93 protein-coding genes and 1 pseudogene (2 of these 94 only partly in view) are annotated in these 115343 nt (G+C 62.3%); 31 read left to right on the top strand and 63 right to left on the bottom strand.

From position 1 onward, the window contains the following. On the top strand, window positions 1-275 hold the 3' end of the coding sequence (locus CXK91_RS01490; protein ID WP_103454641.1) for an SAM-dependent methyltransferase. Its footprint begins 1015 nt before the window's first position; 275 of the gene's 1290 nt are visible here — the last part of the coding sequence; its start codon lies off the left edge, out of view; the stop codon is at window positions 273-275. 31 nt (window positions 276-306) lie between these two features. Further along, window positions 307-1803: a methyl-accepting chemotaxis protein gene (locus CXK91_RS01485; RefSeq protein WP_103454640.1), complete on the top strand. Its 1497-nt coding sequence runs from the start codon at window positions 307-309 to the stop codon at window positions 1801-1803. Window positions 1804-1818: 15 nt separating this feature from the next. On the opposite strand, the gene CXK91_RS01480 is transcribed toward CXK91_RS01485, so the two are convergent. After that, window positions 1819-3156, bottom strand: coding sequence for a coproporphyrinogen III oxidase (locus tag CXK91_RS01480; protein WP_103454639.1), 1338 nt, complete (start codon window positions 3154-3156; stop codon window positions 1819-1821). Between the two features lie 254 nt (window positions 3157-3410). Here CXK91_RS01480 and CXK91_RS01475 point away from each other — a divergent pair, with 254 nt between their 5' ends. The 5 genes from CXK91_RS01475 to CXK91_RS01455 all read left to right on the top strand — a co-directional run bounded on the left by CXK91_RS01475 (window position 3411) and on the right by CXK91_RS01455 (window position 10314). Continuing rightward, on the top strand, window positions 3411-4169 hold the full coding sequence (locus CXK91_RS01475) for an SIR2 family NAD-dependent protein deacylase (protein WP_103454638.1): 759 nt from the start codon (window positions 3411-3413) through the stop codon (window positions 4167-4169). A 429-nt stretch (window positions 4170-4598) separates the two neighbouring features. After that, window positions 4599-7157 (top strand): nitrite reductase large subunit NirB, encoded by a 2559-nt coding sequence (gene nirB, locus CXK91_RS01470; RefSeq protein WP_103454637.1) that lies wholly within the window; start codon window positions 4599-4601, stop codon window positions 7155-7157. Next, window positions 7157-7540: a nitrite reductase small subunit NirD gene (gene nirD / locus CXK91_RS01465; RefSeq protein WP_103454636.1), complete on the top strand. Its 384-nt coding sequence runs from the start codon at window positions 7157-7159 to the stop codon at window positions 7538-7540. Before nirB ends, nirD begins: the two co-directional genes overlap by 1 nt. 180 nt (window positions 7541-7720) lie before the next feature. After that, window positions 7721-8533 carry a formate/nitrite transporter family protein gene (locus CXK91_RS01460; RefSeq protein ID WP_103454635.1) on the top strand — a complete coding sequence of 271 codons (813 nt, stop codon included), beginning with the start codon at window positions 7721-7723 and terminating at the stop codon, window positions 8531-8533. Between the two features lie 59 nt (window positions 8534-8592). Then, window positions 8593-10314 (top strand): bifunctional protein-serine/threonine kinase/phosphatase, encoded by a 1722-nt coding sequence (locus tag CXK91_RS01455; RefSeq protein ID WP_103454987.1) that lies wholly within the window; start codon window positions 8593-8595, stop codon window positions 10312-10314. Between the two features lie 3 nt (window positions 10315-10317). Here CXK91_RS01455 and CXK91_RS01450 read toward each other — a convergent pair whose 3' ends face one another. Then, the gene (locus CXK91_RS01450; RefSeq protein WP_103454634.1) at window positions 10318-12264 is read right to left on the bottom strand and encodes a DEAD/DEAH box helicase; all 1947 of its coding nucleotides are present in this window, start codon (window positions 12262-12264) and stop codon (window positions 10318-10320) included. 208 nt (window positions 12265-12472) lie between these two features. Between CXK91_RS01450 and CXK91_RS01445 the strand changes: the two genes are divergently transcribed. Together CXK91_RS01445 and CXK91_RS22540 are read left to right on the top strand one after the other, a co-directional pair. Then, window positions 12473-15460, top strand: a complete 2988-nt coding sequence (locus tag CXK91_RS01445; RefSeq protein WP_103454633.1) for a PAS domain-containing protein — start codon at window positions 12473-12475, stop codon at window positions 15458-15460. Window positions 15461-15672: 212 nt separating this feature from the next. Continuing rightward, window positions 15673-15861 (top strand): hypothetical protein, encoded by a 189-nt coding sequence (locus CXK91_RS22540; RefSeq protein ID WP_141566785.1) that lies wholly within the window; start codon window positions 15673-15675, stop codon window positions 15859-15861. Between the two features lie 52 nt (window positions 15862-15913). Here CXK91_RS22540 and CXK91_RS01440 read toward each other — a convergent pair whose 3' ends face one another. Then, a complete protein-coding gene (locus tag CXK91_RS01440) occupies window positions 15914-17638 on the bottom strand; it encodes a potassium/proton antiporter (protein ID WP_103454632.1) in 1725 nt (574 codons plus the stop codon). Between the two features lie 215 nt (window positions 17639-17853). On the opposite strand from CXK91_RS01440, the gene CXK91_RS01435 reads away from it, so the two are divergent. Beyond that, window positions 17854-18345, top strand: a complete 492-nt coding sequence (locus CXK91_RS01435) for a phosphatidylglycerophosphatase A family protein (RefSeq protein ID WP_103454631.1) — start codon at window positions 17854-17856, stop codon at window positions 18343-18345. Window positions 18346-18546: 201 nt separating this feature from the next. Here CXK91_RS01435 and CXK91_RS01430 read toward each other — a convergent pair whose 3' ends face one another. From CXK91_RS01430 to CXK91_RS01405, 6 genes are all read right to left on the bottom strand, one after another. Beyond that, complete coding sequence (locus CXK91_RS01430; RefSeq protein ID WP_103454630.1) at window positions 18547-20508, bottom strand: PhoX family protein; 1962 nt, start codon at window positions 20506-20508, stop codon at window positions 18547-18549. A 30-nt stretch (window positions 20509-20538) separates the two neighbouring features. After that, window positions 20539-21342, bottom strand: a complete 804-nt coding sequence (locus CXK91_RS01425; protein ID WP_103454629.1) for an energy transducer TonB — start codon at window positions 21340-21342, stop codon at window positions 20539-20541. After that, a complete protein-coding gene (tolR, locus tag CXK91_RS01420) occupies window positions 21342-21806 on the bottom strand; it encodes a protein TolR (RefSeq protein ID WP_102819736.1) in 465 nt (154 codons plus the stop codon). Before tolR ends, CXK91_RS01425 begins: the two co-directional genes overlap by 1 nt. Window positions 21807-21817: 11 nt before the next feature. Then, window positions 21818-22531 (bottom strand): protein TolQ, encoded by a 714-nt coding sequence (gene tolQ / locus CXK91_RS01415; protein ID WP_058064430.1) that lies wholly within the window; start codon window positions 22529-22531, stop codon window positions 21818-21820. Between the two features lie 69 nt (window positions 22532-22600). Beyond that, window positions 22601-24514, bottom strand: coding sequence for a phytase (locus CXK91_RS01410; RefSeq protein WP_103454628.1), 1914 nt, complete (start codon window positions 24512-24514; stop codon window positions 22601-22603). 74 nt (window positions 24515-24588) lie between these two features. Then, window positions 24589-27069 (bottom strand): TonB-dependent receptor, encoded by a 2481-nt coding sequence (locus CXK91_RS01405; RefSeq protein ID WP_103454627.1) that lies wholly within the window; start codon window positions 27067-27069, stop codon window positions 24589-24591. Window positions 27070-28056: 987 nt separating this feature from the next. Between CXK91_RS01405 and CXK91_RS01395 the strand changes: the two genes are divergently transcribed. The 5 genes from CXK91_RS01395 (at window position 28057) to CXK91_RS01375 (ending at window position 34214) form a co-directional block, all read left to right on the top strand. Continuing rightward, on the top strand, window positions 28057-28971 hold the full coding sequence (locus CXK91_RS01395; protein WP_103454626.1) for a GGDEF domain-containing protein: 915 nt from the start codon (window positions 28057-28059) through the stop codon (window positions 28969-28971). 7 nt (window positions 28972-28978) lie between these two features. Then, window positions 28979-30016: an AraC family transcriptional regulator gene (locus CXK91_RS01390; RefSeq protein WP_103454625.1), complete on the top strand. Its 1038-nt coding sequence runs from the start codon at window positions 28979-28981 to the stop codon at window positions 30014-30016. Window positions 30017-30061: 45 nt separating this feature from the next. Continuing rightward, the gene (locus CXK91_RS01385) at window positions 30062-30964 is read left to right on the top strand and encodes a LysR family transcriptional regulator (RefSeq protein ID WP_103454624.1); all 903 of its coding nucleotides are present in this window, start codon (window positions 30062-30064) and stop codon (window positions 30962-30964) included. 101 nt (window positions 30965-31065) lie between these two features. Then, window positions 31066-31869, top strand: coding sequence for a formate dehydrogenase accessory sulfurtransferase FdhD (fdhD, locus tag CXK91_RS01380; RefSeq protein ID WP_103454623.1), 804 nt, complete (start codon window positions 31066-31068; stop codon window positions 31867-31869). Continuing rightward, on the top strand, window positions 31866-34214 hold the full coding sequence (locus tag CXK91_RS01375; RefSeq protein ID WP_103454622.1) for an FdhF/YdeP family oxidoreductase: 2349 nt from the start codon (window positions 31866-31868) through the stop codon (window positions 34212-34214). Before fdhD ends, CXK91_RS01375 begins: the two co-directional genes overlap by 4 nt. A gap of 3 nt (window positions 34215-34217) precedes the next feature. Here CXK91_RS01375 and CXK91_RS01370 read toward each other — a convergent pair whose 3' ends face one another. The 4 genes from CXK91_RS01370 to CXK91_RS01355 form a co-directional block, all read right to left on the bottom strand. After that, on the bottom strand, window positions 34218-34607 hold the full coding sequence (locus tag CXK91_RS01370) for a GFA family protein (protein ID WP_044315323.1): 390 nt from the start codon (window positions 34605-34607) through the stop codon (window positions 34218-34220). Window positions 34608-34738: 131 nt separating this feature from the next. Next, entirely contained in the window at window positions 34739-35443 is a 705-nt protein-coding gene (locus CXK91_RS01365; protein ID WP_044315322.1) for a potassium channel family protein, read from the bottom strand. Beyond that, window positions 35433-36761 (bottom strand): TrkH family potassium uptake protein, encoded by a 1329-nt coding sequence (locus tag CXK91_RS01360; protein WP_103454621.1) that lies wholly within the window; start codon window positions 36759-36761, stop codon window positions 35433-35435. Before CXK91_RS01360 ends, CXK91_RS01365 begins: the two co-directional genes overlap by 11 nt. Window positions 36762-36891: 130 nt before the next feature. Further along, window positions 36892-39918: a PAS domain-containing hybrid sensor histidine kinase/response regulator gene (locus CXK91_RS01355; RefSeq protein WP_103454620.1), complete on the bottom strand. Its 3027-nt coding sequence runs from the start codon at window positions 39916-39918 to the stop codon at window positions 36892-36894. Window positions 39919-40247: 329 nt separating this feature from the next. Here CXK91_RS01355 and CXK91_RS01350 point away from each other — a divergent pair. Both CXK91_RS01350 and CXK91_RS01345 read left to right on the top strand, forming a co-directional pair. After that, window positions 40248-41010, top strand: a pseudogene (locus tag CXK91_RS01350) (TerC family protein). Between the two features lie 427 nt (window positions 41011-41437). Then, complete coding sequence (locus CXK91_RS01345) at window positions 41438-42112, top strand: TIGR04211 family SH3 domain-containing protein (protein WP_046619511.1); 675 nt, start codon at window positions 41438-41440, stop codon at window positions 42110-42112. Between the two features lie 5 nt (window positions 42113-42117). Here CXK91_RS01345 and CXK91_RS01340 read toward each other — a convergent pair whose 3' ends face one another. From CXK91_RS01340 to CXK91_RS01330, 3 genes are all read right to left on the bottom strand, one after another. Next, on the bottom strand, window positions 42118-42429 hold the full coding sequence (locus tag CXK91_RS01340) for a hypothetical protein (protein WP_014820419.1): 312 nt from the start codon (window positions 42427-42429) through the stop codon (window positions 42118-42120). Further along, window positions 42426-43148 carry an AzlC family ABC transporter permease gene (locus CXK91_RS01335; RefSeq protein ID WP_103454619.1) on the bottom strand — a complete coding sequence of 241 codons (723 nt, stop codon included), beginning with the start codon at window positions 43146-43148 and terminating at the stop codon, window positions 42426-42428. Before CXK91_RS01335 ends, CXK91_RS01340 begins: the two co-directional genes overlap by 4 nt. Before the next feature lie 96 nt (window positions 43149-43244). Beyond that, window positions 43245-44048: an AraC family transcriptional regulator gene (locus CXK91_RS01330; protein WP_014820421.1), complete on the bottom strand. Its 804-nt coding sequence runs from the start codon at window positions 44046-44048 to the stop codon at window positions 43245-43247. Window positions 44049-44241: 193 nt separating this feature from the next. On the opposite strand from CXK91_RS01330, the gene CXK91_RS01325 reads away from it, so the two are divergent. The 3 genes from CXK91_RS01325 to glgP all read left to right on the top strand — a co-directional run bounded on the left by CXK91_RS01325 (window position 44242) and on the right by glgP (window position 51227). Beyond that, a complete protein-coding gene (locus tag CXK91_RS01325) occupies window positions 44242-47361 on the top strand; it encodes a transglycosylase domain-containing protein (RefSeq protein WP_256055581.1) in 3120 nt (1039 codons plus the stop codon). 182 nt (window positions 47362-47543) lie between these two features. Continuing rightward, a complete protein-coding gene (locus CXK91_RS01320) occupies window positions 47544-48641 on the top strand; it encodes an endonuclease/exonuclease/phosphatase family protein (protein WP_103454617.1) in 1098 nt (365 codons plus the stop codon). Window positions 48642-48716: 75 nt separating this feature from the next. Then, window positions 48717-51227: an alpha-glucan family phosphorylase gene (glgP, locus tag CXK91_RS01315; protein ID WP_103454616.1), complete on the top strand. Its 2511-nt coding sequence runs from the start codon at window positions 48717-48719 to the stop codon at window positions 51225-51227. A 21-nt stretch (window positions 51228-51248) separates the two neighbouring features. Here glgP and CXK91_RS01310 read toward each other — a convergent pair whose 3' ends face one another. Genes CXK91_RS01310 through CXK91_RS01285 form a run of 6 tightly spaced genes read right to left on the bottom strand, consistent with a single transcriptional unit; the run spans window position 51249 to window position 59074 of the window. Beyond that, window positions 51249-51944 (bottom strand): response regulator, encoded by a 696-nt coding sequence (locus tag CXK91_RS01310; protein WP_103454615.1) that lies wholly within the window; start codon window positions 51942-51944, stop codon window positions 51249-51251. Next, a complete protein-coding gene (locus tag CXK91_RS01305) occupies window positions 51941-54598 on the bottom strand; it encodes a sensor histidine kinase (RefSeq protein WP_103454614.1) in 2658 nt (885 codons plus the stop codon). The genes CXK91_RS01310 and CXK91_RS01305 overlap by 4 nt, the downstream gene beginning before the upstream one ends. Before the next feature lie 5 nt (window positions 54599-54603). After that, window positions 54604-55170, bottom strand: a complete 567-nt coding sequence (gene kdpC, locus CXK91_RS01300) for a potassium-transporting ATPase subunit KdpC (RefSeq protein ID WP_103454613.1) — start codon at window positions 55168-55170, stop codon at window positions 54604-54606. Between the two features lie 42 nt (window positions 55171-55212). Next, on the bottom strand, window positions 55213-57264 hold the full coding sequence (kdpB, locus tag CXK91_RS01295; protein ID WP_103454612.1) for a potassium-transporting ATPase subunit KdpB: 2052 nt from the start codon (window positions 57262-57264) through the stop codon (window positions 55213-55215). An 11-nt stretch (window positions 57265-57275) separates the two neighbouring features. Beyond that, the gene (gene kdpA / locus CXK91_RS01290; protein ID WP_103454611.1) at window positions 57276-58976 is read right to left on the bottom strand and encodes a potassium-transporting ATPase subunit KdpA; all 1701 of its coding nucleotides are present in this window, start codon (window positions 58974-58976) and stop codon (window positions 57276-57278) included. A gap of 8 nt (window positions 58977-58984) precedes the next feature. Next, a complete protein-coding gene (locus CXK91_RS01285) occupies window positions 58985-59074 on the bottom strand; it encodes a potassium-transporting ATPase subunit F (RefSeq protein WP_036991253.1) in 90 nt (29 codons plus the stop codon). A gap of 217 nt (window positions 59075-59291) precedes the next feature. Between CXK91_RS01285 and CXK91_RS01280 the strand changes: the two genes are divergently transcribed. Further along, window positions 59292-59645 (top strand): YgaP family membrane protein, encoded by a 354-nt coding sequence (locus CXK91_RS01280; protein WP_103454610.1) that lies wholly within the window; start codon window positions 59292-59294, stop codon window positions 59643-59645. Window positions 59646-59768: 123 nt separating this feature from the next. Here CXK91_RS01280 and CXK91_RS01275 read toward each other — a convergent pair whose 3' ends face one another. Then, entirely contained in the window at window positions 59769-60659 is an 891-nt protein-coding gene (locus CXK91_RS01275; protein WP_103454609.1) for a LysR family transcriptional regulator, read from the bottom strand. A 156-nt stretch (window positions 60660-60815) separates the two neighbouring features. Between CXK91_RS01275 and CXK91_RS01270 the strand changes: the two genes are divergently transcribed. From CXK91_RS01270 to CXK91_RS01250, 5 genes are read left to right on the top strand one after another with little or no spacing between them, the layout of a single operon-like run. Then, window positions 60816-62327 (top strand): CoA-acylating methylmalonate-semialdehyde dehydrogenase, encoded by a 1512-nt coding sequence (locus tag CXK91_RS01270; RefSeq protein ID WP_103454608.1) that lies wholly within the window; start codon window positions 60816-60818, stop codon window positions 62325-62327. A gap of 48 nt (window positions 62328-62375) precedes the next feature. Continuing rightward, on the top strand, window positions 62376-63149 hold the full coding sequence (locus tag CXK91_RS01265; RefSeq protein ID WP_003281982.1) for an enoyl-CoA hydratase: 774 nt from the start codon (window positions 62376-62378) through the stop codon (window positions 63147-63149). A gap of 35 nt (window positions 63150-63184) precedes the next feature. Continuing rightward, a complete protein-coding gene (gene mmsB / locus CXK91_RS01260; protein WP_103454607.1) occupies window positions 63185-64075 on the top strand; it encodes a 3-hydroxyisobutyrate dehydrogenase in 891 nt (296 codons plus the stop codon). A gap of 3 nt (window positions 64076-64078) precedes the next feature. Next, window positions 64079-65173, top strand: coding sequence for an enoyl-CoA hydratase/isomerase family protein (locus CXK91_RS01255; protein ID WP_103454606.1), 1095 nt, complete (start codon window positions 64079-64081; stop codon window positions 65171-65173). 38 nt (window positions 65174-65211) lie between these two features. After that, on the top strand, window positions 65212-66363 hold the full coding sequence (locus tag CXK91_RS01250) for an acyl-CoA dehydrogenase family protein (protein WP_103454605.1): 1152 nt from the start codon (window positions 65212-65214) through the stop codon (window positions 66361-66363). Window positions 66364-67267: 904 nt separating this feature from the next. Here the strand turns inward: CXK91_RS01250 and CXK91_RS01245 are convergent. From CXK91_RS01245 to CXK91_RS01205, 9 genes are all read right to left on the bottom strand, one after another. Then, window positions 67268-67486 (bottom strand): hypothetical protein, encoded by a 219-nt coding sequence (locus tag CXK91_RS01245; protein WP_103454604.1) that lies wholly within the window; start codon window positions 67484-67486, stop codon window positions 67268-67270. 324 nt (window positions 67487-67810) lie between these two features. Continuing rightward, window positions 67811-68893, bottom strand: a complete 1083-nt coding sequence (locus tag CXK91_RS01240; protein ID WP_103454603.1) for a CaiB/BaiF CoA transferase family protein — start codon at window positions 68891-68893, stop codon at window positions 67811-67813. A gap of 73 nt (window positions 68894-68966) precedes the next feature. Further along, window positions 68967-70586, bottom strand: a complete 1620-nt coding sequence (locus CXK91_RS01235; RefSeq protein WP_103454602.1) for a long-chain fatty acid--CoA ligase — start codon at window positions 70584-70586, stop codon at window positions 68967-68969. Between the two features lie 136 nt (window positions 70587-70722). Then, entirely contained in the window at window positions 70723-71862 is a 1140-nt protein-coding gene (locus CXK91_RS01230) for an acyl-CoA dehydrogenase (RefSeq protein WP_103454601.1), read from the bottom strand. A 10-nt stretch (window positions 71863-71872) separates the two neighbouring features. Beyond that, the gene (locus tag CXK91_RS01225) at window positions 71873-73057 is read right to left on the bottom strand and encodes an acetyl-CoA C-acyltransferase (RefSeq protein WP_103454600.1); all 1185 of its coding nucleotides are present in this window, start codon (window positions 73055-73057) and stop codon (window positions 71873-71875) included. A gap of 11 nt (window positions 73058-73068) precedes the next feature. After that, a complete protein-coding gene (locus CXK91_RS01220; protein ID WP_103454599.1) occupies window positions 73069-73836 on the bottom strand; it encodes an SDR family NAD(P)-dependent oxidoreductase in 768 nt (255 codons plus the stop codon). A gap of 177 nt (window positions 73837-74013) precedes the next feature. Next, on the bottom strand, window positions 74014-75081 hold the full coding sequence (locus CXK91_RS01215; RefSeq protein WP_103454598.1) for an AraC family transcriptional regulator: 1068 nt from the start codon (window positions 75079-75081) through the stop codon (window positions 74014-74016). Between the two features lie 71 nt (window positions 75082-75152). Continuing rightward, the gene (locus tag CXK91_RS01210) at window positions 75153-75590 is read right to left on the bottom strand and encodes a YqaA family protein (protein WP_103454597.1); all 438 of its coding nucleotides are present in this window, start codon (window positions 75588-75590) and stop codon (window positions 75153-75155) included. 69 nt (window positions 75591-75659) lie between these two features. After that, window positions 75660-76115, bottom strand: coding sequence for a hypothetical protein (locus CXK91_RS01205; protein ID WP_103454596.1), 456 nt, complete (start codon window positions 76113-76115; stop codon window positions 75660-75662). A gap of 393 nt (window positions 76116-76508) precedes the next feature. On the opposite strand from CXK91_RS01205, the gene CXK91_RS01200 reads away from it, so the two are divergent. Next, window positions 76509-77057, top strand: a complete 549-nt coding sequence (locus tag CXK91_RS01200; protein ID WP_103454595.1) for a rhodanese-like domain-containing protein — start codon at window positions 76509-76511, stop codon at window positions 77055-77057. 87 nt (window positions 77058-77144) lie between these two features. Here CXK91_RS01200 and CXK91_RS01195 read toward each other — a convergent pair whose 3' ends face one another. The 7 genes from CXK91_RS01195 to selD form a co-directional block, all read right to left on the bottom strand. Then, a complete protein-coding gene (locus CXK91_RS01195; RefSeq protein WP_103454594.1) occupies window positions 77145-77942 on the bottom strand; it encodes an acyl-CoA thioesterase in 798 nt (265 codons plus the stop codon). A 121-nt stretch (window positions 77943-78063) separates the two neighbouring features. Next, window positions 78064-80064, bottom strand: coding sequence for a transglutaminase TgpA family protein (locus CXK91_RS01190; protein ID WP_103454593.1), 2001 nt, complete (start codon window positions 80062-80064; stop codon window positions 78064-78066). Further along, window positions 80061-81023, bottom strand: coding sequence for a DUF58 domain-containing protein (locus tag CXK91_RS01185; protein ID WP_103454592.1), 963 nt, complete (start codon window positions 81021-81023; stop codon window positions 80061-80063). Before CXK91_RS01185 ends, CXK91_RS01190 begins: the two co-directional genes overlap by 4 nt. Window positions 81024-81057: 34 nt before the next feature. Beyond that, a complete protein-coding gene (locus CXK91_RS01180) occupies window positions 81058-81975 on the bottom strand; it encodes an AAA family ATPase (protein ID WP_103454591.1) in 918 nt (305 codons plus the stop codon). Window positions 81976-82284: 309 nt separating this feature from the next. Continuing rightward, window positions 82285-82563, bottom strand: a complete 279-nt coding sequence (locus tag CXK91_RS01175) for a hypothetical protein (RefSeq protein WP_003285403.1) — start codon at window positions 82561-82563, stop codon at window positions 82285-82287. 29 nt (window positions 82564-82592) lie between these two features. Further along, entirely contained in the window at window positions 82593-83699 is a 1107-nt protein-coding gene (gene mnmH, locus CXK91_RS01170; RefSeq protein ID WP_103454590.1) for a tRNA 2-selenouridine(34) synthase MnmH, read from the bottom strand. Next, window positions 83699-84733: a selenide, water dikinase SelD gene (gene selD / locus CXK91_RS01165; RefSeq protein WP_103454589.1), complete on the bottom strand. Its 1035-nt coding sequence runs from the start codon at window positions 84731-84733 to the stop codon at window positions 83699-83701. Before selD ends, mnmH begins: the two co-directional genes overlap by 1 nt. A gap of 172 nt (window positions 84734-84905) precedes the next feature. Between selD and CXK91_RS01160 the strand changes: the two genes are divergently transcribed. Beyond that, window positions 84906-85895, top strand: a complete 990-nt coding sequence (locus tag CXK91_RS01160; protein WP_103454588.1) for a patatin-like phospholipase family protein — start codon at window positions 84906-84908, stop codon at window positions 85893-85895. A 9-nt stretch (window positions 85896-85904) separates the two neighbouring features. Here CXK91_RS01160 and CXK91_RS01155 read toward each other — a convergent pair whose 3' ends face one another. The 8 genes from CXK91_RS01155 to CXK91_RS01120 form a co-directional block, all read right to left on the bottom strand. Beyond that, on the bottom strand, window positions 85905-86990 hold the full coding sequence (locus CXK91_RS01155) for an AI-2E family transporter (protein WP_103454587.1): 1086 nt from the start codon (window positions 86988-86990) through the stop codon (window positions 85905-85907). A gap of 84 nt (window positions 86991-87074) precedes the next feature. Next, window positions 87075-87878 carry a DUF4892 domain-containing protein gene (locus tag CXK91_RS01150; protein ID WP_103454586.1) on the bottom strand — a complete coding sequence of 268 codons (804 nt, stop codon included), beginning with the start codon at window positions 87876-87878 and terminating at the stop codon, window positions 87075-87077. Between the two features lie 234 nt (window positions 87879-88112). Continuing rightward, window positions 88113-88970: an alpha/beta hydrolase gene (locus tag CXK91_RS01145; protein ID WP_103454585.1), complete on the bottom strand. Its 858-nt coding sequence runs from the start codon at window positions 88968-88970 to the stop codon at window positions 88113-88115. Continuing rightward, entirely contained in the window at window positions 88967-89779 is an 813-nt protein-coding gene (locus CXK91_RS01140) for an alpha/beta fold hydrolase (RefSeq protein ID WP_103454584.1), read from the bottom strand. Before CXK91_RS01140 ends, CXK91_RS01145 begins: the two co-directional genes overlap by 4 nt. Before the next feature lie 137 nt (window positions 89780-89916). Next, window positions 89917-90351: a hotdog fold thioesterase gene (locus CXK91_RS01135; RefSeq protein ID WP_103454583.1), complete on the bottom strand. Its 435-nt coding sequence runs from the start codon at window positions 90349-90351 to the stop codon at window positions 89917-89919. 77 nt (window positions 90352-90428) lie between these two features. Next, window positions 90429-90887 (bottom strand): phosphohistidine phosphatase SixA, encoded by a 459-nt coding sequence (gene sixA / locus CXK91_RS01130; protein ID WP_103454582.1) that lies wholly within the window; start codon window positions 90885-90887, stop codon window positions 90429-90431. Further along, window positions 90884-91249 (bottom strand): DUF4389 domain-containing protein, encoded by a 366-nt coding sequence (locus CXK91_RS01125; protein WP_103454581.1) that lies wholly within the window; start codon window positions 91247-91249, stop codon window positions 90884-90886. The genes sixA and CXK91_RS01125 overlap by 4 nt, the downstream gene beginning before the upstream one ends. A gap of 22 nt (window positions 91250-91271) precedes the next feature. Further along, a complete protein-coding gene (locus CXK91_RS01120; RefSeq protein WP_103454580.1) occupies window positions 91272-92294 on the bottom strand; it encodes an NAD(P)H-dependent glycerol-3-phosphate dehydrogenase in 1023 nt (340 codons plus the stop codon). 430 nt (window positions 92295-92724) lie between these two features. Here CXK91_RS01120 and fabA point away from each other — a divergent pair, with 430 nt between their 5' ends. After that, window positions 92725-93240 carry a 3-hydroxyacyl-[acyl-carrier-protein] dehydratase FabA gene (gene fabA, locus CXK91_RS01115; RefSeq protein WP_038660800.1) on the top strand — a complete coding sequence of 172 codons (516 nt, stop codon included), beginning with the start codon at window positions 92725-92727 and terminating at the stop codon, window positions 93238-93240. Between the two features lie 11 nt (window positions 93241-93251). Beyond that, window positions 93252-94469, top strand: coding sequence for a beta-ketoacyl-ACP synthase I (gene fabB, locus CXK91_RS01110; protein WP_103454579.1), 1218 nt, complete (start codon window positions 93252-93254; stop codon window positions 94467-94469). Window positions 94470-94534: 65 nt separating this feature from the next. On the opposite strand, the gene sstT is transcribed toward fabB, so the two are convergent. The 5 genes from sstT to CXK91_RS01085 all read right to left on the bottom strand — a co-directional run bounded on the left by sstT (window position 94535) and on the right by CXK91_RS01085 (window position 100928). Further along, entirely contained in the window at window positions 94535-95773 is a 1239-nt protein-coding gene (sstT, locus tag CXK91_RS01105) for a serine/threonine transporter SstT (protein WP_103454578.1), read from the bottom strand. Between the two features lie 186 nt (window positions 95774-95959). Beyond that, window positions 95960-97567, bottom strand: a complete 1608-nt coding sequence (locus CXK91_RS01100) for a methyl-accepting chemotaxis protein (RefSeq protein WP_103454986.1) — start codon at window positions 97565-97567, stop codon at window positions 95960-95962. A 138-nt stretch (window positions 97568-97705) separates the two neighbouring features. Beyond that, complete coding sequence (locus CXK91_RS01095; RefSeq protein WP_103454577.1) at window positions 97706-99331, bottom strand: methyl-accepting chemotaxis protein; 1626 nt, start codon at window positions 99329-99331, stop codon at window positions 97706-97708. Window positions 99332-99495: 164 nt separating this feature from the next. Beyond that, entirely contained in the window at window positions 99496-99969 is a 474-nt protein-coding gene (locus CXK91_RS01090) for a DUF3859 domain-containing protein (protein ID WP_103454576.1), read from the bottom strand. 65 nt (window positions 99970-100034) lie between these two features. After that, window positions 100035-100928, bottom strand: coding sequence for an amidohydrolase family protein (locus tag CXK91_RS01085; RefSeq protein ID WP_423833532.1), 894 nt, complete (start codon window positions 100926-100928; stop codon window positions 100035-100037). A 373-nt stretch (window positions 100929-101301) separates the two neighbouring features. Here CXK91_RS01085 and CXK91_RS01080 point away from each other — a divergent pair, with 373 nt between their 5' ends. Beyond that, the gene (locus CXK91_RS01080; RefSeq protein WP_103454574.1) at window positions 101302-101736 is read left to right on the top strand and encodes an OsmC family protein; all 435 of its coding nucleotides are present in this window, start codon (window positions 101302-101304) and stop codon (window positions 101734-101736) included. Between the two features lie 61 nt (window positions 101737-101797). Here the strand turns inward: CXK91_RS01080 and htpG are convergent, their stop codons facing one another. The 11 genes from htpG to CXK91_RS01025 form a co-directional block, all read right to left on the bottom strand. Continuing rightward, window positions 101798-103702 carry a molecular chaperone HtpG gene (htpG, locus tag CXK91_RS01075; RefSeq protein WP_103454573.1) on the bottom strand — a complete coding sequence of 635 codons (1905 nt, stop codon included), beginning with the start codon at window positions 103700-103702 and terminating at the stop codon, window positions 101798-101800. Between the two features lie 121 nt (window positions 103703-103823). After that, complete coding sequence (locus CXK91_RS01070; RefSeq protein WP_103454572.1) at window positions 103824-105068, bottom strand: MFS transporter; 1245 nt, start codon at window positions 105066-105068, stop codon at window positions 103824-103826. Between the two features lie 70 nt (window positions 105069-105138). Beyond that, the gene (locus tag CXK91_RS01065) at window positions 105139-105582 is read right to left on the bottom strand and encodes a PaaI family thioesterase (RefSeq protein WP_103454571.1); all 444 of its coding nucleotides are present in this window, start codon (window positions 105580-105582) and stop codon (window positions 105139-105141) included. Next, window positions 105579-106031: a PaaI family thioesterase gene (locus CXK91_RS01060; RefSeq protein ID WP_103454570.1), complete on the bottom strand. Its 453-nt coding sequence runs from the start codon at window positions 106029-106031 to the stop codon at window positions 105579-105581. Before CXK91_RS01060 ends, CXK91_RS01065 begins: the two co-directional genes overlap by 4 nt. A 59-nt stretch (window positions 106032-106090) precedes the next feature. Next, on the bottom strand, window positions 106091-106816 hold the full coding sequence (locus CXK91_RS01055; RefSeq protein ID WP_103454569.1) for a DUF599 domain-containing protein: 726 nt from the start codon (window positions 106814-106816) through the stop codon (window positions 106091-106093). Between the two features lie 118 nt (window positions 106817-106934). After that, window positions 106935-108254 (bottom strand): branched-chain amino acid transport system II carrier protein, encoded by a 1320-nt coding sequence (brnQ, locus tag CXK91_RS01050; RefSeq protein WP_103454568.1) that lies wholly within the window; start codon window positions 108252-108254, stop codon window positions 106935-106937. Window positions 108255-108741: 487 nt separating this feature from the next. Beyond that, window positions 108742-109626: a succinate--CoA ligase subunit alpha gene (gene sucD / locus CXK91_RS01045; RefSeq protein ID WP_103454567.1), complete on the bottom strand. Its 885-nt coding sequence runs from the start codon at window positions 109624-109626 to the stop codon at window positions 108742-108744. Beyond that, window positions 109626-110792 carry an ADP-forming succinate--CoA ligase subunit beta gene (gene sucC, locus CXK91_RS01040; protein ID WP_103454566.1) on the bottom strand — a complete coding sequence of 389 codons (1167 nt, stop codon included), beginning with the start codon at window positions 110790-110792 and terminating at the stop codon, window positions 109626-109628. Before sucC ends, sucD begins: the two co-directional genes overlap by 1 nt. A 192-nt stretch (window positions 110793-110984) precedes the next feature. After that, window positions 110985-112421 (bottom strand): dihydrolipoyl dehydrogenase, encoded by a 1437-nt coding sequence (gene lpdA, locus CXK91_RS01035; RefSeq protein ID WP_103454565.1) that lies wholly within the window; start codon window positions 112419-112421, stop codon window positions 110985-110987. A gap of 95 nt (window positions 112422-112516) precedes the next feature. Further along, on the bottom strand, window positions 112517-113758 hold the full coding sequence (odhB, locus tag CXK91_RS01030) for a 2-oxoglutarate dehydrogenase complex dihydrolipoyllysine-residue succinyltransferase (protein ID WP_103454564.1): 1242 nt from the start codon (window positions 113756-113758) through the stop codon (window positions 112517-112519). A gap of 71 nt (window positions 113759-113829) precedes the next feature. Next, window positions 113830-115343, bottom strand: partial view of a 2-oxoglutarate dehydrogenase E1 component gene (locus tag CXK91_RS01025; protein WP_103454563.1) — the 3' portion only. The gene runs 1318 nt beyond the window's last position; the window shows 1514 of its 2832 coding nt (coding positions 1319-2832); its start codon lies beyond the right edge, outside the window; its stop codon occupies window positions 113830-113832.

The raw sequence follows: 115343 nt of genomic DNA, 5'->3' as shown, positions 1-115343 counted from the left end.
ACACCGACATGAACCTGCTGCACATGGAGGACTTCGGCGAGCACTACGCGCGCACCCTGCGCCTGTGGCACGAAAACTTCCGCCTCGCCCGCGGCGAGCTGGAGCGCCACGGTTACGACGACTATTTCTATCGGCTCTGGGAGTTCTACCTGTGCTACTGCGAAGGCGGATTTCTCGAACGCGCCATCGGCACCGCACAGCTGCTGCTGGCCAAACCGGGCGCTCGTCGGAAACCGCTCTACGACGGGTCAAGTGGCTCGAGTGCAAGCCGCTAACAGCCTTGCGTAACTTCACCCGGAGCACCCCATGAACACCGAAAGCGTCACGCTGCAAGCGCATTACCTCAAGGCCGATCGCATCATGCTGGGTGTGATCTGGTTTCTGGTGATCTATTCCTTCGGAGTAGCGGCGTTTTATGACACCTGGGCACAGGCGTTGGTCATCGGCGGGCTGACTGGCGTTGCAGTAACGGCGCTTTACCTGCTTATCCCTGGCCAGCGCCTGCTGCGTTGCCTGATTGGCGCGGCGTTCATGGTGCTCTCCGCTCTGCATATCAACCAGGCCCACGGCATGCTGGAAATGCACTTCGGCATCTTCGCGCTGCTGGCATTTTTGGTTTATTACCGTGACTGGCTGCCCATCGTCGTCGCCGCGCTGACAATCGCCGTTCACCATCTGAGCTTCTTTGCACTGCAGCAGCAAGGCACTGGCGTGTTCCTGATGCCCGATGGCAACTGGGGCGAAGTATTCCTGCACGCGTTCTACGTGGTACTCGAAAGCGCGATCCTGATCTATCTGGCGATCCGTGCCGCCGCCGAAGCCCGTGAGGGCGAAGCGCTGCTCGGCGCTGCTGCCGCCATCACCGCACATCCCGACCGCATCGACCTGAGCTATCGCAGCAAGGCCACTGGCCCGGTCACCCAGCGTTTCAATCACCTGCTCGATCAACTGGGCGAGCTGGTCGGATCGGTGGTGCGCGACACCGCCGGCTTGGGCGGAACTGCCGCAAACCTGAGCGAAGCGACTCGCCAGCTGCGTGATGGTGCCAGCCGCCAGCTGGATGAAACGGCTTACATGGTCGAAGCCATGCAACAGATGACCGTGGCCATCAATGACGTTGCCGGCCACGCCGATCGCGCTGCTCAGGCAGCACAAGGCGCCAGCCAGAAGGCCGGACAGGGGCGTAATGCGGTCAGCGGTGTCCGCGGCGAAATCAGCTGCCTTGCCGAACATATCGAAGGCACCGACCGTGTGGTCCGGGATCTAGCGGCACAATCGGAACAGATCGACCGCGTGCTGGAGGTCATTCGCACCATCGCCGATCAGACCAACCTACTCGCACTCAACGCCGCCATCGAGGCAGCGCGGGCTGGCGAACAGGGCCGAGGTTTTGCCGTAGTTGCCGACGAAGTGCGCAATCTCGCGCAGAAAACCGCGGCTTCGACCACCGAGATCCAGGGCATCATCAGTCGTCTGCAGCAAGGCAGTCGCAAAGCGACCGAGGCGATGCAGAACAGCCGCGATAGCGTTGCCCGCTGTGTAAATAGCAGCCAGGACACCACTTCACTATTGGACGCCATCGCCAGCGAGATCGAGAGCATCAGCCAGATGAACGAGAAGATCGCCGCAGCGACCCACCAGCAGACGGCGGTTTCAGCCGATATGGGGCGTCATTTACAGAGTGTCCAACAAGTTGCCGAGCGTAACGCCGGTGACGCCAGCCAGCTGGACAGCGACGGCCGGCAGCTGCACGAGCTGGCCGGTCGCCTGGGCAATCTGAGCGGCCGTTTCACAGTGCGCTGAAGTCGTCGCTTAGGCTCAGCGAAGCCAGCCGTGGCCTACTGAATTGCCAGTCGCCATAGCACTGGGCCGGTTGAACGCCTCACACACCGCGGCAACCAGCAGCCGCGCTTGCGGAGGAATTGCCAACCCGTTTTCTCCCAGCACGATTACACCGTCGATGTGCAACTGCCTTAGCGTTGCCCAGTGCTGGGCGTAATGCTGCCGCACGTCCACACCGCTTTGCAGGCTGAGCGCATCGAAGTCCAGTTCGAAGGTGCAGAGCAAGCGCTCGATCAGCCTGCTATGCAGCGGGTCGACGTGGCTCGCGTGCAGGCCGCAGCTGCTGGGTAACTGGCCCTGATCGAGTGCCTGCTGATAGGTCTGGACGGTGCTGGCGTTCTGGCAGAACAATCCACCGATCCGGCTGATGGCGCCGACGCCCAACCCCAGATGATCGCAGTCACCATGCGGCGTGTAGCCGAGGACATCGTGATGCAGCGCGCCTATTTCCTGTGCCATGGCCAGGTCATCGTGCGGCAGGACGAACTTGCCTAATCCGATATAGCGATAGCCGGCCGCGTTCAGCTGCTCGACTCCATGCCGGTACATCGCCAGTGTGTCGGCAACCGAGGCCAGACCGAGCCGTGCACCACCTGGCGAGGCCCCTGATGTGACGTCGCGGTAGTCGAACATCGTGACCTGATCGGGCGCCAATTCGATGATCGAGGCAAGCTTGCGTGCAAAGCTCGCAGGCGTCTGCCATGACCTGCCATAGCCGAGATCAAGGTTTACCGAGCGGTAGTGCAATGCGTGCGCTGCCTCGATCACCGCACGGATGCGCGCCGAGCTGCGGAAATACTCCACCGTTGCGCCATCATCGGCTCGCAAATCCGGCACGGCGACGCTGAGCTGATTGAAGCCAAGCTCATGCAGGGCGCCAATCAGGGGCCAGTCGACGTGAGCGAGTTCTACCTCGGCAGTAAAACTGCCTGCGCAAGGATCGGCAAAACTGAACCGCGTCTTGAGCAGCGTTACCAACCTCCGCAGCGCCTCTATACCCAGAGTGCCGGCGCTCAGCCGCAGCTGCTCGACTTGCTGCATTGGCCCAACATGACAACCGAGCTGTTCGATCTCGCGTTCCAAGCGCAACTGATAGGCTGTTGCTTCGCCGGGCTTCAATTCCGCGCCGTCTGGCTGGTGGATCGCGATGGAAAGCGAGCGCCCCGCCCGGCGGCTTTCACGTAGCGCACGCAGCAAGTCCAGTGGTGCGATACGGTCGCTGAAATCAACCGCGGTCGGATAGCTGCAATGCAGTTGCCCGACTTGTCCGTAGCGTTGTACCAGGCTGTCGTCCCAGTCCACTGAGCCAAGCATAAGCGCCTCCCGGCATCGAATATCGCTTCTATTGCTGTACGGGGCATCATCCGCGAGCCACTGCCGATGACGTTGACGTCCGTCAAGTAGGTGACAGATGGCCAAGACGAGCGGCTAAACGGTCAGAACTTCGACGCTGAGAAAGACAGCCCTTCAAGAACACGTCCATCGAGCGCATTCGCTCAACAGACGCTTTGTAAAAGCTGGCAGCGCGATGGTATTGATAGCCAGCCATCCCTGATCCGGAGCCGCTCGTGATTCCTGCTTCCCTGATTTGCGCCCTGCGCGCGGCGCGCCACGTAGTCGTATTCACCGGCGCCGGCGTTTCCGCCGAAAGCGGCATTCCGACCTTCCGCGATGCGCTGACCGGTTTATGGGAGCGCTTCGATCCCAGCGAGCTGGCCACGCCCGAGGCCTTCCGCCGTGATCCGCCAATGGTATGGGGGTGGTACGAATGGCGGCGCATGCGCGTGCTGCAGTCCCAGCCGAACCCTGCTCACCTGGCCATCGCCGAACTGGCGCACCATGTACCGCAACTAACGCTGATCACGCAGAACGTCGATGACCTGCACGAACGTGCCGGTAGCCAGAACGTGATCCACCTGCATGGCAGCCTGCATCAGCCGCGCTGCTTCGCCTGCGCCCGTGAGCCAGCCGAGCCACTGCCAGATGCCGACGAGCCCGAAGGCGGTCGTCGCCTCGAGCCACCCCGTTGCAGCCACTGCGGCGGACGGCTGCGGCCCGGCGTCGTCTGGTTCGGCGAGAGTCTGCCCATCGCTGCACTCAATGCCGCGTTCCAGGCGGCTGGCGAATGCGACCTGTTGCTGTCGGTCGGCACCTCCGGCGTGGTGTACCCCGCTGCAGAGGTGCCGCATCGGGCGCGTGACGCCGGAGCCACCGTGGTGCATATCAATCCGCACGGCGAACCGACTGCAGACAACCGCGAACATCTGCTCGCCCTGCCCGCTGGCAAGGCACTACCCGAATTGCTCCGCGAGGCGTTTGGCGGCTGATAGTGCGCATTCCCTAGCCCGCCCCAATGCGGGGAGCGCCCTCGCTCCACCGCACCGTTCTGGTTCAACTCTGATTCGATCTGGCCTCACAACCGACGCTGACTCGGTCTGCGGCCTAACCCTCGATGCCCCGCAACACCGCGCCATCACGCGCCTGACTACCGGGAAAAACGCTCATCTGAACAAGCTGGCATACAACCTGCAGTCTTCCTCGCAACACCTGCCGCGTCGCGGCAGGTCGTCCCAAACGGTCAGCGGCGACCGTCAAGCCAACAGGCGCGGGACCGGGTGCAGCAGGCAACGAGGCCTGATCGACCACCCCACACACCACTAATTACCAGGCAAAGGCGCCTGGAGCTGATACCAGCTCCAGGCGCCTTTTTGCGTTTTGCCGGCCACGTGCCGCAGCAGCTCGACTGAGGAAAGGCCATGAGTTCTACCGTCACTCCGCTCACGCTCGAAAAACTGGTCATCGTCGGCAACGGCATGGTCGGTCACCACTGCATCGAACAGCTGATCGAGCGCGGTGCCCTCACGCGCTACGAGCTGCATGTGTTCGGCGAGGAGCGCCAGCGCGCCTACGACCGCGTGCACCTGTCCGAATACTTCGGCGGCCGCGATGCCGAGTCGCTGGCCATGTGCGATGCCGACTACTACAGCAGCCACGGCGTCTACACCCATCTGGGCGTACAGGTGCTGGGCATCGACCGCGAGCGCAAGGAAGTCGTTACCAGTGCCGGCCGCCAGCCCTACGACCAACTGATTCTTGCCACCGGCTCCTACCCCTTCGTGCCACCGATCACCGGTGCCGAAGGCAGCGCGCGGCTGGTCTACCGCACCCTCGACGACCTTGATGCGATTCGTGCGGCCGCCAGCGGCGCCACGCGCGGTGTGGTGGTTGGTGGCGGTCTGCTCGGCCTGGAAGCGGCCAACGCGCTGAAATCGCTCGGTCTGGAAGCCCATGTCGTCGAATTCGCCCCGCGCCTGATGCCAGTGCAGCTGGACGGCGAAGGCGGTGCGGCATTGAAGGCCCGCATCGAGTCGCTCGGCGTCGGCGTGCACCTGTCGCGCGCCACTCAGGAAATTGTCGCCGGCGAGGACTACGCCTGGCGGATGAACTTCACCGATGGCGAATTCCTCGAAACCGACCTGATTGTGTTTTCCGCCGGCATCCGCCCGCAGGACGCCCTCGGCCATGTCGCGGATCTGGAGATTGCTCCGCGCGGCGGCATCGTGATCGACAGCGAATGCCGCACCTCGGACCCGGCGATCTTCGCCATCGGCGAGTGCGCCAGCTGGAACGGCAGCGTGTTCGGCCTGGTTGCACCGGGCTACAGCATGGCGCGCAGTGTCGCCGCGCAGCTGGCCGAGGAACCGCACGAACTCTTCTACGGCGCCGACATGTCGACCAAGCTCAAGCTGCTTGGCGTGGATGTAGGATCCATCGGCGATGCCCATGGTGCCACGCCGGGCTCGCGCAGTTACCGCTTCATCGACGAGGCCACCGCCAGCTACCGCCGTTTGGTGGTATCCGCCGATGGCAAGACCGTGCTCGGCGCGGTACTGGTCGGCGACAACAGCTACTACGACACCCTGCTGCAGTATGCGCAGAACGGCATCAAGCTGCCGGCCGACCCGTCCGCGCTGATCCTGCCGCAGACCGAAGGCGCTCCGACCCTTGGCCCGGACGCCCTGCCGGCCAGCGCGACCATCTGTTCCTGTCACAACGTCAGCAAGGGCGCGGTGTGCTGCCAGGTCGATGCCGGCGTCACCGACCTCGGTGAGCTCAAGGCCGCGACCAAGGCGGCTACCGGCTGCGGCGGTTGCAACGCCCTGCTCAAGCTGGTGTTCGATTCCGAGCTGGCGGCGCGCGGCGTGGCGGTGGACAAGAGCCTCTGCGAGCACTTCGCCTACACCCGCCAGGAGCTCTACGGCATCGTCCGCGTCGAGGGCATCCAGAGCTTCGCCGAACTGCTGGCCAAGCACGGTCGCGGGCATGTCGGCTGCGACATCTGCAAGCCGACGGTGGGTTCAATCCTCGCCTCTTGCTGGAACCAGCCGATCACCGATCCGGCGCTGATTCCGCTGCAGGACACCAACGACACCTTCATGGCCAACATGCAGAAGAACGGCACCTACTCGGTGGTGCCGCGTATTCCCGGTGGCGAGATCACTCCCGAAGGGCTGATCGCCATCGGCCAGGTGGCGAAGAAATACGATCTTTACACCAAGATCACCGGCGGCCAGCGCATCGACCTGTTCGGCGCCCAGCTGCACGAGCTGCCGGACATCTGGGGCGAGCTGATCGCCGCCGGTTTCGAGACCGGTCACGCCTACGGCAAGAGCCTGCGTACGGTGAAATCCTGCGTCGGCAGCACCTGGTGCCGTTACGGCGTGCAGGACAGCGTCGGCATGGCACTGCGCCTGGAGGACCGCTACAAGGGCCTGCGTGCACCACACAAGATCAAGTTCGCCGTATCCGGTTGTACCCGCGAATGCGCCGAGGCGCAGAGCAAGGACATCGGCGTGATCGCCACCGACAAGGGCTGGAACCTCTATGTCTGCGGCAACGGCGGTATGCGCCCGCGGCATGCCGAGCTGTTCGCCACCGACCTCGACGACGAAGCGCTGATACGCACCATCGACCGCGTGCTGATGTTCTACGTACGCACCGCAGACAAGCTGCAGCGCACCTCGGTCTGGCGCGAGAGCCTGGAAGGCGGCCTGGACTACCTGAAGGCAGTCATCCTCGACGACAGCCTGGGTCTGGCCGCCGAGCTGGAAAGCCAGATGCAGCAGGTGGTCGATAGCTACCAGTGCGAATGGGCCAACGCCATCAGCGATCCGGAAAAGCTCAAGCGCTTCCGCACCTTCGTCAACGACGGGCGCGGCGACCCCGACATCCACTTCGTCAAGGAGCGCGGCCAGCGTCGGCCGGTGCGCGCCAGCGAACTTCACCTGATTCCCCTTACCCAGGAGGTGCTCTGATGAGCCAGTCCAACGTCGTTCGTCTCGACTCCCGTTCAACCGCACCAGCGGTCTGGCAGGTGCTGTGCAGCCGCGCCGATTTGGTCGCCAATTCCGGTGTGGTGGCCTGGCACGAAGGCGCCCAGGTGGCGCTGTTTCACCTGCCCGATAACGCCGAAGGCGAGCAGCTGTTCGCCATCGACAACCGCGACCCCAAGTCTGGCGCCAACGTGATCGGCCGCGGCATCGTCGGCAACCTCAAGGGTGAGCTTGTGATCGCTTCGCCGTTGTACAAGCAGCATTTCCGCCTGCAGGACGGCAGTTGCATGGAATACCCCGAACAAAGCCTGCGCGTCTGGCCGGTGCGCCTGGAGGGCGACGTGGTGCAAATCGCCGCCGGCTGATTGCCAACGTTTACTCGCGCGGCTCCCCGCTCCCAAACCGCACCGATCCATCGGAGCGGTCTTGACCGCGACCGAGCCTTCAGCAACGCCCAACGCTTCGCCCCGCAACCTGACAACGCCCAGCCAGCCCCGGTACGACCGCCGGGGCCGGCCTTCCATTGCCAATAAAGAGATTCCGCCATGTCCTACATAGTCCCTGCCGAGTTCGTCACCAAGATGGTGGACGCCGGCGAATCGAAGATCTTCATGTCCACCCGCGACACGCTGATCCGCGCCTTCATGGCTGGCGCCATCCTCTCCCTCGCCGCGGTGTTCGCCGTAGCCGTTACCGTGCAGACCGGCTCGCCGTTGGTTGGCGCGATGCTGTTCCCGGTGGGTTTCATCATGCTTTACCTGATGGGCTTCGACCTGCTCACCGGGGTATTCATGCTCACCCCGCTGGCCCTGCTCGACCGCCGTCCTGGCGTGACCGTGAATGGCATTCTGCGCAACTGGGGCTGGGTATTTCTCGGCAACTTCGCCGGCGCGCTGGTGGTCGCCTTCATGATGGCCTTCGTCTTTACCATGGGCTTTTCCACCGACCCGGGGCCAATCGGCGAGAAGATCTCGCACATCGGTGAGGACCGCACCCTGGGCTACGCCGAGTTCGGCGCGGCCGGTTGGGCGACCATCTTCCTGCGCGGCATGCTGTGCAACTGGATGGTGTCGATGGGCGTGGTCGGCGCGATGATCTCCACCTCGGTCAGCGGCAAGGTGATCGCCATGTGGATGCCGATCATGCTGTTCTTTTTCATGGGCTTCGAGCATTCGGTGGTGAACATGTTTCTGTTCCCCTCGGCGATGATCATGGGCGGCGACTTCTCGGTGATGGATTACATGGTCTGGAACGAAATCCCCACCGCACTGGGCAATCTGGTCGGCGGCCTGGCCTTCACCGGCCTCACGCTCTACACCACCCATGTGCGCACCGCACCCAAGCGCGCCGTCTACTGACCCTGGAGTGAACGAAGGCCCCGGTTCGCACGCGCGCCGGGGCTTTTGCGCAGATGAAGATGCCCAGCCAACTCGCCATTTCCCTCGGCCAGCACTCGGACCGCGGGCGCAAGCCGGCCAACCAGGACTTTCACGGCGCCTGCGTGCCCACTGACGCCCAGCTCGCCAGCAAGGGCATCGCCATTGCGCTGGCCGATGGCATAAGCAGCAGCGACGTCAGCCATGTCGCCAGCGAAACCGCGGTGGCGAGCTTTCTTTCCGACTACTTTTGCACCTCCGACGCCTGGTCGGTGAAGCAGTCGGCGCAGCGGGTGCTGGTGGCGATCAATTCCTGGCTGCATGCGCAGACCCGCCACAGCCCGCACCGCTATGACCGCGACCGCGGCTATGTCTGCACCTTCAGCGCGCTGGTGCTCAAGTCCGCCAGCGCGCACCTGTTCCACGTCGGCGATGCGCGCATCTATCGACTGCGCGACGGCGGCCTCGAACAACTGACCGAAGATCACCGCGTGCGCGTGTCGGCGGACACCAGCTACCTCGGCCGAGCGCTGGGCATCGACCGGCACCTGGAGATCGACTACCGCACTCTGCCGCTGGCGGCCGGCGATCTGTTCCTGCTCGCCACCGATGGCGTCTACGAGCACATCGGCGCACGGGAGGTGGCGCAGCTCGTTGCCGAGCATGGCGACGACCTCGACCTGGCGGCGCGACGGATCGTCGAGCTGGCATTGGCCAACGGCAGCGACGACAACCTCACCGCACAGCTGGTGCGCATCGACAGCCTGCCGGAGCAGGCTGTCGACGATGTGCAGCGGCAGCTCGGCGAACTGGCGCTGCCGCCACTGCTGGAGCCGCGCATGCAGTTCGACGGCTATCGCATCGTTCGCGAGCTGCATGTCAGCAGCCGCAGCCATGTGCATCTGGCCGTCGACGAAGCCAGCGGCGCCACCGTGGTACTGAAGACGCCGTCGATGGATCTGCGTGGCGACCCCGCCTATCTGGAGCGCTTCCTCCTGGAAGAGTGGATCGCCCGCCGCCTGGACAACCCCCATGTGGTCAAGGCCTGTCCGCCACCACGGCAGCGCCGCTACCTGTACACGGTCAGCGAATTCATCGATGGCCAGACGCTGGCGCAATGGATGCTGGACCACCCAGCGCCGGACCTGGAAACCGTGCGCGGCATCGTCGAGCAGATCGCTCGCGGCCTGCGTGCCTTCCACCGCCTGGAAATGCTGCACCAGGACCTGCGCCCGCAGAACCTGATGATCGACGCCACCGGCACGCTGAAGCTCATCGACTTCGGCTCGACCCGTGTCGCCGGGCTCGCCGAACGCAACGCGCCGGGCACGCAGGACAACCTGCTCGGCACCGCGGCCTATACCGCACCGGAGTATTTTCTCGGCGAAGCCGGCACGCCGCGCTCGGATCAATTCTCCCTTGCGGTGATCGCCTATCAGCTGCTCAGCGGTCGCTTGCCCTATGGCGCCGACGTCGCCAGGGCGCGCACCACTGCAGCGCAGAAACGCCTGTGCTATCAGCCGCTACGCCATGCGCAGCGCGATATTCCAGCGTGGATCGACGAAGTGCTGGGCAAGGCACTGCATCCCGATCCGGCGCGGCGCTATGCCGAGCTGTCGGAGTTCGTCTTCGAGCTGCGCCAGCCCAACCCGGCGTTTCTCAACCGGGCCCGCCCGCCGTTACTCGAGCGCAACCCGCTGCTGTTCTGGAAGGGCCTGTCGCTGCTGCTGGCCGGTACAGTAGTTGCGCTGCTGTTGCGTTGACGCCTAGCCACGCCGCGCCAGGCGCTCGGTGGCGCCCTGGGCCCTGCGCGTGTACCAGAACACCCGGCTGACGCCGCGGGTGATCGCCACATAGCCCAGGCGCAGGCTTTCATCGGCCATGGCCTGGTCATAGCTGTTGCGGAAGAAGCCCGAGTAGGTATACAGCGCGTTGCGCAACGGGTGCGGCTGAACCGGCGCGCAGTCGTCGACGATGATCGCCACTTCGGCCTGCAGCCCCTTGGCGCGGTGGATGGTGTAGGCCTTGACCGGCAGCTTGCGGTCCAGCTGCGCCTGAATGGTCCGCAGCGGCTCGTTACGCCGGCTGAGCAACAGCACCGCGGTGCGTTCGCGGCTTTGCCGTTCGGCCACATGGGCACATTGCGCAGTGATCGCCTCGATCAGGTTCGGCAGCCCCCTGTTCAGGTCGAAACCGGTGACCAGCTTTACCCCGTGGTCGCCCGGCAGCGTCGGCTTGCATGGCCGGCTGGTCTTGGCCTGCTTGAACTGCACGCCGGCCAGCACCGCCTCGCCATCGCGAATCACCGGCTCGATGGAGCGGTAGTTTGTTTCCAGCAGCAGCGTCTCGCTGCCCTTGGCGCCGCGCCGCGGAAAGTACTTGTCGAAGTCCATGAACAACTCCGGCGAACTGCCGCGCCAGCCGTAGATCGACTGCCAATCGTCACCGATGGCCATCAGGCTTGGGCTGCTCTTCTGTCGCGCCAGCTGGCGATGCAGCGCTTGCAGCCATTGGACGATCTGCGGGGAAATGTCCTGGAATTCGTCGATCAGCAGGTGCTCGAACGGCGCAAGGCTGGCCTGCGGCACATCCGTGCCCGAGACCAAACGCTCGGTGAGCTGTTGAAAGGCCTCGTTGAAGGTCATCAGCCCCTGCTCACCCAGCGCGGCCCTGAAGTAGCCATGGAAGCTCATCAGCGCTTCGACGAAATCTCGTTCGCGCGCCGCGCACTGCAGCCTGCCCGGCTGCAGCTGATCGATACGAATGCCGATGCTCTCGATAAAGCCTGCCTGGGCATAGAAGGCCTCGTACAGCGGCAGCGGCGTGAACTCGCCGGCCAGGGTGAAGGTATCGCCTGGCGCTTTCGGTGCGACGCGCCTGCCCTGCTCGGCTTCGGCCGGCGGCACGGGCAGATCGAGCAAGCGGTGCACTCGTTCGCGGAATGTCGCTTGTTCGGCGTAACACTGCTGATAGGCCTGTTTGAGCAGGCGAGTTTGCGCGGGACGCAGGCGCGCGGAGGCCAACGGGTTGTCCGGTTCGTCCGCCGCGGCGGCCTTGTCGTCCAGCTGCTCGAACCACACCGGCCGATTCAAGACCTCGCGCGCAAGCTGCGCCATGGCCGAATGGAAGGTGCGCACGCACTGGCGCGCCTGCTGCGCATCGAACGGTACCTGCCAGAAGCCGAGCACCCGCACCAACTGTTCGCGCAGCTGCGCGCAGGAGGCGTTGGTGAACGAGATAACGGTCAGGCGCCCGGGCTCGACGCCCATGTGACAGAGCATGAACACCACGCGTAGCAACAAGGTGGTGGATTTGCCGGAGCCGGCACCGGCGAAGATTCGCGTCACCGGGCTGCGGCTGAGGATCATCGCCCACTGCTCCTCCGACGGCGCGCTGATGATGCCGGCAGTCACCGCCTGCTCGACGCGGTCGCGCATCACCTGAGCCTGTGCATCCTCAACTTTCAGCTGCGCTGCCGCGTAGATGCCCTGATTGGCCGGCTTGCGCGGTTTCGCCGCAGCGCATTTCGTACTGGCGGACTTGTTTTTGCCCCTACCTTTGCCGTTACCTGCCTTAGGCGCTTTGCCTTGGGCGGTTCGCCAGCGGCGAAACAACAGCTCATCCTCGTCGCGCAGATGAGCCGAGGTGCGTGGAAAACAGCGCTGCAGCACCCGGGCAACGAGGGACCTGTAGCGCTTGACTGCAGAAAGCATCCGAAAACTCACTGTGGCTCTTACATATCGTTGATATGGTACGGGTTTTCCCCTGTATTCTCGCCGCCGCAGCGACCAACAACAGCAAATCGATGCCGGGCGTCGAAGCGGCAAGACTTCCAGAGCAAACGGCTGTCCGAGCTGAAACAGCCCTTGGTTCGGATTACCCCAACGTGTCACTTCATCCAACCCGTTACGGATCGCTTTGATGGAACCGGCAGCCACCCCCTCGCCTGACGACTCGAGCCACATCTTTCTCCCAGACGGTGGTGAGCTCAGCGCGCTGATTCGCCGCTTCGACTGGTCGCAAACTGCGCTAGGGCCCCTGGCTGGCTGGCCATCGAGCCTGAAAACCGTCACCGCCATGCTGCTCCTTTCGCCGACCCCTATCGTGCTGCTCTGGGGCGAGCGCGGCATCATGATCTACAACGACGCCTACTCCGTGTTTGCTGGTAGCCGGCACCCGCAACTGCTGGGCTCTGAGGTACGCGAGGGTTGGCCGGAGGTCGCCGACTTCAACGACAACGTGATGAAGGTCGGCCTGGCCGGCGGCACCCTGTCATACAAGGACCAGGAGCTGGTGCTGTACCGCAACGGCCGCCCTGAGCGCGCCTGGATGAATCTGGACTATTCACCGGTATTCGATGACCTGGCGCAGCCGGCCGGCGTGATTGCCCTCGTCGTGGAAACCACCGAACGGGTAATGGCCGAGCGTGAGCTGCAAGGCCAGCAGGCACGCCTGCAAGAGATGTTCGAGCAGGCGCCCGGGCTGATGGCGATGCTGCGCGGCCCGGAGCACATCTTCGAAATGGCCAATCCGGCCTATCTGCGGGTGGTTGGCGAGCGGGACGTGATCGGCAAGCCGGTGCGCGAAGCGCTGCCGGAAGTCGAGCGTCAGGGTTTCATCGACATTCTTGACCGGGTCTACCGCAGCGGCACCGCCTTCGTCGGCTCCAGCATCCGTATCGGCTTGCAACGCATCCAGGGTGAAGCGGAGGAAGAGCGCCTGCTGGATTTCGTCTTCCAGCCGGTGACCGACGCCGATGGCAATGTCAGTGGCATCTTCGTCGAGGGCTACGATGTCACCGAACGTGCCGAGGCCGAACAGGCACTGCGCGAAAATGAGCAGCGCCTGCGTTTCCTCGATGCGTTAGCCAAGGAAACCGCTCGTAGCGTTGATGCCGATGCCATCCTGACGATCACCACACGCATGCTCGGCGAGCACTTAGCTCTATCGAGCTGCGCCTACGCCGACATGGACCCCGACCAGAACGGCTTCACCATCCGCGGCGACTGGGCCGCTCCGGGCTGCGTCAGCATCGTCGGACGCTACCGGCTGGAGGCGTTCGGCACACTCGCGGCAACCAAGCTGCGCGGCGGCGAAGCCTTCGTCAGTGCCGATCATTGCGCACAACTGCCGCCGGCCGACGCCGCCACCTTCCAGCAACTCGACATTGCCGCAACCATCTGCATGCCGCTGGTCAAGGAAGGGCGACTGACCGCCCTGATGGCCATTCACGACCGCGAGCCACGCGTCTGGAGTAGCTGCGAGCTGGCCTTGCTCACCGAAGTCGCCGACCGCTCATGGGCCCATATCGAGCGCGTGCGCTCGGCTGCCGCGGTCAGGCAGCGCGAGCAATGCTTTCTGGAACAGCTCGAAGCCAAAGTGGCAGAGCGCACAGCGGCCCTGGCCCGCAGCGAGGCCAATATCCGTGCGGTGCTGGAAACCTCTCACCTGTACAAGGCGATGCTCGCACCGAATGGCTCAATCCTCTATGTGAACGCCACCGCGCTGTCGGGCATCGAGGCGCGCTTCCACCAGCTGGCCGGCATACCGTTCTGGGAATCGCCATGGTTCACTGCAACCCCAGGGATGCCGGAAACAATAAAAGCGATGACCCTGCGCGTTGCTGCCGGCGGTACCGAGCACGTGACCATGACCCTGAACATGCCGAGCGGCACGCGCACGTTCGACTTTTCCATGCGCCCGGTGCTGGGTGACGACGGCAGCGTCGTTGCACTGGTCCCAGAAGCACTGGACATCAGCGAGCGCGTCGCTGCCGAGCAGGCGTTGCAGCAGCTGCACAAGATGGAAGCGCTAGGCAATCTCACCGGTGGCATCGCCCACGACTTCAACAATCTGCTGATGGCGGTGCTCGGCAGCCTGGAATTGCTGCGCCGGCGCATGCCAGCCGACCCTGCACTGCTGCGCTTGGTGGACAACGCCCGGGCCGGTGCCGAACGCGGCGCCTCGCTCACAGCGCGCATGCTCTCGTTCGCGCGCAAGCAGGAACTGCACAAGACACCTATCGACCTTCACCAGTTGATCGAGGGCATGCGCGCACTGCTGCTTAGCTCACTCGGCCCGACCATCCAGCTGGACGTCAACCTGCCGCAACACCTGGCACGGGTGAAGACCGATCCGAATCAATTGGAAACCGCCCTGCTCAACCTCGCCGGCAACGCACGCGACGCCATGGCTGGCGAAGGCCGCATTCTGCTGCAGGCCGAGGAACTGACGCTGACCAGCGAACAGAACGGCCTGGCTACCGGACGTTATGTTCGCCTCCAGGTCAGCGACAGCGGCGCGGGCATGGACCAGACGACGCTAAAGCGCGCGGTCGAACCATTCTTCACCACCAAGGGTGTCGGCAAGGGCACCGGCCTCGGGCTGTCTATGGTGCACGGTCTGGCCGAGCAATCCGGCGGGCGCCTGGTACTGCACAGCAGCCCAGGTGCAGGCACCACCGCCGCGATCTGGTTACCCGCGCTGGACGACACCGACCAGCAAGTCACTGGTCGGGCTTTCGCAGATAGCCCACCTCGGCGCACCGCAAAACCGCTAACGGTGCTGGCCGTCGATGACGATGAACTGGTGCTGTTTGGCACCGCCGGCATGCTTGAAGCCGCAGGGCACCACGTCATCACCGCTCGCTCAGCCAGCGAAGCGCTGGATCTGCTGCGCGTTGCTCAGGTAGACATGCTCATCACCGACCACGCGATGCCGCTTATGAGCGGCGCGCAATTGGCAGCCGTGGCACGGCAAAGTCGGCCGCACCTGCCTATTCTGCTGGTGTCCGGCTATGCCGAGCTGCCAGCCGCTGTGCCTGCGCTGCCATTGCGACGGCTGGCCAAACCATTCAGCCAGGGCGAACTTTTCGACGCCATCGAGCAGCTGCGCGCCGGCGGCGCCTGAGCAAGCTCGCACAGCGGGCACCGTCGCTGTTGGAAGTGGCCCCACGGGGCCCCTATCCACCGTAACCATCCCCCGCAATCCGCGGCACCATTCAACATCAAGCCCATTGCAGGTGGGCACCTCGAGAGCCCATCTTGCAGCAGCGGGATTGAAAACAGGCGCGGCGCCCCAACCTACTCGCCGTCCCCAACTTTCTACCCTACGAGAACCACATGAATACTCCCATGATGATCCTTTGCGCCGTGCTCAGCATTGGCGTGGTTGGCGCGGGCGCCGTGCTGGACCTTCGCACGGCAGAGCGAGATCGTGCGGCCAGGACCACCGATTACAACAGCCCCAACACGCTCCTCACCATCAGGCATTCTCGTGTCGAGGCAAAGGAAGGCAAGCGCAAGGCGTAGGTCTTGCGGCAAACGAAACCCTTTCCTTCTCACCGATTCGATAGGTGCTGAGTTACCCGCCTGCGTCAGCCGAAGCCGCCTGAATGCCAACCGTGGTAATGCGCCCCTGCAATTGCTCGCGGACGATTAACAGAGCTGATCCGGCCATGAATTCAGCCCCTTGGCGAACACTGCCGCCGAGTGCCTGCTTGATCAACTGGTCCAGGGTCTGCCCCTTCTCTGCTGCCAAGTCGATGCCGTAGGAATTCCATACGTCTACGACCTTGGTGCTGCCCTTGAGCCGAAGCTCAAGGTTGGGCAGATCGGTTCTCGATGCTTCTACCGCCTGAGAGAAAACGCAGTCGACGAAAGGTTGATTGGTGGGTTTGAGGACGACAAACAGATGATCACCGGCTTCAAGCCGCGTCGACCCCCGGGGCGGGATGACGGCCGATCCTCGCGTAATCATCGCCACGACTACGCCTTCGGGCAGCGCCATCTGCGAGAGCAGTCGGCCGGAGGCTCTCGCATCGTTGCCAAGTTTGTATTCGACGATTTCCGCGTCGACATCGTGCAGAGATGAGATCTCAAGGGTCGCGGCGGGAGCCGCCGGCGGTTTCTCAGTCAGCCCGAGCTTGCGCGCCACGAGCGGGAGCGTTGAGCCCTGCACCGTTGCGGACAGCAAAACCACGAAGAAAACCACGTTGAAGATCAGTGGCGCATTTGGCAGTCCGAAAAGCAGAGGGAAGATTGCCAGGATGATTGGCACCGAACCGCGCAGACCCACCCAGGAAACGAGCGCCGTCTCCCTGAGGTTGAAACCAAACAGCGCAAGCAGCGGAGCAACCGCCAGGGGTCTGGCCAGCAACACCAGAACCAGCGCAATCACCAGCCCCTCGAACCAGACGTCGAGCAGCGAAACCGGATCGACGAGCAGACCTAGGACCACGAACATGGTGATCTGGCTCAGCCAGGCCAGGCCGTCCATGAACAGGAACGTGCTGCGTTGAAAAATGAATTTCTGGTTTCCGATCATCACGCCGGCGACGAAGATCGCCAGAAAGCCGCTGCCGCCCAGATTTGCGGATACCCCATAGGCGAGCAGTCCGCCGGCCGCGACGAGCACCGGATACAAGCCGGTCGCGACCAGCTTTATCCTGCTCAGTAGCCTGAGCACCGACCAGCCGACGCCAAGCCCGACCAGCGCACCTACCCCCATTTGCATCAGGAACAGTTGGAGCAGCCCCCAGCCAAGGGGCATGCCGTTGACCAGGACCTCTAATAGGCCCACCGTCAGGAAGATTGCCATGGGGTCGTTGGAAGCGCTTTCGATCTCCAAGACCGACTTGAGCCGCTGATTGACGTGAATTCCGGCATTGCGCAATAACGAAAACACTGCTGCAGCATCGGTCGATCCGATGATTGCCCCCAGCAACATGCCTTCAAGAACCGGGAGCTCAAGCATCCATGCCGCTGCCAACCCTGCGATGGCGGCCGTTGCAAGTACCCCGACGGTTGCTAGCAGCGAAGCTGGCTTCCAGACCTTCCGTATTGATGAGACGGGCGTTTGCAGGCCACCGTCGAAAAGAATAAGCGCCAATGCCAGGGTGCCGAGCGCATGAGCAGCGACCGCATTATCGAAAACGACCCCGCCAATGCCGTTCTCACCCGCAAGCATGCCGGTGATCAGAAACAACACCAGCACGGGGAGCCCGAGACGAGCTGACAACTTGCTGGATAGCACGCCGAAGAGAATCAGTACTGCGGCCAGCAGCAGTAGCTTGTCGATTGCAAACACCGTGGGTCCTTATTTAATCAATGCGCCGCCTTGATGTTTCGTGAGCCGGCGCAGCATCGTAGTAAGCGCAGCGAGCCACGCCGGCACCAACGTGCCTCGTGGCCGCATTTGCTAGCGGCAGGAGAAAGCGGCGTTCAATTTGTGCGATGTTCGATACCCAACGGTCGAATTGATTTCATGCCACACGTTGCGAGGCATTTTTTGAGCTACGCCAGATGGTCATCACAGAGGTTCGACAATTGATCACGGAGCATGTCGTTTTATTGATTGCCACCGGTTTCGGGTTGGGATCATCGCCCTGGATGCCCGGAACCTTGGGATCACTGCTGGGTATACCGTTAGTGTGGTGGCTTTGGGGCCAGCCTTTAGCAAGACAACTGCTGATCATCACCGCGCTGCTATTGGTCGGTGTTCCGCTGTGCCACTGGGCCTCGCACTGGCTTGGAGGCGGCGATGCTGCGCAGATCGTCGCCGATGAGTACCTCGCCTTTCCGCTCGTTTTCGTTGGCCTGGCAACGGCTCATCGGCGGTGGACGATAGGCGCTGGATTTCTACTTTACCGGCTCTTCGATATCACCAAGCCTCCGCCCATTGGATTCGTCGAAACCATTGGTGGCGGCCTGGGAATCGTATTGGATGACGTGCTCGCCGCGCTGTTAGCCTGGCTCGTCCTGCGCTGGACTCTAGCGCTACGGCAGCGAGCGTAGTTCCGGTCAATGTCCAGCTAACGGGCGCTGCCCTTGATTCACCATGCACCCGTGGGCTGGCATAGGCGCCCGTAACAGCGCAGGGTGCCAACCAGCGCAGCGAATCATGCTGCGCATGTGCAAGCTCCGCAGCAAGTCGTGCATGAGCTAGCCCAGGATGCAGAGGTCGCTTTGCCTCGGCCCAATTCGCTGACGCCACCGTCAGCTGCCGATCACCCCACCATCGTTCTTGGTGATCAGCATCGTGGATGAACGTGGGCGTGACTGGCCGTCGCTGGCCGGGAAGCTCAGCCCGGGGTGCTGCACGTTGATCCACATGGCGCGGTAATCCGGGCTCCAGGTGATGCCGGTAATCTCGCAACCTCGTGGTCCGACCAGAAAACGCCGCACCTCGCGCGTTTTCGGATCGGCACAGAGCAGCTGATTGGTGCCCATCGCCTGCATCGCCGGCTGATCATCGTCGAAGTCGGTTTCGATCCACAGCCGTCCATCACGGTCGAACGCCAGCCCATCCGGCGAGGAAAAGCGGTCGCCATCGATGGTGCCAATCAGATTGGCGGCAACCGCATTACCCTGGGCATCCCGTGCCCCGTGTTGCTCACCGGCAAGCAGAAAGACTTCCCACTGGAAGCGCGTTGCCGTCGGGTCACCGCCTTCTTCATTCCAGCGCAGAATCTGCCCGTGCAGGTTGTTCGGGCGCGGATTGGCCTTGTCCAGCGGCTGCTTGGCGCCGCGCCCGTCATTGTTGGTCAGCGTGACGTAGACCTCGCGGCTGTCAGGATGCACCGCCACCCACTCCGGCCGATCCATCGGCGTCGCGCCGGCGCGGTCGGCGGCGGCGCGGGCGTTGAGCAGCACCTCGGCCTGGCTGGGAAAGCCGTTCTCCGCGGTCAGGCCGTGCTCGCCGTGCACCAGCGCCAGCCACTCACCGCTGCCGTCGGCGTCGAACCGGGCGACGTACAGCGTGCCCTCATCCAGCAGGCGGCGGTTGGCGGCATCCGCACCGGCCACGAAGCGGCCGTTGGGGACGAACTTGTAGACGTACTCGCCCTTGGTATCGTCGCCTGAGTAGAACGCCATGCGCCCGTCCTCGCCCAGCGACAGCACCGAGCACTCGCGGCAATAACGGCCGAAGGCGGTGCGCTTGATCGGAGTGCTCTGCGGATCGAACGGATCGACCTCCACCACCCAGCCGAAACGGTGCGGCTCGTTGACGAAGCCGCCATGGGGCTGATCCGCCTGCGGCGTGGCATCGAAGCGCGGATCAACCGTGCCCCAGCCATAGAGCTTGCTCATGCCGCTGCCGGCGATACCGTAGCGGTTATGCGAGACGCGTGCGGCGAGGTCCTGGGGGTCGTGGTTGACGAAGTAGTTGTGCCAGTTCTCCTCGCAGACCAGATAGGTGCCCCAGGGCGTGAGCCCGCTGGAGCAGTTGTTCAGCGTGCCCAGCACCGTCATTCCTTCCGGGTCGTCCTTGGTTTTCATCGCTGCGTGGCCGGCCAGCGGCCCGGCAACCGCCATTGGTGTAAGGCCGGAGATGCGGCGGTTGTACGGCGAATCCATCACCCGCTGCCATTTACCCTGCGCATCCTTGCGCACTTCGATGACGCTCAGGCCATGGGCCGCCTGCTCCTTGCGCACCTGCTCCAGCGGGCGCCGGCCGTCGACCACGCTGATGCCCTCGGGATGCAGCGTCGGATTGACGTACTCGTGGTTGATGGCCAGCAGTCCGCGGCTGTCTGGCGCATCGGGAAAGGCAAAGAAATGCATGCCGTCATGGTTGTCACCGGCCTGCTTGAGTTGGGCCTGCCAGTCGTCACTGGCGTCCGGCTGCCACTGCGGCGCATCAGCCAACACCGGATCGCCCCAGGAAAAGAACACCCGGGCGCTATAGCCGGGCGCCACCTCGACACGGTCGAAATTTAGGTCGAGCTGGGCGGGAATACCTTCGAAGCCGAGCAGCGAATCTTGTCGGGCTGCGGCTCGTGCCCCTGCCATGCCTCCACCGAGAAAAGCGATGCCAGCCAGGCCGAGGCCGCCCTTTAGCAAGCCACGGCGGCGTTGATCGATAGTCTGCGCCAGCGATGCGTTGCCGCTCGGATTGACCGGCTGATCGTCATGAGCAGCAACGCTGGAGTGGAATTCAGTGAAACCCTGTTTCATCGAAAATGAATCCTTGGTCTGCAACTCGCATCATTCGATGCGGTAGTGAAAGGTGTTCCGTACATCCGGTACGGGCACGGCCCGAACATCGACGATGCGCGGCTGGTAACGGAAGCTCTCGGCAGCCGTAAGCGATGGACGAATGAACAGCGGGTGGCAGTCGCCGACCACCTTGGGCGAGCGCGCGCGACCCTGGGCATCCACCGTGTAGCTCACCGTGCACGAGCCCTGCAGGCCGGAGTCCAGCGCCCGTTGCGGGTATACCGGGGGCTTCTTGGCAATCGGCAGGTACTGACGACTAGCCGCTTCGGCCGCCGCAGCCTGACGCGCGCGTTCAGCAGCCTCGGCACGTTGCGTCGCTTGCACCTGGCGCCGGGCTTCTTCCACCCGTGCCTGCTCGGCCAGTCGCTCCTGCTCGCGGGCTTGCTCCTGGCGCTGCTCTTCACGACGCCGCTCGAGGCGTTCGCGCTGCAACTTTTGCTGTTCGGCCTCACGCTCCTGCTCGGCACGCTTGAACGCCAGTTCAGCCTGTTCCAGCCGCAACTGCTCAGCCGCGGTATCCTGCGGTTCGACTGGCGGCGGTTCCACCACCGGCTCGACAGGCGGTTCTGCCAGCGCCTCAGGCACTGCAGGCGGTGGCTGGCTGATCAGCTCGGTATGCATTACCTGCGTAGCGCGAGGCATCTCCAGCGCCGGTGTCCAGCCTGTGAGCAACAACGTGAACAACCCGGCGTGCAGCCCGACCGTCAGCAGCGCCGCCCCGGCTGACCCAACCCATTGCCGCTGATGATGAGGTTCGTAGCCCTGCGCTGCAGACGGGCTGAACGTGCTCATCATTGCCCCTGCCCCACATCGGCAGGCGCCTCGGTGATCAGCCCCAGGTTGAGCACGCCACCGCGCTGCAGTTCGGCGATGCCGGCAACCACGCGTCCGTAATCGGCTGCCTCATCAGCGCGGATGTAGACCTGGGTGTCCCCCCGCTCAGCGATGATTGCACCGACCTTGGCCTGTAGCTCTGCCAAGTCGACGGCAGTATCGGTCTGGTTCTCGACATCCAGCTCGCTACCCAGATTCCAATAGAAGCCACCGTCAGCCTTCACCGAAAGGGTGAGGATCTGCCGCTCGTTTTCAACCGGCAGCGCCTCGGCAGCCACCTTGGGCAGCTCGATCTTGACGCCCTGCACCAGCATCGGTGCGGTGACCATGAAGATCACCAGCAGCACCAGCATGACGTCGATATAGGGCACCACGTTCATTTCCGCTTTGGGCCCGTGTTTGTGCTGTGGCCTGACTAGCATGACAAACCTCCTCAGGCGGCTGCGGCAACGCTGGGCGAACCGGCGTGCAGCCGACGATGCAGTCGCGCCTGCAGCTCGTTACCGAAGGCGTAGTAACGTCCGGTCAGCGTCTGCCCGCGCGCGGCGAAGCGGTTGTAGGCCATCACCGCGGGAATCGCCGCGAACAGACCGATGGCCGTGGCGATCAGCGCTTCAGCGATACCTGGAGCAACCGTGGAAAGCGTCGCCTGCTGCACCTGCGACAGCCCGAGGAAGGAGTTCATGATCCCCCAAACGGTGCCGAACAGGCCGATGTAAGGGCTGACCGAGCCTACCGTAGCGAGAAACTGCAGGCCCTTCTCCAGACGCTCTTCCTGCTCGGCGATGGCCACGTACAGGCTGCGCTCGACACCTTGCGCCACCGCATCCGCCGCGATGCCTGGCTGGCGCTGCAACTGGGCGAATTCCGCATAGCCGGCAAGGAAAATGCGTTGCAACGCGGCCTCTTCCGGCAACGGTTTTTCCTGGCCTTCGCGGTAAAGCTGGGCAAGATCGCCACCCTGACGGAAGCGCTGCTGGAAACCACGCTGCAAGCGCTCGGCGCTGCGCAACGCAACACTGCGGCGAATGATCAGATACCAGCTGGACACCGAAGCCAGCACCAGAATGACCATCACCGCCTGAACCACCAGGCTGGCTTCACTGATCAGGCCCCAGACGGACATGTGCTCAAGAGTCGTTTGCATAAATCGTTTCCTCCTGCCCCGAGTGGGCAGCTGCTATTGGATGACAGGTCAGTTACAGGACGATGACATTCAGTCCAGGCCGAGCGCATCGGCGACCGCCGACCAGGGCAGGTACTTGTAGTTTTGCGCCCCCTCGGGCATGCGCTTGCGGCCGTCCTGCACCACCAGCATGCCGCGGCTCCAGATCCCGCCGAGGTTCGCTGAAGTGACTTCCAAACCGTCGGTCTCGGATGCACCGTCGATACCGCGCTCGGCATTCAGGCCGATGCGGAAAGCACCGCGTACGGCATAGGGCGCCTGGGCATCGAGCACCACATAGCTGTCGTTGCCCTGGCTGGAAATGACCAGGTAATCGCCGCTCGTGCCCTGGTAAAGGGCCAGGCCTTCGATGTCGTCATGCACCGGCCCGCCTACGCCGATCACTTTTTCCAACGCGGTCGGTGCCTCGGCTCGGGCGTCCAACACCCATACCGCGACATCCTCTTCGCCGACGAAGAGCCGCTCATTACGGTCGTCCGCGACACATCCTTCCGGCTGGGTCTCCACCTTGAAGCGCCGTACCAACTCGCCACGTGGCTGCCCGGTCGAACCGTCGAGGCGGTACTGCACGAAGGTGCCATCCTTGTCGTTGGCGATAGCATGGATGCCGCCCTGGCGATCCTTGAACATGCACAGGCCGTAGATATCGGTCAGCGGTGTGGCGATCTGGCCGATGTCGGCCAACATGCCGCTAACGCGATCAATGGCGAACAGATGCAGGCTGTTGCGATCCCGATTGCTCGCCACTGCCAGATCGACCTGTTTAGCGCCCAAGCGGAAATCACTGCGCACATCGACGTTGTTCAACCGACCGACCCGCAGGTCCTGAACCTCATGCCCATTCAGGTCGTACACCAGCAGACCGCCCTTTTTGTCGGTGCCAAGCACGCGGCTCTGTGCCGGATTGCGCGGGTGGACCCAGATGGCCGGATCATCCGCCGCATCGCCCAGGCTAGGCACGGCGTCGGTCTCGGCTGCTGCCGGCAAGCTGATGATCGGCGCAGTTTGCGCTAGCGCTTGCGGCTGCCAGGCCAGGCGAGCGCGATGCAGGCCGCGCTCGTCCGCCAACAATAGCTCGATGCCATTCTGAGAGCGGCGAGCGCTGATCTGCTCTGGCTCATCGAAATCCTCAAGAGCAACGACACCGTCGGCTTTCCAGCCGTCCTGGGTCTGGCGGTACAGGTGCAACGCCGGCGCTTCAGGGTCGAGTGCCAGCAGCCCGCCTGGCACCAACGCCATACCGGCCGCAGCTTCAGCCAGATGGCCAAAGGGCTGGCGCAGATCCACAGGCTCACGCTGCAACGGCGCCTCGGCATCAGCCGGATACCGCCACAAGCCGACGTTTTCCTCGTTGACGTAGAGCTGTGCCGTCGCGTCGTCGGTCTGGCAGAAAGCGCTTTCCGGCGGCAAGCTTAGACCGCGCACCCGGCGCGCCTCGCCAAGCAGGCGGCCTTGGCTAGCCACCAGCCATTGCTCGCCGACACCCTCCTCACCAACCAGGAAAACGAAATCGTTGCGGGCACTGTCGCGATACAGGCACAGCCCTTCGATGGCGAAGGCCGTACGCGGCAGATAGAGCGGCTGACTCCAGGCGCGCTTGGCATCCAGGCCGATCAACATCGCCTGCTGACGCTTGCGCTCGACGGTAGCCAGCAGCAGCCCTTGCTGGTCGGCGCGATGGTCGAGCCCTTCGAAGCGCCCGGCATATTCAGCAAGGGTGCGGCCGCTGGCGTCCACCAAGTGCAGCCCCTTGGCATCAAGCTGGATGCGCTCGGCGCTGGACCAGGGGGAGTTACTCATCAGTTGGGCGTACTCGAGGCCATCCTGCACGGGCTCGATAAAGCTCAACTGCACCGCGTTGAAGGGTTCGTCTTGCTTTACGGACTGGCAAGCCGCCAGGGCGATGCACAGGCCGAGCAGCGCGGTTTTGGATAATGCGTACATGGTGTTTCCATTCAGGCTGCCGCGTGCCGATGCCCGGCCGAAAGGGGGACGGCGGGCACCGGGGCGGCATAAGGTCAGAAGTGGGTCAGGGTCAGGCCGAGCTTGTAGGTCGGGCCGTATTCTTCGTACTGAGCGTTGAAGGCGTGGCGCCCGGTGTAGACGTAGTAGGACTCGTCCGTCAGGTTCAGCGCCTCGAAGGTCAGCTGCAGGCTCGGCGTGAGGAAGTAGCCGGCCTTGAAGTCGATGAACAGCTGGTCGTCGACGTACAGGTCGTGGGCCTTGTCGTCGATGCCGGCCACTTCGTACAGGTAATCGGACTTGTAGTTGGCAGCCAGGCGCACGTTGAGGCGATCGTTCTCCCAGCCGAGCATCAGGTTGGCGACCGTGTCGGAGTGATTCGGCAGGTCGATGCTGCGCTTCATGCCCTGCCCTTCGATGTCCGCATCGGACTGGCTGAAGGTGGCATTGGCGCCCAGCAATACACCGTTCCACGGTGCGGGCAGCCAGTCGAGCTTCTGCGAGTAGGCCAGCTCCAGGCCGTAGAGCTTGGCGCTGCTGCCATTCTGGAAGCTCAGGGCTTCATCGAACGCGCCCCACTCGCCGGTGCCGGCGAGGTCGGTGTTGTAGATGAAGTTGTCGATGTCCTTGTAGAACAGGTAGGCCGACACCACGCCGGCGCGCCCCATGTAATGCTCGATGCCCAGGTCGTAGTTCACCGACTCCAGCGGCTTGAGATCAGGGTTGCCAAACGAGGCATCGTCGCCGTCGATAACGAAGCCAGGCGCAAGCTGGCCAAAGGTCGGCCGGACTACGCTGTTGGTCCAGGCAGCACGAATCATGGTGTCGGGCGTCAGCTGATAACGTGCGTGCAGGCCTGGCAGCCAGTGGTGATAGCTGTTGCTACTGGAAATCGACTCGAACTGGTCATCGCGCATGCCGGTGCCTTTGGCACGAAAGCGGGTGCCTTCGTAGCGCAGGCCGGCAATGAAGCGCCAGCGGTCGATGTCCACGGTGTTCATCAGGTAGCCAGCGTTGATGTCCTCGTGCATGTCGAAGTCGTTGATGCGTGACTCCTCCTCGTCGTAGAACTGACTGGAATCCAGACCGGCGATGGCACCCTTGATAGCCGAAGCACTGATCCCCGGGCCAAAGCGGCCGAGGGCGTAATCGACCTTGCCACTCTGGAAATCAGCCAAGGTCAGGTCGTCGAAGTCGTCGTAAACCCAGACCTCGCTGTCGTTGTCCTTGTGGCGTCGGCTGACCTTGCCGCCGAACTTGGCTTGTGCGGCGTACCCCTGGATGTCGTATTCGCGCGCCAGATCCAGGCGGATATTCTTTTCGCGGTCGCGGGTGTCGCTCTTCTCCCACTCCACCTCGTCCAGTTCGAACGCGTTCGGATCGTAGAATGCCGAGCCCGCTGTCAGACGCGGCTTGCGGCTGCTGGAATAGCCGACGTCCGCAAAGTCTCCTTCGAATGTCGCACCAGCAATACCGCCTGGGTTGCGTTCGCGCGCCTGGCTGTAACCGGCCTGACCGCTGAGCGTCCACAAACCCATCATGCGTTCGCCGCCGAACACGTAGGACTGGATGGTCTGGGTGTCCTCGCGGGATTTCAGCTCGCGCCAGCCCTCGGCATCGCCGGTCTCGCCGGGAGCCTGGGGATCTGCAAACTCGACGCCCGCGGCATTCCGGGTTTCGGTGTCTTTGAAACGGCTATACAGCGTGCGCAGGTAGTAGCTGCTGACGTCATCCGGCTTGTAGTCGAAGTTCAAGCCAAAGCCGGTGCGTTCACGAGTGATTTCGTAATCACGCTGCTCGACTTCCTCCAACCGGGCCGCGTCCTCGAAATCCCACTTGCCGCCAGTTTCAACGTTCTCCGAACCGAAATCGCGCTCTTGCCAACTAACCGCCGCGGCAACGCCGAAGTTGTCGATGCCATCGCCCAGGCTGAAGCGATTGCTGATCGCACCAGAGAATTTCGGGCTGGTCTTGTCGACGTTATCGTCGTAACTGCCCTCGCCGCTGATGCTGTAGAACAGCCCATCGTGATCGAAGGCGGACAAGCTCTCCACTTCGATTGTGCCGCCGAGGGAGTTGGCATCCATGTCCGGAGTCAGCGTCTTGACCACCGACAGCGACTGCACCAGTTCCGAGGGCAGCACGTCCAGCGCTACCGCGCGACGACCGCTTTCCGGTGAGGGCACCAGGGTGCCGTTGATGGTGACGCTGTTCAGATCCGGCGCGATGCCGCGCACGCTTACGAAGCGCCCTTCACCCTGGTCGCGCTCGACGGACAGGCCAGGAATGCGCTGCAGGGCCTCGGCGGCGTTGTCGTCCGGCAGTTGGCCGATGCCATCGGCATGTACGACGCTCTTCACGCTGTCGGAACGGCGCTGGTCCTTCAGTGCTTTATCGATGCTGACGGCCTGGCCGACGACTTCGACGTGCTCGATGACAAGCGGCTCCTCGGCCCAGGCCGAACCGGCGCTGACGGCCAGAGCCAGCAGGCTGATGCGGAATCCTGCATGGCGGATGCCGCTGCGGTATGTGCTCATGAACAATCCCCCGAACGGTGTTTACCGGGTCCATCCCGGAACTGCAGCGGACGGTAGGTGGGGGATATGGCGGTTCTGTGACAGGAGGTTCGGGGAGGGCTTGGAACAGGGGGTTTTCGGGGATTTTGCGAGCGGGATTGAGCTGATATGACCTGTTTTTTGAGCGCGACCATAGCTTTGTGGTGCGGTGGATAAGCACCGCGCCAAGTCCGATTTTTCGTGTATCCGGTAGCTCTGTTTCGCCCTGCTGGGCGACCTACTTTTTCCAGTCGCGGAAAAAGTAGGCAAAAACGCTTGCCCCTGCATCCGGCCCTTCGCTTCGCTCCGGGTTCGTTCACTACGCCGCCGTTCCGAGGGTCGCCGTACAAGGGCCATCCATGGCCCTTTACGGCTCTCGCGGCATCCATGCCGCTCGCCCCTCTACGCGACGACTCCGTTCACCCTCCTGAAGGGGCGATTGGAGTCGCCTGATAGTTTTCAATCGATCAAAAACTACAAACCAAGCCTCTCAATCTGTCAGGCATCTCGGACTAACTCCCCCGTCAGGAGGCCGAACGTAGGCGTTGCGCAGGGGGACGCGAGGCAGGACGCCGAGCGAGGAGTGAAGGGACAGGGACGTCCCTTCGCGACGGCCCCCGGAGCAGCGCCGGAGGGAGGGGAGTTTTGCGAAGCAAAACCCGGATGTCGGGGTGGCCTTCTCTTTGGTTACTTTCTCTTGGCCAGGCAAGAGAAAGTGACTCGCCCAGCAGGGCGAAACCTAAATCGCCAGGCAACTCGGCAATCGGCATAGACTCGATGCAGCAAGCACCTCGTCCAGAACTGATCCGATCCATCAGGACAAACCACATTCCCGAGCCCCCCACCAAACTGTCCAATCAACCAAAAAAAACCTGAGCCAATTCAACCCCCACCCCATTCATCCAACCGTCACATCCATCTGTTTCCGTGCCCTCACGCACTGGCGCGATCCCTCGCCACGGAGACCCGATGAAATCCCTCCTCAAACTCCACACCCTCACCCTCCTCGGTCTCGCTCTGGCCGCCAACGTCGGCCTGCAGCTGCTCCTCGCCGTCGGCCAGCTCAAATCCTGGGGCGAGATCGACTGGATGGACGTGGTCGGCGAAGGCGGTTGCGCCGCCCTCGCCCTCGCCTGGCTGATCATGCTGCTGCACAGCCGCCCGGCCGGCCGGGTGACGCGGTTGCTGGCGCTGGGGCTGGCCTGTATCTGTTTTTCCTGGTGGATGGACCTGCTCGACGAATTCATCCAGATCCCCGCCACCATCGCCTGGGACAACTGGCTGGAAACCGCGCCCATGCCGGTCGGCCTGATCCTGCTGACCTTCGGCATCTACCACCTGAACCAGGAACAGCGCGCCATCAACGCGCAGATGCACAAGCGCGAACGGCTTTTCCGCGAGCATCGCCTGTTCGACAACCTGACCCCGCTCGGCACGGCCGAGTACCTGCGTCGGCAACTGGACTCGGCCCTGCGCCAGGCCGCCGACGAGCAAAGGCCGCTGTCGCTGCTGGCGGTGGACCTCGACGAGTTCAGCCGGGTCAACCAGCGCTACGGTCAGGAAGAAGGGGACCTCGTGTTGCAGGCCGTGGCGCAGTTGCTGGTGCTCAACCTGCGCCATCAGGACCTGCTCTGCCGCCTCGCCGGGGATCGCTTCGTCGTGCTGCTGCCCGATACCGCCGAGCAACAGGCGCGGCAGCTCGCCGAGGAGTTGCAGACCGCCGTCGCCAGCCTCGCGCACAAGACGCGCCAGCACGGCGAGCGCCTGCATCTGCGCGCCAGCACCGCGGTGGTGATGGCCTTCGACGACGATGCCGAGCAGTTGCTCAAACGCCTCAACCTCGGTTTGGCCAAGGCCAAGCAGTCCCTGCCACGCTGCGCCTGAGGCGACCATGGAAAGCCCGTTACGCTGGTACGAATGGGACACCCGCTTCATCGCCGCCCACCACCAGCCGGCGGTGTTGCTCGACCTGGCACTCTCGCGCGGTATCGACAGCCATGCGCTGCTGCGCGGCAGCGGGCTGTTCTACGAGGACGTCGCCAGCGGCCGCGCCCGCGTCAGCCCGGAGCAGCTGCTGACGCTCATCGGCAATACCGAGCGCTTGTTGGGTGCTGCGGACAGCAGCTTTCTGTTCGGCCAGCGCTTGCTGCCCGGGCACTACGGCGATGTCAGCCTTGCCTTGGCCAACGCCGGCAACCTCGAACAGGCGCTGGAGCGGCTTAGCCAGTTCCGCGCCCTGCTCTGCCCGCTGCTGGCGCCGAGGCTGCTGCTGGACGAGCAGCAGCTGCACATCTATTGGCTGGACAATGGCAGCGCCGGCCGCCACCAACGGTTTCTCATCGAGGCGCACCTGACCGCCATCGTCGCGCTGTGCAAGCGCGGCAGCGGCCTGCGCCTGCCGTGGCGTTTCCAGTTCGCCTACCCGCAACCGCGCCATGTCGAGCAGTACTGGGTGCACCTGGGTGACGCGCTGCAGTTCGACCGCCACCTGACCCTGCTCAGCCTGCCTCGCGAGTACCTGCATCAGCCCTGGCCCGATGCTTCGGCCACGGTAGGCCAGGTCGCGCAGCAGGCCAGCCAGCAGCAGATCGAGGCGCTGGAAGGCCCCTGTGCGTTTCTCGATGCGTTCTACCAATACCTGCATGACAACATCCGCGAGCCGCTGAACCTGGAGCGCGTCGCGCTGGCGTTCGCCATGAGCTCGGCGACGCTCAAGCGCAAGCTGGCCAAGCACGGCACGCATTTTCAGGAACAACTCGATCTGGTGCGCACGCACGTCGCGCTCTACCTCTATCAGGCCCGCGGCCTCGGCAATGAGGCCGTGGCGCGGCACCTCGGCTTCAACGACACCACCAACTTCCGCCGCGCCTTCAAGCGCTGGACCGGCGTGGTGCCCAGCGGGCTGCAGCCGCTGTTCGACGCCCCCTGACAGCATGCTAAGGTGCCACCCGCACTACCTTCGAGGCGAGCGGGCATGGATATCAAGCAGCTGAAGTTTCTCGTGGCGCTGGACGAAACGCGGCATTTCGGTCAGGCGGCGGCGCGCTGCCATATCACTCAGCCGACCCTCTCGATGCGCCTGCGCAGCCTCGAAGACGAACTCGGCCTGCAACTGGTAATCCGCAGCCAGCGCTTCGAGGGCTTCACCCCCGAGGGCGAGCGCATTCTGGCCTGGGCGCGTAGCCTGCTCGCGGCGCAGGACGGCCTGCTCGCCGAAGCCGCCTCCTGTCGCGGCCAGCTGGTAGGCACCTTACGCCTGGGCGTGGTGCCGCTGGCCGGGTTCGACCCGATGCAGTTGATACAGGCCTTCGGCGAGCGCCACCCAAATCTGCGTTTCGAGTTGTTCGCGTTAAGCAGCGAACAAATCCTCGAACGGCTCAATCGCAATCTGCTGGACCTGGGCCTGTCCTATCTGGAACGGCTGGACGATGCGCACTTCACCAGCCTGCCATTAGGCGAAACTCGAATGGGGCTGCTGCACGACGAACGCCATTTCAGCTTCGACAAAGGTGCGCTGAGCTGGGAGGCCCTCCTCGACCTGCCGCTTGGCCTTTTGACCGGGGGCATGCATTTTCGCCAGTCCATCGATCACGCGCTGCGTAGCCGTGGCCTTAGCCTGGCACCGCGGCTGCAGACCGATGCCGTGCACCATCTGCTACAGGCCGTAGGGGCCGGCCTGTGTTGCGCAATCATGCCGCTGGATAGCGGCCTCGAAGCACTGGACAGCCGGTTGACCCTAACGCCCATCGACAATGCCAGTACCCTCGCGCCGCTGGGGCTGATTCTGCGCCGCGGCTCACCTCGATCCGCGCTGGGCGAAGCCTGTTTCAACGAAGCGCGCGAGCTGTTGCAGCGGCAAAGGCCCGCCATCCCCTGACGGGCGATCGATACGCTCGATTGCTCTATCGAACATAGCGATTGGACGATCCTTCCCCGTGCTCCTAGGCTCCCTGCGTCGACCTGTCGCAGGCAACCGCCATGCAATACGCCACCCTCAACGCCCCAAGCGCCAATGCTCCGGATCTCGGCGCGGCGCCCTTGGCTGACGAATGTGCCTTGGCCATCAGCTACAACGGCCTCAATCAGGCCGTGATGATGGTGACACCGCTGGATCTGGAAGACTTCGTTATCGGCTTCAGCCTGAGCGCCGGCTTGATCGAGTGCATCGATGATCTACGCGACCTGCGTTTGCGGGGCGATGGCAGCGCGCAGCATGCCGAAGTGCAGGTGAGCCCGCGGGCGTTCTGGCACATCAAGCAGCAACGGCGGCAGTTGGCCGGCCACAGCGGTTGTGGCCTGTGCGGTGTGCAGGCGCTGGAGCAGGCATTGCCGCAGCTCGCACCACTTTCGCCAATCGATCTGCCGCCCGAAGGGCATTTCCACGATCTGCGCCAGCGCATCGCCAACGCCCAGCTGCTGGCCCGCGACAGCGGCGCACTGCACGCGGCGCTGTATGTCGACGGCAACGGAGAGATCGCCCTGTGCCGCGAGGACATCGGCCGGCACAACGCCCTGGACAAGCTGATCGGTGCGCTGACGCTGCAGCGCCGTACGCCAAGCGAAGGCTTCGTCGTGGTCACCAGCCGCTGCAGCCTGGAGCTGATCCACAAGGCCGTGCGCGCCAACATCGGCACGCTAGTCAGCCTATCGGCACCGACTCAACTCACCGTCGAATGGGCGCGCCGACACAACCTGAACCTCATTCACCTACCTCATCGCAGTGCGCCACGGGTCTATAGCCCGGCGCCAGCCCTGCCCGATCAGAACGGATACCACCCATGAGCCGCACGTCCCGCTTCCATCCCGCCACCCGTTTCCAGCCCTACGCCGGCCCGGCAGGCGGCTGGGGCGCGCTGCGCAGCGTGGCCAGCGCCTGGCTCGGCAGTGGCAACGCGCTGAAGAACATCCGCGCCATGCTGCGCACCAACCAGAACGGCGGCTTCGACTGCCCCGGCTGCGCCTGGGGTGATTCGCCGGAGGCCGGTGCGGTGAAGTTCTGCGAAAACGGCGCCAAGGCAGTGAACTGGGAAGCCACGCGCCGCCGCGTGGATGCCGCCTTCTTCGCCCGCCACAGCGTCAGCCAGTTACGCCAGCAGAGCGATTACTGGCTCGAATACCAAGGTCGCCTGAGTGAACCGGTCCGTTACGACGCCGCCAGCGACCGCTACCTGCCGATCAGCTGGGACGATGCCTTTGCGCTGATCGCCCATCACCTGAACGGCCTGGACAGCCCGCACCAGGCAGCCTTCTACACGTCCGGCCGGGCCAGCAACGAAGCGGCTTATCTCTACCAGCTGTTCGGTCGCAGCTTCGGCACCAACAATTTTCCCGACTGCTCGAACATGTGCCACGAGGCCAGCGGCGTCGCCCTGACCGAATCCATCGGCGTCGGCAAGGGCACGGTGACGCTGGAGGATTTCGATCACGCCGATGCGATCTTCGTCCTCGGGCAGAACCCCGGCACCAACCATCCGCGCATGCTCGAACCATTGCGGCAGGCTGTGGAGCGCGGCGCTCAGGTGGTCTGCTTCAATCCATTGCGCGAGCGCGGGCTGGAACGCTTCCAGCACCCGCAGAAGCCCATCGAGATGCTCGCCAACCAGGACGCGCCGACTCACAGCGCCTACTTGCGGCCCAATCTCGGTGGCGATCTGGCGGTGCTGCGCGGCATCGCCAAGTACCTGCTGCAATGGGAGCAGGAAGCCCAGGCCAGCGGCGCGCCGGCGGTGTTCGATCACGCGTTTCTGGCTGAGCACAGCCACGGGCTGGACGCCTATCTGGCCGAGGTCGAAGCCACGCCCTGGGCGCTGATCGAGCAGCAGTCGGGGCTCGATCGCGAAACCATTCGCCATGCCGCGGAGATCTACCGCAACGCCGAACGGGTCATCGTCTGCTGGGCGATGGGCATTACCCAGCACCGGCACTCGGTGGCGACCATCCAGGAAATCGCCAACCTACTGCTGTTGCGCGGCAACCTCGGCAAACCCGGCGCTGGCGCCTGCCCGGTGCGCGGCCACAGCAACGTGCAGGGCGACCGCACCATGGGCATCAATGAGCGGCCGCCGCTTGCGCTGCTCGATGCACTGCAGCGCCAGTTCGACCTGCCGATGCCGCGCCAGCCCGGATACAACACCGTGGAATGCATCCAGGCCATGCTCGCCGGGCAGGTCAAGGTGTTCATCGGTCTCGGCGGCAACTTCGCCCAGGCCACGCCGGACACCCCGCGCACCCAGCAGGCGCTGCGCAACTGCGAACTGACCGTACAGATCAGCACCAAGCTCAACCGCAGTCACCTGACCATGGGCCGCGACGCGCTGATCCTGCCGTGCCTCGGCCGCACCGACATCGACCGCCAGGCCTGCGGCCCGCAGGCGGTCACCGTAGAAGACTCGTTCAGCATGATCCACGCCTCCCGCGGCCAGCTCGAGCCCGCGTCCGCCGAGATGCGCTCGGAGCCGGCCATCGTCGCCGGCATCGCCGCCGCCACGCTGGGCAAGCGCCCGGTGGACTGGCTCTGGCTGGTGGAGGACTACGCCCGTATCCGCGAGCTGATTGCGGCGACCATTCCCGGTTTCACCGGCTTCGACCACCGCCTGCATCGCCCTGGCGGCTTCTACCTGGGCAATGCCGCTGCCCGGCGCGAATGGAACACCGCCAGCGGTCGCGCCGAGCTCAAGGCGCACCCGTTGCCGGCCGATCTGCTACCCGAGCAGGCCCGCCACGGCGGCGTGGAGGCCGACCTGATCCTGCAGACGTTGCGCTCCCACGATCAGTACAACACCACGCTCTATGGTCTGGATGATCGCTATCGTGGGGTAAAAGGCATGCGCGATGTGGTGTTCGTCAATCCCGCCGACATCCAGCGACTGGGCCTGGAAGCCGGCCAGCAGGTCGATCTGCTCTCGCTGTGGGACGACGGCATCGAACGCCGCGTGCGCGGTTTCACCCTGCTCGCCTACGACACCCCGCCCGGCCAGGCCGCCGCCTACTACCCGGAAACCAACCCGCTGGTGCCGCTGGAGAGCTTTGGCGAGCGCAGCCACACGCCGACTTCGAAATTCATCGCGATTCGCGTGCTGCCGAACACCCAGAAAACAGAGCAGCCGCTGATCGCCAGCGGCCAATGACGCTCATTCGAAGCGGCTGGAGTCGTCGCGATCGTGCTGGTAGCGCCGGTTGAGCGGAAACGGCGGCAGCCAGCCTTCGCGACGCACGGTCCAGCATTCGTAGGTCGGCGTCAGTTGGTCGGGTGCATCCAGGGCGCCGAGATGCACCTCGATTTCATCGGCGAGGCGGGAAAAAACAGACGAGCCACAGCACGGGCAGAAATGCCGTCCGGCATATTCGGCCGTCTCGCCCTCGACGGTTACCGCATCCTGGGGGAACACCGCAGCCGCATAGAACAGCGCGCCATGATGTTTGCGGCAGTCCAGGCAATGACAGATCCCGACGCGATAAGGCTGCCCCACCGTCATGATCCGCACGTTGCCGCACAGGCAGCCACCGGTTAATGAGTTCACGTTCGGCGTCCTCTAATTCAACGAAGGAAGCAGCGAGCCCAGGCTATCGATCACTGAATCGCAGGCTCGACCGCCCGAGAAGCGTAGTCGCCTCTCGGCTGCCGCACTAAAGGAGCGCGTAGCCCCAGGCCTCAGCTTCGCTTGCGCCCCTGGCCGGCGAAACGCTGGATGTCATGGGTCGGGCCCGAAACGATCAGCAGATCACCCGGCAGCACCTGGGTGCTGGGCGTCGCATGCTGAAAATCCTCATTGGCGCGCTTGAGGCCCACGACGGTCACGCCGAACTTCTCGCGCACCCCGGCGGCGGCGAGCGTCGCGTTATGAACGCGTTCCGGCGCATGGATCTTGGCGATGGCGAAACCGTCGTCGAACTCGATGAAATCCACCATCCGCCCGGAGATCAGATGGGCGACCCGCTCGCCCATGTCCGCCTCGGGATAGACCACATGGTGCGCGCCGATCCGCGTCGCGATCTGCCCGTGCTCGGCCGTCAGCGCCTTGACCCAGATGTCTTTGATGCCCAGCTCGGTCAGCGCCATGATGGTCATCAGGCTTGCCGCCATGTCGGAGCCGATGCCGACGATCGCGTGGGGAAAATCGGCGACGCCGAGCTGCCGCAGCGCCATGACATTGGTGGAATCGGCCTGCACCGCATGGGTCAGCAGGTCGGCCCAGGCATGCACGGGCTCCGCCGCCTGATCGATACCCATCACATCATGGCCCAGACGCGTCAATGAGCGCGCCACCGAACTGCCGAACCGCCCCAGCCCGATGACCACCACGCTGTCGCCTTTAGAGAACGAAAACTGCTCTGAAAACAACAATTTAGCCAACAATTGGGTGTTCCTCCGGATAGCGGTATGGCATGCGGTGCTCGCCCAGTGCGAGGGAAGCGGCCAGCGTGATGGTGCCGACCCGACCGACATACATCAGTAGGGTCAGCATGAGCTGACTGGTTTCCGGCAGGTCCGCGGTAATGCCGGTGGACAGGCCGACCGTGCCGAATGCCGAAATGACTTCGAAGATGACCTGATCGGTCGGGATATCGGTGTCGCGCAGGATGACCAGCGTACCCAGCACCACCAGCGCGCTGCCCAGCACGAGCACGGTAATGGCCTGGCGCTGCACGGAACTGCCGACCCGACGGCCGAACACCTCGACATCGGGCCGGCCGCGAATCTCGGCGATCACCATCAGCGCCAGGATGGCCACTGTTCCGACCTTGACCCCGCCCGCGGTACCGGCACTGCCACCGCCAATGAACATCAGAAAATAGTGCAGCGCCCAGCTCTCGTGGGTCAGCGCGCCGATGTCGATGGCATTGAAGCCGGCTGTACGCGCCGAGACGGAAACGAAGGCCGCCGAGAGCATCTTGTCCGCCCAGGCCATCGGGCCGAGCGTGCCCGGGTTGGACCACTCGAACAGCAACACGGCCAGGAAGCCGCCTGCCAGCAATACCCCAGTCCCGGACAGCGTCAGCTTGGTGTGCAGCGACCAATGCCGCGGATCGGTCCACTTGCTGCGCAGATCGTAGAGCACCGGAAAGCCTATCCCGCCGATCACGATGGCGCTCATCACCGGTGTCAGGATCAGCGCATCAGTGGCATAGCGGACCAGGCCGTCGCCGTGAATCGAGAACCCGGCGTTGTTGAACGCCGACACCGCGTGGAACAGCCCGCTCCAGGCTGCATCGCCCCAGGCGAGGTCGTATGTCAGGTGCAAGCGCAGGGTGAGCAGCAGCATCACCGCCAGCTCCATCACCAGCGTCACCACCAGAACGAGCTTCGCCACGCTGGTGATGTCACCCAGCCCCAGCACGTGGGATTCGGCCTGAGCGATCAGCTTGGTTCGCAAGTGAAACGAGCGGTTGACCAGCAACCCGAGCAGGGTTGCCAGGGTCATCATGCCGAAGCCACCGAGCTGGAACAGCAGCATGATCACCACCTGGCCGAAAGTGGACCAATAGGTGCCGGTGTCGACTACCACTAGCCCGGTGACGCTGACCGCTGACACGGCGGTAAAGAAGGCAGTGATCCACGGCGCCGACTCACCCTGGGCTTGGGCAGCGGGCAATGACAGCAACGCTGTACCGCAGAGAATGGCGAAGAGAAAAACGAGCGAGACAACCCTGCCTGGGTGCAGCAGTGATTTCATTCGACCCACACTGACGGATCCGAAGAGTGAGAACCGCCGGAATCGGCGGCCCTGAAAGCAGAGCGAGAGGCTAGGCGCATTGCTTCGATTCTTCAACTGGACGGCCGAAATAGAACGCTCGAAGCCTGACCTAGCCTTTCATCATCTCGAGCACCCGGGCAGCGAGGACATCTATCGCGAAAGGCTTGGTCAGCACCTGCATGCCAGCGCCGAGCGAGCTGTTGCCCAACGCGGCGCTCTCGGCATAACCAGTGATGAACAGCGTCTTCAGGCCGGGGCGCACCTGGCGACCGGCATCGGCCATCTGCCGGCCGTTCATCCCACCGGGCAAGCCGACATCGGTGATCAGCAGGTCGATGCTCACATCCGACTGCAGCAGCTTCAGCCCGGCCACGCTGTCCGACGCTTCGATCAGTGTGTAGCCGAGATCGCCCAGCACATCCATCAGCAGCAGGCGCACAGTCGGCTCGTCGTCGACGATCAGAATCGTGCCGCAGGCGCCCGCAAGCGCTGTCGCGGAGTTGCTTTGCGCCAAGGTGCCGGTCCCGGCATTGCCGTGGTAGCGCGGCAGGTAGATGCACATCGAGGTTCCGCGACCGACCTCGGAATCGATACGCACCTGCCCGCCGGACTGTTTGGCGAATCCGTAGATCATCGAAAGCCCCAGCCCGGTGCCTTCGCCAATCGGTTTGGTGGTGAAGAACGGGTCGAACGCTTTTGCAATCACGCTGGGCGTCATGCCGGCCCCTGTGTCGGTGACGGACAGCGACAGATACTCGCCGGCGGGCAGGTCATAGACCTGCGCCATCTCCGGGCCGAGCACGCGGTTGGCGGTCTCGATGGTGATCCGACCGCCGTCGGGCATCGCGTCGCGCGAGTTGATGCAGAGATTGAGAATCGCGTTCTCCAGCTGACTGGCATCGACCGACGCCGCCCAGAGGTCGGGCGCGCTGATGGTTTCGAGGAGGATGCTCGGCCCCACCGTGCGCTGGATCAGCTCGGTCATGCCCTCCATCAGCATGTTGACGTCAACCGGCCGCGGGTCGAGAGTCTGCCGGCGGGAAAAGGCGAGCAGCCGATGGGTCAGCGCCGCGGCACGCCTGGCGGCGCCCTGCGCAGCCGACATGTACTTGTCGATATCGTCCAGCCGCCCCTGGGAAATCCGCAGATTCATCAATTCCAGCGCGCCGCTGATACCGGCCAGCAGGTTGTTGAAGTCATGGGCAAGACCGCCAGTCAGCTGGCCGACCGCTTCCATTTTCTGCGACTGACGCAACTTCTCTTCGGCCTGGATCAGCTCTGCCGTCCGCTCGGCCACGCGCTGTTCCAGCGTGTCGTTGAGCGCGCGCAGCGCAGCGGTGGCGCGATCCCGCTCCGCTTCGATGGAGCGCCGGTCCTCGACGTCGATCAGTACGCCGGGGAAGCTCAGCGGCGTGCCGTCCTCGGCATGATCGACGCGCCCGTTTGCCTCGATCCAGTAGAAACGGCCATCGGCCCGTCGTACGCGGTACTGGTGCGCATAGGCGCCGCCACGGGCAATGACTTCTTCGATTGCAGCGATCAGCCCGTCCCTGTCCTCGGGGTGCACCGTTGCAATGATTTGCTCGAGGCTGAGCCCTTCGCGACCGAGAGCGAGGTCGAGGCCGAAGGCGTTCGCAAAGCCCTCATCCACGGTGAAGCGGTCGGTCGGCAGATGCCAGTTCCAGGTACCGATGATCGCGCCTGCCTCCAAGGCCAGCTGGACGCGCTGCACGTTCTCGCGGGCGAGGGCTTCGCTGATCCGAAGCCGCTCTTCGGCGTTTCTGCGCTCGGTGACGTCGTTGAATAGAATGGCGATTCGCCGCTCGGCGGGATCGCCGACGCGGACGGCGCGAACGTCGAACCAGCGTTCGAACGCCTCGGCATAGTTCTCGAAATTGGCAGGCTCACCGGTCTTGGCTACGTGGCCATAGGCTTCGAACCAGAACTGCTCCAGGTCCGGCGCGAACTCGGTGACCCATTTGCCGCGCAGGTCTACGCCGGCCTGGCGCTCGAACGCAGGATTGGCCTCGAGGAAGCAGTAATCCACGGGATTGTCGTCGGCATCGAACTTGACCTGAACGATGGCGAATGCCGCCTCGATGGTCTCCAGAATGGTGCTGAAGCGTTCCTCACTCTGGCGCAAGGCCGCCTCGGCGGCGCGCATGCGCGTCAGGTCGAGCATCGCGCCAATCATCCGCACGGCTTGGCCGTGAACGTCACGAATCACATGACCGCGGTCGAGGATATCCGCGTAGGACCCATCCAGACGGCGAAAGCGGTACTCGTCGGTCCAGGTCACCTCGCTGCCATTGATGACCGCATGGATAGACCGATGAATACGTGCACGGTCATCCGGATGGATATGCGCCAGCCACCAGTCACCAGAGCTGTCGACGTTTGCCAGCGGATGGCCGTACGCCTGCTCCAGCGCGTCATTCCACAACACGTGATTGCTGACCAGGTCCCAGTCCCAGACCGCATCGTTGGTCGCCTTCGCGGCCAGCCGATAACGCACCTGGGTATCTTCCATGGCGAGGCCCGCAAGGTGCTCGCTGGTGCGGTCACGCAGGATTTTCATGAAGCCGAGGTGTGCACCGTTTTCGTCATGGATCGGCGAGAGTTCGCCCGCTGCCCAGAACTGCTGACCGTCCTTGCGCAGGTGCCATCGCTCGTCCAGGGCGCGGCCCTCACGTAGCGCGCTCTGCATCTCTTCGCCGAGCCAGTCGCAGGCCCGATCGGCCGGCGTGAAGAACCGCTCGGCGCTTTGCCCGCGCATCTCCTCTGCGGTCCAGCCCATCACCTGCTCGGCGCCGGCATTCCAGTCGGTGATGATGCCTGCGGTGTCGGTCAGGATGATGGCGAAGTCGATCGCACTCTCGAATATCGCGCGCTGACGCGCCTCGCTGCCAGCCAGTGCCAGGAGGCTGGCATGCAACGTTTCAGGGATATCTTTCGAAACGCCCGACTGTACGGTTGTCGGGTGCTGACGATGCTGCTCGCGGGCGGGCTGGGTATCAAGGGGAACTTGGGACAAGGCTGGGTCTGGATCGATTCCAGCCAGGCCCAGAACCGCGCGCAAGCGCGCCACCTCAGCCACCAGCTCCTCTCGGGTCAGATTTTCCAGAGCTATTTCCACTATGCATCGTGATGAATGGGCGGGCGGTATTCCGCAGCGTGCTGCAGGTCATAAAAGCAGAAACCGCCGGGCTTTGCACCCGCAGGTGTCAAGTGGTGGCCAAAGAACAAACGGTCTGGCTTGCCTGATTCTGGCGCCCCAGGCGCATGGGATTTCGACGCATCCTGGCGCTATAGGGACGGTTACCGCACGCGAGGCAGCCGCCACTTGGCACTGAATCGATTTGATACAAAGCGGTCAAAAATGCGGGCTCTGTTACGGATTGCCTTCCAGCTATGCTCGCGCACCCGCCAGACGCGGGATCGTCATCACTCACGCTAGAGATCCATATGGAATCGCTTATCCAGCTCTTCTCCGAACCCACCACCTGGGTTGCCCTGGCAACCTTGATCGCCATGGAGGTGGTGCTCGGCATCGACAACCTGATCTTCATTTCGATTCTGACGAACAAGCTAGCGTGAGCGCGCGAGGCGCATCGGCATCAGCCTGGCGCTGGTCCTGAGACTGGGCCTGCTCGGCACGGTGGCCTGGATCGTTCAGCTCACCGAGCCGGTCATCGAACTGTTCGGCAATGCGTTTTCCTGGAAGGACATGATTCTGATCGGCGGCGGCCTGTTCCTGCTCTGGAAGGCCACCAAGGAGATTCACCACAGTGTCGACCCGACACCCGGCGGCGATATGTTCGAAGGCAAGCAGCTCGACAATGCCGTCACGATGGGCTTCAGCGCCGCGATTGCGCAGATATTGCTGCTCGACCTGGTGTTCTCGGTGGACAGCATCATCACTGCGGTGGGTATGACCGATCATGTCGCGATCATGGTCATTGCCGTGGTCGTCGCGGTATCCGTGATGCTCCTGGCGGCGAACCCGCTGGCCAAATTCATCAACGAGAACCCGACCGTCGTGATGCTCGCGCTCGGCTTCCTGCTGATGATCGGCATGACCCTCATCGCGGAAGGCTTCGGTGCCCACGTACCAAAGGGCTACGTGTATGCCGCCATGGCGTTCTCCGCCGGGGTCGAGATGCTGAACATGATGGCCCGGCGCGCACGGCAGAAGCAGCTCGGTCTCGCTCAAGAGCAATCGAAATAAACTGACGGTGGGCCTGCATCAGCGAAAAGGGGTCACGCTGGAGCAGGCCCACCGCACCGAAGCTCCCATAGCCATGCCGGCATAGAGGCCGGCTCGGTCTCGCACCGCCCCACCCCGCGGTTTTAGCCGCTTGCGGCTGGCATCGACTGCAGTTTCCCAGCTCGCCGCCCCTCATCGCCAGCATTGTCAGCCCGACAAAAACCGCCTGAACTTTCGCCGGGGAGGACGGTCAGTCAGCTGATGCACCCGCGGAGCATCTTCATTTTCGTGCCGTTTGCACGTCAGGCTCCGATCTGTGGCTGCCACCGCGTCCGGCCACTAAAAGCGGTGCTTTTCTCTGCGGCTGGCCCAGAGTCTCGCGTGCCAGATGCAGTCGACCTCACCACCCCACGCTTGGGTCCTATTCTTCCAATAACGCGAACTTTTCATGTCCATATCTCTTCATCTTTTTGCCTTGCTCTCCCGGTTCAGCTTTCCCCAGCCGCGCCAAGTCATCGGCGCCAGTCTATTGGGCGCCCTGCTTGTTGCCGGCCCCGTAAACGCCCAGGAATCCTCGGATAACACGCGCTGGGTCAGCGACAGTCTGAATACCTACGTACGCAGCGGCCCTACCGACGGCTATCGCATCGTCGGCACGCTGACCTCGGGGCAGAAGGTCGAGCTGATCAGCACTCAGGGCGATTACAGCCAGGTACGCTCGGAGTCCGGCAGCAACGTCTGGATACCCAGCAAGGAACTGCAGGACGTTCCCGGCCAGGCCGAGCGCCTGCCGCAGCTCGAACAGCAGGTCGCAGAACTGAGCGAGGAACTCAAGACCATCGACGAAAGCTGGCAGGTCCGCGTGCAGGGCATGCAGGAAACCCTGGACTCGCGCAAAGCCCTGATCGACGAACTCGACGCCCGCCGCATCGCCCTCGAGGCGGAGCTGACCGAAGCACAGTCCGAACTGCGTACGACCCAGGCGCGGCTCGGCGACGAGAACAAGCAGGTGCTCATGCAGTACATGGTCTATGGCGGCAGCATCGCCGGTGCTGGGCTGCTGGTGGGCCTGATCCTGCCAATGCTCACCCGCGGCCGTAAGCGTAACGATCGCTGGTTCTGACTCGATCAGCCGATGAGGGCTCCCGCTGTGTAGTAGAGCGCTGCACCGACCAGCATGCTGCCAACCAGACCGACTCGGCCGCTGATGGCGAGCAGAGCGACACCCAATAGTGACGTCGCAGCAGCAGCCGGTGCAGCGCTGATTTCGCTGTATGCGACGTAGACTGCGAGATTGATGAACACCGCGGTCGGCAGGATCTGCCCGACGATGCGTAGACCGCCCGCGCCGAGCGGCATGCTGACGAATACTGGCACGACTCTGACCAACAAGCTGGTGATCAGCAGCGCGGCGGTGGCAATCAGGACCGCCCCGTTCATGCTCTGACTCCGTTCAATAGCAAGGCTACGAGTAATACGCCGGGGATCCAGAAGTACACAGGACCAAGCGTCAGGATCAGTCCGAGGGAAGCTGCGGCACAAAGAAAGATCAAAGCTGCCCCGGCGACCTGATGGCGCCGAATGTGCGCTCGCCGTGCCTTCAGCTGCGACAAGGCGAGGTAAAACAACACAGCGCTCGCCGGAAATCCGAGGTTGAAATCGTTGCTGAGCCAATCTTCAGGCAGAACCCCACCGATCACAGCGCCAAAGGCTCCTGCCAGTACCCAGGTTAGAAATATCGCGCTGCGTATCTGCAGCATCCGGTCGATCGGCTCGTCGTCCCGTTCACAGGCATAGGCTTCGTCGCCTAGCATGTGCGCACTGCAGGCGCGCGCGAATGCAGATCGAGGCATCCGTCGTATAGTCGAGATCGCCATCGGCAGGTAACGACAATTGATCGATGCAGTTACAAGCAGCAGCGTAAAGAACCCCGTGCCACTTTCGGACAGCGGCAATGCTGCAAACTGCCCGCTGCCAGTGAAACCTAGCAAGCCGAGCAGCAAAACATCCAGTACCGACCAGCCGGACCGTGCGGCAAGCACGCCGAACAGCATGGCAACCGGCATGACCGACAATGCCGCCGGAAGGGCCTGTTTCAAAGCGCTGCCGGTTACGAGCGTGGGCGCCGCCGGGTCCGCGTTCTCTACTATTTCTAACAATTACACCACTCTCCGAGCTGCGCGATGACATGCGCAGCGAAGTGTGAGTAGTGCCGCCGAAGGATTCTTGTACGATCGTGCAACCGCGCGCTGACTTCAGCTCAGCCGCATCAGCCGTGCCCAGTGTGCAGGGGTAAGTCCATAGGCTTGTTTGAAGTGGCGACTCATGTGGCTCTGGTCGTTAAACCCCGAAACAAGTGCCGCGTCGGCCACTGATATCCCGTTCGAAAGCAACCGCCGAACATGATCTAGGCGACGTAACGTCAGGTAGCGGTATGGGCTGGTGCCATACAGGGCGCGAAAATCGCGCGACAGGTTCCAGCGATCCCGGCCGGAAACCCGCTCGAGTTCGTCAAGGCTGAGAGCTCCATCCAGATGATGGTGCATGTACTCCCGAGCCAGTTCGGCGGCGCGGAAGTCGGCTCGTCGTCGATTGACTCTTTTCCCGGCTACGACGGACATGACCTGGGCCAGATCAAACAGCGCATCCTGCTGCTCCAACTCTTCTATCGGGTTGTCCAGGCAAGACAGCAGCGCCCAGACGACACGCCGCAAGCGTGGATCACGGGATATCCCATCATTGATGAAAGGCAATGGCTGCCCACCGAGCGGCCCCTGCAGCATCGCAGGCTGGATATAGATTATCCGGTACCGAAAACCCGCCTCGCTCCCCGCCTCGCCGTCGTGCAACTCGTCGGGATACACCACGAAGGTATCTCCAGGGAGACTGTAGCGGGCGCTCTTGCGGTAGTTGAAACGGTGCACGCCGGCGAGCGTACAGCCGATCGCATAAGTGTCATGCCTGTGGGGAGCGTAACCGTAGCCACTGAAGTAGGCCTCAAGCCGCTCAAGGGGGCCGGGCTCGTCAGGGCGCCGTATCCAATCGTTATTGCCCTTCATTACTACTCCCAAGCCCCGAACGATGCACGTCTCACAGTAGCGGTCCACAGCTACGACGAGCAACTCACCAAGCGCCCCACCGCCTCCGCTTCAAGGCTCGTGCTTGAGCCGCTCCGTTCGTCAAACCGCCATCGCTTAAGCCGTGCGGGCGAACTATGCTTGCCGTAGAGCACTGCTAGGAAGCCAGGCATACATGGGCGCAGTATGGCGGTCCGACAAGACATCCCAGGATGGGCGTAGCAAGCGCGCCCCTTCCCCCAAATCATCCCGCACATCAGCTAAAGGCCGTCGCAAGACGGCACGCCGATTGGCGCTGCTCGTCGGCATTTCGCTGCTGGCAGGCGGTGGCTATCTCGGTTGGCAGGAGCTGGACAGCGCCCGGTGGCAATCGCATTGGTTAAGCCGCTATGCGGCCGATCTGGATTACGTGGTCAAACCCGGGCCGAGCCCACGCATTCAGTTCCCAGAAGACGGCCCGTTCGACCGCCGCCTGGGCTACGTCGATCTGCCGCGCTTCATTCAACAGCTGTCACAGCGCAACTTCAGGATCGAGGAGCAGGCACGCTTCTCGCGGGCACTGCTGGATTACACCCACCGCGGATTCTTTCCGCCCTACCCCGAGGACTCCCAGGCCGGGTTGACCATCAACGACTGCCGCGGCGTGCCGATCTACACCAACAGCTATCCACGCCAGTATTACGAGCGCTTCGAGGACATCCCACCGCTGGTGGTGATGAGCCTGTTGTTCATCGAGGACCGTGGCCTGCTGGACGCCAGCCGCCCCCACGCCAACCCGGCGGTGGACTGGCCGCGCTTCACCAAGGCGGCGATCAGCCAGCTGGAGAAGCGCCTCGGCCTCAGCGGCCAGGCCGCCGGCGGCAGCACCCTGGCCACCCAGGTCGAGAAGTATCGGCATTCACCCGAAGGCCGCACCGGCGATCCGCAGGAAAAGATCCGACAGATGATCTCCGCCAGCGTGCGTACCTATCGCGAGGGCCCGCAGACCCTGGCCACCCGTCAGCGCATCGTGCGCGACTACCTCAACAGCGTGCCGCTCTCGGCGGCGCCCGGGCACGGTGAGGTGCATGGCATCGCCGATGGCTTGCGGCTGTGGTTCGGCGCCGACTTCCGTGAAGTCAATCGCCTGCTCGATCCACATAGCGCCGACGAGGTCGATGCGCAGGCGCGCGGTCTGGCGCTGCGTCAGGTGCTGTCGCTGCTGATCGCACAGCGGCGTCCGTCGTACTACCTGGGTGCCGGTCGCGAGGAAATGGCAACGCTGACCGACAGTCACATCCGCCTGCTGGCCAACGGCGGCATCATCGATGCCGGCCTGCGCGACGCAGCGCTGGGCCAGCGCGTCCTCGGACAAAGCCCGAGTCGCGACTCGGCGATCCGGCAGGTGGAAGCCACCAAGGGCATCACCGTCGCGCGCATGCGTCTGGCCGGGCTGCTCGGCTTGCCGCTGTACGACCTGGATCGCCTGGACCTCACCGCCAGCACGCCGCTGCAGGGTGATCTGCAGGCACAGATCAGCGAGTACCTGGTGCGCCTGGCCGATCCCGCTTTCGCCGAATCGGTCGGGCTGTTTGGTGATCGCATGCTGTCCCCGGAGAAGACCGCCGCCGTGCGTTACAGCTTCACGCTGTTCGAGCGCGGCGAGGAAGGCTTCCAGGTGCGGGTGCAGACCGACAACACCAACCAGCCGTTCGACATCAACGAGGGCAGCAAGCTGGAGCTGGGTTCAACCGCCAAGCTGCGCGTACTGACCACCTATCTCGAGGTCATCGCCGAACTGCACCAACGCTACTCGGACCTCACCCCGAGCGAGCTACGCAAGATCAACGCCAAGGCCAATCTCAGCCGCTGGGCCATCGATTACCTGGCCACACACAGCGACCGCAGCCTGGAGCGCATGCTTGACGCGGCGCTGGAGCGACGCTACTCGGCCAGCCCCGCCGAACGCTTCTTCACCGGCGCCGGCATGCACCGCTTCGGCAACTTCCGCCGTGAAGACGACGGGCGCATTCCCACGGTGCGCGAATCACTGCGCGAGTCGATCAATCTGCCGTTCGTGCGGCTGATGCGTGATCTGGTGAGCTACAGCACCTACGAAACCATCAACAGCGCCGAGCTGCTGGGGGACGACAAGGACCCGCGCCGCCAGGAATACCTGACCCGCTTCGCCGATCGCGAGGGCTCGGTGTTCCTGCAACGTTTCTGGAAGAAGTACCGCAACAAGAGCGCCGAGCAGCGCATCGAGACCTTCCTGCAGGGCATGCGGCCGACACCCGTGCGCCTGGCGGCCGTGCATCGCTACCTGATGCCGGATGCCGAGCGGCCGGTATTCGACAGTTTTCTCAAGCAGCATCTGCCGGACTCCGATCTCAACGACAAGAAGCTGGATGCGCTCTACACCCGCTATGGCCCGGGCGCCTACAGCCTGCCCGATCAGGCCTACATCGCCCGCACGCACCCGCTGGACCTCTGGCTGCTGGGCTACCTGATCGCCCACCCGCAGGCGACGCTCTCCGAAGTGGTTGCCGACAGCCGCGCGCAGCGCCAGGAAGTCTACGGCTGGCTGTTCCGCAGCCGGCACAAGAGCGCGCGCGACAGCCGGATTCGCATCATGCTGGAGGTCGAGGCCTTCACCGACATTCATCGCCGCTGGCAGCGGCTGGGCTATCCGTTCGACAACCTGGTGCCGTCACTGGCGACCGCGCTGGGCAGCTCGGGTGATCGGCCGGCTGCGCTGGCCGATCTGATGGGCATCATCCTCAACGATGGTGTCCGCCTGCCCAGCGTGCGCATCGACAACCTGCACTTCGCCCAGGGCACGCCCTATGAAACCCGCATGGGCCTTGCCACCGGGACCGGCAAGCGGGTGATGCCGGTCGAAGTGGCCCGCGCGCTACAGGATGCACTGGCCAATGTCGTCGAAGGCGGTACTGCGCGGCGTTTGCAAGGCAGTTTCGTGCAGCAGGACGGCAGCGCTTTGCGAATGGGCGGCAAGACCGGCACCGGTGACAACCGCATCCAGAGCGTCGGTGCTGGCGGCCGGCTGATCAGCTCGCTGGCGCTGAACCGCACAGCCACCTTCGTCTTCTATCTCGGGCCCAACCACTTCGGCACACTGACGGCCTATGTGCCGGGACGCGCCGCCGACAGCTTCCGCTTCACCTCGGCGCTGCCGGTACAGACGCTCAAGGGCATGGCGCCTATCCTGCTGCCTTATCTGCAAGGCCAGAACACGCTCTGTCAGCCGGAGCACCTACCAGCACTGACCGGCGGCATGCTTTCGGTCGAAAACTGATCCCAGCGCCCGCACCGGTTGCCGCTCCGGCGCCGGTTTCGGCGCGTGCACCAACAAGGAATGGGCGCAAACCGAATTCGTTTGCGACGCTTCGCTTGATTGCCTGTCGAATACCTCGGTCCTGGAACCAATCTGGAATGCACGCCTGATTGCCGAACTGATCGGCCGCAACGGGAAACGTCATGATCGAAGGGATATTGCTGCTCACCACGGGACTCTTTGTGCTCGTCACACTCCTGCCGCTCTGGCGGCATCGCGCTTGGTGGGTGCGCGTATGGGAATTTCCTCGCCTGCAGCTCGGCGCGCTACTGGTCGCTCTGCTCGTTGCTCAGGGCCTGCTGCTCGACTACAGCCAACCCTGGCAATACCTGATCTCCGCCCTGGCCGGCGCGTGTCTGGTCTACCAGCTCGCGTGGGTCGTGCCCTACACACGTCCCTGGCGCAACGAGGTGCGCCGGGTGGAGGCAGATGCCACAGGGCCGCGCATCCGGGTGATGTCATCCAACGTGCTGGGGTCGAATCGGCAGTCCGACCGGCTGCTGGCGCTGGTCCGCGAGTATCGCCCCGACGTTCTGGTGACCCTCGAATCGGACCAGTGGTGGGAAGCGCAGCTCGAACAACTCGCCGAAGAGTATCCGCACAGCATCCGCTGCCCGCTGGATAACCTCTACGGCATGCATGTCTTTTCACGTCTGCCGCTGGAAGAGCCAGAGCTGTGCTTTCTGGTGGAGGACGACGTGCCCTCCATGCATGCTCGGGTGCGTGTGAGCGACGACCTCGCGGTGCGCATGCACTTCCTCCATCCGGCACCGCCCAGCCCGACCGAGAATGAAGAATCCACCGAGCGCGACGCGGAACTGCTGGTGGTCGCCAGAAGCATCCAGGACAACGATGACCCGATCATCGTCAGCGGCGACCTCAACGATGTCGCCTGGTCACCTACCACGCGTCTGTTCCGCAAGATCAGCGGCCTGCTCGATCCACGCGTTGGCCGCGGCATGTACAACACCTTCCATGCCCATCACTGGTTTCTGCGCTGGCCGCTGGATCACTTCTTCCACAGCTCGCATTTCCGTTTCATCCGTCTGCTGCGGCTTCCGGATATCGGCTCCGATCATTTCCCGGTGTTCATCGAGCTGCAGTACGACCCCAAGCACACTGAAGAGCAGCATGGCCTCGAAGCCGACCGCGACGACGAGCAGCTGGCCGAGGAAACCATCGACGAAGAGCCCGTCACCCCGGGCGATGTACCGCAACCGAAGGCCGACGCCCGACGCTGAGGCGCTTGCCATCAGCCGCGACGGTCGGCCTATGCTGGAAAGTACCGTGCGCCCAGTCCAGACGAGAGAGCCCGCATGACGCCCGTATCCGAACGCCCCGCGATTACCCCGGAAACCCTGCGCCAGCTTGCCTTCGACCAGTCCATCCGCTGGACCAGCCAGAACGATGACCTCTGGCAGCTGCTCGACAACGACCTGTGGCAGCTCACGCGCAATCCCAGCCTGGTACTCAGCACCGTGCCCGAGCAGAGGCTGGAAGCACTGTTGCAGCGCGCCGAATGCCATCGTCTGGTGGAAGGCATCGTTGAAGCCCAGCAGGCACGGCTGGAACGACCAACCTGGTTTGCCAGCCAGCACTACGGAGAGAAACTCGCGCACGTCGCCTACTTTTCGATGGAGTACATGCTCAGCGAGGCGCTGCCGATCTACTCTGGCGGGCTCGGCAATGTCGCCGGCGATCAGCTCAAGGCGGCCAACGATCTCGGCGTGCCGATAACCGCAGTAGGGATGCTCTGGCAGCACGGCTATTTTCGCCAGAGTATTGGTCCGGACTGCCACCAGCAGGCGCTGTACCCGGTCAACGACACACGGCAGATGCCCATTGAGCCGCTGCTCGACGCTGACGGTACAGCGCTAAGGTTCGCGATCCAACTCCCCGGCGTACAGATCTGGCTGCGCGGCTGGCAGGCCAGGGTCGGACGCCACCGTCTGCTGTTGCTGGACACCAACGACCCTGCCAACCCACCCATTGCGCGATTGATCACCAGCGAACTCTACGGCGGCGACAACGAGATGCGTCTGCGCCAGGAGCTGGTGCTGGGCATCGGCGGCTGGCGGCTGCTTGAAGCAGACGGTGTGCAGGCCGACGTACTTCATCTGAACGACGGCCACGCGGCATTCGCCGTACTCGAACGCGCCCGCAGCTACATGGCCAGGGAGCGCGTGTCGTTCGAAGTCGCCCTCCACGCAACGCGGGCCGGCAATCTGTTCACGACCCATACGCCTGTCGAAGCCGGTTTCGATCGTTTTCCGCCTGAGCTGCTGAGCAAGTACCTGGAACGCTATGCCGAGTACGAACTGGGCATCCCACTGCAGTCACTACTGGCCATGGGACGCAAGCATGTGCACGACCCACACGAGCCATTCAACATGGCCTACCTGGCAACGCGCGGGGCCGGCGCGGTCAATGCCGTCAGCCAGCTGCATGGCCGCACCAGTCGCTACATCTTCCGCGAGCTTTATCCGCGCTGGCCGCTCGAGTCGGTGCCGATCGGTCATGTCACCAATGGCATCCATCTGCCGACCTGGGTATCGCCGGACGCCGAAGCCCACTGGTATGAGCTGCATGGCGATGAGATTCCCTGGCGCGGCACCGACCAGGCCTCAGTGGACGATCTTCTGGCCCAGGTCGATGACCGCTGGCTGTGGCAGATCCGCCAGCATGCTCGTGGCGAACTGCTCAGCTTCGTACGCAGCCACCTGGCCCGCAGCCTCGCGGTGCACGGCGCCTCGCCTGCGGAGATCGAATTCGCCGGCTCGCGCCTGCATCCGCAACGGCTGACGCTGGGCTTTGCCCGGCGCTTCGCCGCCTACAAACGCCCCAACCTGCTGCTGCAGGACCCGGAACGGCTGGCGCGCCTCCTCACCCATCGCGATTACCCGGTGCAGCTGCTGGTTGCCGGCAAGGCGCACCCCGCCGATCGCGCAGGCCAGGCGCTGCTCAGCGAATGGCAGCGGTTCGCCGCGCGCCCCGATATTGCCGGCCACGTGGTTTTTCTCGAGGACTATGACATGCGTATCGCCCGGCACATGGTGCAGGGCGTGGATGTCTGGCTGAATACCCCACGCCGCCCGTGGGAAGCCAGTGGCACCAGCGGCATGAAGGTCCTGGCCAACGGTGGGCTGAATCTTTCGCAGCTCGACGGCTGGTGGGCCGAAGCCTATGCCGCCGACCTCGGCTGGGCCGTCGGCGACGGCTTGGAGCACGAACCCGAACACGATGCCGCGGACGCCGAACAGCTGTATCGGCTACTCGAAGAGCAAGTCGTGCCCTGCTTCTACCAGCGCGACCAGCAGGACATCCCCACCGCCTGGGTGAAACGCATGCGCCGCAGCATGAGTGCTCTGGTGGAGCGCTTTTCCGCCGACCGAACCGTGCGCGAATACACTGAGCGCTATTACCTGCCGCTGTCCAGCAGCTACCGGCAACGCTGCGCGGATGGTTCTGCGTTGGCCACCGAGATGTCGCGCCGAATCACCAGCCTGCGCAGCTACTGGCACGAACTGGCCTTCGAACAGCTTGAGTGGCGGAGCGAGCGTGACACTCATCATGTCGAGGCGCGCCTGCACCTGGGCCGAATCGAACCGGAGCAGATAGCCGTGCAGCTGTTCGCCGAATCGCAGGGAGCGGAGCCGGCCAGCGTCCACACGTTGCAACTCCAGCACCACGAAGGCTCATACGCCAGCTACCGGACTGAGCTGAGCACCCAGCGCCCTGAGGCCGACTACACGGCTCGGGTCGTACCCAGCCCCGCGCTGGGCCTGGCGGTGCCGCTGGAGCTGCCGCTCATTCTCTGGCAGCGATGAAGTGCTGCTCAGGTGCGCGCATCATGCGTCCGAGACCAAGCGATACCCGACTCCGGGCTCGGTCACGATAAAGCGCGGCGCAGCCGGATCGTCGCCAAGCTTGCGCCGCAGATGCCCGATGACGACACGTAGATAGTGACTGTCGCCTCCGTGGGACGGCCCCCAGATTTCTTTCAGCAAATGCTGTTGTGTCACCACCCGCCCAGCGTGACGGGCCAGCTCCGCTAGCACCGCATACTCCTTGCGGGTGAGGCTCACGGCCTGGTCGTCCAGACTGACCCGTCTGAACGCGAAGTCTATGCACAAGGCACCTGCAACCACCTGGGCGGTCGTGCTCGCAGAAACCGTGGATTGACGCAACAGCCCGCGCACCCGGGCGAGGAATTCCTGAATACCGAATGGCTTGGTGACGTAGTCATTCGCGCCAGCATCGAGCGCCCTGACCTTTTCCGCCTCACTGGAGCGTACCGACAGCACAATCACCGGCACCTGGCTCCAGCCGCGCAGCTCGCTCAACACGACCTGGCCGTCCATGTCAGGCAGGCCAAGGTCCAGCACAACCAGATCCGGCCGCTCGAGCGCCGCACGGGTCAGACCATCGCGGCCATCGACGCCCTCGACCACCCGATAGCCTTGCGAGACAAGGCTGATGCGAAGGAATTTCCGGATCTGCGGCTCATCGTCGATGATCAGAACACTTGCCGATTCGCCACTCACGAAAGACCGTCCTCCATTTCCGGCTGCGGCGATAGCGGCAGTTCCAGGATCACACTTGCGCCTCGGCCATTGAGCCCATCATCAACCAGTACGCGCCCGCCATGAGCGCCGATCATGCCCTGGCAGATGGCGAGCCCCAGCCCGGTGCCCGGACCGCCCCGGTCTCCCCGTGCAGCGGTGTAGAACATATCGAAGATTTTCTCTCGCTCCGCTTCGGGAATGCCCGGCCCCTCGTCCCTGACGATGAAACGCAACGCGTTGGGGGCCGCTGAAATTGCCACTTCCACGGACCCTCCCGGCGAGGAAAATCGCGCAGCATTTTCCAGCACGTTGACCAGCGCCTGTTCGATCAGCGCCGCGTGGACGTACAGCAGCGGCAGCCGGTCGGGAATCCGAAGCACGACCTGGAAACCAGCCAGGACTCGCTGCAGGCGTTGCAGGGCGCTGGCGACAATATCGGCCGGCGTCACCCAGTCGCGAATCAGCTTGAGACCGCCATGGCCCAGCCGCGTCATATCCAGCAGGTTCTGGATATAGCGATCCAGCCGCTCCGCTTCGTCCCGCGTGGTATCCAGAAGCTCCTGCCGGTCAGTCTCACTCATGCCCGCCCCCAGACTGGCCAGGCAGTCGATGGACCCGCGCATGGCGGTCAGCGGTGTGCGCAAATCGTGCGAAACGGAAGCCAGCAAGGCACTGCGCAGCTCTTCGTTCTGGCCATGCAGCCGGGCCGCCTCAAGTTCATTGGCAAGTGTTGCGCGCCCCAACGCTTGCGCCACGGGTTGGGCCAGAGCGGCAATGAGTCGACCCTTGGCCGGCGGTAGCTGTTTCCCAGGGGCCGGCCGAATACCAAGCACGCCCAGCGATTGCCCATCGCTGGAGAGTGGCAGCCACCACCACTGGCCGCCAGGCAAGGTATCAGTCCCCTGCCCCGCAGCTTGTCCATGTTTCCAGGACCACTCAGCCGCCGCCTGCTCCAAGTCACTCAAAACCGGCAAAACATCACCCTTGAACGACCACTCGGCCTTTTTCGTACGCGTCGCCACTACGGCTTCAACGTCCGAAAGCAACTGCAGTTGGTGAACCGCAACTGCGCAAACGGCCTGCATATCGGTGGCAGCACTTAGCCGCCCGGAGAGCTCGAGCAGCGCCGTAGTCTCCGCTTGCGCCTGCCGCAAAGCCTGCAACTGGTGACGCTGACGGCTGGCGAGATTTCCTGCCAGAACCGCCATCAGCAGGAAGAACAGCAACGTCAGCACATCTTCCTGCCGCGCCACGATAAAAGTGAAGGTCGGTGGTATGAACAGAAAGTTGTAAAAAAGAAACGACAGCCCGGCGCAGGCCAGCGACGGGCCCAGGCTACTACGCACCGCCACCATCAATACCGCTGTAAGAAACACCAGGGAGATGTTGGGCAGCGCAAGATAGCGCGACAGCACGAGTGCAGCGCCAGTCGCCACCAACGTGGCCAGTAAGGCCAGCAGGTAAGTGCGCCATTCGAACGGCCTCGTCGCCCGGCCCGAACTACGCGAGGGCGTGCGCTGCTGGTCGAAGATGCTGATTTCCAGCCCCTGACCTGCCGCGATGAGCTGTTCGGCGACTGAACGCATGAACAAGCGTTTCAGGCCCCGTCGTGCTCCGCTACGTCCGACCAGGACCAACGTAGCGCGGCGCTCGTACGCGTGGTCGATCAATGTGCGGGCTACTCGCTCTCCACGCAGCTCCACCACCTCGGCGCCTAATCTTTCAGCGAGCTGCTGGGCAGCCTGAAGATGGCCCAATGTGGCCTCGTTGCGATTCGCCCCGGTGTTCACATACACGACTGACCACGGCAGGTGCCTACGCTCCGCAACGCGTGCGGCGTGCCGTACCAGCCCTTCGGCAGCATCGTTACCGTGGATACCGACCAGCAGGCGACCACGAACGGCCGGTGCCGACTGACCTTGCAAGCGGTAACGCCGGTTCAGCTCGGCATCGACCCGAGCGGCGGCAGTCTGCATTGCCAGCTCACGCAAGGCCGTCAGGTTGGTCTGCGTAAAGAATGCGTCGATAGCCGCCCGGGCCTGTTCAGGAACATACACCTTGCCCTCGCGCAAGCGTTCCAGCAGCTCGCGCGGTGGCAGGTCGATCAGCAGGATGTCGTCGGCCTCCTGCAGTATCCAGTCCGGGACCGTTTCCCGGACCTGTATCCCTGTAATCGCACGGACTTGATCGTTCAGGCTTTCCAGATGCTGGACATTGACCGTGGTATAGACATCGATGCCTGCTTCGAGCAGTTCCAGCACGTCCTGCCAGCGCTTGCTGTGGCGGCTACCGGGCGCGTTGCTGTGCGCCAGTTCGTCCACCAGCACTACATTCGGCCGCACGGCCAGCAAGCCATCGAGATCCATTTCTGCCAAGGTGATGCCGCGATACTCGCTGCGGATCAGCGGCTGAGCGGGCAGGCCAATGAGCATCGCCTCGGTTTCGGCCCTGCCATGGGTCTCGACCACCCCCACCCGCAAGTCGCGCCCCAACTGTCGTTGGCGCTGTGCGGCCTGCAGCATCGCGTAGGTCTTGCCGACCCCGGGCGCGGCTCCGAGGAAAACCTTGAGACGCCCACGGCCTTCCCTCGGAACATCGTCGAGCAGCGCATCCGCGCGCAGGGCATCGCTCATTCACATCACTCGCTAGGGGCAGGCAGACGATTGTCGGCCAATGCGAGATTCAGAGCCAGCACGTTGACCACGGCGGGCCCCACCAGAGGGGTTTCCAGGTGTTCGTGCAACAAGCGGTCCAGACGCTCGGGCTGTATTCCCCGAGCGGCGGCGACCCGTGATACCTGGAAGCGAGCGGCAGCCAGCGTCAGGTGCGGGTCGAGCCCGCTGGCCGAAGTCGTCGCCAACTCCATAGGCACCGGCTCCGTCGGGCTGCCTCCCCATTCGATTACCCGCGCACGGACCTGGTCGGCCAGTTCCGGGTTGCTTGGTGCCAGGTTGCTGGCGCCGCTGGCCACCGTCTCGTAGTCCCCCGCCGAAGGGCGCGGATGGAACCACTGCGCGCCTTCGAAACGCTGGGCCAACAAGCTGCTACCACGCACCTGCCCGCTGGCATCACGAACCAGGCTGCCGTTGGCCTGTTCGGCAAAGGCCAGCTGCGCCACAGCCGTGACCAGCAGCGGATAAGCGCCCCCTGTGATCAGGGTCATCAGAACCAGCAGGACGAGCGCCGGACGAATTTGTTTGAGCATTTTTTCATCTCCAGAAGCCGCGCCAGTGAGGCGCGGCGGGATTCAGACCAGACCAGTCGCGGTCAGTAGCAGATCGATCAGCTTTATCCCAACGAACGGCGCCAGCAGCCCACCCAGTCCGTAGATCAGCAGGTTGCGCCGTAGCAGGCTGGCTGCGTCGGCCGCCTTGATGCGCACGCCACGCAGCGCCAGCGGGATCAGGACGACGATGATCAGCGCGTTGAATACGATCGCCGACAGGATCGCGCTTTCGGGACTGTGCAGCTGCATCAGGTTCAGTGCCGAGAGCTGCGGATAGATGCCGATGAATAGTGCAGGCAGGATGGCGAAGTACTTCGCCACGTCGTTGGCGATCGAAAAGGTCGTCAACGCGCCCCGTGTCACCAGCAGCTGCTTGCCCACCTGAACCACGTCGAGCAACTTGGTCGGATCGGAGTCCAGATCGACCAGATTCGCCGCCTCCCGCGCAGCCTGGGTGCCGTCGTTCATCGCCATGCCGACATCGGCCTGTGCCAGCGCTGGCGCATCGTTGGCGCCATCGCCGCACATGGCGACCATCTTGCCCTCGGCCTGCTCCTGGCGAATGCGCTGCAACTTCTTCTGCGGCGTCGCTTCGGCGATCAGGTCGTCGACCCCGGCCTCGGCTGCGATCGCGGCGGCAGTCAGTGGGTTGTCCCCGGTAACCATCACCGTACGTATGCCCAGCTGACGCAGCTCGGCGAAGCGCTCGCGTATGCCGGGTTTTACGACATCCTTTAGGTGGATGACGCCCAACAAACGGTCATCGGCGCATACCAGCAAAGGCGTGCCGCCACTCTGAGCGATCTTTTCCACCTCACGTGCCAGTACCGGCGGAACCTGCTCGCGCGTCATGCCGAGATGGTCAAGCACGGCGTCTACGGCTCCCTTGCGATAGCGGCGGCCCTGATGATCGGCACCGGATAAACGGGTTTCGGCGCTGAATGGAATATTGCTGACGTTCTGTGTGGACGGCTCCGCCATGGGCGACAGGGCACGCAGGTATTCCACGATGGATTTGCCTTCGGCCGTGTCGTCCGCCAGCGAAGAGAGCAATGCCGCATACGACAGCTCAGTGGTGGAAATGCCGGGGGCCTTCACCATCGCGCTGCAGCGCCGGTTGCCGAAGGTGATGGTGCCGGTCTTGTCCAATAGCAGCACCTGGACGTCGCCCGCCGCCTCCACTGCCCGGCCCGATTTGGCGATCACGTTGAGCCGCACCAGACGATCCATGCCGGCGATGCCGATCGCCGACAACAGCCCGCCGATCGTCGTCGGAATCAATGTCACCAGCAGCGCGACCAGAAAGACCAGTGGCAGATCGCCCCCGGCGAAGCGGGCGAATGGCTGCAGCGTGGCGACCACTACGAGAAAGATCAGCGTCAGCCCGATCAACAGGACGTCCAGCGCGACCTCGTTGGGCGTTTTCTGTCGCTTGGCCCCCTCAACCAGAGCGATCATTCGGTCCAGTGTGGATTCGCCCGGATCGCTGCTGATGCGCACCAAAAGCCAATCGGACACTACGCGGGTATTGCCCGTGACGGCCGAGCGATCCCCTCCCGACTCGCGGATCACCGGTGCAGACTCCCCGGTAATCGCCGCCTCGTTGACGGCCGCGATGCCTTCGATGACTTCCCCATCACCGGGAATCAGCTCGCCGACCTCGACCCTTACCACATCGCCGCGCCGCAGGCTGCTCGCCGCCACCTGACGGTAATTGCCATTGTCATCGCGCAGTCGCGCTTCGAGCCCCTGTACGCCTGCCTTGAGGCTATCCGCCCGTGCCTTGCCGCGCCCTTCGGCAAGCGCTTCGGCAAAGTTGGCGAAGAGCACGGTGAACCACAGCCATAGCGCTATCTGTATTGCCACCGGGCGACTGACCGCCGCGTCGGGCAAGAAACACAGCAATGTGGTCGCTACAGCGGCGAGCTCGACCACCAGCATCACCGGAGATCGGGCGAGCCGGCGTGGGTCGAGTTTGACCAGGGCCTGCAACAGCGCCGGCTTGCACAGCGCGGCAAAGGATGTAGCAGGTTGTTGCTCGGCACTTTCGAGTGCCGTTTGACGGACGTTCATCATGACGCTCCTCAGAAGCCTTGCAGCAGGACGAAGTGTTCGGCGAGCGGGCCGAGCGCGAGGGCCGGCAGGAATGTCAGCCCGCCGACCAGCAGAATCACCAGGGTCAACAGCGTCACGAACAGCGGTCCGTGGGTGGGGAAGCTGTTGGCATCGAGCGGTGCGCGGTTCTTAGCCGCCAGACTGCCGGCAATCGCCAGCACCGGCAGGATGAAGCCGAAGCGCCCCAGCAGCATGGCGAGTGCGATCATCAGGTTGTGATACGTCGTGCCGGCGCCAAAGCCGGCGAAGGCCGAGCCGTTATTGCCGGTACCCGAGGTGTAGGCGTACAGGATCTGGCTCAGCCCATGAGGGCCAGGATTGGTGATCGAGGCGGCGGGTCCCGGCAAGCTGACACCGATCGCAGCCAGCACCAGCACACCCACCGGCATCACCAGCAGAGAAGCCACCAGCAGGCGGACCTCGCGCGCTTCGAGCTTCTTGCCTAGGTACTCGGGTGTGCGTCCGATCATCAGTCCCGCCAGGAAAACCGTGACCAGCACGAACAGCAACATGCCGTACAAGCCTGCGCCAACACCGCCGAACACGATCTCGCCCAGCATCATGTTGAACATCGGCACCATGCCGCCAAGGGGGCTGAAGCTGTCATGCATGGCATTGACCGAGCCGTTCGAAGCCGCGCTGGTGACGGTCGCCCATAGCGCCGAGGCGGCAATGCCCAGACGGCTTTCCTTGCCTTCCAGCGGCCCCGTCTGTTCCACGGCAATACCAAAAAATGCAGGGTTGGGCTGATGCTCGGCAAGCAGGGTCGTGCCCAGCCCGAGTGAGAACAGCACCAGCATGCAGGCCAGAATCGCCCTGCTCTGCCGAAGGTCGCGAACGTAGTGGCCGAACATGAATACCAGTGCGGCCGGCAACAGCGGGATCGAAGCCACCTCGAGCAGGTTGCTCCAGGCTGTCGGGTTCTCGAACGGGTGGGCCGAATTGACGCCGAAGAAGCCACCGCCGTTAGTGCCTAGCTGTTTGATCGCGATCTGGCTGGCTGCCGGCCCCAGTGGAATGCTCTGCTCGCCGCCCTGCAGCGTCACCACCTGAACGTAGTCCGCCAGGCTTTGCGGCACGCCCTGCCACACCAGCAGCAGCGCTAGGATGAGGCTGAATGGCAGCAGTCCATACAGCACGGCGCGGGTCATATCGACCCAGAAATTGCCGACTGCACCCGCGTTGCGGCGCGACAGTGCGCGACAGAGCACCACCAGCACCGCCAGACCGACCGCCGGGCTGACGAAGTTCTGCACACCCAGACCCAGCATCTGGCTGAAGTAGCTGAGCTGCGCCTCACCGCTATAGGCCTGCCAGTTGGTGTTGGTGACGAAACTCACAGCAGTGTTCAGCGCCAGGTGCCATTCGAGCCCGGGAATGCGTTGCGGATTCAGCGGAAGCTGCCCTTGCAACATGAGCGTCGCAAACAACCCAAGGAGGCTGACCACAGTCAGGCCGAGCAAAGCCAGGCTGTAGCCCAACCAGTTTTGCTCGCTGTCCCGATCTACGCCTGCAGCTCGATAGCACAGCCGCTCGACCGGCTGAAATACAGGTGTCAGCCAGGTGCGTTCACCCTCCATTGCACGGTACAGATAGCGCCCGAGCCAGGGCGCTGGCGCCAGCACGAGGATAAAAAAAGCTGCGATTAGCCAGTAGTCATTGGCGTGCATGCGGCCCCCTAACTACGTTCGGCGCGCAGCAGCGCAGCCAGCAAATAGAAGAACAGGATGATGGCCAGGCCCAATGCGAGCCCGTCGAGGATGGTCATGGGTAATGCTCCGTAGGACGCGTCAATGCGTGAACGCAAAGTTTCGGAGCGGCGGCTGTAAAGTTTCGATTGCGCAAGCGGCCAGGCGGCGTAAAGAAAACGTATTTTTCGCCTCGGACCCCGCGGCGCTGCTGTGGGACCACATCGCGCTCTGGCCGGAACGCTGGCGGCCCGGCGCAGTCATCTATTAACCACTTGCCTTCAGAGGACGCTGCAGATGATCAAGCAATTATTCGACAAGAATGCCCCGCAGAATGTACACGGCTGGGAGCGCGCGGCCTCGCTGGCGGGCGGCTTGGTGCTGATGGGTAAAGGGCTGCGCCGCGGCGGGATTTTCGGACTGGCCGAGCTGGCGATGGGCGGCATGGCACTGGCGCGCGGAATCAGCGGCCGTTGCGAGGGCAAGCGGCTGTTGACCGAGATGGAAGCGAAGCCGGCACTGCCGAGCCAGCGCTACAGCCATATGCCGATGGATTCCGAAGTGCACAGTTCGGACTTCACCGATACCAGCGTACAGATGCCGGACTCCACCCCCATGGGGAACGAAAGCCGCACCACGCCGCGCGTCTGATCAACCGGGCGGAGCCTCGATGATGTGCCGCCTGCGCATAACTGCCATACACGGCTGAAGCGTAAAGCTCACGGCGCTCTATCGGCGCCGCCCTGGTTCTCTGGACAGCTCGGCCAGCGATAACTACTGGCCCAGCAGTCGGCCTTGGTTCTGCTGCGCCATTTCCTTCAGGTAATCCCAGGTCGTGCGCATGCGCGCCAGGTCCTTGAACTCGATCGGCATCAGCATCCAGAAGGTGCGGGTAAAGCTGACCTCCTCCGGCAGCAGCAGTCGCAGCCGTGGATCAGTGTCGGCGGAAAACGCCGGCAGGATCGCGATCCCCGCCCCCATCGCCACCGCTTCCTGCTGCGCCAGCAAGCTGGTGCTGCGCAGACCGATGGAGCGGGCGTCGGCGATGCCATCGAGAAACAGCAGCTCCTTGCTGAACAGCAGGTCATCCACGTAGCTGACGAAGCGGTGCTCTGCCAGATCCTCGCGGCTGCGGATCGGCGGGTGTTCGTCGAGATACGCCGGCGAGGCATACAGCCGCAGCACGTAGTCGGTGAGCCGGGTGATGATGAACGGCCCGCGCTCCGGGCGTTCGAGGGTGATGACGATGTCCGCCTCGTGACGCGACAGGCGCACCGCGCGCGGCAGCGCCAGCAGATCGATGTTCAGGTGCGGATAGCGCCGGCTGAGCCCGGTGAGCTGGCCGGCGAGCATCACCGTGCCATAACCCTCGGTGGCGCCGATGCGTACCTGCCCAGAAAGGCCATCACCCATGCTCGGCAACGAGTGCTCGATGGCCACGCTGGCGCTTTCCATCGCTTCCACTCGCGGCAGCAGGTTGCGCCCAGCTTCGGTGAGCTTGTAACCGCCCGGCTCACGCAGGAACAGCTGCAGGCCCATGCTTTTTTCCAGCGCCTGCAAACGACGCGACACGGTGGTGTGGTCCACGGCGAGCCGGCGCGCCGCGGTCGTTAGCCGCCCCGCTCGGGCGACCTCAAGGAAATAGCGCAGATTGTCCCAGTCCATGGTTGAAGCCTCCATTAGCCCCTGTGCATTTATGCAGAGCGACTCTGCAGTCGATCGCATTGTAATGTGGTTTTTTGCATTGCTACATTCGGTGCAACTGGTCGCAGCCGTCCGCGAGCCATAACAACAACAGTGCCTTCTCAGGCGGAGAGCCTTATGACAACGTCCAGCTCCATTCCTACCGTCAAATTGCTGATCGACGGTGAATTTATCGAATCGACCACCCAGGACTGGCGCGATGTCGTCAACCCGGCGACCCAGGAAGTCCTGGCGCGCGTGCCTTTTGCGACTGCCGAGGAAATCGACCGTGCCGTCGCCAGTGGCCAGCAAGCCTTCAAGACCTGGCGCAAGACACCGATCGGTGCGCGTGCGCGCATCTTCCTCAAGTACCAGCAGCTGATTCGTGAAAACATGAAGGAGCTGGCGGCGATCCTCACTGCCGAACAGGGCAAGACCCTGGCCGATGCCGAGGGCGACGTGTTCCGTGGCCTGGAAGTGGTCGAGCACGCCGCCGGTATCGGCAACCTGCAGCTCGGCGAGCTGGCGAACAACGTCGCCGCCGGCGTCGATACCTATACCCTGCTGCAGCCGCTGGGAGTCTGCGCCGGCATCACGCCGTTCAACTTCCCGGCCATGATCCCGCTGTGGATGTTCCCGATGGCCATCGCCACCGGTAACACTTTCGTCCTCAAGCCGTCCGAGCAGGACCCGATGGTCACCATGCGGCTGTGCGAACTGGCGCTGGAAGCGGGCGTGCCGCCGGGCGTGCTCAACGTGGTGCACGGCGGGCCGGACGTGGTGAATGCGATCTGCGACCACCCGGATATCAAGGCGGTGTCCTTCGTTGGCTCGACCAGGGTCGGCACCCATGTCTACAACCGCGCCAGCCAGGCCGGCAAGCGCGTGCAGTGCATGATGGGCGCGAAGAACCACGCCATCGTGCTGCCCGATGCGCACAAGGAACAGACCCTCAACAACCTCGCCGGTGCCGCCTTCGGTGCGGCCGGCCAGCGCTGCATGGCGCTGTCGGTGGTGGTGCTGGTGGGCGAGGCGCAGGCCTGGATTCCCGATCTGGTAGCCAAGGCGCAGACCCTCAAGGTCAACGCCGGTGTCGAGGCCGGCACCGATGTCGGCCCGCTGGTTTCCTGCGCGGCGCTGGATCGCGTCAGCGGGCTGATCGAACGCGGCGTACGCGAAGGCGCCAAGCTGGAGCTGGACGGCCGCAACCCGAGCGTCAGCGGCTACGAAAAGGGCAACTTCGTCGGCCCGACCATCTTCTCCGGTGTCACCCGCGAGATGAGCATCTACCAGGAAGAAATCTTCGGCCCAGTACTTTGCGTGATGGCGGCGGCGACCATGGACGAAGCCATCGAGCTGATCAACGCCAACCCGAATGGCAACGGCACGGCCATCTTCACCCGCTCCGGCGCGGCGGCGCGGCACTTCCAGGAAGAGATCGATGTGGGTCAGGTGGGCATCAACGTACCGATCCCGGTGCCGGTGCCGATGTTCTCCTTCACCGGCTCCCGCGCTTCCAAGCTCGGCGACCTCGGCCCCTACGGCAAGCAGGTGGTGCAGTTCTACACCCAGACCAAGACCATCACCGAGCGCTGGTTCGACGAGAACGAAGTGGGCGGCCCGGTCAACACCACCATCAATCTGAAGTGATACTTACCCACCGGGCCAGCGGACGCGCCGGCCCTCAAGGACGCTGAAATGACATTCGAAACCCTGCTCGTCGACATCCAGGAGCGCGTTGCTCTGATCACCCTCAACCGGCCGCAGGCGCTCAATGCGCTCAATGCGCAGCTGATCAGCGAACTGAACCAGGCCCTGGGCCAGCTGGAGGCCGATCCGCAGATCGGCTGCATCGTGCTCACCGGCTCGGCCAAGGCGTTCGCCGCTGGCGCCGACATCAAGGAAATGGCCGAGCTGTCCTACCCGCAGGTCTATCTCGATGACCTCTTTGCCGAAGCCGACCGCATTGCCACGCGCCGCAAGCCGCTGATTGCCGCCGTCGCCGGTTACGCCCTGGGTGGTGGCTGCGAGCTGGCATTGCTCTGCGACATGATCTTCGCCGCCGACAACGCGCGTTTTGGCCAGCCGGAAGTCAACCTCGGCGTGCTGCCGGGCATCGGCGGCACCCAGCGCCTGACCCGCGCAGTGGGCAAGGCCAAGGCGATGGACATGTGCCTGACCGGTCGCCAGATGGACGCCGCCGAAGCCGAGCGCGCCGGCCTCGTCGCCCGTGTGTTCCCGGCCGAAAGCCTGCTGGAGGAAACCCTCAAGGCCGCCCGGGTGATCGCCGAGAAATCCCTGCCGGCCACCATGATGATCAAGGAAAGCGTCAACCGCGCCTTCGAGACCACGCTGGCCGAAGGCATCCGCTTCGAGCGTCGTGTGTTCCACGCGGTGTTCGCCACCGCCGACCAGAAGGAAGGCATGGCGGCGTTCAGCGAGAAGCGCAAGCCTGAGTTCACCAATCGCTAAGCCGCATCTGGCCATAACAACAAGAGGAAACAGCCATGCATATCGGATTTATCGGCCTGGGCAACATGGGCGCGCCCATGGCTCACAACCTGCTCAAGGCAGGCCACCAGCTCAGCGTATTCGACCTCAATGCCGCGGCCGTCGAGAGCCTGGTTGGCGCCGGCGCGCTGCCGGTCGACTCCCCGACCGCCATCGCCCAGGGCAATGCCGAGCTGATCATCACAATGCTACCGGCCGCCGTCCATGTGAAGAGCGTGTACCTGGGCGAGAAGGGCCTGATCGCCAGCAGCCGCGAGGGTGTGATGCTGATCGACTGCTCCACCATCGACCCGCACAGCGCTCGCGAAGTGGCCAAGGCGGCGGCCGAGCATGGCAACCCAATGCTCGACGCACCGGTTTCCGGCGGCACCGGCGGTGCTGCAGCCGGCACCCTGACCTTCATGGTCGGTGGCAGCGATGCGGACTTCGATCGTGCACAACCGATTCTCGCGGTCATGGGCAAGAACATCGTGCACTGCGGTGCAGCCGGCAACGGCCAGGTGGCCAAGGTCGCCAACAACATGCTCTTGGGTATCTCCATGATCGGCGTCGCCGAGGCCATGGCATTGGGCGTCGCGCTGGGCATGGATGCCAAGACCCTGGCTGGCGTGATCAACACCTCCAGCGGTCGCTGCTGGAGCTCGGATACCTACAACCCCTTCCCCGGCGTGCTGGAGAATGTTCCGGCCGCCCGCGGCTACAGCGGCGGCTTCGGCAGCGATCTGATGCTCAAGGACCTGGGCCTGGCCACCGAGGCCGCCAAGCAGGTGCGCCAGCCGGTGATCCTCGGCGCCCTCGCCCAGCAGCTCTACCAGAGCTTCAGCGCCCAGGGCCATGGCGGCCTGGACTTCTCGGCGATCATCAATCAGTACCGCAAGGACACCTGAACCATGAGTGCAACCGAACGCCCCGTGCTGGCCGCCGTACGCAACCACGTCGGTCACCTCACACTCAATCGCCCGGCCGGGCTGAATGCCGTGACCCTGGAAATGGTCCGCCTGCTGCAACAGCAGCTCAGCGCCTGGGCGGCCGATCCGCAGATCCATGCGGTGGTGCTGCGCGCCAATGGCGAGAAGGCCTTCTGCGCTGGCGGTGACATCCGTTCGCTGTACGACAGCTTCCAGCGCGGCGACACCGAGCACGAAACCTTCTTCGAGGAGGAATACGCCCTCGACCAGTACATCCACGCCTACCCGAAGCCGCTGCTGGCGCTGATGGACGGCTTCGTCCTCGGCGGCGGCATGGGCCTGGTCCAGGGCGCCTCGCTGCGCGTGGTCACCGAGCGCGTGCGGATGGGCATGCCGGAAGTAGGCATCGGCTATTTCCCGGATGTGGGCGGCAGCTATTTCCTCTCGCGCCTGCCGGGTGAGCTTGGCACCTACATGGGCGTCACCGGCCTGCAGATCCGCGCAGCCGATGCGCTGCACGTCGGTCTGGCGGACTGGTGCGTCAGCCACGACCAGATCGCCGAGCTGGATCGTTGCCTCGACCACATGAGCTGGTCCGTTCATCCGCAGGAGGCGTTGCGCACCCTGGTGGCGATGCTGGGCAGCAACAAACTGCCGGGTTCCGAGCTGAAGGCGCTGCATCAGGCCATCGACGAGCATTTCGGCAAAAGCGACGTGGCGGCGATTCGCGCATCACTGGCCGCCGAAACGCGCCCGGAGTTCGCCGACTGGGCCGAGGAAACGCTCAAGGTGCTCGACAGCCGCTCGCCGCTGGCCATGTGCGTGACCCTGGAGATGCTGCGTCGCGGCCGCGAACTGCCGATCGCCGACTGCTTCGCCCTGGAGCTGCATCTGGACCGTCAATGGTTCGCCAAGGGCGACATCATGGAAGGCGTGCGTGCGCTGATCATCGACAAGGACAAATCACCGCGCTGGAATCCGCCGACGCTGGCAGAGGTCACGCCGGAGCGCGTCCAGGCGTTCTTCGACGGCTTCAAGGCCACCACCGGCAAGACACGCCGCAGCGCCACGGCCTGAACCTCTTTTGCAGCACAACAACAAGAAGAGACCGCGCAATGCATGACCTCGAACTCAGCGAAGACCAACGCATGATCCGCGACATGGCGCGCGACTTCGCCCGCCGCGAGATCACCCCCCATGCACAAGCCTGGGAAAAGGCCGGCTGGATCGACGACGTCCTGGTCGCCCAGATGGGCGAGCTTGGCCTGCTCGGCATGGTCGTCCCGGAAGAATGGGGCGGCAGCTACATCGACTACGTCGCCTACGCCCTGGCCGTGGAGGAGATCTCCGCAGGCGACGGCGCCACCGGCGCGCTGATGAGCATCCACAACTCGGTCGGTTGCGGCCCGGTGCTGAACTACGGCTCGCAGGCGCAGAAGGACGAATGGCTGGCCGAACTGGCCAGCGGTCGCGCCATCGGCTGCTTCGCCCTCACCGAACCGCAGGCGGGCTCCGAAGCGCACAACCTGCGCACCCGCGCCGAACTGGTGGACGGCCAGTGGGTGCTCAACGGCAGCAAGCAGTTCTGCAGCAATGCCAAGCGGGCGAAGTTGGCCATCGTCTTCGCGGTGACTGATCCGGATCTCGGCAAGAAGGGTCTTTCCGCGTTTCTGGTGCCTACCGATACCCCTGGTTTTGCGGTGGAACGCAGCGAACACAAGATGGGCATCCGCGCCTCGGACACCTGCGCGGTCTCGCTCAGCGACTGCCGCATCCCGGAGGCTAACCTGCTTGGCGAACGCGGCAAGGGCCTGGCGATTGCACTGTCGAATCTGGAAGGCGGGCGTATCGGCATCGGTGCGCAGGCGCTGGGTATTGCCCGTGCGGCCTTCGAAGCCGCCCTGCTCTACGCCCGCGAGCGTGTGCAGTTCGGCAAGCCGATTGCCGAGCACCAGAGCATCGCCAACATGCTCGCCGACATGCAGACCCAGCTGAACGCCGCGCGCCTGCTGATCCTGCATGCCGCAAGGCTGAAGAGCGCTGGCCTGCCCTGCCTGTCCGAAGCCTCCCAGGCCAAGCTGTTCGCCTCGGAGATGGCGGAGAAGGTCTGCTCGCAGGCCGTGCAGATTCACGGCGGCTACGGCTATCTAGAGGATTATCCGGTCGAGCGCTACTACCGCGACGCACGAATCACGCAGATCTACGAGGGCTCGAGCGAAATCCAGCGCCTGCTGATCGCGCGGGAGCTGGCGAACTACGCGCTTTAATAGGCACGCCGCGAGGCTGGGGGCGTGAAGGCTGCTGGGATCAGCTGCGCTTGGTCTTCACGACGCTTGTTGGTGGGCTGAAGCCCATCCTACGGTACATACACCAATGCAACGCCGGATTCCCACCTAAGCGCCTACTGACTTGTAGGGTGGGCTTCAGCCCACCAATCCCGCCTCCCGCCCCGCCGGTGATTCGCAACAGCCGTTAACTGCGACCAATAAAAAGGGGAGCCGTAAGGCTCCCCTTCAGGGTGTGTTGCTTCGTTCTTCTTCTGCTGACGAGCTTGTTGTTTTTGTTAGCGGCCCGGTCGGACCAACGTCCGCATAGCAGTCCCATAAGGGACATAAAGAACAAACGGATTTTTTTGGTCGCTGATGTTGCCACTGCCCCTGGGGGCTCAACCGGTTCTGGAGCTGCCTGAAGGCAGTTTTGTTGTTCTCGGTCCGGTCAACAGGAAACCTGTCGGGCAATTCCTCTCCAAAAGAATCAGTTTGCTACGCCTCCACATGCTTATTTTTATTGTGTCGGAGTCGCTACATATTGTTTTTGTTATGGGGTGTGTTTTCTTGTTCTTGTTATGCCATAAAGAAAGCATTCGTCGTGCCAACTTTTAAAATTCTTTGTTTATCAAGCGATTAGGATTTTCAGCCCTTGAAACCTCACAGGCTGGAGGTGGTATTCGTTACCGCCCACCTCAGCCGGTCGTTACGCAGCACTAAAGGAGTAACACCTTTGGGTAACCGTTGGCTGGTAAGGCTCTGCGGCAAGCGCGAGTTCTATAGCCTCTGTTGAGGACGATGCGCGGTAAACCCAATGCAGGACACCCCGGCAGTGAACACTGTCAGGGTGTCTATCGCTCGATGGGCATAAGAGGTTCTTCGGCTGGTTAGCGCCCGAGTGGTATCAGGCGTCTGCTGTCTGTACAGCAGTTTCCTTGCGTCTTGCTAGATAATCGCAGGCCATGATGGCGAGCAATGGAACGGCCCCAACACTCAGGGCTGAATGCCAGGATCCGACGAGGGCCACGAAAAGCATCCCCACGACAACGATCGCAGCGACGCAGTGGGCCAGGAACCGGCACATTTCAAGTGCAACTACTTGTTGTTCGGCATTAATGTTCATGACGTCTGACTCCCCGTTTTTGTTGTAATAAGCAGCCTCGCTTTCATATTAGCCAGCTGGCGCCAAGCCGCAACCTTAACCGACGTGCGGCACGTCTAGCCCGCGGATTACAGGCTATACACACTACTTTGGTCGATACCAGATGATTACTTTGGACGGTGTTGCGACATAAGCGTTATATATTGTGGAATCGATTTCCTGACTGTATGTCCAATAAAAAACGTGCTTTTTAGGTGGCGGCAAATGTACGGCTTCCAGCAAGCGCTGCGTAACCACCGGGTACGTTTAAACACCGCGTTGAGCCGTTTCACCGACTGCGGCAATTCAATCCCAGCCCTCATCCGGACTGCACCGTAATGTGCGCCTCGCCTTGCCTGGCGTACGCGAGAACCGCGGCGCCGGCGCCGCCTGCAACACGCCGTCCAGTTCCTGATAAACGCCACGCTGGCGCATATGTGGGTGCTGTGCCGCTCCGGCCAGCTCGAGCACCGGTGCGAAACACGCATCGCTGCCCTCCAACAAGGCGCACCACTCGGCTTGCGTACGGGTAATGAATAGCCGTTCCAGTAGCTTGGCCTGTTCCGGCCATTTGGACGGCTCGTCAAACCCTGCCCAGAGCGCTTCCGGCGCATCGATGCGCTCCAGCAGCTCTCGCCAGAACTGCAGCTCCAGAGGCCCGATTGCAATCTCGCGTCCATCCGCGCAGCGATAGCAACGGTAATTCGGCGCAGCGCCAGCCAGCGGATTGCGTTCGCGCCGCATGTTGATTCGCCCGCCTGGCAGCAGACCGGCAAAGAAGGTCATCAGCGAAGACACGCCATCGACGATCGCCGCATCGATCACCTGGCCCTGACCGGATCGCTCGCGCTCCCATAACGCAGCGAGAATGCCGACCGCGAGGTACAGCGAACCGCCACCGAAATCGCCGACCAGGTTCAACGGCGGTATCGCCGTCCCGCTCTCGCCGCGGATTGCCGCCAGCGCGCCGGTCAAGGCGATGTAGTTGATATCGTGCCCGGCGGCCCTGGCCAGCGGGCCGGTCTGGCCCCAACCGGTCATGCGACCGTAGATCAGTTTCGGATTGCACTGCAGCAGTTCGTCCGGCCCCAGCCCAAGCTTTTCCATAACGCCGGGGCGAAAGCCCTCAATCAGCACGTCGGCGGTCTGCGCCAGCTCAATGCAGCGCGCACGCCCGGCTTCGCTGCGAATATCGAGCGTCAGCGTCTTGCGCCCACGATCGACCACCGGGTTCGGCCAGCCGTTACCACCCTCGCGTTCGATACGCAGCACTTCGGCGCCCATGTCCGCCAGCAGCATTGCGCAGTGCGGGCCTGGCCCGATCCCCGCGAACTCCAGCACGCGCAGGCCTTTCAACGGGCCCTGTCTTACCTCGGTGCTCTCACTCATCATGCCTCTCCTGATTCGCACGCACGGGCACGCCCCGCGCCGATGGGCACGGGGCGTACTTTCCAGCAAACGGTTACTGATTCGCGGCGGTCAGCTGGTTCTCGACCAGATGGTTGCGATAGCGCTCGCGCAGCACCTTCTTGTCGATCTTGCCCGTAGCGGTCAGCGGCACCGCGTCGAAGATCACCGCATCCGGCATCCACCACTTGACGATGTTCGGCTCCAGATGGGCGAGAATCTTCTCCACGGTGACCTCGGCATCGGCGTGCGGCTCGATCACCAGTACCGGACGCTCCTCCCATTTGGGGTGGAACACGCCGACTACCGCCGCCACCTTCACACCGGGACAGGCCGCCGCGACGTTCTCGATATCGATGGAGCTGACCCATTCGCCGCCGGACTTGATCACGTCCTTGCTGCGGTCGGTGATACGCATGAAGCCGTCGGCATCCAGCGTGGCGATGTCACCGGTGTCGAACCAGCCATCCTCATCCAGTGCGCTCACTTCGCTGCGGTAGTAGCGCTCCACCGTCCAGGGACCGCGCACCTTGAGGCTGCCGGAACTGACGCCGTCGCATGGCAGCTCACTCCCGTCCTCGTCGACGATCTTCAGTTCGATGCCGAATTGCAGGCGCCCCTGGCGCGTCCAGATGGTGTCGTTGGTGGCCTGCTGGCCACGTTCGGCCAGTTTCGGCGTCGGCGTCGCCACCACGCCCAGGGGACTGGTTTCGGTCATGCCCCACAGCTGGCAAACCGCGACGCCGTATTTGGTCTGGAAGGTCTCGGCCATCGCCCGCGGCACGGCGGAACCGCCGATCACCAGCCGCGCCAGACTGCCGGAATCCTCACCGCTACGTTCCAGATGGGCGAGGTACATGGTCCAGATGGTCGGCACGCCGCCGGACAACGTCACGCCCTCGGTCTTGATCAGTTCCTGCAGGCTCGCGCCGTCCATCTTGTCGCATGGCAGCACGAACTTGCAGCCATTGATCGCCGCGGCGAACGGAATGCCCCAGGCGGTGCCGTGATAGAGCGACGAGCACGGCATGATGCAATCGAAGGCGGACAGGCCGAATGCGCCGGACAGCCCGGCGGCCATCGCATGCAGCACCACCGAGCGGTGGCTGTAGAGCACGCCTTTGGGGTCGCCGGTGGTGCCGGAGGTGTAACAGAGCACCGCGCCGGCGTTCTCGTCGAACTGCGGCCAGTCCAACGGCTGCTCAGCGGCGATCAGCTGTTCGTAACTCAGCACACCTTCAAGGCCGGAACTTGGCTGCGCGGCCAGTTCGATGAAATGGCGGATATTGCCCAGCCGCGGCCGCAGCCGCTCGACGCAGGCGGCAAAGCTGCTATCGAACAGCAGCACCTGGCTGCCGGCGTGGTTGATGGTGTAGACGATCTGTTCGTCCGACAGCCGCGGGTTGGCCGTGTGCAGCACGGCGCCGATGCCGGGCACGGCGAAGAACAGCTCGTAGTGACGATGTGTATTCCAGGCCAGCGACGACACGCAGTCGCCGGGGCCGATGCCGAGCTTGCCCAGCATGCTGGCGGCCTGTGCCGAGCGGGCGGCAAGACCGGCATAGTCATAACGCCAGAGGGGTTCGTCGACCAGCCGCGAGACGATTTCGCGGTCGCCATGAGCACGCGCGGCGTGGGTGACGATGCTGCTGATCAACAGCGGGGCGTTCTGCATCAATCCTGGTTGCATGTTTCCTACCTCTATCTTGTTTTTATTGTGCAAGTACCGGTCGAGGAAACAGCGTTCTACCGGCACCACTTGAAATCATGTATCGATGCGCCGCAGGGCACGCAGGCGCAGCTGGTTCAGGTCAGGCCGGCCCTCCGAGGTTGCGCGCGATGACCAGGCGCTGAATATCGCTGGTGCCTTCGTAGATCTGGCAGACCCGCACGTCGCGGTAGATACGCTCCACCGGGAAGTCGGACAGGTAGCCATAGCCGCCCAGGGTCTGTATCGCTGCCGAGCAGACCTTTTCCGCCATCTCCGAGGCGAACAGCTTGGCCATCGAGGCCTCCACCAATGCCGGCCGTCCGGCCTCGCGCAGCGCCGCAGCGTGATGGACCATCTGCCGTGCCACAGCGATCTGCGTAGCCATGTCAGCCAGACGGAAAGCCACGGCCTGATGCTCGATGATCGGCTTGCCGAAGGTTTCGCGGTCCCGGGCGTAATCACGCGCCGCCTCGAACGCCGCGCGCGCCATGCCCACCGCCTGGGCGGCGATGCCGATGCGTCCCCCTTCTAGGTTTGCCAGGGCAATGCGGTAGCCTTCGCCCTCCTCGCCCAGCCGGTTGGCGACCGGCACGCGCAGGTCCTCGAAGGCGATCTGACAGGTATCCGAGGCGTGCTGGCCGAGCTTGTCCTCGACCCGCACCACCTGATAGCCGGGGCTGTCGGTGGGCACGATAAAGGCACTGATGCCGCGCTTGCCGGCATCCGGGTCGGTCACCGCGAAGACGATTACGGTGCCGGCATGCTTGCCGGAGGTAATGAACTGCTTGGCGCCGTTGAGCACGTAATGATCGCCGTCACGCCGGGCTCGAGTACGCAGGCTGCTGGCGTCGGAGCCGGCCTGCGGTTCGGTCAGGGCAAAGGCGCCGATCTGCTCGCCGCGTGCCAGCGGGGCAAGGAAGTCGCGCTTCTGCTGATCGTTGCCGAAACGCAGGATCGGCACGCAGCCTACCGAGTTGTGCACGCTCATGATGGTTGAGCAGGCGCCGTCACCGGCGGCAATCTCTTCCAGTGCCATGGCATAGGCCAGGTACCCGGTGTCGCTGCCGCCCCACTGCTCCGGTACAAGCATGCCGAAGAAGCCGAGCGCGGCCATTTCGCCGATTGCCTCGGCGGGATAGCGATGCTCGCGGCTCCACTGTTCGGCGAACGGCTTCAGGCGTTCCTGAGCGAACTGGCGAGCCATCTCGGCGATCGCGTTTTGATCTTCATTGGGCAGCATGGATGCCTCCTCAGATCAGTTCGACGGCCATGGCGGTGGCTTCGCCGCCGCCGATGCAGATCGCCGCCACGCCACGGCGCAGGCCACGGGCACGGAGGGCCGAAAGCAGCGTCACCAGAATCCGCGCGCCGGAGGCACCGATCGGATGACCAAGCGCACAGGCGCCACCGTTGACGTTGACCTTGGCATGGTCCAGACCGAGCTCGCGGATGCTGGCCATGGCGACGACCGCGAAGGCTTCGTTGATCTCGAACAGATCCACGTCGTCAATCGACCAGCCGGTGCGTTCCATCAATTTGCGGATCGCGCCGATTGGCGCCGTGGTGAACAGGTTCGGTGCATCGGCGTAGGCCGCGTGGCCGTGGATCACCGCCTGCGGCTGCAGGCCCCAGCGCTCGGCTTCGGAGCGGCGCATCAGCAACAGCGCGGCGGCGCCGTCGGAAATCGAGCTTGAGTTGGCCGCAGTCACCGTGCCGCCCTCGCGGAACGCCGGTCTCAGGGTGGGGATCTTTTCCGGCATAGCCTTGGGCGGCTGCTCGTCATCGCGGATCTGGCGCTGCTGTTTGCCCTGGGTAACCTCCAGCGCAACGATCTCATCGGCGAAGCGCCCTTCGCTGATCGCCACCTGCGCCCGACGTAGCGATTCCAGCGCGAACGCGTCCTGCTCTTCACGCGTGAAGCCGAACGTATCGGCACATTCCTCGGCGAAGGTGCCCATCAGGCGGCCCTTGTCGTAGGCATCTTCCAAGCCGTCTAGAAACATGTGGTCCAGCACCCGACCGTGCCCCATGCGGTACCCGCCGCGGGCGCGGTCGAGCAGATACGGCGCGTTGGACATGCTCTCCATGCCGCCGGCGACGACGATTTCCGCGCTGCCCGCGAGCAACTGGTCGTGAGCCATGATCACCGTCTGCATGCCCGAACCACACATCTTGTTCACCGTCGTGCAGGTGGTGGCGCGGGTCAGCCCGGCGCCGAGAGCGGCCTGGCGCGCTGGGGCTTGGCCCTGACCAGCGGGCAGCACGCAGCCCATCAGCACGTCCTGCACGTTCTCGGCCGGCAGGCCGCTGCGCTCCACCGCCGCGCGGATGGCGGCAGCGCCGAGCTGCGGCGCCGTCATGCCCAGCAGGTCACCCTGGAAACCACCCATGGGCGTGCGCGCGCTGCTGACGATTACGATCGGATCATCTTTCATTTCTGCTTCCTTTACTTGGCGGCCATGCGCAAGGCGCCGTCGAGGCGGATCACCTCACCGTTGAGCATGCTGTTCTCGAAGATGTGCCGCACCAGCGCGGCGTATTCGGCTGGGTGACCCAGGCGTGGCGGGAACGGCACGCCGGCGGCCAGCGAGTCACGGATTTCCTGAGTCATGCCGGCCATCATCGGCGTCTCGAACACGCCGGGCGCAATGGTCATCACGCGGATGCCGAAGCGGGCCAGCTCGCGGGCGGCCGGCAGGGTCATGCTGACCACACCGCCCTTGGACGCGGCATAGGCAGCCTGGCCGATCTGCCCGTCGAAGGCGGCAATCGATGCGGTATTGATGATCGCGCCGCGCTCGCCATCGGCGTCTGGCGCGTTCTCGGCCATGGCCTCGGCGGCCAGCCGCAGCATATTGAAGCTGCCGATCAGGTTGATACCAACGATGCGGCTGAAAGCGTCGAGGCTGTGCGGACCATTGCGACCGAGGACTTTCTCGCCGCCGGCGACGCCGGCGCAGTTGACCAGCCCGTGCAGCCCGCCGAAATGTTCGCGGGCGGTGGCGACGGCGTAGCGTGCGGCCTGTTCGTCACGAATGTCGGCAACAACGCCCAGCGCATTGGGCCCCAGCCCCTCGGCAGTGGCATTGGCCGCCGCTTCATCCAGGTCGGCGAGCACGACCTTGCCACCCGCCTCGACCAGCGCCTGGGCCGCCGCAGCGCCGAGGCCGGAAGCGCCGCCCGTAATGAGGAATACCTTGTCGCGAATGTGCATGGCTCTCTCCCGTGCTTGTTGTTATTCGGTGCGAAGCCGGGGTTATCTTTGGACAGCAGCACGGGTGCGGCAATGGTCGATGTTCTCAACCTGCCTGACCGTTTTGGCCAATGGCAAAACGCGACTACGCCAACGCCGCGATGTACGTCAGCGGCCGGAAGCTGCGAGGCGAGGGAATCAGCGCCGTGCCGGCGCCAGAATCAGATTGCGGTAGTGGCCCGGATTGATACCCGTCCACTTGCGGAACGCCTTGTAGAACGAGCTGACATCGGCAAACCCAAGGCGCTCGGCGATTTCCCCGTAGCTGATGGTGGCATCAGCCAGCCACTCGGTCGCCATTTCCTGGCGCAAGCCATCCTTGATCGCTTGATAAGGCTGCCCCGCCTCCGCCAGCCGGCGACGGAACGTCGAGGCCGAGATGCACAGCGTCTGTGCCAGCGTCTCGCTGTCCGGCCAGCGTTCGGCAGGCAGGCTGCGCAAGTGCTGCTTGATGCGACTCGCCAGACTGGAATGATCACGGTAGCGCACCAGAATGTTCGCCGGGGCCTCGGCGAGAAAAACACGCAACTCCGCTTCGCTGCGACGGATCGGCAGGTCGAGCACTTCGGCAGCGAAGATGATCCGTGTCGAGGGTCGGCCGAAACGCAGGTTGTCGGAAAACATCACCCGGTAATCGTCCGTGTAGTCCGGCTCGGCACAACGCAACTCGACCGCCAGCAGCGGGATGCGCCGCCCTACCAGCCAGCAGGCCAGACCGTGCAGCAGCATCCAGAAGGTGAAGTAGCAGAAGGCTCTCGCCGGCTCGGCGTTGCGCTCGCGCAGCACCACCTCTGCCAGGCTCTGGCTGCGGATCAGCTTGCCGCGCAGGTTCTCCAACCCCAGGCCGAGAAACTCCAGCGCGTGAACCAGTGCTTTCTCCAGCGTGGGCTGTTGCAGACAGCTGCGGCTGAGAAAAACGAAGCTGCCCGAGCGCAGCCGGCGCGGGTCCATGCCGAAGAATTCGTCGTCGAAGCGCCGCGCCAAACGCAGCCAGAGTTGCGAGTAGTCGCGCACGTCCATGCGGCCGTCGGGATCTTGCAGGCAGGCGCGGTCAAGACCGATTTCCTCCAGCAGTTGCTCGCCGCTCAGCCGCGCCCCGACGAAACCGAGCAGTGCCTCGGCCACCAAACGGACACTGATGCTGTCACGGCTGGCACTGGCTGTGCCGACCGCTGCGTCTGCTGTCGTTTGTGCCTCGATGATCATGCCGCTCGGATTCCTGTCGGTTGTAGATGGCGCATGATCGACCAGGCATGGTCGTGCTGTCAGCCCTTGCGTCACATCCAGCCGAGCGTCAGCCCCATCACGATCAGATAGCGTGCGGTCTTGGCCAACGTGACGATCAGAAGAAAGCTCCATAGCGGTTCGCGCATGACACCCGCGACCAGCGTAAGCGGATCACCGATGATCGGCACCCAGCTGAGCAGCAAGGTCCAGCGACCGTAGCGGTGATAGCTTTGCTGTGCCTTGGCCAGCTGCCGCTCGTTGACCGGAAACCAGCGCTTGTGGCGAAAATGCTCGACGTAACGCCCGAGCAGCCAGTTCACCACCGAGCCGAGTACATTGCCCAGGCTAGCCACGGCGACCAGGGCCCAGGCCGTGTAGCGCTCGGAAAGAAGGAGTCCGGCGAGCACCGCCTCTGACTGCATGGGAAGCAAAGTGGCAGCACCGAAGGCAGAGAGAAAAAGGCCGAGATAGCCGGAAAGCGCGAGCATTCACCGCCCCGTGAGCAGCATTCTGATTAGTGCGGCAGTATGCTCGAAATGGCCTGCCCACGCCTGCGCTTACATCTCGTGGATACGGCTCACCTGCCGCGCCAGCCGCATCGTTTCGTGCTCCTCAAGATGCAGCAGATCTTCGGCCAGATTGCGAGCACCGTCGATCTCGGCACGGCGGGCCAGGGAGCGGTAGAGATCGATGACCTGATTGTGGATGGTGAAGATATCCAGCGAGATCTCCTCCACTGTCATGGTGTCGTAAGCCTTACAGGCCTGATTGCGCAAAACCGGATTGCGTGTCAGGTAGTCGTAGATCCAGGTGTGCAATGCCTTCGGGTCGGCATGCTTCTCGATCTTGTCGACCGTTTCTGCCAGGGCTCGCTCGTGGTCGGCAATATAGACCAGCAGCCATTTGGCGCGGGTTTCCTCGTGCTTGTCGGAACAGCGCGCCATGCAACGCGCCAGCATGGCATGGGTGTCGCGTGTCCAGTCGATCAGGTCTTCGAATCGCTCGATCTTCATTGCCAAATCTCCGCTGGTGCACCAGTAAACAGGAGCCAAGCCGGTTAATGTCTCTAACGCTCAACCCTGTCTCGCCTGACGCTCTTTCCCATAACGCTGGTTAAGAGACTAGCTCAGCCTGCTGGGCTGCACCGCTGGACCAGCGCCCGACCTTGCTACAGATCATTGCCAACCAACTGGGCCGCGACAAATATCTTTACCACCGATGCCCATTTCAACTGCTGATCTTCCTGGTTTGCAAAGGTGGTTGGCCACTATTGAGCACACATCTGGATGCAACAGAGCGATGCACAACGCTTGAAGGAAAGCGCTGCAATATCATTAGCCGGATAAATACCCCCATGGGTATATGATTAGTCAGCCTACTTTTCTCAAACATGCTGGAGCATCCCAATGAAAACCTTGTTGATCGCTGCCTCCCTCGGTCTGCTGGCCGCCACCGCTCAAGCGGTGGAACCCGAAATATCCCCACAAGACGCCTACGCCCGTTCTCAGCAGGAAAACGCGCAGGTGCTCTTCGTAGATGTTCGCGACCCCGTAGAAATCATGTTTGTCGGCTTCACCGACGCGGTCGATGTCAACGTGCCGTTCCTGCTGGTTGACCGCAACAGCTGGAATGATGAACGCGGGGTGTTCCAGACCAATCGCAATCCTCAATTCATCGCACAGATCCGGGCGGAGCTGGACAACCGAGGATTGGGCACCGATGCCGAAATCATCACCATGTGCCGCTCGGGTAGTGAACGTGGCAAACCAAGCGCCGACTTCCTGCGCGAGAACGGCTTCCCCAACGCTCGCTATGTGGTTGATGGCTTCCAGGGCTCGGCTATAAAGGAAGGGCCACAAGCCGGCTTCCGTCTGCAGAACGGCTGGCAGAACTCGAACCTGCCGTGGAGCCCGAAGATAAATTCCGAGAAGATCTACCGCACCGATCGCAAATGATGATTCAGCCGCGTGGCAGAGTGATCACTGTGCCACGCACTGCAATGCAGCGGCTTCGATATGTGCGGCTCGAAGCGGAACTTGTAGTCAGCCGAACACCGTCACCGTCTGCCGACTCAGGGCGATAAGCTCGCCCGCTGGCGTCCACAATGCGGCAGAGCAATGACCATAACCATCGCGCGCATGCTCGATCAGCGCGCGGTACATGCACCAGTCGTGTGTGTCGAGACTGGGAAGTGGTTGGATGAACTCGATGGTCCAGGTCAGCGAACTGCCGGGGGCGAAGTTTTGCAGATGCGGCAGCACGGCAGGAGGCCAGGCATCGACCAGCGCCAGCAGGTGTGCCTCGGTCATTGGCTCGCGAGGCAAATCCCCGCGCTGTCGAACCCAGCCTCCCATCTCGCGGGATTTGTTACCGGAGAACGGCAACCCGCCGATCCCCCAACGCATCGCCAGGTATCGGGTGAACTCCGGTGTCACTCCAGGTACATAGGGTAGCTCCTGACAGGCTTCGACTGGCGGCATCGCCGGCGCCGGCTCAGCCGCAACATCCACTACCGAGCTCCGTGGCGCGCCAAAACTCCCCTGGACGATGGTGACAACCTGACCATCCTGCACCGCGCGGCCAAGCATCTGGCTAACCGCCTTGCCTTCGCGCAACACCTCGGCCTCGAAAAGCGCTGGCTTATCCAGCGCCAGTGGCCCGACGAAGGTGATTGCCAACGAGCGCAGCGGCCTGCCCTCGGGCACCTTGGCGCGCATGCTTTCGAAGACCAGCGCAGCAACCAAGCCACCGAAGCCGGCACGGCCTTGCCCCCAACTAGCAGGCACTACCACGTTGTCGGGATTGTCACGTACCGCCTGCAGCAGCTCGCAAAGCTCCATATCCACCTCGTTATCGTTCGTTATACCGAGCGATGTTATAGGCGCGTTGGCGTGGGTGCGAGCCTGCCAGGCCAGAGCCAACGAATGGAATGCTGAATCATCTACGCTGGCAATGGGGCGCTCAGGGGCGATCAACGGAGAGCGTCAAACGCCAGGGCAACGCTCGACGAAGCTGGTGCAAGGCATCTGAGAGCTCATCTGCCGAGCCCGCTTGCTGCGCATAGCGCTGCGCCTCGTAGAGCCTGACGAACGCCAAGATCGCCGGTGCCTGGTCGGGCAGCATTGCAGCTGCGCGCTCAGCATAACTACGTGCGCCCTCGCCTTTGCGACGACAAGCACCATGGCGCGCCAGCAGACGCTCGAAACGCCCGAATATCCGCTGCTGCACGTCGGTTTCACGACGCCAGGGCTTGAACAACAACAACGCCAGCGCCGCGATCAGAATGCCCAATACCGCGACCAGCCCGAGGCCGAGCGTCTGACCATCAAGCTTGCCGAACCAGCGCCTCAGCGTCTCCGATTGCTGATCACCCTGATAATTGAGCACCCAGCGTTGCCAGCCGTAGTTGATGCTGTCCCAGCGCAACCGCAGCGCATTCAGCCAGCCAATATCGCGGTAGCGCAGCAGCGACATGGGCTCATCGGCAAGAAAACTCTGCTCTCGAGCCAATGCCTGCTCCAGTCCCTGCTCGATTCGCTCAGGTGCGACCTGGAACGTCGGATCGACACTGACCCAGCCGCGCTCGGCATCCCAGTACTCGACCCAGGCATGGGCGTCGAACTGATGAACCGAAAGGTAGTTGCCGGCCGGATTGACCTCGCCCCCCTGATAACCGGCCACCACACGCGCCGGAATGCCAGCCGCGCGCAAGACAAAGGTCATTGCACCAGCGTAATGCGCACAGAAGCCGCTGCGTGTTTCGAACAGAAAATCGTCGACGATATGACTCCCCACCGGCGGGGGCTCCAGAGTGTAGTAATAAGGCTGGCGATTGAAGTGCCTCAACAGCGCATCCACCATGGCCTGCGGCTCCTGAGCCGAGCGCCTTAGCTCCGCAGCCCATGCGCGGCTGCGTGGGTTACCGTGCTCCGGTAGCTGCAACGCACGGCCTAGACTCTCCGGCGCGCTGGTTGCCTCACGACGAGCGTCCAACCAGGACGTCACCTGATACATCAGCGGCTGGTTCACCGGTTGGCGGCGCTGCAAATGGAAATCGGACATCATCTGAGCCTGTCCCGTAGCGACTTCCGGGACGTCCAGCGCAAACAGCCATGGCTGCCCGCTGGGCTGCATCACCACGTTGTAACTCAGCGGCTCGCCGGCCTTCTGCCATTCCGGCGCCTGCGGCACGTGAGAGGCATAGGATTGCGACCAGCGCCGACCATCGAATCGCTCGAACGTCACGGCGCGCCAATACAGCTGGTTCCGAGGAGGAATGTCGCCATCGAAGCTGACGCGAAAGGCCAGCTCCGGCGAGCGGCTCAGGCGCGCGATATCACCGGGCGCCATATGATCGGCCAAGCCGGTGACGCCCTGATCGCCGGCTTGCGGCAACGACCAGAGCGGCGGCAGTCGGGGGAAGAACAGGAACAGCACCAGCATCAGGGGGATCGCCTGCAACAACAGCGAACCGGCCAAGCGTACGGTTGGCCATGGCCGGGTCACCAGAGTGCTCTGCTGCAGTCCGATCATCGCTGCCAGTAGTGCTGTAACAGGCAGCAGGCTGTAAATCCCAGCCACCAGGCTGTCCTCGAATAGGTAGCTGGTCACGACAGCAAAGAAACCGAGGAAGATCAGCACCAGCGCATCGCGACGGGTACTCATCTCCACCAGCTTGAGAATGAATGCCGCGATCAGCAGCACTACGCCGGCTTCCAGGCCGACCAGGCTGCCTCGTGAGAAGTACACGCCGAAGCCTGCGCCAATCATCAGTAGCGCCTTCAGCCAGCTGCGTGGATAACGCGCACGCATACGAAATATCTGAATTCGCCAGCTGGCGCATCCCAGCCACAAACCAATGATCCACAACGGCAGGTGAGTGAGGTGCGGCAGGATCACCAGTACCTGTGCAACCAGTAGCCAGATCAGGCTGTTGCGCGGAATCCCCGGCTTCGCGCTCACTTCGCGCCCTCCTCATTCAGCCCGTACAACGCCAGAGCGCGCAGACAGGCGTCCCGGTGCGCCTGCCCACCGTCGGGACCGATAAGCTCACCAGGCAGCTGCAGTGCGAACGGCTGCTGCTTATCGCTCAGGTCGACGACCCAGTGGCAAAGCATCGACAGGCGCTGCTCGATATCGCCGTCGAACGCATCGAAGTCGAGCAGCGGATCGTTGCCGAGCAGACTGGCGAAATCCTTCACCAGCAGACCCTGGCCACGAGAATAGGCTTTCCAATGCAAGCGTCGCCGCGGATCGCCCGGCTGCCAGGCCCGCAGCCCCTGATAATCATCCACACCGGCGCCCCGCGTCAGCGTGCCCTCATCCTCGGTTTCCGGAGCGCTGCCGCCAGGCAGACGCTCGGCGATCATCGGCTGTGGATAGACCAGTGCCGCCAGCTCCAGATCGATCCAGCTCCAGGCAACCAGCAGCCCCAGCGGGAAGCGACTCTCAACCCTCACTCGGCCCGGTCGCAACCAGCCGCGGCGTTGGGTTGGCAGGCTCAATTCGACTTCGACGGTGCCGCCTGCCGGCACATCCACCAGCCGCAACCCACTGGCAGGCCAGCCCAGCGCCACAGCCTGATAGGCGCGGCCGAGGCTCTCCAGGCGTACCCGTAACAGCGCATGCTCGCCGACGAACGCGGCGGTGGAACCGCCGGCTTGCAAGACTAGCCCAGCAAGGTTGCGCCAGGTATGCAGGATAGTGACGAGATACAGCGAGCCAAGCAGAAAGGTCAGCCCATAGGCCAGGCTGTTCTGGTAATTGATCGCAGTGAGCAGCATTAGCAAAAGCGCCACGAGAAACGCCAGGCCCACCGCGGTGGGCATGATGAAGATGCGCCGCTGGTTAAGGCGCACGCTGGATGCTGGCGGTATTCGCCGCAGCAGCCAGCGATCACGAAAACGCGGCAACACCCTCACAATGTTCGCTCGCCGTGATGCGCGCAAGCCCGTCTCACAGCGCGGGCACTTCGCGCAGCAGCCACTGCACCAACGCACCGCCACCGTGACCGGTCGCGTCAGCGCGCTCACGCAGGCGATGACCGACCACGGTTGGCAGCACGGCCTGAACGTCTTCTGGAATCACGTAATCGCGGCCGTCGAGAAAAGCCCAGGCACGCGCGGCCGCGAGCAACGCCAGGCTGCCGCGCGGCGACAGGCCCCAGGCGAACTGCGGCTGAGTGCGCGTAGCTTCCACCAGTCGCAACACGTAGTCGACTAGCGCATCGCTAACGCGCACCTTGCCGACGGCGTCCTGAATGACTCGCAGCTCATCGTGTGCCAGCAGCGGTTCGAGGCGAGTTAACAGGTCCCGGCGGGACTCGCCCAAAAGCAGCGCTTTTTCCGCCGCCTTGGCTGGATAGCCCAGCGAAACGCGCATCAGGAAGCGGTCCAGCTGCGATTCCGGCAGCGCGAAAGTGCCGCCCGAGTTCACCGGATTCTGTGTGGCAATAACGAAAAATGGTTCAGGCAGGGGGCGCGTCGCGCCTTCGATGGTGACCTGGCCCTCCTCCATTGCTTCGAGCAGTGCGCTCTGGCTTTTCGGCGTGGCGCGGTTGATTTCATCGGCCAGCACCAGCTCGGCGAAGATCGGCCCCGGGTGGAACACGAACTGTCCACTGTCCTTGTCGAACACAGACGTGCCGAGGATGTCACCGGGCAGCAGATCGGAGGTGAACTGGATGCGCTGAAACTCGAGCCCCAATACTTTGGCCAAGGCGTGACTCAGCGTGGTCTTGCCCATGCCGGGCATGTCTTCGACCAACAAGTGGCCGCGGGCCAACAGACAGGCCAGGGCCAGCCGGACCTGAGCTTCCTTGCCAAGCAGTACTTCATTGACTGCTCGCAGGCAGGCGTCCAATCGGGTGCGCATAAACTCTCCTCCGTTCCTCCGACCGATGCTACTGGTCAGCCGCAGCCAGGCATAGCAAAGGAAATGCGCGGTGACGAGTTTGTGATCCGCACCTTGATCCGATGCAATATGCAGCAGACGCAAGCCCGCATAGGACAAACCAGCCAAGAGAATTCAGCGAGCGGCAGACGAGGAGCGAAGACGGTGGAGATTGCCGTGACGTTGCGCCATTGCGGCGTAAGGGATGCATGAAACCGGTCAGGGCTGCTGCATGATGATAACCGCCGGCCCGCGCGATTTTTGAACGGGCCGCGATCAGGTTTCCTCAGCTCAACGCCCGGCGCGCGACTCGCGCAGATAGAAGCGCGCTTTCTGCGCCTTCTGTGTGCAGCCGCGGAACGCCTCGAACTGCTGTTGAGTCTTGGCGCCCGTCAACAAGGCCATGGCCTTGGAATAACTCACGGTGCCGGCAAAGCCTTCGGCTTCCGCCAGGCTTTGCTCCTTCCACGCCGCATCCAGTTCCGCGGCGCAGCTGTCACGGTATGCCGTCTTGCCGGCACAACCGGCCAGCAACAGCACCAACAGAGGCAAAGATAGCCAGGTTTTCATCGCATCATCCCTCGTATGCCATTTATAAATTAAAGCGCGATTTGCGCCCTACGATGCCGCAGATACTCGACCACGGATGGCTGGTCGCCAGCAAATTCGATCCGTGCCGCTTTGCTTTCGCGCTGATAGGCATACATCGGATCGTAATATTCTCCCAACAACGCCTCGATCCAGGCGCGATGCAGATCGACCAAGCCACTGCGCGCCTGCTCGGCCAAGGCTTGATCCATCATCAGTGCAAGTCGCTGATACCGCTCGCCACCGAGTCGCTTACTGATATTGACCAGACTTTGCTGCAGACGCTCGGCGAAAGCAGCGAAACCGCTCTCGCCTTGCTCAGCGATGAATTCAGCACACAAATCAATTACATAATCCTTGAGGATACGCTCAACCCGCCCCTGCAGGCTGTCTTCCAACCAGACTAGCGGAAATGCCTGCATGCCGTTGAACAGCGGCAATGGAATAGAGCAGCGACCTACCAGACGCGCCTCGTCCTCGATCACGAAGGTCTCGATCCCAGTTGCGCGCATTTTCAGCACACGGACTGCCAACGCATTTTCAAAGTCGATCTGCGCCGGTTGGGGAGTGGCGCGCTTGCCGAAACTGGAACCGCGGTGGTTGGCCAGGCCTTCCAGGTCGAGGCTGTTTTCCAGCTGCGCCAGCACTTCGGTCTTGCCAGTACCCGTCATGCCCCCAACCAGTACGAAGTCACACTGTTCAACCGCCTGCTCGATGGTGTCGAGCAGGAAGTGGCGCATCGCCTTGTAGCCGCCGACGACCCTCGGATAGTCGATGCCCATCTCGTCTTTCAGCCACTGCTGGACGATCTTCGAGCGCAACCCGCCGCGGAAGCAGTACAGATAGCCGTTCGGATGAGCGCGGGCGAAGTCGGCCCAAGCCTGCAAACGCTCGGCCTTGATCTTGCCGGAAACCAGCTGCTGCCCCAGCTCGATGGCGGCCTTCTGTCCGTGCTGTTTGTAGCAGGTACCGACTTTCTGCCGTTCGATATCGTTCATCAATGGCAGGTTAATCACGCCGGGAAACGCGCCCTTTTCGAATTCCACCGGCGCGCGAGCATCCATCATCGGAGCATCGTTGATAAACAGCTCGCGGAAATCTTCGGTATCGCCACGCATCAACGCACCTCGACTGCATGGCTGCGCGCATCGACCAGCTGGCCGATCGGCTCCAGTGCCAGGCCGAGCTCAGCGCAAACCGCGAGAAACTCCGCTTCGCCTTCCGGCTCAACGGCCACCAGCAATCCGCCACTGGTCTGCGGATCACACAGCAACTGCTTGTGACGCTCATCCAGCGCGGCAATTCGCTCACCGTAGCTGTCGTAGTTGCGTTGGGTGCCACCCGGCACACAACCCTGCTCTAGGTAGTACTCGATGCCAGGCAACCGCGGCACGCGTGCGTAGTCGATTTCGGCCGTTAGGCCACTGCCATCGGCCATTTCCACCAGATGGCCAAGCAGGCCGAAGCCAGTCACGTCAGTCATCGCGCGAACGCCCAAGAGCTTGCCGAAACGGCTGCCAGGTGTGTTCAGGGTGCACATCCAGTCCCGCGCAAGGCCGACATCTTCGGTCCTCAATTTGGCCTGCTTCTCTGCTGTTGTGAGGATGCCGATACCCAGTGGCTTGGTCAGGTACAGCCTGCAGCCAGCAGTGGCGGTGTCATTGCGTTTCATCTGGTGCTTGTTCACCAGGCCGGTGACGGCGAGGCCGAAGATTGGCTCGGGCGCGTCGATCGAATGGCCGCCGGCCAGCGGAATACCTGCAGCGTCACACACCGCACGGCCACCGGCGATGACCTCGCGGGCGACTTCCGGCGGCAGCACGTTGACCGGCCACCCTAGGATCGCGATAGCCATGAGCGGGTCGCCACCCATGGCGTAAATGTCGCTGATGGCATTGGTGGCAGCAATGCGGCCGAAATCGTAGGGATCGTCGACGATAGGCATGAAAAAGTCGGTGGTCGACACCACGCCGCGCTCCTCGTCGATGCCATACACCGCAGCATCGTCACGCGAGGCGTTGCCGACCCACAGGCGCGGATCGAGATTCTGCGCGCCACTGCCGGCAAGTATCACGTCCAGCACCTTGGGCGATATCTTGCAGCCGCAGCCGGCGCCGTGACTGTACTGGGTAAGGCGGATCGGTTCGCTCATCGGGCTCTCTCGTGGCACATGCACAGACGGGGCGGCGATTGTAGCAAAGGCAGCCGCGCATTCCCCGCTCAGGCATCCCGCCGGCCGGCGGCGTCGGGGTTCATTGCTGATCAACCCTTGCAGGGTTGGCGGTCAGGTACGAAGCTAGCGGGAGTGCCACAGGGAGAAATGCATGAGTAAGAAGGTTGCACTGGTTTTGGGATCCGGTGGCGCGCGGGGCTATGCACACATCGGCGTAATCGAGGAGTTAGAGGCGCGCGGCTACGAAATCGCCTGCATCGCAGGTTGTTCCATGGGAGCAGTGGTCGGCGGTATCTATGCGGCGGGGAAGCTGGACGAATACCGTAGCTGGATCGAGAGCCTGGACTATCTCGACCTGTTGCGCCTTGTCGATCCGAGCTTCAGCCTCGGCGCGATCCGCGGAGAAAAGGTCTTCGGCCGCATCCGTGACATGGTCGGCAAGATATGTATCGAGGACCTGCCAATCCCCTTCACTGCCGTCGCCACGGACCTGACCAATCAGCAGGAAATCTGGTTCCAGGAAGGTAGCCTGGAGCTCGCGATGCGCGCGTCTGCGGCAATCCCGAGCCTGTTCACGCCGGTGATGCAGGGCAATCGCATGCTAGTCGACGGCGGTCTGCTCAATCCGCTGCCGATCGTCCCGGTGGTGTCGGCGCACTGCGACATGATCGTCGCGGTCAACCTTAACGCCAATAATCACAGGCAATACCCGCTGCCGGAAATCGAACGGCCGGGGCGCTTCGACTCGCTCATGAGTTCCATTAGCTCGCACATCCCCTTCTGGCGCAAGGATGAAGCCGAACTGGCCGAGCAGATTGACGACCTTCGTGCTGGCGAACTGCTGCGCGGCGATCAGCCGCCCGCCGCGCCGACCAGCCAAAGCGCGCCGAAGTCTGCCGAAGGCGCAACGGTAATCGACGTCACCGGTCCGGCCTCGCTGCTGGAACTGATCAACCAGAGCTTCGACGTCATGCAGTCGTCACTGGCGCAATACAAGATTGCTGGTTACCCGCCCAACGTCCTGATCAACATTCCCAAGCGGGCCTGTCGCTTCTACGAGTTCTACAAGGCCCCCGAACTGATCGCCCTGGGCCGTATCGTCGCCCACGATGCGCTGGTGCGCTACGAAGAGGAACAGTGAGCGGCACGCTCACTGATCGGCAGGCTCGCTCGTAGGCTGCGGTGCCCCATGCGGCGGCATCTGCGGCACCTCCTTGACCAACCAGTCGCCCAGCAGGCTGTAGGCCACTGCAAGTAAGGTCGGGCCGAGGAACAGGCCCATGAAACCGAACGCGAGGATGCCGCCGAACACACCGAGCAGCACGACCACCAGCGGCAGATTGCCTCCTCGGCTAATCAGATATGGTTTGAGCACGTTGTCCACGCCGCTGATGACGAACATGCCCCAGACACCGAGAAAAATCGCCATGCCGTAATCGCCCTGCCACGCCAGCCAGGCGACCGCCGGCCCCCAGATCAGTGGCGGCACCATGATGAAGCTGAAGGCGAATGTCAGTAAGCCGAGCACCAGAGCACCCGGTATGCCGGCAATGAGAAAGCCGATATAAGCCAGAATCGCCTGCGCCGCGGCGGTGCCGATCACGCCATTGACCACCCGCTGAACAGTGCCTGCGACGAGCTCGAGATAATGATCCGAGCGATCGCCAATCAGCCTGTGCAGCAGGCTGTGGACGAACGCCGACAGACGCGGCCCATCACGATAGAAGAAAAACACCAGTACGAGGCTCAACGCCAGCTCAAGCATGCCGCCGCCAATTCGCGCGCTACGCACCAACAGCCAGTTGGCAACCTGGCCGATGTAGGGCCGAATGCTGGCGATCAGGGCTGTACCCTGCTCGTCTACCGTATCCCAGAACGTCACCAGAGCGTCGCCTACCAATGGCAACTCACCCAGCCACTCAGGGGCCGCCGGCAGGCCTTCGACTTGCAGGTCGTGCAACAGCGCATTCGCATCGCGAATGTGATCGGCGATATTGAAGCCCAGCCATACCAGCGGCACCGCCACCAGAACCATCCAGCTGAACGTGAGCAACCCTGCCGCGAGCGTCGCGTTGCCATTCAACCTGCGCGTCAGCCAGCGCATCACTGGCCAGCTGGCGAAAGCCAGAACCGCCGCCCAGAACAACGCGGAAGCGAACGGGGCCAATACCCAAAGACAGGCAGCCAGCAAGCCGAGGAGCAGGATCTGCACCAGCAGGCGATCATTATTGAGCATGCGTAACTACTCTACATGGAAGAGCCCACGCATCTGTTGACTAGATGCGCGAGCGAAGGCGGCTATTGCAGCCGCTGCGCGGGGTTAGCGCAATAGTTTGATAAGCAGCCCCGGTTCCTGCGAGTCATCCACTTCCAACCGTCCGCCACGGATGCGCTCGGCGATCAGGGCCTCGCGCCAGGCCACCGCGCCGCGACCGGCGAGACTGACCCGCGTCGTGCTGTCCAGACTCAGAACATTGGCCAGCAACCCGCCCCATTCTGCTGTCGGCTCATCGGCCAGACGTGGCAGACGCAGTTCGCCCGTGTCGCGCAACTGCCGTAGCAGGGTCGCTGCCGTTGGCAGCACTTCATCCAGCGGCCGATCCGAACGCATGTGCTCTACATGCAGATAAGGACGGCCATTGCCACGCGTAACCCCGTACAAGGCGATCAAATCACCCTCAGCTTCGGGGAGGCGCGCCAGCAGATATGCCTGCTGCGCCTCGGGTCCATAGAGCATGGATTTCCCAAAGATGGCATTGGCCCACAGGCTACTGGAGCCACATTCACGGCCTTCGCACCAGAACAGCAGCTCGGCGCCCTGACGCAACAGCTCAATGCGAGCTTGGGTGAATGCGTCAATTTTTGCGTGCGAGGCAGGTAACTCGTAGGTGAGCGCGGTCAGCTCACCGGACACGACCACCTGCGAAGCCATACGCAGGTTGCCGCTGATGCGGCGTATCGAATCCTGGGGATATACGCGTTCCCGCACCTCGGACTGTCGATAGTCGATGATCTGTGCCTGCGCGTAGCGAGGTAGCTGGTCAAGATCAGCGCTCCCGGGAACATCGGCAGCCACTGCAGCAACGGATACCAAAACCGATGCTGCAATCCATGCACTTCGCATAAAACTCCTCAACGGATCACCTTCGACTGCTTTTCGAAGCTCAACCAAAGCACGGGGCTACAGGAACCCGATGCCTTCAAAATAGAAACAGGCCCATGCCCGCTGGGCGTTGCGGCATTGTAGCGGTCAATCATCGGGCAAGCTCTGCTGGGAACGTTGCTCCCAGCCTCACCAGTTGGCAAAAGCAAGTCAAGCGAGGCTTTGCGAGAGAGTATTGCAAACACCTGGCAACGCTCAGCCCTGGAAGAACGTGTTGAACACCGTGGCGACAGCTTCGGCACCCACCTCGTCGTCAAGATGGAGATGGTGCCCGCCAGGCAGATGTCGCACCTCGAAGGGAAGGCTATTGGTCAATTCAAGCAACTCTGGTTGAGTCAGCAAGCCCTGCTCAGCAAGCACCAAACTGGCGGGGCAGGCGATCTGCGCAAGGAATGCCCTGGCGTGAGCACGTGTCAGCCGCATCGACGATGGCAGCATCAAGCGTGAATCGGTACGCCAGGTATAGCCGCCCGGAACCGGCATCAGCCCTCGCTGAGCGAGCCGCTCGGCTGCCTCGCGACTAACCGCGCCAACACCGTTCATGCGCGCCTCTACGGCCTGATCGAACGCCGCATAAACCGGCTTGCGTTTGTCGTCGACCGACAACAGCGCCTTGAGCGCCGCGCCCAGCTTCTGCGGTGCGCTGTCGGCCTCGCCGGTGTAGGGGATCACACCGTCGATCAATGCCAGTCGCTCGACACGCTTCGGCAGCGCGCCAGCGAGCAGTACGGAAACGATAGCGCCCATGGAATGGCCTAGCAGTGAAAACCGCTGCCAGCCGAACTGTTCGGCGACTTGCAGTACATCATGAGCGTAGTCCCAGATGTTGTATCCAACACCGGCTGGGCGATGCTCGGAATGACCATGACCAGGAAGGTCCAGCGCGACGATGCGCAACCCTTGCAACCGAGGCGCAAGTCGACTGAACGACGCGGCATTATCCAGCCAGCCATGCAAAGCGATCACCGGTTTGCCATCTTCAGGTCCGTAAAGGTGAGCCGCCACCTCGAGATGCGGCAGACTCAACCTGACTTCTTCGAACAACACGCTCATGCCGCCCCCTTGGCAAGCTCATTCTGGCTACCCCAGCGGTCAAGCAGCCTGTGCAGCATCTCTGCCGTCTCGAGAGGCCGCTCGAATGGGAACATGTGTCCACCAGGCAGCGTGTGCGCTTCACCGCGCGACATCAACCGCAGCAGATAGCCGTGATGGGGCAGCACCACGCGGCTATCGCGCCCGCGCACCATGGCCAGGGGGATCTTCAGCGCTGGCGGCCAACCAGGCGTGAGATGTGGCACGCTGCGATAGATGCTGATTTCGGTCTGCGGATCGAAACGCAGACGCATCCCCTGCCCTACGGGCTCCAGACCATGTTCGATATAAGCTTCGAGGCATTCTGGGTCGAAGCTGCTGAACAGCGCCTTGCCAGCGAAATAAGCCCGCGCTTCTTCGATACTGGAAAATTGCTCGCGGCGCCCCAGCGTGCGGCCTGCCGGCGTCAGCCGGTCGATGAAACCCAGGCGCTTGGCCGCCCAGATAACGGATTGATCGAACCAGGTGGGGATTGGCGAATCGAGCATAACGACCCCGTGATACAGGTCGGGCCGCAACAGCGCAGCGCGATAATGCAGCATGCCGCCGAGCGAATGCCCCACTCCCCAGACCTGCTCGTGCAGGCCCTCCAACTGCTCGATTAATTCATCGAGCAGGTTGTTCCAATTGTCGTCCACTGGGAATCTAGGGTCATGCCCATGGCGATCCATGTGCGTGACCTGATATTCCGGCGCCAATGCGTCGAACAGCTTGCGATAGGTTGCCGAAGGAAAGCCGTTGGCATGGGCGAAGAAGATGCGTTGCGACATGGTGGCTTTGCCGGACAGACTGGAACCCCATTGTCTGGCAGGCCTCGGCATGCGGCAATCGCCATAGCCCAGCCGAATGGACGGCATTCAGGCCAATCAGCAGGCCGCAATGTCGGCCTGCCCATGCAACGGTCTGTTTACGCGCCCTTTTCCAGAGGCACTATTGCCACGGTCAGGCGGGAGATGCAGCTTGGCTTGCCATCCTCGCCACTCAGGCGGATATCCCAAACATGCGTCGAACGCCCCAGATGCACTGGCCGACAGACGCCTGTCACCCGACCACTACGCAAGCCGCGCAGGTGATTGGCGTTCACCTCCAGCCCGACACAGTAGAACCTGCTGGTGTCGATGCAGTGATAACTGGCAATGGAGCCCAGAGTTTCAGCCAGCACCACCGAGGCGCCGCCATGCAGCAAGCCGTAGGGCTGATGAGTGCGGGAGTCGACCGGCATGCTGGCGGTGATTGAAGACTCATCGAAGGATTCGAAGCGGATATCCAGCAGTTCGCTGATGGTGTTCTTACGGGTGCTGTGTAGGTCTTCTAGGTCGGGTTGACGGTACCAAATGCTCAAGGCGCATGCTCCTTACCGATATTGTTGTTCTTGGTTCGATGCCCGCCAGGCTCACGAGCTCAGCAGGCTCGCCAACCCTAACCAACCTGATGCAAGGACACCAGCCGCATCAATCCTCCGGCAATCGCGTCGCCCTCCAGCTCCGCCAGGGCAGCAGTCGCCATCGCCACAGGCTCTGCTTGATCGCCATTCACCAACCAGCCGGCGAGGCTGCCAACGAAGGGCTGATGGGTGACCAGCAGCAGATCAGTCTCACCACGCAGTTCCAGCTCTCGCAATGCCTCGCCAAGATCTGCCTCCGGGGTCAGCCAGCTCACGGTTTCACATTGACCGTCAAAGCTCAGCGCCTTGCGCACCTCGTCCGCTGTCTGTTGCGCGCGATGAAACGGACTCACCAGAATCGTTTGCAATGGCTTGCCACGCAGAAAGGTAGCGCTGCGGCGCACGTCACGACGACCACCCTCGGTCAGATTGCGCTCCGCGTCGGTTCGAGCGCGTGGCTCGGCTTCGCCATGTCTTAGCAACCATAGCCTCATGTTGTTGGGCCCTGCTGTGGGTCCTTCTGTTCCTCCGGCGCGGCTGGCGAGACCGGAGGGACCGGCTTAATCAGCTCGACGTCAGCCGGGCGCGGGGTCGGCCAGTCCGATAGAGGCCAGGGCTTGCGCTCGGTATTGAAGGTCGCGAAACGGCCTATCTGCGCAATGTATTGGCTCAGGCTGTCGCCAAAGCCCTGCATGCCGGAATCCGCATGGCCCTTGACCAGCCGCGTCACCAGCTGCAGCACCACGACTACCAGCAATGCGAGTTCGGCGAGCTGCCATACAAAGAAGAAAATCAGCATCCAGACGGCCCGCAAGATCAGCGACTCCCGGTCCGTTGCCTGGTTTGATTGGTTCATCGAAGTACCCCCTAAGCTCGGCTCAGAATCCGTCGGTTGAAATGAAATCCACATCGGTCTTGGGCTCGCCACGCATCAGCACGCCGATAATCTGATCGAGCGTACGCCCCTCGAAGAGGATGGCATGCAGGCCCGCGACCAGTGGCATGTAGACCTGCAGCTCCTCGGCCTTGCACTTGAGCACCTTGATAGTGTTGACGCCTTCGGCGACCTCTCCCAGTCGGGAAACCGCCTCATCCAGGCTCAGACCCTCGCCCAGCGCATAACCCACCTGAAAATTGCGGCTCTTGGGCGATGTGCAGGTCACGATCAGATCGCCGACACCTGCCAGACCGAGAAAGGTCATGGGATTGGCGCCCAGCTTCACGGCGAAACGAGTCATTTCCGCAAGAGCGCGGGTGATCAGCATGCTGCGGGTGTTCTCACCCATGCCCAGAGCTGCGGCCATACCCGCCATGATCGCGTAGACGTTCTTCAATGCCCCGCCCAGCTCGACGCCGAAACGATCCGAACTGGCATAGACACGGAAGGTGCGGCCATGCAGCACCTGCTGCACGCTCCGGCACAAAGCCTCGTCCTGGCTCGCCACGACAGTCGCGGTCAGCGCGTGCTCCGCTACTTCACGCGCCAGGTTCGGTCCGGACAGCACGCCAATGCGCGCTTGCGGCGCGATCTGCTCGAGAATTTGACTCATCAGCATGAAGCCGTCGGCCTCGATGCCTTTGGTGGTACTGACCAGCATCTTGCCGCCGAGCTGCGCCGCGAACGGCTGCAGCGCCTGGCGAAGCGCACTGGACGGAAGCGCGACGAAAGCCAGCTCGCAGGCTTCCAGCGCATAGGCCAGATCGGTCGTCGGCTCTACTTGCGCAAGAATCTCGACGCCTTTGAGATAGCGCGGGTTCTGTCGCAGCGTCCGGATACTTTCGGCTTGCTCCGCATCGCGCATCCAAAGCAGGACGTGGTGACCGTTCTCGGCCAGCAAATTGGCGATAGCGGTACCGAAACTGCCGCCGCCGAGTACGGCGATGGGTTGCTGTCGTGTCATGTGCGTTCCGTAATGGGCCATCCGAGATGGCAGTGTCCTGCATTATACGTTTCATGCCTACAGCAGCCAGCGCAACCGCCATACCCAATGAAATCATTCGGTTACAGTTGCATCAAAAGCTAATCCCGACGCTGCTCAGCGCCCGGAAACAGGCGTTCATTTCACCCATGCAACCGTCACTGCAACGATTGTCTATAGAGGACACGCTGTCGCAAGGTCCTCGTTCCGGGTTAAGGAGTGTTAAAGTAGCCGCCCGATTCTGTCTTTGCGTCCTTCAGCCGCATGTACGGGTTGAGCGGCGTCGCTGTTGCCAGGCTGTGACTTTAGCCACAACACGGCAGTCTATGACTAGTCTTGATGATCAGGCCTCGAATTCTGGCCCGGTATGTAAGCAGCAAAGCCCTTCGCAGGGGCCCATTGAGGAATACGCATGACCAAACAACACGCCTTTACTCGGGAAGACCTGCTTCGTTGCAGCCGCGGCGAACTCTTCGGTCCCGGTAATGCGCAACTGCCCGCGCCGAACATGCTCATGGTCGATCGTATCGTTCACATCAGCGAAGTGGGCGGCAAGTATGGCAAGGGCGAGCTGGTTGCCGAACTCGATATCAACCCTGATCTCTGGTTCTTCGCTTGCCATTTCGAAGGCGATCCGGTCATGCCCGGCTGCCTGGGCCTCGATGCCATGTGGCAGCTGGTCGGCTTCTATCTCGGCTGGCAGGGCAATCCCGGCCGAGGCCGCGCCCTTGGCTCTGGCGAAGTGAAATTTTTCGGCCAGGTTTTGCCAACCGCCAAGAAAGTCACCTACAACATCCATATCAAGCGCACCATCAGTCGCTCGCTGATCCTCGGCATCGCCGATGGCACGGTTAGCGTTGATGGCCGCGAGATCTACAGTGCCGAAGGCTTGCGCGTCGGCCTTTTCACCTCTACCGACAGCTTTTGAAGGACATCCGCATGCGTCGCGTCGTGATCACTGGCCTGGGTATCGTTTCCTGCCTGGGCAATGACAAAGAGACCGTCTCCGGCAACCTGCGTGCCGGCCGCCCCGGCATCCGCTTCAACCAGTCCTACGCGGACATGGGGCTGCGCAGCCAAGTCTCCGGTTCCGTCAACCTCAACCTCGAAGAGCTGATCGACCGTAAGGTTCTGCGCTTCATGGGCGACGCCGCCGCCTACGCCTATCTGGCGATGGAGCAGGCTGTGAAAGACGCCGGCTTCAGCCTTGATGACATTTCCAACCCGCGCATCGGCCTGGTGGCCGGTTCCGGTGGCGCATCGACCATCAATCAGATGGAAGCCATCGACATCCTGCGCGACAAGGGCGTCAAGCGCATCGGCCCATACCGCGTACCGCGCACCATGAGCAGCACCGTTTCTGCTTGCCTGGCGACGCCGTTCCGCATCAAGGGCATCAACTACTCCATCGCTTCGGCCTGCGCCACCAGCGCACATTGCATCGGTCACGCCATGGAGCAGATCCAGATGGGCAAGCAGGATGTGGTCTTTGCCGGTGGTGGTGAAGAAGAACATTACAGCCAGAGCTGCTTGTTTGACGCCATGGGTGCACTTTCCAGCCAGTACAACGATACGCCGGAAAAAGCCTCCCGCGCCTACGACGCCAAGCGTGACGGTTTCGTCATCGCCGGTGGCGGCGGCATGGTGGTGGTCGAAGAGCTGGAGCATGCACTCAAGCGCGGCGCCAAGATCTACGCGGAAATCGTCGGCTACGGCGCCACTTCCGATGGCTACGACATGGTTGCTCCAAGCGGTGAAGGTGCTCTGCGCTGCATGCAGCAGGCGATGTCTACCGTTGATACCACGATCGACTACCTCAACACTCACGGCACCTCCACGCCGGTCGGTGATGTGGCCGAGATCAAGGCCGTACGCAATATGTTTGGTGACAAGGTTCCGACCATCAGCTCGACGAAGAGCCTGTCCGGCCACTCGCTGGGTGCCGCAGGCGTCCACGAAGCGATCTACTCGATGCTGATGATGGAAGGCAACTTCATCGCGGGCTCGGCCAACATCGACGAGTTGGATCCGGAAGTCGCAGACATGCCGATTCTTCGTGAAACCCGCGAGAACGTGCAGCTCGATACCGTGATGAGCAACAGCTTCGGTTTTGGCGGCACCAACGCCACCTTGGTGCTGCGCCGCTATAAAGCCTAGGCTGACTAGCGACAAATGAAAACGGCGCCCTCGGGCGCCGTTTTTCGTTCCTGCTTCGCGCCCGATCAGACGGGCTCTTCGTTACCTGCTTCGATATCGCCATGGGCGATGCAGGAAGCGGCGGTGAAAAGCACATCCGTAGATGAATTGAGCGCGGTTTCAGCCGAGTCCTGAACGACCCCGATGATGAAGCCAACGGCTACCACCTGCATCGCCAGGTCATTGGAGATGCCAAACAGGCTGCAGGCCAACGGAATGAGCAGCAACGAGCCACCAGCTACGCCCGAAGCACCACAGGCACAAACCGCCGCGAGAAGGCTGAGCAACACTGCGGTGGCAATATCCACCTGAATGCCGAGGGTATTCACCGCGGCAAGCGTAAGCACCGTGATAGTGATCGCCGCGCCCCCCATATTTATGGTGGCACCTAGCGGAATGGAAACCGAATAAGTGTCCTTGTGCAGCCCAAGGCGCTGGCAAAGCTGCATGTTCACCGGAATGTTTGCGGCAGAGCTGCGCGTGAAGAATGCAGTGATCCCGCTCTCACGCAGGCAGGTAAAGACCAAGGGATAAGGATTACGGCGAATCTGCCAGAATACGATCAGCGGGTTCATCACCAGCGCCATGAACAGCATAGCGCCAACCAGCACCAGCAGCAGCCGCACATAGCCCAGCAACACATCGAAGCCTGAGTCGGCCAGAGTGCCCGCCACCAGCCCGAAGACGCCCAGCGGAGCGAAACGGATCACCACTTTCACGATCAAAGTGACACCATCGGACAGGTCACTGATCAGATGGCGGGTGCTTTCACTCGCGTGCCTGAAGGCGAAGCCAAGGCCGATGGCCCACGCCAGGATCCCGATGAAGTTGCCATTCAGCAGCGCCCGCACCGGGTTGTCAGCAATATTGAACAACAGCGTTTGCAGCACCGCGCCCACCCCGGATGGCGGGGTGACATCGGCGGTACCGCTCACCAGCGTAAGCGTGGTTGGAAACATGAAGCTCGCTAGCACCGCAACGGCTGCAGCGCTCAACGTGCCGAACGCGTAGAGCAGGATGATGGGCCTTATGTGGGTTGGCTGTCCGCGCTTGTGATTTGCCAGCGACGAGGTCACCAGCACGAACACCAGGATTGGCGCCACCGCCTTGAGCGCCTGCACGAACAGATCGCCCAGAAGCGCTACCGATTTGGCTGCGGCGGGTATGAACAGCGCCAACAATGCTCCTGCGACCAGGCCGACAACGATCTGGGCAACGAGGCTGGTACGGCTGATAAAGCGGATGAATCGAGGCATATCGGACATAGGCGCATCTCGCAGCTTGGAAAGAACGATCCGAAATGGCTCGTTCCTGCCATGGAAAAACGCCGGATGGTACGCCGCTCGCCCGCCCATGCCCAGCGCTGCACTGTCACGGGAAGGCGAAAAGTCGCGGACTGGTAGCACGTGCTCCCACAGAAGGCGTCGTTGCGACGCCTTCTACGATTGGCATCAGACCTGAAAGCGAGCTACTAGATTGTTCAGATCGATGGCGAGCCGTGCCAGTTCCTGGCTGGCTGCACTGGTCTGATTAGCACCAGCCGAAGACTGCAACGACAGATCCCGAATGTTCACCAGATTGCGGTCAACCTCGCGCGCAACCTGGGCCTGCTCCTCCGAGGCGCTGGCGATTACTAGGTTACGTTCGCTGATCTGGCTGATCGCCGTGGCAATACCATCAAGCGCTTCTCCAGCAGCGCGGGCCAGCTCAAGCGTGGTGCCAGCGCGCTCGTTGCTTAGCTGCATGGCATGCACGGCCTTGTCGGTCCCCAGATGCACATCACCAATCATCTTCTCGATTTCCTGAGTCGACTGCTGAGTCCGATGCGCCAGCGCACGCACTTCGTCGGCCACTACCGCGAAACCACGCCCCGCATCCCCTGCCCGCGCAGCCTCGATGGCTGCGTTCAGCGCCAGCAAGTTGGTCTGCTCGGCAATCGAGCGGATCACGTCCAGCACCTTGCTGATGTCGCGCACTTGGCCAGCCAGCCGCTCAACTTCTGCCGCGGTCTGGGTCACATCCCCGGCAAGCAGGCCGATCGAATCGACCGTGCGAATGACCTGCTGACGGCCGTGCTGCGCCGTCTCGTCAGATTCACGTGAGGCCTCGGAAGTGGCGACCGCGTTGCGCGCCACTTCGTCGACTGCGGTGGTCATCTCGTTGACCGCCGTCGCGGCCTGCTCGATCTCATGATTTTGCTGATGCAGGCCACGAGTCGAGTCTTCGGTCACGACATTGAGCTCTTCTGCAGCCGAAGCCAGCTGGTTCGAAGAGTCGGAGATGCCCTGAATAGTTTCACGCAAGCTTTGCTGCATAGCTTGCAGCGCAGTGAGCAGGCGGGCTGGCTCGTCACTACCGACCACGTGGATGTTGCGAGTAAGGTCGCCGCTGGCAATGACTTCCGCGACGCCTACAGCTTCAGCCAGCGGCTGCACGATGCTGCGTGTAAGCAACATTGCCAGAACGATGGTGGCGCCAAATGCCAGGACCATCGCAACGACGACACCCTGAAAGGCGCTACTAGCCACTTGGAGGGCATGCTCACTAGCCGCATTGGCGGTTTTACGGTTGAGGTCGACAAGATCGCGCAGGGTGTCGGATGTGTTGCGAGCATGATCGTTAAGTTCACCTCTGGTGATCGCGATCGCCTCATCGGTGCGACCCTCCAAAGCTAGATCGATAATCTGGCGCTGAAACTTCTCATAGCGCACCAGGGCTTGATCGAAAGCGGCGAGCAGGGCTTTGCCGTCGGGATCCTGAATCAGCTGGTCCAGTTCTTGCCGCTCTTGGGCCAACGTTCTACGGATCGTCTCCAGGCTTTCAACACCACTGCGCCGTTCTGCCGCATCGCCGATAAGCAACCGTAGCGTTCCTGCTCGAATCCGCAGGAATTCCTGATTGGCCTGACCTAGTAATTGAATCGTGGGTAGCAGGCGTTGGTCGATCTCCTTAGCCTCACCCTCCATGGCGGAGATACGGGCGAGGGCAAAAGCACCAAGCGCAAATACCAGCAGCGCGACAGCACCAAAACCCAAACCAGCTCTTAGGGCAATTCTCATCTGCCTGAACATAATGTGACCTCACATGACTACGGGATATAACCGTATATCGGGTGAGGTCATTAAATACTTGACAGAAAACCCTAAATAAATTTATCGAGAACGCAAATACATCTGATTAGCGCTGTCGAGCAGCTCTCAGATTTGGAACTTCCCCACCAGCTCGTTCAATCCGATTGCAAGCCGCGCAAGCTCTTGGCTCGCGGCGCTTGTTTGATTGGCGCCAGCCGAGGATTGCAACGATAGATCCCGGATGTTCACAAGATTGCGGTCAACCTCGCGTGCAACCTGGGCCTGCTCCTCCGAGGCGCTTGCGATTACAAGGTTACGTTCGCTGATCTGGCTGATCGCCGATGTAATACCGTCAAGCGCATCACCGGCAGCCCGGGCCATTTCCAGCGTCGTACGGGCACGTTCATTGCTGATATGCATTGCGCTCACAGCCTTGTCGGTGCCCTGATGGACACTGCCAATCATCTGCTCGATCTCTCCCGTGGACTGCTGTGTACGATGCGCCAACGCCCGCACCTCATCAGCCACCACCGCAAAACCACGCCCGGCATCGCCTGCTCGTGCGGCTTCGATTGCCGCATTCAGCGCGAGCAAATTGGTTTGCTCAGCAATCGAGCGGATTACTTCCAGTACCTTACTGATGTCCCGCACCTGGCCTGCCAGGTGCTCCACCTCGCCGGCGGTATTAGTCACATCGCTAGCCAGCAAGTTGATGGATTCGACCGTCTGCATCACCTGCTTGCGTCCGCGCAGGGCGGTGTCGTTGGAATCCTGGGAGGCTTCCGAGGTGGCAACGGCGTTACGTGCCACTTCGTCGACTGCGGCGGTCATCTCGTTGACGGCAGCTGCGGCCTGCTCGATCTCGTTGCTCTGCTGATGCAGCCCGCGCGTCGAGTCCTCGGTCACCGCATTGAGCTCCTCGGCTGCCGAGGCCAACTGATTAGACGACTCAGCAATGCTTTGGATGGTCCCGCGCAAGCTACTCTGCATGGCTTTAAGTGAGGTCAATAGGCGAGCAGGCTCATCCTTGCCTTCTACTGTGAAATCACCGGTCAGGTCGCCACTGGCAATACGCTCGGCAACCGACACCGCCATCCCCAAAGGACCGACGACACTACGCGTAAACACCCACGCAAGCGCTACGGTGATGGCGGCAGCCAGCACCAAGGTCGCCATTACCCATCCAAAAGCGGTGTCATATTGGCTTGAGGCTCGGTCAGCCGCTCGGCCAGCCTCGTCACTATTGATTTGCTGAAGCTCGTTCAAAGAGGCAGTAACGTTATCCGCGTGCTCGTTGATTACGCCGTTGATGATCGCCACCGCTTGCTCACGCTCACCGCGAGACGCATGCTCGGTGACTCGCAGCTGCAGCGGCAGGTACTGTTCAGATGCTTGCTTAAAGCGCTGATAAGCGGCTTTCTCTTCTGCGGTGGTCAACAGCTTCGCATATTCGGCATCGCGCTCAGCCAATGCGGCGCGAAGCTGAGTCAGGCGCTCCGTGGTGCTTCGCACAACCTGCGGGTCTTCAGCCAGCGTTACACGCAAGGTGAGCGCACGTACGCGCATCACAGTCAGATTGAGATCGCTGACAGCCATGATGCTTGGCAGCCAGTTCTGGTCGACGTCCCGGCTTTCTTTGCGCATGTTCGCCATCTGGCTCAACGCGAACAGGCCAAGAAACAACACGAGCAAACCGATCAGGCCGAAGCCTAATGCGGAACGTTTACCGATGGTGATTGTGCGAATAGCCATGGGACTACCTTCTCCATGAAAATGAAACGCGCCACAAACCGTGACTTGTTCCCTTATCGGAAGGCCCGCCCTCTCACTTGAACGCTGGCGTCAAGTTATTGCCCTACTCGTACCTTTCGCCGACTAACGGCTCAAATGGCCATCAGCACTCGTGGAAATGGCCATCATTTAGTGCCTACCTGAAAAGTCTGCTCAGCCAGCTTGCGGTCCCCCTGAAAGACCATCAGCTGCCATTTACCCGTTACCACCTCATGGGGCTCGGTAAACTCGAATGCCATCACATCGGTTTCCACGCTTGGCACCAAGCGCTGCACGACCTCGAATTTGTCGTGGCGCTGCCCATCGGGCGTCACTACCCCGGGTGTCAGATACAGCAGGGTCAGAGGGGTGTCCGCGTCCTGCTTGCCGGCAAGGCGATAGCGTAAGCCGAACTTGCTACCTAGGCGCGCCGGCACCTCGGTAGTCTGTCGAAGTGCTTGATCGCGCCGAGAAAGCACGCGCTCACCCGGTTGAAAGTCTTCTTTCACCGTCTCGAATACGCCGTACTCCACGGTACCGACCACTTCAACCTGGGCTTGCGCCAGGGGCGCACTCATACCAAATACCATGGCGGCTAGCGCCCAACGAGGTAGCCACATAGAACCTGCTCCTTAAGCTTGAGAAGCCGGCAGGTTATGACTCGACCATGACAAACTCGTGACGATCAGCGCACCTCAGCCTGACGCTCACTTGGCAGCAAGGCGAGAAAATTGTCTCGCGCCACGGCACGTGCGACTGACTCGGGAAGCGCATCAAGAAACGGCTCGAAGGCCTTCATCCCAACTGCCAGATTATTGAAGCGCCCCACTACGTCGGAACCGATCACGAAGCGCGTAGGATGCCGCTGCACAAGCGCTACCCACTTGGAGTCAGGACGGCCTTGCTCATCCAGCAGATAAGGCTTGAGCATCGTCCAGGAGAGATCGATGTACAGATTTGGATAATCGTCGAGCAAGCGGCTGACTGTCTCGTGCAGGAAGGTCAACTTCTCCTGATGCCGATGCAGTTCCATGCTGGTGCCGGCATGGGCCCAGATGAAACGAGTATGTGGATGGTTGCGCAGCGGCTCCTCCAGCTCGACCAGGTAAAGCGGATTGCGCTCACGCTTGGAGGTGATGTTCGAGTGCAGCATCACCGGCAGGTCAAACTCGGCGGCCAGGTGATAAACCCGCGCCAACGCCTCATTGTTGGCCCGTGGCGTATCCCCTTCGGTTAGCGCCGTGACGTCGTCGTGACGGGTAAAGATCTCGCCCAGGCCCTGCCAGAGGCCAGGATGCAGCTCGAGCATGCGACGAATATGCGCATCGGCATTCTTGTCGTTAGGGTTGAATCCGGAAAGAAACGGATGGAAGCGCTTGCGTTGCTCCTCATCCAGCTCTTCCAGAGCCGCGGCGACCAGCACGTCCGTAGCGCTATACCAATATACCGGTGCGTCATCACCCGCGTAGTAGCGCGGACGCTTGGGCTCGTTCTCGTGCCACTTCTTCGCGACGGGAATACCGCTGATCATCACGTGATCGATGCCACCGGCGTCCATTGCATCAAGCAGCTTCTGCATGCCGTCGGTTTCCTGGAAAAAGTCCACGTAGTGCAGATGGGCATCGCTAAAGCGGTAATCGCGCCCTTCAGCTACAGAAAATTGCGATAGCAATAAAAGAGCGACGAGGGAAATAATTTTCGGAATGTACAAAGCAGGTCCTCCTGACAGCCAGCGAAGTAGACCCCCACCAAGCACGACCGTTCATCTTTTGGCCATATGGGGAAACTGGAATGCCGCCGTCAACCAGCCGCGCCCATATACCCCCCACCGTATATTGATTAGAGTCAAAGCCTGTTTTCGGGTGGAACACTAGTATCCGTCCAGCACGACCACACAACGGCGCGTTCCGGCCCTGTCCGGAAAGTTCAGGCTCAGCAAAGGAAACCTCTACATGGCAATGAAAACTATCAGCGCACAGGGGCACATGACTGCGGGGATGACCATCGAAGTCGAGTGCGGTAATCATCGCCTGGTCATGGATCAACCAAAGAGTGCAGCAGGCCAGGATCTTGGCCCCACCCCCCTGGAAGCCATCTTGGCAGCCGTGGCCGGCTGCTTTGGCACCATCGGCCGCTTCATTGCCCATCAGCAGAAGATCGAACTTCGTGGCATGCGTTTCGAGATTGAAGCGGATTATGATCCGGCAGGTCTTCTCGGCCGAGATCCGGCTGTACGGCCGGGTTTTCAGGAGTTGCGCATAAAGGTGGACATCGACGCCGACCTGGACCGGGCCGGCAAGCAGGCTTTGCTGGAGCAAATCGAGCAGCGCTGCCCGGTGGCAGACAATCTCACCCATGGCACCACCCTGGTCAGCATACTGCTCTGAAGCATGCTGAAACGAAAACGGCCCGTCAGTGACGGGCCGTTTTGTGTGTCGCAGCTACGGTTCAGGCCGATAGTTCGACCAATAGCTTGTTCAGACGCTGAACATAAGCTGCCGGATCCTTCAGGCTATCACCCGCCGCGAGTGCGGCCTGGTCGAACAGAATGTGCGAGAGATCCGCGAAGCGATCTTCGTCCGGCTCGGCGTCCAGCTTCTCAATCAACGGGTGCTGCGGGTTGATTTCGAAGATCGGCTTGGACTCAGGCACCTTTTGCCCGCTCGCCTCGAGAATCTGCCGCATCTGCAGGCCAAGATCCTGCTCACCGATCGCCAGGATCGCCGGCGAGTCAGTCAGGCGATGCGACACCCTAACCTCGGCAACCTCGTCACCCAGCGCCCCCTTCAGACGCTCCACCAGCCCTTCCTTGGCCTTGGCGACCTCCTCCTGAGCCTTCTTGTCCTCTTCGGAGTCCAACTTGCCCAGATCCAGATCGCCACGGGCGACGTCGGCAAGCTGCTTTCCATCGAACTCGGTGAGGTAGCTCATCAGCCACTCGTCGATGCGATCGGTGAGGAGCAGCACCTCGATGCCCTTCTTGCGGAACACTTCCAGATGCGGACTGTTCTTGACTTGCGCGTAGCTCTCGCCAGTGAGGTAGTAAACCTTGTCCTGCCCTTCCTTCATGCGCGACAGGTAGTCGGTCAGCGAGACCGATTGCTCGCCAGACGCATCGCTGGTGGAGGCGAAACGCAACAGGCCGGCAATCTTCTCCTTGTTGGCGAAATCTTCCGCCGGGCCTTCTTTGAGCACCTGTCCGAACTGCGACCAGAACTTCTTGTAGTCCTCTGGCTTGTCCTTGGCCAGCTTCTCAAGCATGTCCAGCACACGCTTGGTAAGCGCCGACTTCATCGAATCGATGACCGGATCTTTCTGCAGGATCTCACGGGATACGTTGAGCGACAGGTCGTTGGAATCCACCACACCCTTGATAAAGCGTAGGTAAAGCGGCAGGAATTCGTCGGCCTGATCCATGATGAATACGCGCTGCACATAGAGCTTGAGCCCCTTCGGGGCTTCACGGTGGTACAGGTCGAACGGCGCGCGGCCTGGTACGTAGAGCAAGGACGTATATTCGAGCTTGCCTTCGACCTTGTTGTGGCTCCAGGACAGGGGATTATCGAAGTCGTGGGCGACGTGTTTGTAGAACTCCTGGTATTCCTCGTCCTTCACCTCGGTACGCGGACGAGTCCACAAGGCGCTGGCACGGTTGACCGTTTCCCATTCCTGCTCGGCCGGCTTGTCCGCTTCCTCACCGTGCGACTCTTTTGGCAGTTCAATTGGCAGCGCAATGTGATCAGAGTACTTCTTGACGATGTTACGCAGACGCCAGCCGTCGGCGAATTCCTGCTCCTCACTCTTCAGATGCAGAACGATACGGGTACCGCGTTCGGCTTTTTCGATGGTGGCGACTTCGAATTCACCCTCACCCTTCGACGACCAGTGCACCCCCTCGCTGGCTGGTGTGCCGGCGCGACGGCTGTATACATCGACCTTGTCGGCGACGATGAAAGCGGAATAGAAGCCCACACCGAACTGCCCGATAAGGTGCGAATCCTTTTTCTGGTCGCCGGAAAGATTCTTCAGGAAGTCAGCGGTGCCGGATTTGGCGATGGTCCCCAGATGCGCGATTACGTCGTCGCGATTCATGCCTATACCGTTATCTTCGAGCGTAACGGTCTTGGCGTCCTTGTCGAAGCTAAGGCGAATCTTCAGATCGGCGCTACCTTCGAGCAGTTCTGGATTGGCCAGCGCTTCGAAACGCAGCTTATCGGCAGCATCCGAGGCATTGGAAATCAGCTCCCGCAGGAAGATTTCCTTGTTGGAATACAGGGAATGGATCATCAGATGAAGCAGCTGCTTCACTTCGGTCTGGAAGCCCAGGGTTTCTTTTTGAGTCTCCACACTCATCGTCTACAAACTCCACATCTCGTAATGGCACGGACCGCGGCTGCGGCGATGTCTGGCAGATGGGGGCACGACGATGGATTTCAAGGGCGGCCGACGCCAGCACTGCATCGGCCGGCACAGTTCAAGGCTCGATAAGCTCGAGCAGCACGATCTCGCCAGGGGACAAATTGTAGGTAGCTTCGCCAGGCCCGCGGATGATCCGCCTGATGATCAAATTGCCTTCGCTATCGAGGCCCGCGAACCGCCCTTCAGCGACGCCACCGCGCTCGGTATGGGCGCGCATCAACAAATGTTGATAGCGGTCGGGCGTGCGCAGAACCTGTTCCATGGAGAAGCGTAAACGGCGATCCGACGTACTCTGCGGCACTTTTTTTGCAGCGACAGCTTCCAGAGCCCGCCCCGGGGCAGTCGCCTCCACATCCGGCACCGCCAGGGACGGGTACTCATCACCCCTGACATGCCAGCCCTGCTCGTTCTTGTCGAGACGCACCTCAAAGGCCTGTAGCTTGCCCTTCACCTGAGCTTCGACCTCTAACTCTAGCTCATCGGCAGGGAGTGTCACGGGGGAAATCGATTGCAATGTAACATCACGACTGGCATGTCTTCGCTGTAAGTAATCCTCGATCACGAAAGCCACGGTGTCCCGTGAGTCGTATCGACGATCAACATGGCCGTCGAGATAACGTAAGCGGTCAGTGAAAAGCTCAATGACACCCGTGAGGCTAGTCTCATAGTGGGGTGGCAGGACAAGATGGAAATTGCCTCGCAGCTTGTTCGGCGCAACTGGCTGCAGGTCGAGATGCAGCGTGTAACCGCGATCCAGACGACGCGTTTCGGGCAACTCCTGGTCGTGGCTCAACCAGGCGATTTCAACCTCTGGCAAGGCCCCGGCGGCATCATCGGGAAGCACATCGACACGCAGTGCGCCCTCCGAAAGCTTGTGCAGGCGGATAGTCACTTCCTGACGGGCAAAAAAACCCTGCCCCTCACGTAGCGTGAGCACGCCGTTGATCAATTCACCTTGTTGCGGGGCAAACTTGCGGCCGTTCAGCTTTCCGCGAACGCCCATGGCAAGCTCAGGTTGCACCTGGGTTGGCAGCCAACCCAGGCTAAAGATCGCCTCCAGCCGCTCTGCGTCGCGGCTGGCCAGCAAAGACAGTCCCACAATAAGCGGAATGACACCCAGACAGGAGAGAATCAGTGCCTTGCGTGCCACACGCCAATGGCTGAATACGAACGCCAGTGTCAACGGCGGCAGCAAGCTGCCCAGCCCCCACAGCAAACTAGTGGAAAATGCCTGACTGATCAGCCAGATGAAACCGGCAACGATCAACAGTAGGCCGCCGAGGATCAACAGTGCTTCCATTCGAGTTCCTTAACGCTATCGCACAGGGCCGCCGGCGTGCACCGCTACGCCGCCGCCCAGGACGAATGCATCAGGGCTCGTCGATCTTGAAATGGCAGCGGGCAGTAGCGATGGGCTCGGCCTGATGTGTCTGCCAGGCGGTGATCGCCACATTGGCGACCCGACGGCCCTGGCGCCAGACCTGACAGGCGGCAAAGGTGTCACGATAGTGACCGGCGCGTAGATAATCTATCGAGAAGTCGATGATTTTGGGTAAATGTGGCGCTCCCATGAACATCAGCAGGTGCAGCAGGGCTGCGTGCTCCATGAAGCCTGCAATCACACCGCCGTGGATGGCAGGCAGCGGGTTGCCAATGTTGTCCTCGTTCTGTGGCAGACGAAAGACCATCTCGTCACCGAGGCGAAGGCATTCAATGCCAATCAACTTGGCATATGGCACCAACTTGATCAGCGAGTCGTAATCGTTGCTGGCATGGGCCTGCTGCACCAACTCGTTGAGGTTCAGATCGTTCATACCCCGCCCTCCTTGCGAGACCCACTCTTGCCCATGCGCATGAACGTGCCCACTACATGGGCAATGGGTTCATTGATGTCGCGCTGATAGGCAACGCCGCGGGTGAAGATCACCGTTGGCGTGACGCGGTAGCACTCGGCGAAACCGAAGATATCGTGCCCCGCCTCGGCTGGATGCATGTAGTCGATACGTAGGTCGAGCGTCGGACAAACCTCCAGTTCCGGCAAGGCGCAGGCCGTGGAAATTCCGCACGTGGTGTCCATGAGCGTGGTGATCGCGCCACCGTGCACGCCGCCCGTTTCCGGGTTGCCAACTATTTTCTCACTATATGGCAGGCGCAATGTAAGGCCCCGGCTGTCAGCATGCTCCACACTCAAACCGAGCACCTGGCAATGCCGCAGGAAAGACAGGAAGCGTTGAGTACGCTCGAGTATCTGGCTATCACTCATTCGAATTCTCGGTGGAATGAATCAAGCCGAGCATGATACCGCTTTGCCATGCACGGCCCCTATTCCTTGGGCGCTTCGACCGGTGAAGTTGGCGTGAATACCATCACCTCGAGCACGTCCGAGTGAAATTCACGACGGTAGAGAATCAGCACAACGCCGGTGGTGACAAGCATGAAGAACCAGGGGTGCACGAACCACGACAGCGTTGCCATCCCGAAATAATAGGCACGCAGGCCGAAGTTGAACTGGTTGGCCGCCATTGAGATTACCTGCGCGGCGCGCTCAGCGAAGGCCCTGCGCTCCTGATCGCTGACGTTGCGCTCCCCTACCATTGGCGCCGAGGCAACCAATACTGCCGCAAAGTTGTATTGGCGCATGCACCAACTGAACGTGAAAAAGGCATATACGAAGACGACAGCCAGACACAGCAGTTTGACTTCGGAAAGGCCGCGACTGACCGGTTGCGCGAACGGCAGGTCGGCAAGAAGCGAAACGGCCCGTTCCGATGCGCCGAGTGCAGTCAGGATGCCTGCAAGAATGATCAGCGTACTGGATGCAAAGAACGATGCATTGCGCTCCAGATTACCGATCACATTGGCATCGGCAATGCGGTTGTCACGCATCAGCAAGCGCTGCATCCAATCCTGGCGATACAGGTGCAGCACACTCGCCAGACAGGCAGTGTCACGCCCACGCCAACTGGCATAGCGGGTGTAGCCCGCCCAGCAGACAACGAACCAGAATACGGCGATCAAATGCGGCAAGGTTGGGTCGGATAACGTCATGGCACGCCCTCGGAAAACTCGCGAGATTATAGCCAGCGCCGTGCTGCCATGACTGTCGCACGACAATAGCGCTGCGCCGAAGATCAATCATCGACCTCGACGCAGCGCAATGGTTACCTCAAGCCTGCCGCTGCATATGCTCGGCGCGACCTAGCAGGCGATCCGTGGCGACGGCCAGGACCAGCATCACCAGAACGGGGACCAGCCAGCCCATACTCTGATCCGCCAACGGCAATTGCGCGAACAATGTAGGAACCCAATCACTGAAGCCCGCGGCAGCAAGGCCATCGACGATGCCGAAGATCAGCGTAACCGCCATCACCGGCATGAACACCCGCGACGGCGATACCCAGAAGCGATCCAGCAAGCTCAGCGCAACCAATACGATTGCCAGCGGGTACAAACCAACCAACACCGGCACCGACACGCTGATCAACTGAGTAAGGCCCTGATTGGCGACCAACAGGCTGAACAGCGCAAAAACGATCACGACCGTGCGATACGAAACCGGCAGCAGCCCGCTGAAGAACTCGCCACAGGCTGTCGTCAGACCTACCGCGGTCGTCAAGCAGGCCAGCGTGATGACCACTGCCAGCAGCAGACTGCCCGGTGTGCCGAAGGTGTGCTGCACATAGGTCGTCAGAATCTGCACGCCGTTCTCGGCACCTGCAGCGATTCCCTGACTGGTAGCACCGAGGTAGAACAAAGCCAGGTAAACCAGCGATAGCCCGATGGCGGCGATCACCCCGGCGATCATCGAGTAGCGGGTCACCAGTGCCGGCTCGGTCACGCCTCGGTCACGGATGGCGGTGGCAATCACGATCCCGAAGACCAGCGCACCGAGGGTATCCATAGTCAGATAGCCTTCGAGAAAACCCTTGATCAAGGGAGAAGCGCGATAGCCTTCGGTGGCGACGCCTAACTCGCCTGCTGGCGCGAAGATCGCCGCACCGCCAAGCACCAACAGCGCAGCCAGCAACACCGGCGTGATGAATTTGCCGATACGATTGACCAGTTGGCCCGGATTCAACACCAGAAACAGCATGGCTGCGAAGAACACGAGCGTGTAGATGAACAATGGCGTGCCGGAGTTGCCACTGAACGGAGCGATGCCCATTTCGAACGAAACAACAGCCGTCCGCGGAGTAGCGAATAGCGGGCCAATAGCCAGATAGACGGCGACCGCCAACCCCGTGCCTGCAACTTTGCCAAGCGGGGCGGTGAGGCGATCCATCCCGCCGCCGACCCGAGCTAGCGCTACCACGGTCAGCAGAGGCAGGCCCACACCCGTCAGCAAGAAACCAAGCGCCGCATGCCAGATGAACTCGCCGGCGGCCATCCCGGCGCTGGGTGGAAAAATAATATTGCCGGCGCCCAGGAACAGCGCAAACGTCATGAAGCCAAGGGCTAGCAGGTCAAAACCTTTCAAACGATTCATGCGGGGAAAACTACCAAATGGATAAACGGCATAGATGAAGGCGACGCACACGTCGAGCGCGACGGGTCAGCAGTTCATATTGGCCTGACTAATGGGATGCGGGTTTCCTTCAGGGATAAGGGGAAACGTTATCCAGCCGGTTGGGCCGAATCCTTCGTTGCACGTCATCGATCTTGTGGATCGAACAAACGTATGAATGAGCGGCAATGATGCCACGATGCAGTCATGAAGCCGATTGGAACGTCGGCTTAATCTGCGAAAAGTGTCACTCTGGATGTTCAAGACAACTATCACGCGACTAACGATGTAGAGCGCATGCTGCAAGTCGGTTCGTTAACGCTACAAGGGCGTAACGCCAAAGCGCCCCCACCGACACGGCTGACCGGATCTGCGAGGGCGTCTTGCAACAAGACCAGGTAGGCGCCCACATGACAAGGTGGACGCCCGAAAAGCCCGGGCGTTACCGGGCCTCTCTCAGGCAGGCTGATTAGGCCTTTGCCTCCCAGCCAGTCACTTCCGCCAACGCCTTGCCGATATCGGCGAGGGAGCGAACGGTCTTCACGCCGGCATCCTGCAGAGCTGCGAATTTCTCCTCCGCTGTTCCCTTGCCGCCGGAAATGATCGCGCCCGCGTGCCCCATCCGCTTGCCCGCCGGAGCGGTAACGCCCGCGATATAGGAAACCACGGGCTTGGTGACATTGGCCTTGATGAAGGCAGCAGCCTCCTCTTCCGCCGAGCCGCCAATCTCGCCGATCATGACGATGGCCTCGGTTTGCGGGTCGTTCTGGAACAGCTCGAGGATATCGATGAAGGTCGAGCCCGGAATGGGGTCGCCGCCGATGCCGACGCAGGTGGACTGACCGAACCCGGCATCAGTGGTCTGCTTAACGGCCTCATAGGTCAGAGTGCCGGACCGGGAAACGATACCGACCTTACCTGGCAGGTGGATATGACCGGGCTGAATGCCAATCTTGCACTCGCCAGGGGTGATCACGCCTGGGCAGTTAGGCCCGATCAGGCGTACACCCAGCTCATCGCACTTGATCTTCACCTCAAGCATATCCAGCGTCGGAATGCCTTCGGTGATACAGACGATCAGCTTGATGCCACCGAATGCTGCTTCGAGAATGGAGTCCTTGCAGAACGGTGCTGGTACATAGATGACCGAAGCATCGGCACCAGTGGTCTCAACAGCTTCGCGAACGGTGTTGAACACCGGCAGGCCGAGGTGCATGGTGCCACCCTTGCCTGGCGTAACGCCGCCAACCATCTTGGTGCCATAGGCGATGGCCTGTTCGGAGTGGAAGGTACCCTGCGAGCCGGTGAAGCCCTGGCAAATGACCTTGGTGTCCTTGTTGATCAATACGCTCATTATTTGCCCTCCGCGGCTTTGACAACCTGAATGGCCGCATCGGTCAGGCTGCTCGCACCGATGATGTTCAGACCGCTTTCGCTCAGCATCTTGGCGCCCAGATCGGCGTTGTTGCCTTCCAGACGGACAACCACGGGTACTTTTACGCCCACTTCGCGCACTGCCCCGATGATGCCTTCGGCAATCATGTCGCAACGTACGATGCCGCCGAAAATGTTCACCAGAACAGCTGCAACGTTGCTATCGGAAAGAATGATCTTGAATGCTTCGGTCACCCGTTCTTCGGTGGCACCACCGCCCACGTCGAGGAAGTTTGCCGGTGCGCCGCCGTGCAGATTGACGATATCCATAGTGCCCATCGCCAGGCCGGCACCATTGACCATGCAGCCGATGTTGCCGTCGAGCGCCACGTAGTTCAGCTCCCACTTGGCCGCATGGGCCTCGCGCGGGTCGTCCTGGGACGGGTCGGCCATATCGCGCAGCTTTGGCTGGCGATAAATCGCGTTGCTGTCGATATTGATCTTGGCATCCAGGCAGTGCAGGTTGCCGTCGGTCTTGATCACCAGCGGATTGACCTCCAACAGCGCCAGATCGTAATCCTGGAACAGCTGGGCAAGGCCAACGAAGATATGGACGAACTGCTTGACCTGATCACCTTTCAGACCGAGCTGAAATGCCAGTTCACGCGCTTGGAATGGCTGCGCGCCGACCAGCGGATCGATGGTGGCCTTGAGGATTTTTTCGGGCGTGTCGTGAGCAACCTTCTCGATATCCACGCCACCTTCGGTGGAGGCCATGAAGACGACTCGACGGCTGGCACGATCGACAACGGCGCCCAAATAGAGCTCCTTTTCGATATCGGTACAAGCCTCGACGAGGATCTTGCTGACCGGTTGGCCATTGGCATCGGTCTGATAGGTAACCAGACGCTTGTCGAGCCACTGCTGGGCAAACGCCCGAGCTTCATCCTTGCTACGGACCAGCTTGACGCCACCGGCCTTGCCGCGGCCACCGGCGTGAACCTGGGCCTTGACCACCCATTGGGTGCCGCCGATCTTGTCGCAGGCTTCCGCAGCTTCTTTCGGGCTGTCTACGGCGTAACCCTTGGAAACGGGCAGACCGTATTCAGCGAACAGTTGTTTACCTTGGTACTCGTGAAGATTCATGCTTTCTACCGTCTGGTTTGGTATTGGCGCATTTACGGCACGACGAACTGTCGTGCCCCCTCACAAGTCGCTGAAAACTATCCGCGAATTCACGATACCTCTCAGCGACCTGCAATCCTTATCGAATCTGCAGTTTGCAAAAGGCCCGGCGTATCCGCAGATACGTCGGGCCCGGGTACAGCACGAAACCGATTAGCGCTTCTTGCGATTGGCGATGTGGATGGCGTGGCCATTCACCGCCAGAGCCGCTTCATGCAGCGCTTCGGACATCGTCGGGTGCGAGAACACCATCATGCCCAGGTCTTCGGCACTGGTGCCGAACTCCATCCCGATGGCGCCCTGCTGAACCAGCTCGGCTGCGCTTGGGCCCATCACGTGAACACCCAATACGCGATCGGTCTTGGCATCGGCGATAACCTTGACCAAGCCGGCGGTATCGTTGGCGGCCATGGCACGACCGCTGGCAGCAAACGGGAAGGTACCAACGTTGATCTCAACGCCTTCAGCCTTCAGCGCCTGCTCGGATTTGCCGACCCACGCAATTTCCGGATGAGTGTAAATGACCGACGGAATCAGGTCATAGTTCATCTGGCTCTTGTGACCGGCGATACGCTCGGCAACCATCACACCCTCTTCCGAGGCCTTGTGCGCGAGCATCGCGCCGCGGACCACGTCGCCGATAGCGTAAACGCCCGGCACACTGGTGGCGCAGTAGTCATCAACGAAGATGAAACCACGCTCGTCCATATCGACGCCGGCGTCAGCAGCCAGCAGCTCGGAAGTGACCGGACGACGACCAACCGCAACGATCAGCTTGTCGAAGGTCATCTGCTGATCGCCTTCAGCGCTGGTGAAGTTGACGGTCACCTGATCGCCCTTCACTTCCGAGCCGGTTAGACGCGCACCCAGCAGGATCTTCAGGCCCTGCTTGGAGAGAATCTTGAACGCCTCTTTGGAAATCTGCTCATCGGCGGCCGGCAGGAACTTGTCCATGGCTTCGATAACAGTCACTTCAGCACCCAGACGTGCCCAGACCGAGCCGAGCTCCAGACCGATCACGCCTGCGCCGATGACGCCCAGCTTGCCCGGAACGCTCTGGAAATCCAGGGCGCCAGTGGAGTCGACGATCACATTCTGATCGACAGGCGCCGGCGGAATGTTCACCGGGGTGGAGCCGGAGGCCAGGATTACATTATCGGCAGCCAGCGTCGCAACGTTGCCGTCCAGGCCGGTCACTTCGACCTGCTTGCCAGCTAGCAGTTTGCCATGGCCCTCGAAGACGGTCACACCGTTGGCCTTTAGCAGTGCCGAGACACCGCCGGTAAGGTTCTTAACGATCTGGTCCTTGCGCGCAACCATGGTCGGAACGTCCATGGCCACTTCGCCAGTGCTGATGCCATGGACCTTGAAGCTCTCATGGGCTTCGTGGAATTTGTAGGAGCTGTCCAACAGCGCCTTGGAAGGAATGCAACCTACGTTGAGGCACGTGCCGCCAAGCGCGGTCTTACCATCCTTGCCCTGGTACTTTTCGATACACGCGGTCTTCAGACCCAGCTGGGCTGCACGAATAGCGGCCACATAGCCGCCAGGGCCGGCACCGATGACGACGACGTCGAATTTCTGGCTCATTACGAATCCTCTTTAAAAGCAGCTAAAAGCCAAAAGCTGCAGGCAGCACGGCCGGCTTTCGCCTGACCTGCCAGCTGCAGCTTGTGGCGTTTCTATCAGATATCCAGCAGCAGACGGGCCGGGTCTTCCAGCAGGTCCTTCATGGTAACCAGGAAGGTTACTGCTTCCTTGCCGTCGATCAAGCGATGGTCATAGGACAGTGCCAGGTACATCATCGGCAGGATGACCACTTGACCGTTAACGGCCATCGGACGTTCCTGGATCTTGTGCATACCAAGGATGGCGGTCTGCGGCGGGTTGACGATCGGAGTCGACAGCAGCGAGCCGAACACACCACCGTTGGAAATGGTGAAGGTACCACCAGTCATTTCCTCGATGGTCAGCTTGCCGGCCTTGGCCTTCTTGCCATATTCGTTGATACCGCCTTCGATCTCGGCGAGGCTCATGTGCTCGGCATTGCGCAGGACCGGAACAACCAGACCACGGTCGCTGGAAACGGCTACGCCGATGTCCTGATAGCCGTGGTAAACAATGTCATTGCCATCGATGGAGGCATTGACGCCAGGCTGGCGCTTGAGCGCTTCTACCGCGGCCTTGACGAAGAAGGACATAAAGCCCAGGCGCACGCCGTTGTGAGTCTTCTCGAACAGATCCTTGTACTTGGCACGAAGCTCCATGATCGGCTTCATGTTGACTTCGTTGAACGTAGTCAGCATGGCCATCGACGACTGAGCTTCAACCAGACGCTCGGCAACCTTGGTACGCAGGCGAGTCATCGGAACACGCTTCTCGACGCGATCGCCTTCGGCAAAGATCGGCGCAGCGGCAGCCGGTGCTGCAGGCTTGGCCGCAGCAGCCGGAGCGGACTTCTTCGCCTCAATGGCGGCTACCACGTCTTCCTTGGTCACACGGCCATCTTTACCGGTGCCGGCGATGCTGTTCGGATTGATACCGTTTTCTTCAGCCATCTTGCGAGCAGCCGGAGCCAGAATCGGCTCTTCGCCAGCTGCGCTTGCAGCTGCAGCCGGGGCAGCAGCTTGCGCCGGGGCAGCTTGCGCCGGGGCAGCTGCAGCCGGGGCAGGCGCTGCTGCTGCAGCGGCGCCGGCTTCCAGCTTACCGAGTAGCTCGCCGCTCAGCACGGTGTCGCCTTCGTTCTTGACGATCTCGGTCAGTACGCCATCAGTTTCGGCGAGCACTTCCATGACCACCTTGTCGGTTTCGATGTCGACGATCAGCTCATCACGCTTAACCGCGTCGCCCGGCTGCTTATGCCAGGTAGCAACGGTGCCGTCGGCAACCGATTCCGGGAATGTAGGGGCTTTGATCTCGATAGCCATTATTCAGGGGTCCTATTGATTCGGTTTCTACATCGAGGCCGCGAATTTTCGCGGCCTCTTGCACGAATGGGTTAAACGGTGAAGGCGTCCTGCAGCAGTTTTTCCTGCTGTTCGGCATGCATTGAGGCGTACCCGACCGCCGGCGCCGCTGATGCATCACGACCTGCATATTGAAGGAACAGTTCCTTCTTGAACGCTGTCGCCACGCGGCGCATGTGGTGCTGGCTGCAATACCAAGCGCCCTGGTTCATCGGCTCTTCCTGGCACCAGACGATGTGCTTGAGGTTCTGGTAAGGCGCGAGCGCCTCAGCAAGATCCTCTTCCGGGAACGGATAGAGCTGTTCGATACGCACGATGGCGATATCCTCACGGCCCTCGGCGCGGCGCTTGTCCAGCAGGTCATAGTAGACCTTGCCGCTACACATGATCACACGCTCGACCTTCGCCGGATCGATTGCGTCGACTTCCGGGATCACGGTCTGGAACGAACCCTGAGTGAGTTCCTCCAGAGTCGAGGTCGCAAGCTTGTGACGCAACAGAGACTTGGGCGTCAGCGCAACCAGAGGCTTGCGCAGCGGGCGAATCGCCTGACGACGCAGCATGTGATAGACCTGAGCTGGAGTCGTTGGTACGCAGACCTGAATGTTGTGCTCAGCACACAGCTGCAGGTAACGCTCCAGGCGAGCGGACGAGTGCTCCGGCCCCTGCCCCTCATAACCATGCGGCAACAGCATGGTCAAACCGCACAGACGACCCCACTTGTGCTCACCGCTGGTGATGAACTGGTCGATCACCACCTGGGCGCCGTTGGCGAAGTCGCCAAACTGCGCTTCCCAGACAACGAGAGCGTTGGGCATCGTGGTGGCGTAACCGTATTCGAACGCTAGAACCGCTTCCTCGGAAAGGAACGAGTCGTATAGATCGAAACGCGGCTGACCTTCATAGAGGTGCTGCAGCGGGATATAGGTGTTGCCGTCCTTCTGGTTGTGCAGCGCAGCATGGCGATGCGAGAAGGTGCCCCGACCTACGTCCTGCCCAGAGATACGCACAGGATGGCCTTCGAACAGCAGCGTGGCGTATGCCATGACTTCCGCGTAACCCCAGTTGATGGCCAGCGCGCCTGCGCCCATCTTCTGGCGATCTTCTAGAATCTTCGAGACCTGGCGCTGCACAACAAAGCCTTCAGGCGTCTGCAGCAGCTTATTGGACAGGTCCTGCAGCGTCTTCAGATCGAAGCTGGTGTCATGACGGGCAGTCCAGGCATGACCTAGATATGGGCGCCAGTCGACGAAGAGCTCCTTGTTCGGCTCCTTGACGAGGCTCTTGACCACGTGCAGACCATTGTCGAGCGCCGTACGGTACTCGTCGATCTTGGCCTGAACACGCTCGTCATCCAGCACGTTGGACTGGATCAGCGAATCGGCATACAGCTCACGAGTGGTGCGCTGCTTGGCAATCTTCTGATACATCAGCGGCTGGGTGCCGTTCGGCTCGTCCGCCTCGTTGTGACCACGACGGCGATAGCAAATCAGGTCAATGACGATGTCGCGCTTGAACTGCATCCGATAATCGACGGCCAGCTGGG

Source organism: Stutzerimonas stutzeri, assembly GCF_002909485.1.
Taxonomy (GTDB): Bacteria; Pseudomonadota; Gammaproteobacteria; order Pseudomonadales; family Pseudomonadaceae; genus Stutzerimonas; species Stutzerimonas stutzeri_AH.
Note: the sequence above shows the minus strand (reverse complement) of the source record. Positions and strands in the feature narration are given on the sequence as shown.

Coding starts and splice junctions, on each gene's coding strand:
- nirB (WP_103454637.1), top strand. CDS start 4,599: ATGAGTTCTACCGTCACTCCGCTCACGCTCGAAAAACTGGTCATCGTC.
- CXK91_RS01385 (WP_103454624.1), top strand. CDS start 30,062: ATGGATATCAAGCAGCTGAAGTTTCTCGTGGCGCTGGACGAAACGCGG.
- CXK91_RS01155 (WP_103454587.1), bottom strand. CDS start 86,990: ATGCTCAATAATGATCGCCTGCTGGTGCAGATCCTGCTCCTCGGCTTG.
- CXK91_RS01220 (WP_103454599.1), bottom strand. CDS start 73,836: ATGCACATTCGCGACAAGGTATTCCTCATTACGGGCGGCGCTTCCGGC.
- selD (WP_103454589.1), bottom strand. CDS start 84,733: ATGAGCGAACCGATCCGCCTTACCCAGTACAGTCACGGCGCCGGCTGC.
- CXK91_RS01345 (WP_046619511.1), top strand. CDS start 41,438: ATGTCCATATCTCTTCATCTTTTTGCCTTGCTCTCCCGGTTCAGCTTT.
- CXK91_RS01245 (WP_103454604.1), bottom strand. CDS start 67,486: ATGAACATTAATGCCGAACAACAAGTAGTTGCACTTGAAATGTGCCGG.
- CXK91_RS01100 (WP_103454986.1), bottom strand. CDS start 97,567: ATGAGAATTGCCCTAAGAGCTGGTTTGGGTTTTGGTGCTGTCGCGCTG.
- nirD (WP_103454636.1), top strand. CDS start 7,157: ATGAGCCAGTCCAACGTCGTTCGTCTCGACTCCCGTTCAACCGCACCA.
- CXK91_RS01330 (WP_014820421.1), bottom strand. CDS start 44,048: ATGAAGGGCAATAACGATTGGATACGGCGCCCTGACGAGCCCGGCCCC.
- brnQ (WP_103454568.1), bottom strand. CDS start 108,254: ATGAATCGTTTGAAAGGTTTTGACCTGCTAGCCCTTGGCTTCATGACG.
- lpdA (WP_103454565.1), bottom strand. CDS start 112,421: ATGAGCCAGAAATTCGACGTCGTCGTCATCGGTGCCGGCCCTGGCGGC.
- CXK91_RS22540 (WP_141566785.1), top strand. CDS start 15,673: ATGAATACTCCCATGATGATCCTTTGCGCCGTGCTCAGCATTGGCGTG.
- CXK91_RS01065 (WP_103454571.1), bottom strand. CDS start 105,582: ATGAACGATCTGAACCTCAACGAGTTGGTGCAGCAGGCCCATGCCAGC.
- sstT (WP_103454578.1), bottom strand. CDS start 95,773: ATGTCCGATATGCCTCGATTCATCCGCTTTATCAGCCGTACCAGCCTC.
- CXK91_RS01410 (WP_103454628.1), bottom strand. CDS start 24,514: ATGTACGCATTATCCAAAACCGCGCTGCTCGGCCTGTGCATCGCCCTG.
- CXK91_RS01240 (WP_103454603.1), bottom strand. CDS start 68,893: ATGAGTGAGAGCACCGAGGTAAGACAGGGCCCGTTGAAAGGCCTGCGC.
- CXK91_RS01480 (WP_103454639.1), bottom strand. CDS start 3,156: ATGCTTGGCTCAGTGGACTGGGACGACAGCCTGGTACAACGCTACGGA.
- mmsB (WP_103454607.1), top strand. CDS start 63,185: ATGCATATCGGATTTATCGGCCTGGGCAACATGGGCGCGCCCATGGCT.
- CXK91_RS01280 (WP_103454610.1), top strand. CDS start 59,292: ATGATCAAGCAATTATTCGACAAGAATGCCCCGCAGAATGTACACGGC.
- CXK91_RS01175 (WP_003285403.1), bottom strand. CDS start 82,563: ATGAAAACCTGGCTATCTTTGCCTCTGTTGGTGCTGTTGCTGGCCGGT.
- CXK91_RS01255 (WP_103454606.1), top strand. CDS start 64,079: ATGAGTGCAACCGAACGCCCCGTGCTGGCCGCCGTACGCAACCACGTC.
- CXK91_RS01055 (WP_103454569.1), bottom strand. CDS start 106,816: ATGACGTTATCCGACCCAACCTTGCCGCATTTGATCGCCGTATTCTGG.
- CXK91_RS01430 (WP_103454630.1), bottom strand. CDS start 20,508: ATGAAACAGGGTTTCACTGAATTCCACTCCAGCGTTGCTGCTCATGAC.
- CXK91_RS01080 (WP_103454574.1), top strand. CDS start 101,302: ATGGCAATGAAAACTATCAGCGCACAGGGGCACATGACTGCGGGGATG.
- tolR (WP_102819736.1), bottom strand. CDS start 21,806: ATGCTAGTCAGGCCACAGCACAAACACGGGCCCAAAGCGGAAATGAAC.
- CXK91_RS01085 (WP_423833532.1), bottom strand. CDS start 100,928: ATGCAGAAGCTGCTTGATGCAATGGACGCCGGTGGCATCGATCACGTG.
- CXK91_RS01325 (WP_256055581.1), top strand. CDS start 44,242: ATGGGCGCAGTATGGCGGTCCGACAAGACATCCCAGGATGGGCGTAGC.
- CXK91_RS01230 (WP_103454601.1), bottom strand. CDS start 71,862: ATGCTGCCCAATGAAGATCAAAACGCGATCGCCGAGATGGCTCGCCAG.
- kdpB (WP_103454612.1), bottom strand. CDS start 57,264: ATGAACGTCCGTCAAACGGCACTCGAAAGTGCCGAGCAACAACCTGCT.
- CXK91_RS01090 (WP_103454576.1), bottom strand. CDS start 99,969: ATGTGGCTACCTCGTTGGGCGCTAGCCGCCATGGTATTTGGTATGAGT.
- CXK91_RS01210 (WP_103454597.1), bottom strand. CDS start 75,590: ATGCTCGCGCTTTCCGGCTATCTCGGCCTTTTTCTCTCTGCCTTCGGT.
- CXK91_RS01425 (WP_103454629.1), bottom strand. CDS start 21,342: ATGAGCACGTTCAGCCCGTCTGCAGCGCAGGGCTACGAACCTCATCAT.
- fdhD (WP_103454623.1), top strand. CDS start 31,066: ATGCAATACGCCACCCTCAACGCCCCAAGCGCCAATGCTCCGGATCTC.
- odhB (WP_103454564.1), bottom strand. CDS start 113,758: ATGGCTATCGAGATCAAAGCCCCTACATTCCCGGAATCGGTTGCCGAC.
- CXK91_RS01150 (WP_103454586.1), bottom strand. CDS start 87,878: ATGCGAAGTGCATGGATTGCAGCATCGGTTTTGGTATCCGTTGCTGCA.
- CXK91_RS01095 (WP_103454577.1), bottom strand. CDS start 99,331: ATGGCTATTCGCACAATCACCATCGGTAAACGTTCCGCATTAGGCTTC.
- CXK91_RS01250 (WP_103454605.1), top strand. CDS start 65,212: ATGCATGACCTCGAACTCAGCGAAGACCAACGCATGATCCGCGACATG.
- CXK91_RS01340 (WP_014820419.1), bottom strand. CDS start 42,429: ATGAACGGGGCGGTCCTGATTGCCACCGCCGCGCTGCTGATCACCAGC.
- CXK91_RS01395 (WP_103454626.1), top strand. CDS start 28,057: ATGAAATCCCTCCTCAAACTCCACACCCTCACCCTCCTCGGTCTCGCT.
- CXK91_RS01305 (WP_103454614.1), bottom strand. CDS start 54,598: ATGAGCGATGCCCTGCGCGCGGATGCGCTGCTCGACGATGTTCCGAGG.
- fabB (WP_103454579.1), top strand. CDS start 93,252: ATGCGTCGCGTCGTGATCACTGGCCTGGGTATCGTTTCCTGCCTGGGC.
- kdpA (WP_103454611.1), bottom strand. CDS start 58,976: ATGCACGCCAATGACTACTGGCTAATCGCAGCTTTTTTTATCCTCGTG.
- CXK91_RS01275 (WP_103454609.1), bottom strand. CDS start 60,659: ATGGACTGGGACAATCTGCGCTATTTCCTTGAGGTCGCCCGAGCGGGG.
- CXK91_RS01320 (WP_103454617.1), top strand. CDS start 47,544: ATGATCGAAGGGATATTGCTGCTCACCACGGGACTCTTTGTGCTCGTC.
- CXK91_RS01360 (WP_103454621.1), bottom strand. CDS start 36,761: ATGAAATCACTGCTGCACCCAGGCAGGGTTGTCTCGCTCGTTTTTCTC.
- CXK91_RS01485 (WP_103454640.1), top strand. CDS start 307: ATGAACACCGAAAGCGTCACGCTGCAAGCGCATTACCTCAAGGCCGAT.
- mnmH (WP_103454590.1), bottom strand. CDS start 83,699: ATGCGTGGCGATACCGAAGATTTCCGCGAGCTGTTTATCAACGATGCT.
- CXK91_RS01435 (WP_103454631.1), top strand. CDS start 17,854: ATGGTCATCACAGAGGTTCGACAATTGATCACGGAGCATGTCGTTTTA.
- CXK91_RS01450 (WP_103454634.1), bottom strand. CDS start 12,264: ATGCTTTCTGCAGTCAAGCGCTACAGGTCCCTCGTTGCCCGGGTGCTG.
- CXK91_RS01195 (WP_103454594.1), bottom strand. CDS start 77,942: ATGGAGCTTTGCGAGCTGCTGCAGGCGGTACGTGACAATCCCGACAAC.
- CXK91_RS01060 (WP_103454570.1), bottom strand. CDS start 106,031: ATGAGTGATAGCCAGATACTCGAGCGTACTCAACGCTTCCTGTCTTTC.
- sixA (WP_103454582.1), bottom strand. CDS start 90,887: ATGAGGCTATGGTTGCTAAGACATGGCGAAGCCGAGCCACGCGCTCGA.
- htpG (WP_103454573.1), bottom strand. CDS start 103,702: ATGAGTGTGGAGACTCAAAAAGAAACCCTGGGCTTCCAGACCGAAGTG.
- CXK91_RS01405 (WP_103454627.1), bottom strand. CDS start 27,069: ATGAGCACATACCGCAGCGGCATCCGCCATGCAGGATTCCGCATCAGC.
- tolQ (WP_058064430.1), bottom strand. CDS start 22,531: ATGCAAACGACTCTTGAGCACATGTCCGTCTGGGGCCTGATCAGTGAA.
- fabA (WP_038660800.1), top strand. CDS start 92,725: ATGACCAAACAACACGCCTTTACTCGGGAAGACCTGCTTCGTTGCAGC.
- CXK91_RS01270 (WP_103454608.1), top strand. CDS start 60,816: ATGACAACGTCCAGCTCCATTCCTACCGTCAAATTGCTGATCGACGGT.
- CXK91_RS01180 (WP_103454591.1), bottom strand. CDS start 81,975: ATGCGCACCCGATTGGACGCCTGCCTGCGAGCAGTCAATGAAGTACTG.
- CXK91_RS01140 (WP_103454584.1), bottom strand. CDS start 89,779: ATGTCGCAACGCATCTTCTTCGCCCATGCCAACGGCTTTCCTTCGGCA.
- glgP (WP_103454616.1), top strand. CDS start 48,717: ATGACGCCCGTATCCGAACGCCCCGCGATTACCCCGGAAACCCTGCGC.
- CXK91_RS01235 (WP_103454602.1), bottom strand. CDS start 70,586: ATGCAGAACGCCCCGCTGTTGATCAGCAGCATCGTCACCCACGCCGCG.
- CXK91_RS01215 (WP_103454598.1), bottom strand. CDS start 75,081: ATGATCATCGAGGCACAAACGACAGCAGACGCAGCGGTCGGCACAGCC.
- CXK91_RS01225 (WP_103454600.1), bottom strand. CDS start 73,057: ATGAAAGATGATCCGATCGTAATCGTCAGCAGCGCGCGCACGCCCATG.
- CXK91_RS01125 (WP_103454581.1), bottom strand. CDS start 91,249: ATGAACCAATCAAACCAGGCAACGGACCGGGAGTCGCTGATCTTGCGG.
- CXK91_RS01205 (WP_103454596.1), bottom strand. CDS start 76,115: ATGAAGATCGAGCGATTCGAAGACCTGATCGACTGGACACGCGACACC.
- CXK91_RS01285 (WP_036991253.1), bottom strand. CDS start 59,074: ATGACCATCCTCGACGGGCTCGCATTGGGCCTGGCCATCATCCTGTTC.
- CXK91_RS01460 (WP_103454635.1), top strand. CDS start 7,721: ATGTCCTACATAGTCCCTGCCGAGTTCGTCACCAAGATGGTGGACGCC.
- CXK91_RS01070 (WP_103454572.1), bottom strand. CDS start 105,068: ATGGAAGCACTGTTGATCCTCGGCGGCCTACTGTTGATCGTTGCCGGT.
- CXK91_RS01445 (WP_103454633.1), top strand. CDS start 12,473: ATGGAACCGGCAGCCACCCCCTCGCCTGACGACTCGAGCCACATCTTT.
- sucD (WP_103454567.1), bottom strand. CDS start 109,626: ATGAGCGTATTGATCAACAAGGACACCAAGGTCATTTGCCAGGGCTTC.
- CXK91_RS01375 (WP_103454622.1), top strand. CDS start 31,866: ATGAGCCGCACGTCCCGCTTCCATCCCGCCACCCGTTTCCAGCCCTAC.
- CXK91_RS01265 (WP_003281982.1), top strand. CDS start 62,376: ATGACATTCGAAACCCTGCTCGTCGACATCCAGGAGCGCGTTGCTCTG.
- sucC (WP_103454566.1), bottom strand. CDS start 110,792: ATGAATCTTCACGAGTACCAAGGTAAACAACTGTTCGCTGAATACGGT.
- kdpC (WP_103454613.1), bottom strand. CDS start 55,170: ATGCTCAAACAAATTCGTCCGGCGCTCGTCCTGCTGGTTCTGATGACC.
- CXK91_RS01200 (WP_103454595.1), top strand. CDS start 76,509: ATGAAAACCTTGTTGATCGCTGCCTCCCTCGGTCTGCTGGCCGCCACC.
- CXK91_RS01390 (WP_103454625.1), top strand. CDS start 28,979: ATGGAAAGCCCGTTACGCTGGTACGAATGGGACACCCGCTTCATCGCC.
- CXK91_RS01455 (WP_103454987.1), top strand. CDS start 8,593: ATGCCCAGCCAACTCGCCATTTCCCTCGGCCAGCACTCGGACCGCGGG.
- CXK91_RS01120 (WP_103454580.1), bottom strand. CDS start 92,294: ATGACACGACAGCAACCCATCGCCGTACTCGGCGGCGGCAGTTTCGGT.
- CXK91_RS01160 (WP_103454588.1), top strand. CDS start 84,906: ATGAGTAAGAAGGTTGCACTGGTTTTGGGATCCGGTGGCGCGCGGGGC.
- CXK91_RS01145 (WP_103454585.1), bottom strand. CDS start 88,970: ATGAGCGTGTTGTTCGAAGAAGTCAGGTTGAGTCTGCCGCATCTCGAG.